A 114917-nucleotide genomic window follows, 5' to 3' on the forward strand; every position below is an offset into this window, starting at 1 on the left:
TGCTGCGCCCATCGGCAAGCTGGTCGTGCATGAAGTCCATCGACCAGGTCTGGTTGATCGCCGTGGGCACCGCCAGAGGCAGGGGCTTCTCACGCACCAGGCGCTGACGCGGTTTGATGCGCAGATTGAGTTCCAACTCACGGTAGATGCGGTAGACGCGCTTGTGGTTCCATTTGAAGCCCTTCACGTTGCGCAGGTACAGGAAGCTTAGGCCGAAGCCCCAGTTGCGCTGGTTGTTCGTCAGGCGAATCAACCAATCGGCAATGGCCTCGTTCTCGGCATTGAGCTTGGCTTGGTAGCGGAAGCAGGTCTGGCTGATGCCAAAGGCTAGGCACGCCGTCGTGATGCTCACCCGCCCAGCGTCAACGAAGCTGCGCGCCATCTCCCGTCGGCGAGATGGCGCTACCACTTTTTTGCGAGGGCCTCGGCCACGATCTCGGCCTTGAGGCGCTCTTCGGCATACATTTTCTTGAGCCGACGGTTCTCTTCTTCGAGCTCCTTCATGCGGGCCATCAGCGAGGCGTCCTTGCCTCCGAACTTGGAGCGCCATTTGTAGAACGTGGCCGCGCTCATGCCGTGTTCACGGCACAGCTCTGGAATGGGCGAGCCACCTTCGGCCTGTTTCAGGATGGCGATGATCTGGCTGTCGGTAAAGCGGGAAGTCTTCATGCAGAACTTTCAAATGCTAAGCTAGAAAATTCTACTTTTAAATGCGATCATTTGCTGGGGGGATTACCTCCGGACTGTACAAGAAACTTTTGTAACGCGCCTCGTAAAAAGACTCCAAGCTTGTGTTTGCCTCAAATAATTCAGACCAGAGTTCATATCGGTCCGCTAAGGCTGCACCGTCCTGCTGATATCCATATTGTTCTGCATGGGCTCGGAAACCATTCTCACGCGCATATTCCTCGGCTTCAGCCTCGGCACGCGTATGCGCCTCTGGCCATGTCTGCGCTTCAAAGCCGACTACTCGCTCTTCGAAGACATTCGTCCAGTCTCGTTTTGTACCAAAGAGCTACACGGTTCGTATTGCGTACCAGCGCATGTGAACGTCTCATGATGATTGGATGACCGGTTCTTGCCGATCTCGGCCTTTGGCACATGATATCAGTTGCCCGGACGGAAGAGTCTCAGACGGTCTCGACAGGCCGCTCTCGCCCCAGGCCGTGTAAAAACAGACGCACTAACTCCTGTACCCACATTTTACCTTTAAGGGTTCACCTGGAGGCCGCCGCAGGCCCTTAAGGCCAGCGGAGTTTTTCCCGGACCTAGCGGGATCATCAGCATCGCAAAGGCCCATACGACGCGTAGCAGAGTCATAAATAGGGCCTGCGCCCTTATTGCTTCGATGATCCTGGTCATGCCCAATAACGCGAGCAATCGTTTGAAGTTATAGGCGAGCACATGCAGGCTCATCTCGGTCCTCACGCGCTCTAACCCCTTGGTCAGGAAGTGCGTTGTCCCCATCCATGACTTAATGGTTCCGAACGGGTGCTCGACTGTGCAGCGACGAATGCGCATGGTCTCGGGCTGCTGCTCAAGACGAACCTGCATGTCATCGAGCACGCCCTGGTGTTCCCAGCGCGTCACGCGTCGCGCCTGGCTCGGCGTGCACTTGTCCTTGAGCGGGCAGCCCTTGCAATTCGAGCTCCAGTAACGGTTGAGCGTCATACCCTTTTCGACGCAGGCAAAGCGCCAGATCAGCGATTGACCCGCCGGGCACCGGTATTCATTCTTCTGCTGATCGTAGATGAAATCAGCCTTGTCGAAGCGGCCCTCCGCCTTGGCGTTGGAGGTCTTGGTCGCAGGGACCAACGGTTCAATACCGGCCTCGCGGCATGCCAGGATTTCTTCGCCTTTGAAGTAGCCGCGGTCGGCGATTGCCGTCAACTTGGCGGTACCAATCGCAGCGCGAGCTTTCTTAGCCATGACAGAGAGTTGATCGCGGTCGTTGCCGATGTTCGTAACTTCGTGTTCAACGATGAGATGATGCTTGGCGTCGACGGCAGTTTGCACGTTGTACCCAACGATGCCGTCACCGCGCGTGATCATTGACCGTGCATCGGGATCGGTCAGCGAGATTTGCGTTTCGCCAGAGGCTTGCAGCTGTGCTTCGACTTTCTTAAGCTCGGCCATCTGTCCCTTCATCGCCGCGATTTTCTCGTTTAAACGCACCGATCGTGCTTGTGCCGTCGCCGGTGCCTGCCGATCGGCGGTGTCCAGTTCTGCCAAGTAGCGGCCAATGTTTGCTTCGATCTCTTCCATCCTACGCTTGAGTTTCCCGTGCGTGAAATTGCGGTCACTGGTGTTGACGCCCTTGAACTTGCTGCCGTCGATAGCCACTACCGCGTCTTGAAACAGATCGAGTCGCTGGCACAGCACGATAAACTGCCGGCAAACACTGCGGATGGCCTTGCCATTGTCTTTCCGGAAGTTCGCGATAGTTTTGAAGTCGGGAGCTAGGCGGCCGGTCAGCCACATAAGTTCCACGTTGCGCTGCGCTTCGCGCTCGAGCCGGCGGCTCGACTGGATGCGGTTGAGGTAGCCATAGATGTAGAGCTTCAGGAGCACAGCGGGGTGATAGGCAGGCCGCCCTGTCTTTGCTGGGAGAACTCGTGCAAAGCCCAGCGCGGCCAGATCAAGTTCTTCAACGAAGATATCGACTACGCGGACAGGGTTGTCCTCGGTTACGTAGTCGTCCAAAAGCTCGGGGAGTAGCGCGCCTTGTCCACGGTCCTCGCCTTCAATAAAACGCTTCATACAGCACCAGTATTGATGAGATACTGGCTCAACGTTTACCGTGGAAAATCCGTTTACATGGGATCACGTTTTTACACAGCCTGCCCCCAAAGCTGACGTTCCCCGGTCGATACGTAGAGCACCCAACGCAGTGCCGCAGCGTGCCATCCAGCATGGGAAGGCGCTTTTTTTGGCCAGCGTTGTCCCAGAACGGGGCGATTGACCGCCCCTACAGCATCTGCAAAGGACCGAAAGTACTTGGCACAAAGAGATATCCTGGAAGGCGACCGAGGTGCAGACGGCGCGATTGCCGGGCAGCTTGTCCATAAATGATGTCAACCGCCGCGGCTGCCAGGGGATTTACGGACTCTAATGTCTGCGCAAGGGGTAGAATCCCCCAAAATTTCTCGACTCTATCCCATGTTTACCAACTCTATTAAGTCCGACTACGGGCCACTGCGAGCCGCCATCATCGACCTTGATGGCACCATGCTCGACACCGTGCCGGACTTTCACATCGCCATCAATCGCATGCGTTCGGAGCACCAGATGTCGCCGATCAGCGCCGATGCCGTCGCCCTGATGGTGGGCAAGGGCTCCGAGCACCTGATTCGCAGTGTTCTGGCGCTTGACCTCGACGCGGCCACAGTCGAGCGGGATTTCGACAGCGCAATGGATGCCTACCAGCGCCACTATCTCGACATCAACGGCCAGCACAGCGCCGTATATTCAGGCGTGATCGAAGGTTTGGACGCCATGAAGGAACAAGGATTGCGCCTGGCCTGCGTGACCAACAAGCCGATCGCCTTCGCCCTGCCCCTGCTCAAGCAAAAAGGGCTGGATCACTATTTCGACGTGGTCTACGGCGGCGATTCCCTGCCGCGCAAGAAGCCCGATCCCATGCCGCTGCTGCAGGTGTGCAGCGATTTCGACCTGCAGCCATCGCAGGTGGTGGCCATTGGCGACTCGTCCAACGACGCCGAAGCAGCGCGCGCGGCAGGCTGCTTTGTATTGACCGTACCGTATGGCTACAACCACGGGCGGGCTATACACGAAACCGATTCCGATGGTATAGTTGACACGTTGCTAGAAGCAGCTACCCTGATTCATTCGCACAATAAACAAGCAGACTGAACCAAAACCACATGTTTTTCATCAAAAAACACAATGTCACCCAAACCGGCTCGATTGAGGCCTGGCTTTGGCGACGCTGGCAATCCTGGGCTAAGTAACCCGTATTGATTGCTGTCGGCTGCCCCTGTGCGCCGGCAGGTTTTTTGAAACCCACTGTCCGCCACTACGCCTGGACAGCCTGGAGAAAAGCATGACCGAACTCGAATTCAAATCGTTGGCCAACGAAGGCTTCAACCGTATTCCATTGATCGCCGAAGCATTCGCCGACCTGGAAACACCCCTCACGCTGTACCTCAAGCTGGCCCAGACCCAGAACGCCGGGCGCAATACCTTCCTGCTCGAATCGGTGGTGGGCGGCGAACGCTTTGGCCGCTATTCCTTCATCGGCCTGCCCGCAACGACCGTGCTGCGCACCTTCGGGCGCCGCACCGAAATCGTCAAGAATGGCAGCGTGATCGAGACCCACGAGGGCAATCCGCTTGACTTCATCGAGTCGTTCCAGGCGCGCTTCAAGGTCGCGCTGCGTCCCGGCCTGCCACGTTTTTGCGGCGGCCTGGCCGGTTACTTCGGCTATGACACGGTGCGCCACATCGAGCGCAAGCTGGCCGATTCCATGCCGAAGGACGACCTGGGCCTGCCTGACATCCAGCTGATGGTGACGGAAGAACTGGCCGTCATCGACAACCTGTCGGGCAAGCTGTACCTGATCGTGTACGCCGACACGGCGCAGCCGGAAGCCTATTCCAAAGCGCGCCAGCGCCTGAAGGACTTGCGCATGATGCTGCGCCGTGGCGTGGACGCGCCGGTGACATCAAGCTCGGTGCGCACCGAGGCCGTGCGCGACTTCAGCAAGGAAGACTATCTCAAGGCGGTGGCGCGGGCACACGAATACGTCATGGCCGGTGACCTGATGCAGGTGCAAATTGGCCAGCGCATCCGCAAGCCCTACGTCGACAATCCGCTCACGCTGTACCGCGCACTGCGTTCGCTGAACCCATCGCCGTACATGTACTACTACAATTTTGGCGACATGCAGATTGTCGGCGCGTCGCCCGAAATCCTGGTGCGCAACGAGACCGGTTCCGACGGCATCAAAAAAGTGACCCTGCGCCCCATCGCCGGCACCCGTCCGCGCGGCGCCACGCCGGAACGCGACGCCGAACTGGCCAGGGAACTGCTGGCCGACCCCAAGGAAATCGCAGAACACGTGATGCTGATCGACCTGGCCCGCAATGACCTGGGACGCATTTCCGACATCGGCAGCGTCAAGGTGACCGAGCGCCTGGTGGTGGAGAAGTATTCGCACGTGCAGCACATTGTCTCGAACGTGGAAGGCAGGTTGAAAGCGAACATGTCCAACCTGGACGTGCTGCGCGCCACCTTCCCAGCCGGAACCCTGACCGGCGCGCCGAAAGTGCGCGCCATGGAAGTGATTGACGAACTGGAGCCGACCAAGCGCGGCATCTACGGCGGCGCCTGCGGCTACCTGTCGTTTGGCGGCGAGATGGATGTGGCCATTGCCATTCGCACCGGCCTGATCAAGGACGGCATGCTGTATGTGCAGGCCGCGGCCGGCATCGTGGCAGACTCGATCCCGGAAATGGAATGGCAGGAAACCGAAAACAAGGCGCGTGCCGTCCTGCGCGCCGCCGAGCAGGTGCAAGACGGCCTGGATGGGGAGCTGTGACATGCTGCTGATGATCGATAACTACGACTCGTTCACCTACAACCTGGTGCAGTACTTCGGGGAGCTGGGCGAGGAAGTGCGCACGGTGCGCAACGATGAAATCACGCTCGACGAAATCGCCGCCATGCGGCCGGACCGCATCTGCATTTCGCCCGGCCCCAAGACGCCGGCCGAAGCGGGCATTTCCATCGACATCCTGCAGCAGTTCAAGGGCAAGCTGCCGATCCTGGGCGTATGCCTTGGCCACCAGGCGATGGGCGCCGCATTCGGCGGCAAGGTCATTCGCGCCAAGCAGGTCATGCATGGCAAAACGTCGCTGATCGCCCATACCGGCGTTGGCGTTTTCAAAGGACTTCCCAGCCCGTTTACGGTCATCCGCTACCACTCGCTGGCCATCGAGCGCGCATCGCTCCCGGCCTGCCTGGAAGTGACGGCATGGACCGATGACGGAGAGATCATGGGCGTGCGGCACAAGGAATTCGACATCGAGGGTGTGCAGTTTCATCCCGAATCGATCCTGTCCGAGCATGGCCATGCCCTGCTGAAGAACTTCCTCGAACGCTAACCTGGACCCATCATGCCGATCACCCCACAAGAAGCCCTGCTGCGCTGCATCGAACACCGCGAGATTTTTCACGACGAGATGCTGCACCTGTTCCGCCAGATCATGTCGGGCGAAATGTCCCCCACCATGATCGCCGCGCTCACCCTGGGCCTGCGCGTGAAGAAGGAAACCATCGGCGAAATCGCCGCTGCCGCGCAGGTAATGCGCGAATTCTCCACCAAGGTGCCGATGGCCGACACCACCAATCTGCTCGACATCGTCGGCACCGGCGGCGACGGCGCGCACACCTTCAATATTTCGACAGCCTCGATGTTTGTCGCTGCCGCTGCAGGCGCGCGCGTGGCCAAGCATGGCGGGCGCAGTGTGTCGTCATCGTCCGGCAGCGCCGACGTGCTGGAGTCGCTGGGCGCCAACATCAATCTCAAGCCCGAGCAGATCGCCCAGTCCATTGCGCAGACCGGCATTGGCTTCATGTTCGCGCCCAATCACCACGCCGCGATGAAGCATGCCGCACCGGTGCGCCGCGAACTGGGCGTGCGCACCATTTTCAATATTCTCGGCCCACTGACCAATCCCGCCGGCGCGCCCAACATTCTCATGGGCGTGTTCCACCCGGACCTGGTGGGCATCCAGGTGCGCGTGCTGCAGCGCCTCGGCGCGCAGCATGCGGTGGTGGTGTGGGGCCGTGACAATATGGATGAAGTGTCCCTTGGCGCCGCCACCATGGTCGGTGAACTGGTCAACGGCGAAATCCGCGAGTACGAAATCCATCCTGAAGACTTTGGCCTGCAAATGATCGCCAGCCGTAACCTGAAGGTGGCCGATTCGGTGGAATCGAAAGCCAAGATGATGGAAGCGCTCAGTGGCGAGCCAGGCGCGCCGTTCGACATCGTGGCCCTGAATGCGGGAACCGCCCTGTTTGCCGCCGGCGTGGCCAGCTCGATTGAGGAAGGCTTGAAGAAAGCGCGCGCGGCGATCGAGTCCGGCGCCGCCCGTGCCAAGCTCGATCAGTTCGTCCAGGTCACCCAGCAGCTTGGCGCGTCGTAAGGAACAGCATGTCCGATATTCTCAACAAGATCCTGGCCGTCAAGGCCGACGAAGTCAAGGCGGCCAAAAAGTACCGCGACCTGGCCAGCCTGCGCCGCGAGGTGGAGGCTGACAGCGCCGGGCGCCGCGCCATTCGCGGCTTCGAACAAAGTCTGCGGCGCCAGATCGCGCTCGGCCATGCCGGCGTGATCGCGGAAGTAAAAAAGGCGTCGCCCTCCAAGGGCGTGCTGCGCGAAGACTTCAAGCCCGCCAACATCGCAGAGAGCTATGCGCGCCATGGCGCGGCGTGCCTGTCGGTGCTGACCGATGTACATTTTTTCCAGGGCCACGCGGACTACCTCAAGCAGGCACGCGAGGCCTGCGACATCCCGGTCATCCGCAAGGACTTCATGATCGACATGTACCAGGTCTACGAAGCGCGGGCGATGGGTGCCGACGCGATCTTGCTGATCGTCTCGGCGCTCGATCACGGCCTCATGGCGGAGCTGGAAGCCTGTGCGCTGGAACTGGGACTGGATGTCTTGGTCGAAGTGCACGACGGCGACGAACTGACGGCCGCGCTCAAACTGCGCACGCCGCTGGTAGGCATCAACAACCGCAACCTGCGTACCTTCGATGTATCGTTGCAGACCACCATTGACCTGCTGCCGCGCATTCCGGGAGAGAAGCTGGTGGTGACGGAGTCAGGCATCCTGGCGCCCGATGATGTGAAGCGCATGCGCGACCACGATGTGCATGCATTCCTGGTGGGCGAAGCGTTCATGCGGGCGCCGGATCCCGGAGTGGAACTCCAGCGCCTGTTTAACTGACGTCTATTTGCGCGCGCTCGGGCGGCCGCTGTTACTGCGCTCGTCGGCCACGGTCAGCGTCACCTGAGGAACACGGTCTCCCATGAGCGTGACCTGGAAGGTGTGCAGTTCGTCGCGGCGGAAGGCATGGACCTGCACCGTGTCGCCCACCCGATAGCGGGCCAGCATGCCGTCCAGCCCCGCTGCAGGGACCCGCAGGCCATCCACCGCAATCACGATGTCGCCCGCAGACAGGCCGGCCTGGTGGGCAGCGCCGCCTTCGTGCACCTGCGTGAGCTTGCAGTCGCCGCCATCGCGGCCCACGCCCACATCAAGCGAAGGCTTGGCGTTGCGTCGCTCGTCCACCAGCTTGACGCCAAAAGGCGCATACAGCTTTGCCAGAGGCAGCTCCACCGTGCCGCGCACATAGCGCTCGAACAGGGGCTTGAAGCGCATGCCGCCGATTTCATCGAACAGGGCTTCAACCTCGGCGTCGGTTACGCCACGTCCGCCAGCGGGATAGAAATCGCGGCCAAAGCGGTTCCACAGCGCCAGCATGACGTCGTCGAGCGACTTCTGGCCACCGGTCTTGGCGCGAATGGTCAGGTCGAACACGAGGGCAATCAGTGAACCCTTGCCGTAGTAGCTGACGATGGCGTTGGGCGCGTTCTCGTCCTGGCGATAGTACTTGCCCCAGGCATCGAAGCTCGAATCGGCCACGCTCTGCTTGTTGCGGCCGCTGCCGCGCAGGACGCCGCAGATGGTTTTGCCGAGCAGTTTCAGGTAAGCCGCCTCGGTGATGATCCCGCTGCGCACCAGCATCAGGTCATCGTAATAGCTGGTAAAGCCTTCAAACAACCATAGCAAGGACGTATAGGTTTCATTCTGCAGGTCGTAGGGCGCGAACGCCGCCGGCTTGATGCGCTTGACGTTCCAGGTATGGAAGTACTCGTGGCTGCACAGGCCCAGGAACTTGATGTAGCCTTCGCTGCGTTCCGTCCCCTTTTGCGCGGCGACGGTAGGCAGGTCGGCGCGGGCGCAGATCAAGGCGGTGGAAGCGCGGTGTTCCAGGCCGCCATACCCATCGCCCACGGCCAGCGTGAGGAACACATAGCGGTCCATGGGCGCGCGCCTGGTGCGCGGCTCGAAAAACGCAATCTGCGTTTCACAAATGGCCTTGAGGTCGGCCTGCAGGCGCGCCATGTCCAGGTTGGGCACGCGCCCCGAGATGACAATGTCGTGCGGGACGCCATGCGCCTTGAAGGTGGCAAGGGCAAAGTCACCCATCTCCACCGGGTGGTCGATCAGGTCATCATAATTGGCCGCGATATAGGTGCCAAAGCCGTAGCGTTTGGCGCCCAGCTCAGGCAGCGAGGTGGCCACGCGCCAGCTGCGGGCGGCGGGATCGGCCGGCTGCATGATGTTGACCACGTGCGGCACGTCTTCCTGCCCCAGCACCCGCAGGCACAGGCTGGTGGCGTTATAGAAGCCGTGGGTCTGGTCCAGGTGGGCGGCGCGCACCGACAGGTCCCATGCATAGACGTCGTACACCACCGTCAGGGCACCGGCGACGGGCGCCGCGCGCCAGGAGTGCTTGTCAAGCTTGGTCAGTGCCACCGCGGTGCCATCGGCACTGGCGCGGATCTGCACGATATTGCGCGAAAACTCGCGAATCATGTAGCTGCCGGGAATCCAGGCCGGCAGCGCCAGCACCTGGCCGTCCGCGGCCGGAGTACTGACAACGAGCGTTACCTCGAACAGGTGGCCTGCGAGATCCCTGGGGTTGATGGCGAACTGGATCGCCGGCTGCTTGTTCGGTGTTTTTCTCATGATTCCTCGTAGGGGCCGTCCCTACCCCAGGGACGGCGTCGCTGGCGCGTGCTTATTTGACTGTCTTGAATTTCGCTTCCAGGCCAGCGGTGTCGATGGCGCCGGCAATGCGGGTGCCGTCAGTGAAGAAGATGGCAGGCGTGCCGTTGATGCGGTACTTGCGGCCCAGTTCCGAGATCTGGTCGAGCGGGGTCTTGCAGTCGGCGGGAGCAGCCGCCGGCAGCTTATTGTTAAGCATCCACTCATCCCAGGCCTTGTTGCGGTCGGGCGAACACCAGATATTGCGCGACTTGACGGTGGAATCTTCCGACAGGATGTTGAGCATGTAGGTGTAGACGGTGACGTTGTCGATTTCCTTGAGCGTGGTCTTGCGGAACTGCTTGCAGTAGCCGCAATTCGGGTCTTCGAAAATCGCGATCACGCGCTTGCCATTGCCCTTAACCATCTTGAGGGCGTGCTGGGTGGGCAGGTCGGCGAAATTGATCTTGTTGATCTCGTCCAGGCGCGCCTTGGTCAGGTTTTCCGAGGTGCGCGCGTTGTAGACCTGGCCGACGAAAATGAACTCGCCCTTCTTGTCGGTATAAATAATGTCGCCGCCGGCGCGCACTTCATACAGGCCGGCATATGGCGTGGCCTTGACCGATTCGATCTTGACACCGCCGCCAATGCGCGGCGCCAGCAATTTCTTGATGTTGTCTTCCACCGACGGGGCCGCAGCATTGCAGGAAGCAACGGCACCGGTCAGCGCCAGCAACATCAATTTTCGTTTCAACATGACTTCTCCGGTGAATGCAAACATTATTTGCCCATCGCGTGCGACATCAGCCGACGCTTGAGCATGGGAAATTTATCCAGCAAGTTTAATCCTAAATTACGGGCCATGCGCACCGGCTCCAGGTTGACCGAGAACAAGCGCGCCAGGCCATCGGTGGCCAGCTGCATGAGGAAGATGTCTTCCTGGCGCGACCGCGCGTAGCGGGCCAGCACGCGCTCGTCGCCGATGCTGCGCTGCGCTTCGCGGCCGGCCACGGCAGCAAGCAGGTCGGCCACGTCGGCAAAGCCGAGGTTCATGCCGTGCCCGGCCAGCGGATGCACAACGTGGGCGGCGTCGCCGATGAGGGCGACGGCAGGCGCCACGATGGCGTGCGGACGAATCAGGGACAGGGGAATGGCCTTGACCGACTCCGGCTGCAGCGGGCGCAGCGGGCCGAGCTGGTCTTCGCAGTAGACGGCCAGGCGCACAGCCAATTCGCCCAGCGATTCGTTCATGATGGTAGCGGCCAGGTCGTCGGGGGCCGACCACACCAGCGACACGCGCTGGCCTGGCAGGGGCAGCAGCGCGATGATGCCCTCTTCGCCGGTAAACCACTGGAAGGCAGCGCCGTGATGCGGCTTTTCGCACGAAAAATTGGTGACGATGGCGCGCTGGTGGTAGGAGCGGTAGTCAATGCCGATATCGCACTGGCCGCGCACCCAGGACTGGCCGCCGTCAGCGCCCACCAGCAGCTTGCTACGGATGGCGGGACCGGTGTCCAGATGCACGGTGGCGCCGCTCTCGCTGTTGTCGAGCTTGACGGCGCGGCCACTGACCACGTGCACGTTCTGAGCAAATTTGAGCGCGGCGTCCAGCGCCTGGTTCAGGTTGCGGTCTTCCACGATCCATGCCAGCGCAGCGACGTGGGCACCAAAGGCATCGAAGGCCAGGTCCCCGGGCTGGGCGCCGTCGCCATTGACGACCATGGTATCGACCGGGGCAATGCGCGACTGGTCCAGCGCATCCCATACCTTGAGCGAGGCCAGCAGCGTGTGGGCCGTGTGGTTCAGCGCATAGACCCGTGCATCCCACGTGTCAACCGCATCGGGTGCAGGTGCGGGCGCCGCCGGCGGGACAAGCAGCGTGACGCTGTGGCCGGCGCGGGAAAACCCGAGGGCTGCCGTTTTGGCAATGGCGCCATTGCCGACGATGCAGATATCGCTTTCGGTCAGTGTCGTGGAAGAAGTTGATCTGGTCATGCAAGGCATTATAGCGGCAAGAAACAACGCCGTTTCATACTGAGTTCTGCCATTTTTTAGCCTTTTTGATTACTCGACCTTGCAAAGTCGTTTCGGTCTGTCTATAATCATGCCTCTTGGCCTGGTAGCTCAGTCGGTAGAGCAGAGGATTGAAAATCCTTGTGTCGGTGGTTCGATTCCGCCCCGGGCCACCAAGAACATCGTTCACGCAACGCCAACCATCACTGGTTGGCGTTTTTGTTTTTGGATTCGTAGCCCTCGTATCCGGTCTATTGCCGGCCGGCCCGCAGTCACCACTACTCAGCAAGGGTGCGCTCGACGCGGCGACGCAGTCGTCATCGCTGGCAGCACTGCTAACGCGACAGCGATCGTTAGCTTCGGCATACGTACTGCAGCTGTGACTAAAAAACCCAGGATTTGTGTACTCCTGCAAATGAGCGCTGTAACGCAATTTCAAATGCTAACAGCATGCTCCCCGTGTCAGGGGCCGCGACGCAGGCGATGGCCGAGCAAGAGCGGCAGCAGCCTTGGCCGAGGATGAATCGAAACGGCCGCTGCGTTCTCCATGTGCACCTCATTGTGTCGCTCATGGCTGGTCGCCTGCGATCGCCCTGTTGCGCAGATGGTCGTGACGCTCAGGAGGGACGTTCTGATACCTGAAGCTGAGGAAAGCATAACAAATCATGGTAGCGGTCAGACCAAGCAGCATGTAATCGGTTCTGGGCAATAGCAGGGCAAACCCGGTCAACACGAAGACGACCAGGGTGTTGACGACCAGGTGAGTTCGCAGCTCAGGGCGCTCCATGAAATAGGCGTACTGTTTGCCAATGAAAAAGCAGACCGCGCCGATCACCGACAGTACCCGGAAATCGGACAGCACGATGTCGTCCAGGATCGCGTGCCGGATCAGGCTGGCCAGGATCGACAGGCCGATGAAGACGAACAAGTGCGAGTACACGATCGAATGGCCGGTCGTGAGCTTCTGTTCCGACAGCAGGTGAAAACTGTCGAAGTAGACCCACCAGATGCTCGATATCATCACGAAGCCGGTGGCGGCGGTCAGCAGCCTCTCCACAGTCCAGTTGATGTCGGCCAGTCCGACGGACAGGCTGATAATCGACTCTCCCAGCATGATGATCGTCAGCAGTCCCATACGCTCGATCAGGTGTTCGGTATGCGCCGGGATGACCTTGAGCGGGCGCGGCAAAAAGAAGATGAACGCTACCAGGCCGAACGTTATTCCAAGGTAAAACACGCCATAGCGCTGCGGCGCCGGGAACAGGATCGCAGCAAGGCTGATGGTGGCGCCAGCGAGGATCACCCAGCCAGCTGTCGTCGTGAGTTTCACGCTTTCCTTGTGCCGCTGTTTCGACACGAAATACATCATGGCGATGATGTATTTCGCAGCGGCGTAGCAGACGACGATGACCTCGAAGCTGGGCACGAATCGTTCGCCAATCAAGCCCGAGATGATAATCAGCAGGAACATGATGAACAGGGTTGCCAGCCGATGCTTCCGGTCATCCTCGTCGAAGCGATTGGCATACATCGTGTGGCTGGCCCAGATCCACCACAAAGGTATGAAAATCAGCACGAATTTCCAGAACTGGAGTGGGTCAAGGTGACCCTCGTGCGTGTGGCTCAAGGCATGCGTTACGTCACCGATCGTTACCACAAAAACCAGGTCGAAAAACAACTCGAGCCAGGTCGCATGCCGATTGGGATCGAAATATTTTGTATTCTGCATATTGTTTGGTTGTCGAAGGACCGGACGAAGTTGCCATGAAAAAGGTTGTGTGTAGCCGGCGCGCCGCACGAAACGGCGAATCAGCGGAACTTTCTAGCCATGCCCGGGCATTGTTGCAAAGCCGCCCCGCCCTCGTTTTAATCTCAGGGCGCGGATGCCGCCAGCTGCGGCAGTATTTCCTTGCCGATCTCTTCGAGCACGTCGCCGGCACTGCGCGCGCTGTACTTGAAGTTAAGGATGACGTGATTGACCCCGATCGAGCGTAGCGCCTCGAGAAAGCGCAGGACGAAATGGCGGCCGCCGCGAAAGCCCAGGTGGATCGGCGTGGGCGCCGCGTCAGGATCGCCGCTCAGATCGACATAGAACGATTGCACGAAGGGCTTGAAGACGCCGGGTGCCGCAGCCTCCACCGCGGCGCGCCAGTGCGCCACGACCTCGGCCTGGCGCTGGAGTCCGCGCGGGTAGGTAATCCACCCATCCGCATTTTTCGCGATCCATTCCAGCGGCTGGCCGCTGTGACCGGTAACGAGCATCGGCACGGGGGTGATCGGCTTGGGCACGAGATCCGCAGTCCCGGCCAGCGTGGCGTGGGACGACTCGATTGTCGGGAACTCCTCGGCGAGGACGGTGCGCACGACGCGCAGGTTGTCACGGAACAGCACGGAACGCTGTTCAAAGTCGACGCCGAAGGCCGGGAACTCGACTGGCCGGTCGCCGGAGGCAATGCCGAGGACCAGGCGGTTGCCGGACAGCCGGTCGACCGATGCCACGCCCTTAGCCGTATGCAAGGGGTGGCGCAGGGTCAGGACCAGGGCGCCAGTGGCCAGCGCGATCTCGCTGGTCTGCGCCGCGATCCAGCCGAGATAGACCCACGGATCGTAGACCTGGCCCACGTCGCCGAAGCTGGGGTCGCGCAGCGGAACGTCGCGGCACCAGAGCGCGGCGTATCCAAGCTCTTCGGCGCGGCGGGCCAGGCGTTCCTGGCCGAGCATCGTCGGCTGGTCGCCCGGGAAAGCCTCGATCGGGAAGAACACGCCGAGTGTCAGCCGATCCGCCGAAAACATTCGCCGAAAGCCTTTGGAATCGCCGGGCTTGGCCGTCCGGTTCGGTGTCAACATGTTTCCCATGATCTCACCCCGCGCTAATTCATTTGAGGATATTCCCATTCCGCTGCCAGTGCAAACATTCTGGACCGAACGGCAGCACGATTGCCCTACCGGGCAGTAAGCAATTCGCTCGCTTCGCCACCGGGTCGCTACCACAGAAATCAGGTCGAAGAACAACTCGAGCCAGGTGGCATGGCGATGGGATTCGAAATATTTTGTGGTGTGCATTTCGCCTGACAAGTAATGCTGACGCAACCATCGCCAGTGGGTGTTACCTCATAAGAAAGCATTTGGCTTGTGGACCTTCCCGGGCCGCTGCGCGCGGACCGTGTCATCGTGCGTCGCCAGTTGCACCGACACTAGCAGCTTATCCACTGTAACCGGCAACGAGCGCACCCGCTTGCTCGGCCCGGATGGTGCGCCTGTGACAATGGTCGAATATGGCGGCGGGCGTAAACAGCATCGGCGCTCGGGTGCGCCAATGTTCATCGCTGCGGGGGAATGCGACTAGAATGGGGGGAACCCACCGTTTGCACGCAATCGGTGCCTGCGGGCCGATGTGAAGGGAAAGGTAAAAGATGAAGCATCAGACTGATTCTCGACCTCCCCGCCCGACGGATGCTGGCGCCGGACAGCCGATTCCGGCTCACCTTGGCGACATGCTCGACAGCTTGAGCGACGGCTTCATGTCCATGGACAGATCGTGGCGCTTCACCTATCTCAACCATACAGCTGAACGGTACTTGCAGCAGAAGCGGGAAAACCTGCTGGGACGCGAAATATGGCAGTGTTTCCCGGGATTGGCAGACTCCGACTACTCTCGCGTTTATCGGCAAACGGCGGCAACCGGATGCCCAGGCCAGCATACTGGCTATTACGCTCCGCTCAGCACCTGGTTTGAAGTGCGCTCATTTGCTCACGACGACGGTATCACGGTGCTCTTTCGCGACGTTTCACGCGAACGCGAGCACGAAGCGCAGCTGGAATTTGAAGCCAGTCACGACTACCTGACCGGATTGGCCAACAGACGCAAGTGCATGGAAGTGCTGTCACACGCGGTGGCCGAGGCTAATTCCTCTGGCTTTACGGATGGCGCGTCCCTGGCGGTACTATTTGTCGACCTCGACCATTTCAAGGAAGTCAATGACGCCTGCGGCCATGCGGTCGGCGATCGGCTGCTGCGCGAATTTGTGAAAAGGCTGCTCGCAATACTCGAACCCACTATTTTCGCCGCGCGCGTAGGGGGTGATGAGTTTGTTCTCTTGTTACGCAATACGACCGAAAGCGCAGCAGAAGGGTTCGCGCACGCCGTGCTCAGGGGGTTCGCCACGCCATTCGATAAATGCGGAAGATACGTCTCCCTGTCCGCCAGCATTGGCATCGCGCTGCTGAGAGAAACAGCGGAATCAGCCGAGTTGCTGCTCAGTCAGGCCGACACGGCCATGTACGCAGCGAAGTCAGCTGGTCGGGGTCAGGTGCGCACGTATGACGAAGCGCTGGACCGGGGCATGCGTGACCGCCTCGCCTTGCGCATGGATCTTGCTGAGGCGTTTGCCGCGAACCAGTTCGAATTGCATTTCCAGCCCCAGATAGCACTCGCGGACGCTTCCGCGGTCGGTGCCGAGGCACTACTTCGCTGGCGTCATCCCGAACGAGGCTGGCTCACGCCGTACGCATTCCTGGATGTGTTACTTCAGTCACCCTACGAAGAAACCCTCGTCGACTGGCTGCTCAATTCAGTCTGCCAGCACATCGGCGCATGGCGCCGCCGCGGGGTGCCCATACCGAAGATCAGCCTCAATTTGTCGGCCCGACAACTTCTGGGTGTGGGACTTGTCGATAAAATTCTGCGTATCGCGAGGGCGCATGGAGTCTCCCCTGCAATGCTCGGCATTGAAGTCACGGAGGACTCCCTGCTTAACGATATCGACAAGGCAGCGTCAGTTCTTGCCGCGCTGAAGCAAGCTGGCATCTCCACATCGCTGGACGACTTCGGCTGTGGATACTCCAGTCTAGGCTACCTGGTCCGATTGCCTATCGACACGCTGAAGATCGACAAGTCGTTTGTCCAGGCGCTGGTCGATTCAGATAAGGCACCGGCGGTCATCCGGGGCATTGTCGCTCTCGCCCGCTCGCTGGGCATGACCACGGTCGCGGAAGGCGTAGAGAGCGAGCCGCAGGCCGCAGAACTGAAGGACGGCGGATGCGATGTCATTCAGGGTTATCTAATCAGCCGCCCACTTGCAGCGGATGCCTTTGCGGAATTCATGCTACGCCTGGAATGACGCCAGCCTGAAATTACGCGACCTGTCCTATGCTCGGCCAGGTTAATTGCACTTCACGCCATCGCAAGGCGGCGGTGAGATCGTTATAGAACACACGATACTCCCCTTCGCCGAACTGGCCGAAGGCGATCCGCGCCAAATAACGCAAGTCCCTGGACGAAGCGCCGGGTCCGGTAGCGCCCCTTGTTATCCTGCCGCTGCGTCATCGTTACGAACCCTCGCTGGCCAGGGCGCGCCCAACCACGTCGCCCCAATTTGGCAAACACCCGTTCGCGCCCTGGCGCGGCCGCCTTCACCGCCGACAGCCCGAGCAGTTCGTTGCGATGGATGCGCTCGACGCATGCCTGGGAGCGCCCCATGTCAAGCATACCCGCCGCGACAGCGCCGGCGAGCAGCAGGACGGGCAAAGGGAGGCTGGCCGTGAAGGGACCTCGGCGCAGCGCATGACAACCTTGGCATCAGTCAAGTGCTGCCGGTGGCGGACATCAAACGCATACATCGCCAACAGCCGCATCAGGGATCCGTCGATTCGTCATGCAATCATGCCGCCTGAATTCAACGCGCGTCAAACAGGGCGCCATGGAAACCCGGAACGAACTAGCGCAGTGTCTTGCCAGCGACAAAGTTTCAGGGGCTGGTGTAGCAGTTGTATATGTTCTGCAGTCGCACCCACCCCGGCGCGTGGGTCCAGTCCCCCGGATTCCAGGCAAACGAATGGGTGAGGAACTGCATCGATACGTCGGTGAACCAGCCCTGGGATCGACCGACCTTGGCCGACCAGCAGTCGGCGGCATTCTCGTCCGAGCCAAGTACATGATGGGCACATTCGTGGCCGTAAATGAAATACTGAACGGGCACCGGAAGTTGGTAAAAGGAGTGATCGATCCAGATCGTCGCTGGCTGGTTGTAGCTCGCTGGGGTTGCCCGCGCCACGTCCCCGACATTGGCAGTGACAACTGTCCACACCGCACCGCATCCTGCCGGCGTACCGGCAACCCGGAACGATCCCGGAGGAAACGTCTGGGCCGCAGCGACATTTTGAAACAACATCAAACCAATGAGCAGAGGTATTTTCTTACGTCCCATGATCATTCCCCGGTGAACTGCAATGAACCACGGCGCACCCACGCGCCGTAGGCGAGAGCGACAACAATATGAGCTAAAAGCGTATGCGAATAACTGCTGGAATCAAGTCGGATGGAGGGTCAACTGCACGCCGGTGGTCGGCACGGCATCAGATTGTGAAACAGGACCCGCCATTCATTGCGCTCGGCCCGCACTGTGACGGCTTCCACATAGCGGCCTCCATGCTCGAAATCGGTCAGATAAGTCGTGGTATTGAATGCGCCTCGGGTCTGGTCTGGCAACTGCCTGCTTGCCGCCGTCCCGTAGAACACGCGCTTCAGTAGTCGCCCTTGAGGAGCCCGTTGGGCTTCGAAGACCTTGTTGAAGACGTCGGCAGAGATACGCTGTTTGGCATCGTTCGACAGCGCGGAATACGCCTCGGCATACCGATGCCCATCGATCAGCGCAAGATGCGCCATGATGACCGGTTCCGGGCTTTGTGGGGGAAACTGAACGTCATCCGGCTTGCCTGGCGACTGCAGATAAACATAGGCGCCGATGCCGGTGGCGGAGATCAGGAACGTCAACGAGACAATGAGTGTGATGACCCGGTAGGCGTGCGTCGGACCGAGCTTGGGGAAGATATTGCGCCTGACGATGTCGCGAAAGATGAGAACAAATACGCCCAGCGCGAGTCCACCGATGCCGGCGACCTGCCCTACTGTTTGGAGAACTTCATTGCTGCCCATCCTGTATCCCCGACAAATGTAGAGATCCAATGCACGCCATGTCGCCGCTCATCATCAATGTACGACTGAACTGAGCAGATGTCAAATTGGTTAGCATTGCTGGCAACACTGAGTTGCGATTTGAGAGTGGCACAGCGAATCGAGGTTCGGCCCGATCCCTCCCAGGCGCACCGACGCTCGCCAACCGGCCGGTCGCTAGCAGGTCCATTGTGCGGATGTCACAGATTGCGGCCATGATGATTCTCAAGGAGCAAAACGCGGGCCACCAGGAACAAGACAAAAGCCACCCTCGGGTGGCTTTTGTGTTTGGCATAGGCCAGGGCCTAAATACAAATACTGGACGGTTGCCAGCGTATCACCCAGGCGTGGCCGGCAACCATGGGGCTATGCGCGTGGCATCGCGCGCAGTAGCAGCCGCTTTTTCTACAAGACGGGGGTCACGCGCCAAATGACATTGGCGAGATCGTCAGCCACAATCAAGGCGCCGCGTGGATCGACTGTCACGCCAACGGGGCGACCGCGGGTCTTGCCATCGGCATCGCGAAAGCCCGTGACAAAATCCACTGGCGGACCGCCAGGACGTCCACCGCGAAAGGGGACAAATACCACCTTGTAGCCGACAGGATTGTCCCGATTCCAGCTGCCGTGTTCGCCAATGAACACGCCGTCTGCGTACCGTGCACCCATTGCCGGATCCGAGAAGTCAAGCCCCAGCGCAGCAACGTGCGAGCCGAGCGCATAGTCAGGCTTGATTGCTGCCGCGACTTTTTGTGGATCCTGCGGCCGCACCCGATCATCGACATTCTGCCCCCAATAGCTGTAGGGCCAGCCATAGAACGCACCTTCCTTGACCGTCGTGAGATAGTCAGGCACCAGGTTCGGCCCGATTTCGTCGCGTTCGTTCACCACTGCCCACAATTGACCCGTTCCCGGCTGGATCGTGAGTGCCGTAGGATTGCGCAAGCCGGTAGCGTAGTTGCGGCGCGCGCCTGTTTCGGCATTGATTTCCCAAATCATCGCGCGATCAATTTCGGCCGTCATGCCGCGCTCGGTGATATTGCTGTTGGAGCCAATGCCGACGTAAAGGAAGCGCCCGTCCGCACTTGCCGCCAGCGCCTTGGTCCAGTGATGGTTGATCTCTGACGGCAGATCGGTAACCTTGACCGGCGGTGCGCTTGCCGTGGTGGCGCCCTCCTGGTAGTCAAAGCGTACCAGTGCATCCTGGTTAGCCACGTAGAGCTTGTTGCCCACCAGCGCCAGCCCGTAGGGCGCGTTGAGTTTGTCGGCGTACACTGTGCGGGTTTCGTACACACCGTCGCCATTCCCGTCCCGCAACAGAGTCAAGCGGTTGCCACTCTCAACGGACGTGGTGCCCTTGGACTTGATATACCCGGCGATCAGATCCTTTGGCTTGAGCGGTTTGGCATTGCCGCCCTTGCCTTCGGCAACGAGAATATCGCCATTGGGAAGCACCAGGGTCTGACGTGGAATTTTCAGGTTGGTGGCGATGGCCGAGATGGTGTAGCCCTCTGGCACCGTCGGCAGTTGATTCCCCCACGGGGTTGGCTCGGCAATTTTCATGGAAGGCAGCAACCCCCGTTCCGGTGCGGGCAGGGTCGGCTCGGCGCCGTACTGATCCACATTCTCGGCGCGCTCGCCACAGGCATTGAGCAATACTGCAAAAATAAGCGTTGGCACAAGGCAGGCGCCGGCGCCGCCATGGATGGTGTGCTGTTTCATCGTGCACCTCCCACGCCAAACTTGGCGAAGCCGACCCAGGTTGCTGCACAAGCCAACAGGACCGCGATCACGGAAAGCACAAGGCCCATCGGCATGGCTGCCCAGGCATCCTTTGCATGCGTGAGTGAATTGAAGAAGCCAACCAGCCATGTGGCAAGCAGCAGCAGTGTGAAAACAAAAAACGTGGTGCCACGGCGATCGGCGCGAACCAGCTCAATGGCGGCCCACAGCAGCGCCAGGCCGCTAAAGACCAGGCCACCGACGATCAGCCACGAAGCAAAATTGCTCCACTGTATGTGATAGCTTGATGAGTAAGCGAGGTCGCTCAGCAAGCCTCCCAGAAAGAGTGGGAATGCCCCACCGAGCAATAGCGCATGCACTGGGTGAAGCCCCCGTCCAGGTGGACGAATGTGGCTGGTAGTCAAATTGTTCTCCTAATACAGGCTGGGCCCGCGATCAGTTAAGCATGCAATTTATTACACACTTAGGAGTGTTACACAGCAGGCGGTCAGATTCAATTGAACGCGGCGGATTCGGGACGATTTCACGATTGACAACTAGTACCCACCCTGCTCTAATTTGCATATCACCCCACTGCGTCATTCCATGACAATCAAAAGCCCGCTGCTCAAACCAGCGCCCGACAGCACGCACAGTGCGTTTTCCATCGCAGGCCATCCGATTCACGCGATGCTGATCTCGTTCCCGGTGGCTTTTACACTGGGCGGGCTGGCCAGTGACCTGGCGTACTGGTGGTCGGGCGATGTGTTCTGGTCGCGCGTGTCGGTCTGGATGATAGGTGCCTCGTTCATCATGGGTGGCCTGGCGGGCCTGGCCGGTACGATCGATTTCATGATGGTGCACAAGATCCGGCGCCACGTGGCGAGCTGGAACCACTTCATTGCCGCAGTCATGCTGATCTCGCTGATCGCTGCAAACTGGTGGAGCCGGGTCAATGATCACGAAGCAGCAGTGCTGCCCTGGGGTTTGTTCCTGTCCGGTGTCAGTGCCCTGTCGCTAAGCGTGGTTGGCTGGTTTGGCGGCAAGCTCGTGTTCCATCATCACATCGGCAGCGACCCTGAAGAAATTTAAGTGCATTCAAAATGGCTTTTGAACCACCAGGGCAACTACAGCGGGAATCAGCAGCATCGGCGGCACCAACAGCATGCGATAGAACCAGATCGACTGGGTGGGTTCTTTCCCCTTGAGTTGCTCCATGAGAGTGCCGCAGTAGACGTGGAAGAACACCATGGCCAGCACCAGGGCCAGCTTGACCGGCAGCCAGCCGCCGGTAAACCCGCGCTCGAACAGCATCCAGCTGCCGAAGATGATCGTCAGCAGGCCCGCAGGTGTCATCACGTATGCGTACAGGGTGTGTTGCATCTTGAGCAGACGCTGGTGGTCTTCATCGTCATGCGCAGACGCCTGCTGAGCCAGCAGATAGGGGAAATACAGCAGTGTGCCGGACCACAGCACCAGAAAGGCAATATGCAAGCTAAGCATGAGTGACATAAGCGTTAATCCCTGAGCAGCACCGTAGAGAGGTCGGACAGGCCCAAGCAGCTTGGACGGCGCAGTAGCCTTCCCACTTTTAGCATAGAAACGGTGCCATGTTTGATGATATGTCGTTATTTAGCACAAAGAAGATGTGTATGACAGCAGCCCCGGTGCTGCTGACCGGGTGCGAAGGCATGCAGTCTACCCTGTCGCCGCAAGGACGGGCGGCAGCAGAAATCGCGCATATCAGCTGGGTCATGTTCATCGGCGCCGCCCTGATCTTGCTGGTGGTGATGGCGCTGGCCCTGTATGCACTGTATCGCGACCCGGACAAGCGTATGGCTGTCTCGGCACATCATCTGATTATTGCAGGCGGGGTCGCTTTCCCGGTAAGCGTGACGCCAGCACCGTCTGGACGCAAGTAGGCATGCCCGCCAAAGTAGTTCCCACTACTTTTATGATGGGAACTACTTTGGATACTGAAATGAAGCCGGGAAACCGGAAAGGGCGGCCGAACTATCCGGTCGAGTTCAAGCGGCGCCTTGCCGCTGCGGCGTGCGAAGCCGGGGTGTCGGTTTCGAAGCTTTCGATGGCCAACGGCGTCAACGCCAACATGGTGTTCAAGTGGCGCCGCGAGTATCGCGCAGGTCTCTTTGACAATATACCGGACGCAAGCACAACGTTGCTGCCGGTCGTTATTGCGGATACTCCGTTGATGGTGGCGCCGGCGGTGATCGCCCAAGCGGCGTCGCCTGCCGCCAACCTGAGCACGGTCGAGATCATCTTCGCCGACGCGGTCGTGCGTGTTCACGAGGGCGTCGACGCTGCGCTGCTCAGAACGATCTTCCAGAGTCTGCGACCATGATCGGGCTGCCGGCGGGCACACGTATCTGGATCGCTGCAGGCTTCACGGATATGCGCTGCGGCTTTAACGGCCTGGCGGCCAAGGTGGAGAGTGCGTTGCTGGACGACCCATTCAGCGGCCACGTGTTCGCGTTCCGTGGTCGGCGCGGCAACGTCATCAAGTTGCTGTGGTCCAGTGGCGATGGCCTGTGCATGTTCGCCAAGCGCCTCGAGCATGGCCGCTTCGTCTGGCCGCAAGCAACCGACGGCAAGGTCCATCTGACGCCGGCCCAACTGTCGATGCTCCTCGAAGGCATCAACTGGAAACAGCCCGAACGCACCGCGCCCCTCATGTCGGTGTTGTAAACGTTTAAACATGCGCGTAAACTGCGCGCATGCCTTCCAGCCCTACCTCACTTCCCGACGATATCGAAGCCTTAAAAGCGCTGCTGCTGCAGCGCGACGGCGAAGTGCAACAACTGCGCGATACCGTCACGACGCTGGAGCAGGCCCTCAATGTCCGCTCTCTCGAAATCGAGCAGCTCAAACTCCAGTTGGCAAAGCTCAAGCGAATGCAGTTTGGCCGCAAGTCCGAGAAGCTCGACCGCAAGATCGAACTGCTGGAAACGCGGCTGGAGGATCTCATTGCCGAGGATGGCGCCGGCGAGCAGAAAGCGACATTGCCCGCTGCGCACGCGCGCAAGGTTGCGCGCCAGCCGCTGCCGGTGCATCTACCGCGCGAAGACAATATCATTGAGCCGCCGGACCAGGCCTGCTCCGAATGCGGTGGCAAACTCAAGCCCTTGGGCGAGGATGTATCCGAGCAGCTTGAGCTCATCAATTCGGCCTTCAAGGTAATTCGGCATATACGCCGCAAGAAGGCATGCGCCTGCTGCGATCACATCGTGCAGGCGCCAGCGCCTAGCCGCCCCATCGAACGCGGCATCGCAGGACCAGGCTTGCTGGCGCACATACTCGTCGCCAAGTTCGCCGACCATCTGCCACTGTACCGCCAGTCCGCCATCTACGCACGTGACGGCGTCGAGCTTGATCGTTCCACGATGGCGCGCTGGGTAGGTGCGTGCGGGGCCCTGATGCGCCCCCTGGTCGACGCACTGCAGCGCTACGTGCTCCAGCCCGGCAAGATCCATTCGGATGACACGCCGATGCCTGTGCTTGCGCCGGGGAACGGCCAAACCAAGACAGCACGCCTGTGGGTCTACGTGCGCGACGACAGGCGCTCCGGCTCGACTGCGGCGCCGGCCGCATGGTTCGCCTATACGCCGAATCGCCAAGGCCAGCATCCACAGTCGCACCTGGCCAACTTCACTGGGGTTCTACAGGCCGACGCGTTTCCAGGCTACGATAAAATCTTCGCCGATGGCCGCGTGCGCGAAGCAGCGTGCATGGCGCATGCGCGACGCAAGATCCATGATCTGCATGCGCGCAAGGCGACCGTGACAACGACAGAAGCGTTGCGGCGGATCGGCGAACTGTACGCAATCGAAGAACAGATCCGCGGCCAGCTGCCTGATCATCGACAGCGAATACGGCAAGCACAAGCGCGGCCTTTGCTCGACGACTTTGAAGTATGGTTGCGGGCACGGCTGCTCACACTATCGACCCAGTCCGACACTACGAAAGCCATAAACTACTTGCTCAATCAGTGGCAGGCGCTGGTGTACTACTGCGAAGATGGCTTGGCCGAGATCGACAACAACATCGCCGAGAACGCGTTGAGAACCTGCTGCCTTGGCCGCAAGAACTTCTTGTTCATGGGCGCAGACAGCGGCGGCGAGCGCGCTGCAACGATGTACTCGCTGATCGTCAGCGCCAAGCTCAACGGCATCGATCCGCAGGCTTATCTACGCCATGTGCTGGCCCACATCGCCGACTATCCGGTCAATCGGGTTGAAGATTTGTTGCCGTGGAATCTGGCTGATAAACTGAGCACTGTCAGCGCGTAGTTGTAACGTCACATCCGGTGATGGTAATTGCGCGCATTGAACGAAACTCTCATGGCCAAGAAAAATATCGTCATCACTTTGCGCATCAGCATCGCAGACATCACGCCGCCAATCTGGCGCCGTATCGTCGTCGACGGCGACCTCAGCTTGCGTGCGCTTCATCACATCATCCAGGCCGCGTTTGGCTGGACCGACGCCCATCTTCATGAGTTTCGTGTTGAGGGCCGCACCTACAGCATGCTTGACAACGAGCATGTTCTTGAGGGCAGCTACGACAGCGACGAGGAAATGTTCGATGACCGAAAAGGAAAGCTGAATCGATTGCTGTACACCGGCCAGCGCTTCACCTACCAATACGATTTCGGGGACAGCTGGCAGCATGAAATTCACGTCGAAAAAATTGAGCAACGTCCAGAGCCAATGGGCAGTGCCTATATCATCGATGGCAAGCGCGCATGCCCGCCTGAAGACGTCGGCGGCATCGGCGGCTACGACGACTTCCTCACGACACTGCGGGACGAACCGAAGAGCCAGGAAGCAAAGGACTATTTGAGATGGGTGGGCGGCAGCTTCGACGCAGAGGCCTTCGATCAGCGAATGGCGAACGCGACGCTGCTGCGCATGGCTTGGAATGGCTGGGGCCGGAAGTAAGCGGGCGTCAAGACGGTACTGATGCCACGCTTACCTTTCCCGTCTGTCGCGTTGACTGCGCTGCTGGTCTATGGCGTGTACACCATGGGCTCACTGCGCGCCGATCCTGAGCCGGATTTGACAATCGATGTGACTGCCAGCCAGTGGTGGTGGCAAGCGCAATACCAGCGCGACGTGCCGGCGGCAAGCTTCACCACGGCAAACGAAATCCGCATTCCGGCTGGCCGCAAGGTGCGCCTGAGGCTCCATGCCAAGGACGTGATCCATAGCTTCTGGGTGCCCAACCTGGCCGGCAAGATGGATGTGATCCCGGGCCGCGTCAACAGCCTGGTGATCGAGGCCGACCGCGCCGGCGTATTTCGGGGCCAGTGCGCCGAGTTCTGCGGTGCGCAGCATGCGCGCATGGCCTTCTTTGTCATTGCCCAGCCGCAGGCACAGTTCGATGCCTGGATGGCGCAGCAGCGCGCACCGGCCGTGGCGCCTGCCAGCGAGATCGGCCGGCGCGGCCTGGACATCCTGCGCAGCAATCGCTGCCTGCAATGCCATGCAGTACGCGGGATCAGCGACATCCCCGGTGATCCGCGGCATGGCCCGGACTTGACCCATATTGCGAGCCGCACGCATCTGGCCGGCGGCACGCTGAAGAATAATCGCGACAACCTCAAACGCTTCATCGCCGACAGCCAGGGCGTGAAACCTGGCAATCATATGCCCTCTTTCCCCCAACTGAGCGATGAGGAACTCGAGGCCCTGGCCTCCTACCTGGAGGGCTTGCGCTGATGACCACGCCAATTTCACCTGTTGCACCGGGTCCGGCTTCCCATCTGACACGCCTGCAGGCAATCTGGGCCAACCCGTCAGGGCTTGGCAGGTTCACGGTGGTCAATCACACGACAGTGGGGCTGCGCTTCATCATCACCGGCTTCATCTTCTTCCTGATCGGCGGCATCTTGTCGATGTGGATGCGCAGCCAGCTCACCTTCCCTGGCAACGACCTGCTCGACCACCAGGCGTATGCGCGAGCGTTCACCATGCATGGCACCACCATGATGTTCTTTTTCGCGGTACCCATCATGGAGGGTATCGCGGTCTACCTGCTGCCCAAGATGCTGGGCACACGTGACCTGATCTACCCGCGCCTGTCGGCGTTTGGCTATTGGTGCTATCTCCTGGGCGGCCTGCTGCTGTATTCAAGCTTTCTGTTCGACGCCGTGCCTGACGGCGGCTGGTTCATGTATCTGCCGCTCAGCAGTGCACAGTTTTCGGCGGGCGCCAAGGTCGATTTCTGGTTGCTGGGCGTGACCTTTGCCGAGATTTCGGCCGTGGCAGCCGGCGTGGAACTGATCGTGGCCATCTTGAAAACCCGCACCTCGGGCATGACGATCAATCGCATGCCGCTCTACGCGTGGTACATCCTCGTGATGGCATTCATGATCGTGTTCGGTTTCCCGCCCCTGATCCTGGCATCCATCCTGCTGGAAATAGAACGCGCATTCGGCCTGCCCTTTTATGACACGGCGCTGGGCGGGGACCCCTTGTTGTGGCAGCACCTGTTCTGGATATTTGGCCACCCCGAGGTCTACATCATCTTCCTGCCGGCGGCCGGCCTGGTAACGACCATCCTTCCCACCTTCGCCCGGCGCCCCATGGTGGGCTACAACTGGGTGGTCATGGCCGTGATTGCCACCGGCTTCATCAGTTTCGGCTTGTGGGTGCACCACATGTTCACGGTCGGCATCCCCCTGTTGTCGCTGGCCTTTTTTTCGGCGGCCAGCATGGCCGTTGCCGTTCCCACCGCCATCCAGGTCTTTGCCTGGATTGCCACCCTGTGGAGCGGCCGGCCCGTCATGAGTACGCCCATGCTGTACATTCTTGGGTTCCTGTTCATCTTTGTGCTGGGCGGATTGACCGGCGTCATGCTGGCACTGGTGCCGTTTGACTGGCAGGTACACGATACCCATTTCGTCGTCGCTCACATGCACTACGTTTTGTTTGGCGGGATGATTTTCCCGATGTTTGCCGCCTTCTATTACTGGCTGCCCCTGCTGTCCGGCCGCGAAACATCTCAGCAATTGAGCCGGGTGGCGTTCTGGACCATCTTCATCGGCTTTAACGTCACCTTCCTGCCCATGCACCTGACGGGCCTGCTCGGCATGCCGCGCCGCGTGTACACGTATTTGCCCGAACTCGGTTGGGGCCTGCTCAATTTCATCTCCACCGTCGGTGGTTTCGTCACCGCGATCGGCGTGGCCATCCTGATGGTCGATGTAATCGTGCATTGTTTGTTCGGTAAGCGTGTCAAACCCAATGTCTGGAATGCCGGCACCCTCGAATGGGCGGTGCCGACACCGGTGCCGCCCTACAACTTCGCGTCGCAGCCGCACGTCAACAGCCGCGAGCCGCTGTGGGACAATCCCGCGCTGCCGCGCGAGATCGAAGATGGCCACCATCTGTTGGGCCAAGCCGATGTGAGCCGCCGTGAAATTCTGATGACCAGTATCACGCACGCCACGCCGCAGGCAGTCGTCATCCTGCCTGGCAATACGGTACTCCCGCTCATTGCCGCTGTTCTCACTTCCTTGTTCTTCATTGGCTTCCTGGCCAAGCTTTACTGGCTGGCCGCGTTTGGCGCGGCGGCATCGCTGGGCGCCCTGCTGGTGTGGGCCTGGCAAAGCGGATCCCGCGAGGAGGTCGACGACATCGACGGCGGCGCCGCCGGCCGCCTTCCGGTGCATTACAAGCTTGCCCTCACGCCTGGGTGGTGGGGTACGCTGATCGCCCTGCTGGCCGACGGCACACTGTTCATTTCACTGCTATTTGCCTATTTCTTCCTGTGGACCGTGTCGCCGCAGTGGCCGCCGGCGGGATACCGCGAACTCAGCCTGGGCCTGCCGGGTGCGGCTTTGGCAGCCCTGGCCCTGGGCACCCTGGCGGCCAGCCTGGCGCAAGCGTGCACCCGCGCGGGCCGAAGCGGCAGGACCCAAACGCTTTATGCGGGCGCCGCCGTGTTTGGCGTGCTGTTCATCGTCTTGCAGGTATTGGCACTCCTCGATGGCGTAGTGGGGGCGAAAGAACACGCGTATGGCGCTTTGCTTCACACCATCAGTGGCTTCCAGATCGTGCATGTCGGCATCGCCATCGTCATGGCACTGTTTGCCCTGCTGCGCGTGCGGCACGGTTACCTGCATCCCACCCGGCCGGGCGAAGGCAAGGTGGTATCGCTTTTCTGGCAATACACAATGCTGCAATGGCTGCTCGGCTTCGCCACCATCCATGTGTTTCCCTTGCTGGCAGGGGGGAGCTGATGGGTTCCCCCACCTTGTCGCGACTGCTCACGCTGGTAAGCGCGCCGCTGATCTGGTTCGGGCATTTTGTCGTTTGCTATGCCATCGTTGCCCTTGCATGTGCCTCGCCATTGCGCGAACAACGCATCCTGGGGCTGCATGCCGCGCAATTTGGCGTGGCCCTTGCCACCCTCATTGCCGGTGCGCTCATCTTGCTCATCACCGTCTTGCGGTGGCGCCGGTGGCGCCATCAATCGGGGCCGGATGCGGAAATCAGCCGCTTCTTTGCCGTCAATACCTTGCTGCTGTGCGCGATCTCACTGATGGCCATGCTGTGGGTGGCATTCCCAACATTCATACTGCCACCATGCGCGTCCTGAAGCCGACCTTTCTTTTCCGGTGCGGCGCGCTCGCCCTGCTGCCGGCCCAGGCTTTCGCCCACGGGGGTGAGCACGACAGCTGGTGGACGCTGGACCCCTGGATCATCACGCCGATGTCCCTGCTTGGCTTGCTCTATCTCGGCGGGCTGCTGTGGCTGCGCCGCAGGCAGCACGCCGGCGTTTCCGTGCAGCCCCTGGCGCTGGCGAGCGCGGCAACGGGAGGCCTGACACTGTTCTTTTCGCTGATCTGGCCGCTCGACGCCTTTTCAGAGTCCAGCTTTGCCGCCCACATGGCACAGCATATGCTGCTGATCGCCGTTGCCGGCCCGCTGCTGGCGTTGGCGAGAATCAGCATTCCCATCAATGCGGCGCTCGCCGCCGTATCGCCTGCCGCAGCGGCTGCCCTTTCGCTTCCCCGCAAATGGCTCCGGTTGTTACTGATGCCTTCCCTTGTGTTCACTCTCCATGGCGCCACGATCTGGATCTGGCATTCGCCAGTGCTGTTCGAGCTGGCGCTGCGCGTCGAATGGATTCACACCCTGGAACATCTCAGCTTCCTGATTGCAGGCTATTGGTATTGGACGGTACTGATGCGCCATGGCGAACACGAAGGCAACGCATCGGCATCGCTGTCACTGCTGTCCACGCTGATGCATACCGGCCTGCTCGGCGCCCTGATCACCTTTGCCCCGCATCCCCTGTATTCCCCCTACATCGCGACACAGGGCAGCATCGAACAAGCCCTGCAGGACCAGCAGCTTGCCGGCCTGCTGATGTGGATTCCGGTCGGTGCCGTCTACTTGATCGGCGGCCTGGCGTTTATTGCAGCGTGGCTGCGTAGCGCGGAGAGACGCCCGCAGCACCGCTGAGTCGGCCTCCATATACCAAAAAGTCATAAGGAAACCAGAACAATGTCGTATCGAATCTAACACGAGGCCAGTATCCTTGTTGCACACCCCCGCACCAACAAGGAAATGATGAAGCTGTATCGGAAACTGGCTGACCCGTCGGCAGAGTCAACCCACCATGTCGCGGCGCCACTGCCGGCAATGCCACTTGCGCCAGCGCTGCGCTTCGCGACGGGTTTTACGTCGCTGGTCATGCTGACGCTGGTCTTGTTCATGATGACCCGCTTCCTGCAGTCGAACGATTCCAGCACCATCCTTTCCCTGGTGGAGCAAACCCTGTCAGACCGAATGTTCTGGGCGGCCGTGGCAGTGGGCTTCCTGGCCCAGGCCATCGACGGCGCGCTGGGCATGGCGTATGGCATCACGTCCACCACGTTTCTGCTCAGCGCCGGCGCTACCCCGGCCATGGCCAGCGCCAGCGTCCACATTGCGGAAATTTTCACGACCGGCGTATCCGGCGTGGCACATGCCAAGATGGGCAACGTTGACAAGAAACTATTCCTGCGCCTGCTGGTGCCGGGCATGATCGGCGCCGTCCTGGGCGCTGTGCTGGTCACCCAGGTCGACGGCAAGGCCTTAAAGCCGGTCATTTCGGCTTACCTGCTCATCATGGGCTTGTACATCCTGAGCAAGGCATGGCGCGCGATCAAGCCGCGCAAGGAAGAACCCCGCCACGTTGCCAAGCTGGCCCTGTTCGGCGGTTTTGTCGATTCGGCTGGCGGCGGCGGCTGGGGCCCCGTGGTCACCACCTCGCTGGTCGGCTCAGGCTGCGATCCACGCACCACGATCGGCTCGGTCAATTTCGCCGAGTTCTACCTGGCGCTGGCCGGTGCAACGGCTTTTACGCTGATGGTGGGAACGGGTGTGTGGGTCCTGGTGCTTGGTCTCATTATTGGCGGCCTGGGCGCAGCGCCATTCGCGGCGCTGGTCACCAAACGGCTCAAGACACGCACCCTTCTGGTTCTCGTTGGTACCCTGATTAGCATCGTCAGCGTCTTTAATCTGTTCAAGGCGCTCAATTAAGCGACGCCAGGCGCCCCCCTTTGCAGCGGTGCCAGGATCGCCCGCAAATCATCTTCGGTCAGCTGCAGGCTGTGCGCCTCTTCTCCGCTCAGGATGGCGCTGGCCAGCACTGCCTTCCTGCGCTGCATTTCGTGGATTTTTTCTTCCAGGGTGTCCTTGGCAATGAGCTTGTACACAAATACCGGCTTGTCCTGGCCGATGCGCCAGGCACGGTCAGTGGCCTGGCTTTCCACCGCGGGATTCCACCACGGATCGTAATGGATCACAGTGTCGGCCGCCGTCAGGTTCAGGCCGACGCCGCCTGCTTTCAGGCTGATCAGGAAAACCGCCACCTTCCCGCTCTGGAATGCCTTGACCTGCGCGCTGCGGTCCACCGTCTCGCCCGTGAGCAAGGCATACGCGATACCGCGTTCACGCAACTCGTCCTCGATCAGCGCCAGCATGCTGGTGAACTGGGAAAACACCAGAACCTTGCGTCCTTCGTCCAGCAATTCTTCCAGCATCCCGGTCAGTTCAGTCAGCTTGGCCGACGGTGCTGCCATGCGCGCGCGCCCACGGGCAGGCACCAGGCGCGGATCGCAGCACACCTGGCGCAGCTTGAGCAAGGCTTCCAGGATCACGATTTGACTGCGCGCCACGCCCTTGCTGGCAATGGCCGCGCGCACCTTCTTGTCCATCGCCAGCCGCACCGTTTCGTACAGGTCGCGCTGGGCGCCGGCCAGCGTCACTTCCCTGAGCATTTCTGTCTTGGCCGGCAGCTCCTTGGCCACCAGATCCTTGGTGCGGCGCAGCAGGAAGGGCTTGATGCGGCGCGTCAGGAAGGCATTGCGCTCGCTGTCGCCGTCGCGCTCGATGGGCTTGCGGAACTGGCTGTTAAATTGCTTCTCGTCGCCCAGCAGTCCGGGCAGCAGAAACTGGAATTGCGACCACAGCTCGCCAAGATGGTTTTGCAGCGGGGTGCCGGTCAAGCACAGGCGATGGCGGGCCTGGAGCAGGGTCGCGGTTTCGGCGGCCCTGGAACGATGGTTCTTGATGTATTGCGACTCGTCCAGGATCAACAGGTGGAAGGGCTGCAGCCGCAGCGCCTCCTCGTCGCGCGGCAGCAGGGCATAGGTGGTCAGCACCAGGTCGTGGCCGGCCATGTCGCCAAAGCGCGCGGCGCGCTCCGGGCCGTGCAGCAGCAGCACGCGCAAGTCTGGCGCGAAACGGGCCGCCTCTTCCTGCCAGTTCCCCATCAGGCTGGTGGGGGCCACCACCAGGGCCGGCCGGTCAAGGCGCCCCGCTTCCTTTTCTGTCAGGATGTGGGCCAGCGTTTGAATCGTCTTGCCCAGGCCCATGTCGTCCGCAAGGATGCCCGCCAGCCCGTACTCGCGCAGAAATTGCATCCACGCCAGGCCTTCGAGCTGATAGCCGCGCAGCCTTGCCTGCAGGCCGGCCGGCGGCGCCACCGCCTGCACGCCGGTGAATCCGGCCAGGCGCTGGCCCAGCGCGCGCAAGTGCTCGCCGCCCATCCAGCGCAGCCGGGCGCTCGCTTCGAGCTGGGCCAGCCGCGCCGCATCCACGCTGGGCAAGCGGATCGCATTGCCCACCCGCTCCAGAAAATACAGCTCGCCCAGGGTGCTGAAGATGGGCCGCACGCGGCTCCAGGGCAGGCCGACCGTCTTGCCGGCGGGCAGGCGCACCACCAGGAGCTCGGTCTCGGCACGCGCCGCCAGTGCCTGCGGATCAAAGGCGTGCGGCGCACTGCGGATCAGCTGCAGCAGGATCGGCAGCAGCGGCACGCGCTCGCCTTCCACGACAATACCGAGTTCCAGCTCGAACCAGGCCTGGCCTTTGCCCTCGCTGCCAACCTCGGCATACCAGTCCTCGATCTCGGCCATGTCGAAGCGAAAGCTGGAGGACAGTGCCACTATCCAGCCTTGCGCGCGCAAGGCCGGCACGCCCTCGCGTCCGAACGCCATCCAGGCGTGCGCATCGGCCAGCGCCAGGGCGCCGCGCATTGCCACCCCCTCCGGGCTGCGCCGAAAGCCCAGCTGTTCCAGGGTGGCATGGGCCATGGCCTCGGCCTTTGCATCGCGCTCGATCTGCTCGCTGCCCTGTGGCGTCAGGCGCAGCAAGGTGGGGGCGCCATCGAACTCGGCCGGCGTGCCATCATAGTCAAAGGAGAGCACAGCGAAATCGTGCCAGCCGGCCGCCCCGCCACCATGCCCGGCAGGCGTACTGCCCAGGAAAAGGTGGGGGGTGGGCCGAATGTCGCGGCGCATTTCCAGGCTGGCAACCGGCGGCAGCGGGAACAGACGGTCCAGCTGCAGGGCCTGCATTTCAGCGGCCAGACGCGCACTCTGGCCTTCGGCCAGCAGCGGGGCCTGCTCGACCATGTCCAGCAATTGCTCAACCTGCATGCCGCGCAGCGCCTCCGGCAGGGCCAGTTCGCCCATCTGGTCCTGGTACACGTACATGGGCGGTTCGGTTGGCAGGACCGCGCCCAGCGGGGCACCTTCGGCTTCCCAGCGCAGGCGCTGGACGCCATCGTCCATATGCCAGGCCAGCGTGGCAGCGCACCGCGGGCCGCGCACCAGCTGCTGCATCTTGCCCTTGAGGTCCTTGCGCGCCGCCGCTTGCAGCAAGATGCCCTGATCGAGCAGTTGATCGAGCAGCTGGGCCCCCATCGATTCCCGTGGCTTGGCCACCATGCTGTAGTGGTCGCCATCGGCGCGCAGCGCCAGGAACGTGCGCACCAGCGCGCGATCCGCGGCGCCGCGCACGCCAGGATCGTTCATCACGCCGTAAGTGTAGCCAATCGCCGTTGCGCTGGCAAAGCCGCCGCCGGGGAGGGGCCGCGAACGGCACAGCACCAGGTCGAGGCCGCCACGCCGCTTGCTGGGAACGAACACGCACACCAGGCGCATGGGCACTTTGCGCGGCGCCGCCGGCGCATGCGCCACGCTGATTGTTCTCACCAGATTCTGCAGCCAGAGCTGGCTGGCGTAGGACAGCGGCGCCGGGAAGCCGGTATTGGCCGGCCGCCGGTCCAGGTAAGCCAACAGGACGGCGGTGACATGCTTGCAGTTGTATTCCATGGGGCAGCTGCAACTGCCGTCGATCGGCCACCGGTCGTCATCGTTCAGGCAGATCGTTTGCTCGTAGACATTGCGGCCACTGCCGCTGACCACGCCTTCCAGTTCGTTTCCCGTCAGCCGGCAGCTCAGCACTTGCCCGCGCTGAAAATACTCGCGCCCGCGCGCCAGCGTGGCGCTGTCGGTATGGCAGACAATGTCGTGTTCGGTCAGATTGCGAAAATCCATGCGCGGCCCTGGGGAAAGAGCGTCATTATCACGCAGATGCCGGCCCTCGTCTGCTGTATGCGCAGTCGCACCCGCCTTGCCTGGGCCTGGCGCGTTGTCCCGGATGCCGGCCCCGGAAAGCTCGCCCATGCGGCACAGCGCCCAGCTCAGGGCCCGAAAACGAGCTCCGGCATGACCACTTCCCACCGGTCCCTGCGGCAGTGTGGCTGATACTCGGGCGCGTTATCGCATTTGCGCCATACCAGCACGGCGCGCACCCGCGCTTGCAGGCAGCGCATGCCGGCCGGGGCCTTGAAGTGCCTGGAAAGCCTGCCGACGGTCACGCCCGCCGTGTCATCAAACCGGATGCCACGTTCATCCTCGACATAACGCAGCTGGTCGCCTACGCGCAGGCGCGCAATGGCGCGGTGCACCGCATCGCCATCCTTCCGGCCGGCGAAACTGAGGACGAGATCCTTTGGACCGGGCAGACAGAAACGGCGCGCCAGGGGCCCCGGCGCGGGCAGCCATGGCAGCGCCGCACGGCGTACCAGGCAGGCATGCTCACCCAGTGCATCGAGCATGGGATTGCCAGCCTCCATGCGGGCCAGGGTCAGGGTCTGGCGCGCCCGTGTCATGGCCACGTAGTACAGCCGCCGCACTGCATCAGCCTCGTCCTGCCCGCTGCGCCACTGGCCATCGAGAACGACAACATGATCAAATTCCAGCCCCTTGGCACGGTGCGCCGTCATCAGCAGAATGCCGCTCTGCTGGCGCCGGGTGGCACGCCCCCATTCGGCCAGCCACTCCTGGAACAAAGGTAGCGGCACGGCAGCGCCGTGCGTATCGGCGGCAAAGGCGTCGATCGCCTCGCCCAGCATGGGCCACCATCCTGTGCCATCCTGCTGCGCCAGCCAGGCACGCAGATCGTCGGCGCTGAGCAGGCGGCCGGCGCCGGCGGCGCGGCGCTCGTCAAGATGGGCCAGCAGGGCCTGCGTTTCGCGCAGGCGCCACAGGGACGGCGTGTCGTCGTCGGCCATGCTCACCGGGATGCCTGCCGCCTCCAGCACGGCGCGCACGGGATCGAGATACTTCCACTGGCGCGCGATCAGCGCGGTGCGCGCCGGATCGAGGCCGAGCGCGAGCATGCGCTGCAGCTCGGTGAAGATGGCCAGCGCCTGCTCCTGTGCATCGCGCCCGGCCGGCAAGACCTGGACCCGCCCCTTGGTGACCGGGTCGATGGCCTGCCACGCCCCGCCCGGCTGGGCATTGGCGCGGGCGGCGTTGACGCGCACCGCCTCCGTCTTCATGCGCCCGGTGGCACGCTCGATCACCAGGTTGGCGGCGGCGACGATATGATGCGTACTGCGATAGTTTTCCAGCAGCAGTTCGGCCCGCGCCTTGTAATCGTCCGTATAGCGCTGGATAAACTCGATCGACGCGCCGGCGAAGGCATAGATGTTCTGGTCGTCGTCACCGACCGCAAACAGATTCAGGCGCTCGTCCTCGTCGCTGCGCTTGCGCCCTGCCAGCGCAGCAATGAGTGCATATTGGCCGGGACCGATATCCTGGTATTCGTCAACGAAAATCCAGCGAAAGCCGGCCAGCAGCCGGTCACGCTGGACGTCGGCGTCTTCCGGCAGCAGGCCGCGCCCCTCCAGCAAGGCAGTGGCCTCGGCCAGCACGGCCTCAAAATCGGCTTCCTCGCCGCCGCGCTGGGCAAAGCTGGCCCCCACCAGGCGCATGGCCAGTGCATGGCAGGTGAGCACGGTGACCCCGCGCGCATCGTCACCAATGAGTTCCGTGAGGCGCTTGCGGATCTCGAGCGCGGCATGGCGGTTGTACGCCAGCGCCAGGACCGCGTGCGGATTTTCGCGGCGCATGCGGATCAGGTAGGCAATGCGATGCACCAGTACCCGGGTCTTGCCCGAGCCCGGCGCCGCCAGTACCAGCACATTGGCCCCTTCGCGCTCGTCGGCCACGATATTGCGCTGGTGGGGGCGCGACAGTGTCTCGACGATGGCGTCCCACGACTGCGGTGTGCTCTGGCGGGTCAGCTCGGCCTCGCGTCCCGGCAGCCAGCGCTGGCAAAACTCATCGCGCGAGAGGCTGAAATAATCGAGCGCCAGCTGCACGGCGTCGGCCATCTTGCCCACCCCGCGCACCGCATATTCGGCCATGATGTGCACTTGCCGGGTCAGCTCTTCGTAATGCAGGGCAAGCGCCTGGTAATTGCTCTTTTCAAATTGCAGTTTCCAGTTGCTTTCCAGGTGCAGCGTCATGGCCGGACGGAAGATGGTCAGTCCCTTGTTCAAGCGCAGTACTTCCTGCTCGTGCAGCCACAGCAAGGCCCGTTCGACCAGCTTGCGCATGTCCTTGGTATCGGCCGCAATCAGGGCGTCGCCGGCCACGCTGGCAGTGAGCTTGCCGACCGTGGTCTCGGCCAGCTGATCCACACCGCGCGCCCCTGGCGGCAGGGTGGACAGCCAATGGTCGAGCAGTACCGCGGCTGCGCTGCGCCGCCGCTCCGCAAGGCGTGCCAGCGCTTGCCAGGAGCGGTTCAGGGTCACGGACAGCACTTCCGGGTCGCCACCACGCTTGAGTGTCAGGCTGCCCTTGCCGTCGTCGCCATCGCGCCCGTCGCCGGCCAGCCCGGCAATGATCTGGCGCAGCCGCTGCGGCAATACCGGAATGCCCTGGTCCTTGATTTTCTGGGTGAGCAGGCGCAGGTGCAGCTGCGAAGCCTCGCCCGCGCCCAGGTCGGGCGCCTCTTCGCGCAGCAGCGCAATCACGGCCGCTTCCAGCTCGCTGGCAATGCGCAAGCGCTTTTTCGACGCGTTCTCGACCGCCACGTGGACATAGGCGGTCATCGCCATGTCGTTGCTGGCAATGCCCAGGCGGTCGAACAGGAACAGGGTTTCGCGCAAGAGGTCGGGATCGAATCCGCCGGCTGCCATCAGCTCGTCGGTGGACAGGCCATCGTCAGCCTCGGCAGCGAGCAAAAATTCCACCAGGCGCAGGCACTGGCGCCGATAGCCGCCATCGAGCTCGGCCAGCAGCCGCTCCGCCTCGGCCACGCTGCGCACGCGCAGCGACGATGGAAAGATCTGCACCGCGTTTTCCTCACGCCGCACCAGGCCAGCTTCCTCGAGCCAGGCGATGGCGGTGCGCACCCGCGTGTCATCGGTGTTGCCGTCGCGCTTGAACTTGCCATCCTCGTCTTCCTGCAGGATTTCCCCGGGCGTGGCCACCAGCGGCTGGTCGCGCGTCTTCTTGCGCTGCAGCTGGCGCAGGGCGCGCAGCACGCTTTGGATGTCACGCCGCGACAGGCGCGACGCGGCCGACATGCCATGCTGGCGCTCGACATCATCGGCGGTGTACAGCAAGACGCTGCGCGCGTGCTGGCGGTCGCGCCCGGCCCGGCCGGCCTCTTGCAGATAGTTTTCCAGCGAACCGGGAATGTCGGCATGCACCACCAGGCGCACGTCCGGCTTGTCGATGCCCATGCCAAAGGCGTTGGTGGCCGCGATCACGCGCAGCTGGCCACTGATGAATGCCTTCTGGGTCTCCTTCTTGCGTTCGGGCGGCAATTTCGCGTGATACGGAGCCGCGGCCAGGCCCTTGTCGCGCAGGAAGGTGGCCACCTCTTCCACCTGCTTGCGGGTGGCGCAGTAAACGATGGCACCGCCGGCCGCATCGGCAGGCAGCTCCCCTTCGATCAGGCGGGCCACCACGGAAAACTTTTCCGTCTGCGTCGTTTCAATGACGTCGAAGTCAAGGTTCTCGCGTTTCGAGCCGCCGTCGAACACGGCCAGTTCAATGCCGAGCCGCTCGCGAAAGTGCGCCACGATATCGGCCACCACTTCGGGCTTGGCGGTGGCGGTCAGGCACTGTATCAGCGGCACTTGCCTGGCGGGACTGGCCTCGGCGCTCTCGCGAATGAAGCGCGCGACGTAGCGGTAATCCGGGCGAAAATCCTGCCCCCATTTCGACAGGCAATGCGCTTCATCGAAAATCCAGGCACCGATCTCGCGCTGCGCCAGCACTTTGCGCACACTCTTGTTGCGCAACTGTTCCGGCGCGATCAGCAAGATGCTGACGTCGCCCAGGCGCACCCGGTCAAGCACATCGGCGCGCTCGGGCATGGACAGCAAGCCATTGATGGCCGCGCAGCTGTCAATGCCGCGATCACGCAATCCCTTGACCTGGTCTTCCATCAAGGCCACCAGCGGCGAGATCACAATCGACAAGGCCCCGGTACGCATGAAGCGCGCCAGGGCCGGCACCTGGTAGCACAGCGACTTGCCGGTACCGGTCGGCAGAATGGCCAGCGCGTGCGCGCCGCGCATGGCAGCCTCCACAATCACGCGCTGCAAGGGCAGCCCGCTGACCTTGTCTGCCGGTTCCGGGCGAAAATCGTAATCCTCGCCGCACCACCGCTTCAGCTGCAGCAAGGCATCGTGCTCGCGCGCGCACCAGCGGCATGCCGCACTGGCACAAGGCTGGTCACGCAGCTGACGCACCAGTTGCCCGGCCTGGGGAAACTGATGCCGTACCCATGGCGGCATGACCGAATCGGTGCCGGCCACGGAAATCCAGGCCAGCGCATAGGCCAGTGGCCAGGCCAACTGGCGCGCCTGCCCGACAAGCTCCACGCTGGCCCGGGCGCAGGCCCGGTCGTCCAGCAGGCGCAGCAGCGCCGCCTGTGCGGCCGCGTCATCCGGGCGCACGGCGCCCCGCACTTCGGCAAAAAAATGGTCGAGTCCGCCCACGCCGCGCTGTTCGGTCGTCAGCCAATGCCATGCCAGCACGAGGTCGGGCGTGGTGGCGGCCATCGCTGTCAGGTTGGCGAGCTGGTCGGCAAACAATTGCTGCGCGAGTTCGGCATCGAGCAAGGGATCGTTGCGCCGATTGCCGAGCAAGCTGCCATCCTGGTAATGCTTGACCAGGTGGTGGTAGGGATTGCGCGGGAACGCCAGGGGATTGATGCGCAGGGTGTCGATGGCATCCTTGCCCAGCAGCCTGAGATTGGGCTGGACGGCGCGCAGCTGGGGCAGATCGAAGGCGATCAGGTTGTGTCCCAGCACATATCTGGCCTTGTCGGCGAGATTGTCGAGGGCGCGCAATGCATCGGGTAGCGTTCCCGGGGGAAAGGCGACGGATTCTTGCGCCGCGCTGCACACTGCAGCGAGCCGGTAGATCTTGCCACTGTCGCGACCGACTTCGAGGTCGATCGAGACCACGCAGCCGCTGATGCTGTCGGGACCGTCGCGTGCAGGGTCGGCAGGAGTGGGGCTCAGGGTGGCGATGGACATATCGCAACTATGTCCGGTTTAAGTGATGAATGCAACATGGCAAAAAGATTCATGCGCCAGGCATACCCGGCATCATTGAAACACCCGCACTTTGCACGTCGACTGATTAAGGACGCAAGCTGGCCAGCCACGCGCGTCGCACTGCGCCTTTGCTTCGCTTCGGCTATTTACACTGGCAAGTCTGACGCCCCACGCCAGCCGCGAGGGAAGATGCTACGATTGCAGCTACAACTCATGCCTCCCGAGGATTGTCATGCCATCCCAGCCTGATATTGTGGTCTATTCCCCTGATCGTCAACTCCAGCTGGTCGTGGAGTGCAAACGCATGCCAAATTCCGATCCGCGGTGGGCTGCCGAGTTGCACCGAAATTTGCTCGAACACAAAGCAGTGCCACCCTCACCATTTTTTTTGCTGGTTCTGCCAGACAAACTCTATCTATGGTCCAGCAAGCAAAAAAAAGCGTCCTATTTGCCAGACTTCCAGGCAGAAACAAGCTCTGCACTCCGGAGATATCTGCCTGAGCAATCCATACGCGGCATGACTGACCTGGGGCTGGAAATGGCAGTACGGATATGGTTGAACGACATGACCAATACGAGTGTGTCAACCGATCAGGGCACATTGCAGTCTTGGGCTGTTGACTCGGGGCTGTTTGATGCGATTCGCAGGGGAACGGTGGAGACTGAGGCGGCTGCATGATCGTGTATGTCGAGTCAAATTTCGTGCTCGAACTGGCGTTATTGCAGGATGACAGTGAGCCGTGTGAGCGCATATTGCAGCTGGCGGAGCGCGGTGTCATCAAAATAGCGATACCAGCGTTTTCACTTGGCGAGCCCTATGAAACCTTGGTACGACGGCACCGTGAACGGCGTGTGCTTGCCCTGGCTGTAGCGAAGGAAATGAATCAACTTGCGCGCTCCACGCCATATCGAGAAAGAGAAAATGCCGATGCACTGCTTGGAGTACTCAACGAGTCAGTAGTTCAGGAAACAGAACGGCTCAATGCAGTATTGTCGCGTTTGGTCGATATGGCCACGATTTTGCCAACCGACCGCGATGTGATGCGCAATGCAATAAAAGCCCAGAATGACCTCGACCTAAGTCCACAAGACGCTATCGTGTATGCCGCGGTTCTCCACAATGTCATCATCGAAAAAGAGGTCAAGTGTTTCCTCAACAAGAACGTCAAAGACTTCCTGATTCCCGAAATTGTCGCCGGGTTCGCGGCACGCAACTGTAAACTGCTAGGCAAATTTGCCGCCGGACTGGCGCATATCAGCGCGCACATCGCCAAAGCTGCGCCGACGAACGACACGCCCCCCACCCCGGGGGATTGAACCGGCGTCGTCCTGTGCCCGTTACCGACTTTCCGGATCAGTGCGCCGCTCTGGCGGTTCGCCTTCCTCAAAGCCGGCCACGAACACCAGCAGCATGTCGCCGGCCACCTTGTCGTGCCCGGCCTCCAGCAAGTTGTTGGCCATCCTGGTCAATCCGGCGGGGCTGGCGGTATCGCTGGCGTTATCCATTGCACGTCGGGTTGCTTTGCCGAGTGCAAACACCAATTCGGCTACCGCTGTATTTTCTCTGTCGCTCATGTCATATTCTTCTGTTCGGGGCGCGTGGTCATACGCTTTCGACTGACTCCAGACCGAAAGCGCCCTATCCCCAAGGGGCAAGCGCGGCTTGTGGCCGCGGCCCGCCATTATGGCCTATTTCGCAGCAGCGCCGCAGATCGCGCCCAACAGGACGCTTGCCTGCGAGGCGCCGTTCGGCGTTCCCCTCAGTCCTTCTTTTCCCTGAACTCGCCGTCAATCACCATGTCGTCCCTGTCTTTCTGACGCCCGGGGCCGGGGGCGGATTTGAACAGGGACGAGACGATCCGTCCCCAGATTGCGCGCCTGATCCAGGGGAATGCGACCAGAAAAAACGCTGCGAACGCAATCACCACGGCAGGCAGGTAGTCGCCCAGCCACAAAAAGTGCGCCAGGCTCAGCACGAGCAAGAGCACCATGGCCGGGCGCCGCAAGGGAGCCGGCAACAAACCATAGGTACGCAGCTTGCCTTTGCTAAACCACGGCACCCGGGCAAACAGGACACCGAGCAGCAGACCTGCCATGACGCGGCCAATGTCGAGATAGTGCGCCAGCACGCCAACGACCAGGAAACCGGTATAGGTCAGGGTGGAAGCCAGCATGACCAGCACCAGCAAGACAAGCGCAATGGCGAGCTTTGGCGTACGTAACGCTGTCTGGACTAGGAAGGGTAGGATTTTCGTACTCCTGCAAATGGCAACTGATGGTGATCGCGAATCTTAACAGCACTGGCGCGCGCGCGCCCGCAACAGCGGCGCCCTGTGCATCGGTCTGCACGCCAGCATGGCCCAGCAAAAACGCCAACCCAAAGGCTGGCGTTTTTGCGTGTCCGCCCGCGGCGGGCAGCGACCGGATCAGCGAACTGCCGGATAGGTAAAGGTGGAGCCGATACCGAGGGGAATGTCGAGTGCCCAGAAACCGAGCAGGAACAGGGTCCAGCACACCAGCAGCGCCAGCGAATAAGGCAGCATCAGGGCGATCAGGGTGCCAATGCCGGTCGATTGCACATACTTGCGGCAAAAGACGATAATCAACGGGAAGTATGGCAGCAGCGGCGTGATGATGTTGGTGGAGGAATCGCCCACCCGGTAAGCGGCCTGCGTCAGGTCGGGCGACACGCCCAGTTCCATCAGCATCGGCACCATGACGGCGCCGATCAGGGCCCACTTGGCAGAAGCCGAGCCAATGAACAGGTTGACCGTACCGGTCAGCAGCACGATGCCTGCCAGCGTCACGCCCATCGGGAATGCCATTTCCTTGAGCCACATGGCGCCCTTGATCGCCACCAGCGCGCCCAGGTTGGACTGGCCGAAGGCGTAAATGAACTGGGCGCAAAAGAAAGCCATCACGATGTAATAGCCCATGCCGCTCATGGCGGTGCTCATGCCCTTGACCACATCACGGTGGTTTTTCACGGTGCCGGCCACGACACCGTACACCACGCCGGGAATCAGGAAGAAAATGAAAATGAGGGGCACGATCGACTGCATCAGGGGTGCCGAGGAATGCGTCAATTCCTGGGTGGTGGGCGAGCGCCAGGCCGAGCTTTCCGGCAGGGCCGACAATAACAGCAGCGCCAGGCTGGCAACCATGGCAATGCCGGCCCAGCGCAAGCCATTGATTTCCTGGCCCTGCAACGGGTCCATCTTGGGCAGGCCGGCCGGGTCGCCATCGACGGGCGACTTGCTCAGGCGCGGTTCAATGATCTTGTCGGTCAGGAACCAGCCGACCAGCACGACCAGCAGCGTGGACGCGGTCGTGAAATAGTAATTATTGAGGGGATTGATCACGATCGCCGCGGCAGCAGGGTCCGACGAAAGGCGCGCGGCAACCTGGGTCAGGCCGGACAGGAGGGGATCAAGGCTGGAAGGCACGAATAAAGTGGCGGAAAATCCCCCCGAGACGCCGGCAAAGGCCGCCGAAATGCCGGCCAGCGGATGGCGCCCTGCCGCGTAGAAAATGACGGCACCCAGCGGGATGACCAGTACATAACCGGCATCGACGGCCACATGGCTAAGGATGCCGACAGCGATCAGGACCGGGGTCAGCAGGAGTTTGGGCGTAACCGCCAGGATCTTGCGCAGGCCAGCGTTGATGAAGCCGGTGTATTCGGCCACGCCCAGGCCCAGCATCGCCACCAGCACCACCCCAAGCGGCGGGAAGGTGACGAAGGTATTGACCATCTTCGCGGTGAAGTCCGTCAGCGCCGTGGGTGCCAGCAAGTTCTTGATCTGGATTGCCTGGCCGGTGCGCGGGTCCACTTCGCTAAATACCATGCCCGACATGGCCCAGGAAATGGCCCACACCAGCGCCAGCAGCAGTGCAAACAGGATGGCCGGATCGGGCAGCTTGTTGCCGGCGACCTCGATCAGATTGAGGACCCGATTAAAGACGCCCGGTTTCTGGGCAGTGACTTGTTTGTTCATTATGGCCTTTACATGACAGGACCATCCTGTCGACAGTTCAATTTATCCCAGCAACACAGCGCGGCGTCTTTACAGCGACGGCGGCCTGTTGCCACGTCCGCCACTATGTTACCCATAAGCAGTGCTGGCGCAAAGCTGATTAAAGGCAAAATCGCAATGCCTGGAAACTGTCGGGCATTCAAACGGCGCATAAGGAGGTTGCTCCCGCTCAAATGCCGAAGGCGCGCATGCCTGTTTCCACCAGCATGCTCAGGGGATTGGATTGCTGGGCCTCGCTGCGCCGGCGGCGAGGCACTTCCTCGTACAGAAAACAAGCCGCTTGGCCCGCAAAACAATCATGCAAAAGCGGCTGCGCGCCCCGCAGGTAGGCAAGAAATGGCTCGGCGCGCACCGTGCCGTAGCGGGCGTTGGCACTAAAACCCAGCGTTGCGTCCTGGCTGATCACACGCGTGGGGGCGGCAGATTCCATGCGTACGCCGCGGCAGCCCCTGACAACCAGCCGTACCGGGCCCTCGAAGACTAGGTAGCGCAGCTGCAGTGTGAGCCAGGCATGGAGCGTGCCGAGCCGCCAATGGCTGCGGATCACAGGACGCTGCCCCCTTGCGTGGACCATGCCGACCAGTGCCCGGGGATGCAGTACGAAGGCGGCGCCGGCGCCAATATCGACAATTGCCAGTTCGTCCAGGGGATCGCGCGTGGACGACAGGACCAGCTGCGAGCGCTGGCTGCTGCGCAGCAGTTTGAGCATCCACAACTGGGCGGCCATGCTGGTGAGCGCATGTCGCCAGTCAAACAGCACACGGGTTGTCACCTTCACCTCAAGTGGCTGGCTCTGGCAGTAGTCCGGGCGGCAAACCAGGTCCTCGTCCGGCGCCAGCACCAGCGCCAGCGACACGGCGGAGCCAAACGGGCGGTATGCGGGCGCCGCGCTGTGCGCGGCAATGATCACGGGAGGGCGGCGCGCCGCCAGGGGCGCCAGTACAAAATAGAACAGCGTACGCAGCGCCGCCGGCAGCAACCACCATGCCACCAGGATGGCCAGCGCCGTCGGCAGCACCGGCCGCGTAGCCTGATAGGCGCGCCAGACCAGATTGTGCGCTGCCAGCGCCTCGGCCTGCTGGATTTGCCGGTGCAGCAGCGCCACGGCCTCGGCGGACTGAGCCGGCGTGACCCGAAATGGCGACAGCGCCGCCGGCAGCGCCAGCCGTTCAAGCCGGGCACGCTGGGTACGATAAGCCTGGTAGGCCCTGGCATTGGCAGCGCGCAGCGAGCCGATGCGCGCTTGCAAGCGCGCTGCCTGGCGGTACGAGGGTGTGCCCGGCACGACGGCGAACCAGCCGGCCGCCGCGCGCAGCTGCTCCAGTTCCAGCGTGCTGCTGCGCAGTTGTCCATATACCTGCACATGCGCCTGGCGCAGCTGCTCCAGCCTGGCCTGGGCAGCCTGGCGGTTGCCCATCAGCTGGGCATGCATGCGCAGTTCGAGCAGGTGCGCCCTGAACTGGCGGCGCATTTCCAGTTCAACTCCCAGGAGCGCCTGGCGCCGCAGCTGTTCAGTCAGCGGTGCACCGACACCGAACACTGTCGTCGCCACCGACACGGGCTGCTGCCGGCGCTCGATCTGCTGCAGCTCCCGATCGAGCGTGGCGATGTGACTATCGAGGCGCTCAACCGTGGCACTGGCGAGCTGCCTTCCCTGCTGCGTGAGGACGCTGTCCAGACTGGCGTGCAAGACGTCCACATCCTGCTGCGCCGCACGCAGCGCGGGCAGCTGATTGATCAGCACCTGGCCCTGGCGCCACTGGTTGCTCACCCAGGAGCCGGAAGCGAGGATCAGCACAATGAGGGCAAACAGCAGCAGGTTGCGCCGCAACAGCCGCCCCAGACCGGCAAGCAGTTGGCTCATCGCACACCGCCGCTGCTCACTCGGCCACCGGCGACTGAGGCGGGGCCTGGGCCGGCAAGCGCGGCACATTGCACCCAGGCGCCAGGGCGGATCGGGCCGTTGGCCGAGGTGGCGCGCCGTCTAGACACGCGCCAGAGCTGCATGGTGAAACAGAAGGCTGGCCTGCATCGCGCCCGACCCGGTTGCAAGCGGCACCATTTCAAGCACTAGTTCACGCAAGCCATCCCAGACAATCTGCACGCCAAGGCACAGCAGAATGAAGGCGGTCAGGCGCAGGAACACCGCGGTACCGGCGTCGCCAATGAGGCGCAGGAAATGCTGACCATAACGAAACGCGAGGTACAACAGGACACCGATGAGGGCCAGCGCCAGCAAGGCCCCTCCCATCCGGGCCAGGGAAAACACAAGCTGGACGTCATGCAGGGCGACGCCGACCGTAATGGCAACGGAGATGGAGGCCGGGCCGCAACTGATTGGAAACGTAAGGGGATAGAAGGACTGCCGGTGGGCATGGTCTGGTGTGAATGCCTCTGCCAGGGCTGCGCGGCTGTCCGGTGTGGCCGGGTTCGCCCCGAGCAGGCGCCATGCAACGGAGGCGAGAAGCAGGCCCCCGCCGACGCGCACAATGGGCAGCGAAATGCCAAAAAAATCGAGGACATAGGAGCCCACCAGCATCGAGCCGGCCATCAGCCAGAACATATTGCGCGCAATGCGGCGCGCCAGCACGATGCGGGTGGCAAGCGACGCCCCATCGGTCATGCTCAGAAAAATGGGCGCCGTGGCGGCCGGATTAAGGATCGGCAGCATGGTGGCCAGGACAAACAAAAAACTCTTGGCCGCTGCCAGGATGAGCGCGATTGTCATGGCGGTGCGGCCGGCTTGGGTGCGGCCACGGGGTTTTCGGCCAGTTCGCGCAAGCGCCGGCGCAGTGCGCGTTCACGCTCCTGTTCTTCCAGCCAATCTTGCCGCACGGCGCGCCACAGTGCCGTGACCATCAGGATGATGACCAGCGCAAATGGCAGGCCAAACACAATGGTCGCGGTCTGCACCGCCTTGATGCCGCCGGCAAGCAACAGGCTGACCGCGATCCCGGACACCAGCAAACCCCAGATCACCTTGATGCGGGCGCGGGGATTTTGCTGGCCGCCCGTACTCATCATGCCCAGCACCAGCGTGGCCGAGTCACCCGAGGTGATGAAAAACACCAGCACCAGCATGGTTGCCACCACCGACATGACGGCGCCAAAAGGCAGCGCGTCGAACATGGTAAACAAGGCCGTGGAAACATCCAGTTTGACGGCCTCGGCAAGCGGCACGGCTTGCCAGATTTCCAGGTGCAAGGCCGTTCCTCCGAACACGGAAAACCAGATCATGCTGGCCAGGGTCGGTGCGAACACGGTGCCGAGGATAAATTCGCGAATGGTGCGTCCGCGCGACACGCGCGCGATGAACAGGCCGACAAAGGGAGACCAGGTAATCCACCATGCCCAATAGAAGACGGTCCAGTCGCCTACCCAGGCGCTTTCCCGGAAGGGCGTCGTGCGCAGGCTCATGCGCACAAATTCGCTGACATAAGCGCCCAGCGTGGTGGAAAACGTGTCGATGATCTTGATGGTGGGGCCGACAATGAAGATCGCGGCCATCAGCAGGAAGGCCAGGCCCAGGTTGATATTGGAGAGGATCTTGATGCCCCGTGTGACCCCGCTGACGGCGGAACCAATGAACAAGGCGGTGGTCACCCCGATGATGGCCAGCTGGGACGGGACCCCGATCGGCACGCCGAACACGGCGTTCAGACCGCTATTGATCTGGAGGGCGCCGATCCCCAGCGAAGCGGCGACACCGAATGCCGTTGCAATAATGGCCAGCACATTGATGGCGACCGACAATTTCGGTGCCCAGGTCCAGGGCAGTGATTCCGTGGCCGCGCTGACCAGTGCCGGTTTTCCTCGCCTGAAGGAGAAGAACGCAATGGCCAGCGCCACCACGCTGTAGACGGCCCAGGGATGCAAGCCCCAATGGAAAAAACTGTAGCGCATTGCCGCATTGGCAGCTTCCGACGTACGGGGGGCGATGCCCGGCGGCGGGGTGCCGTAATGCGAAATGGGTTCGGCCACGCCCCAGAACACGAGGCCAATCCCCATGCCGGCGGCAAACAGCATGGCGAACCAGCTGAGCAGCGAAAACTCGGGCTCCTCCTCTTCCGTTCCCAGCTTGAGATTGCCGTACCGGCTAAAGGCGAGCATGGCCGCGACAATGACCAGCCCAAGCACGGTCCACAGGTACAGCCAGCCGAAATTGGTGGTGATTTGTGCCAGCAGGCGCTCGAATGTGGACGCCAGCGAGGCCGGAGCGACAATACCCCAGGCGACAACGACAAGGATGACGCCTGCCGAGATAATCAACTGCATTGCTGGCCTCCGTGAAAAGTACACGCCCGCCGATGTGCTTCAGGCGCGGCAAGGACATCGCTTGCCAGATGCTGACTATAAGTCAGGCACAGCCACACCGATCACACTGCTGATTTGGCCTCACGCTTTTTTGAGGGCGCCGGGCTTGTGGGCCGCCTCCGCTCCCGTCTTGTCGCTCACGACCAGGTACTCGGGATTGTCAGGCGAGGCGGCCACGTGATGGCCTTTGATGTCGACCGGCGAGGTCAGCTTTTTCTTGACTGTTCCGTGGACGATTCCTTGCGACGAGTGCCATTGCACCTTATCGCCAACCTCGAATGTGTCGCTCATGCTGGTCCTTTCAGAAAGTGAGGGGCGCGCCCTGGCGTTGCAAGCTGCAGGGTGGCGCTTTCAATTTGATCACAAAACGCGAGCATGGCCTGCACGGTAGTTGCCCCCGAATTATCCGTTTAACAACAAATTCATGGCAAAAAAAAGAAATGGATTTACTAATAGTTGATTCGATTCATATACTGATTCTTGGTACCAACAACAATTAACCGGGGAATCCGGTAACCCAACCAGGAATGTTCAATGAAAATGACTAACTACGTTCGCGCGATCAGCCTCACTGCCCTGTGCGCTGCCGTGACAACCCTGAGTGGCTGCGCGTCGATCGTCAGCGGCACCACCCAGGTCGTGTCTGTCGAAACGCTGGCCCACGGCGCCCGCGTTGACGGAGCCACCTGCACCCTCACCAATGACAAGGGTGTGTATTTTGTAACGACACCGGGCACCGTCAGTGTGCGCCGCGCATACGGCGACATGAACATCAAGTGCGAAAAAGCGGGCGTCCCCACTGGCCTTGCCTCATTCAAGTCAACCACCAAAGGCATGGTCGCCGGCAATATCCTGTTTGGCGGCGTGATTGGCGCGGGCGTGGACGTCGCTTCCGGCGCAGCATATGACTATCCCGTCCTGTTTCAGGTCATGATGAACGAAACGGTTGACAACGCTTTGCAGCCTCAGCCAGCAGGCACCTCGCCAGTTGTCACCGGCGCGATGAAATAAGGCCACTGAGCCCCACAGACGCCACCTTCGGGTGGCGTTTTTGCTGGAGGGACGCAAGAGCGCTTTCCATCACGCCGCACTCTACCGCGCGGCCCCAGGCTCAGGCATGCCGCCATCCGGCATCCCCGCGGGTCATTTCGTTGCCCCTGATCAACCCCTCGCACGAGAACCCCTTCATCATCGCCATGCCGCCCTGCCGGAATGCAGCGGGCGCGCCAACGGCGCCATGTTCGCCACGCTTTTCCTGAATTTGAAAAATCGTTCCGCAATGTGAAAAGCGCCCACTGCGCGCGACGATTGCCTACGCCAGAAAGTGAAACAATATTTCGTATCGCGAAATCGCAATTCTAGGTGATTGATTCTAAACTGCTTAATTTTGGTTATATGTCTTATATAAGACTCGATTAGTCAGCAGAAAAGGACTATCATTTCTCCAGGCAGTTTTGTTTTGCTTCGGCGCCCGGAGCGCGGCGCGAACAGCCCAGCGACACCAGACACTTTTTTCGATCTTACTTTCATTACCTGGGGAATCCACATGTCACAGTACCAAGACGATATCCAAGCCATCGCTGCACTCAAGGACAAAGAAGGCAGCGCATGGAACGCGATCAATCCTGAGTCCGCCGCTCGCATGCGCGCCCAGAACCGCTTCAAGACCGGCCTGGACATCGCACGCTACACAGCCAAGATCATGCGTGACGACATGGCCGCCTACGATGCCGACTCCTCCAAGTACACCCAGTCGCTGGGTTGCTGGCACGGTTTCATTGGCCAGCAAAAAATGATTTCGATCAAAAAGCACTTCAACAGCACTGATCGCCGCTACCTGTACCTGTCGGGCTGGATGATTGCCGCCTTGCGCTCGGAGTTTGGCCCCCTGCCCGACCAGTCGATGCACGAAAAGACTGCCGTGGCCGACCTGATCCGTGAACTGTACACCTTCCTGCGCCAGGCTGACGCCCGTGAACTGGGCGGCCTGTTCCGTCAGCTCGACAGTGCAGAAGGCGCAGCCAAGCAAGCCATTCAGGACCAGATCGACAACCACATCACGCACGTGGTGCCCATCATTGCCGACATCGACGCCGGTTTCGGCAACGCCGAAGCGACCTACCTGATGGCCAAGCAGATGATCGAAGCCGGTGCCTGCTGCATCCAGATTGAAAACCAGGTATCGGACGAAAAGCAGTGCGGCCACCAGGACGGCAAGGTCACGGTACCGCACGAAGACTTCCTGGCCAAGATTCGCGCCGTGCGCTACGCCTTTTTGGAACTGGGCGTGGACAATGGCCTCATCGTGGCCCGTACCGATTCGCTCGGCGCCGGCCTGACCAAGCAGATCGCCGTCACCCGTGAGCCGGGCGACCTGGGCGACCAGTACAATTCCTTCCTGGACGTGGAAGAAGTCTCGACCGAATCGATGAACAATGGCGACGTCGTCATCAAGCGCGACGGCAAGCTGCTGCGCCCCAAGCGCCTGCCGAGCAACCTGTTCCAGTTCCGCGCCGGCACCGGCGAAGCACGCTGCGTCCTCGACTGCATCACCTCGCTGCAAAACGGTGCCGACCTGCTGTGGATTGAAACCGAGAAACCGCATATCGCCCAGATCGGCGGCATGGTCAGCGAAATCCGCAAGGTCATTCCAAACGCCAAGCTGGTGTACAACAACAGCCCGTCGTTCAACTGGACCCTGAACTTCCGCCAGCAGGCGTATGACGCCATGAAGGAAGCAGGCAAGGATGTCTCTGCCTACGACCGCGCCAAGCTGATGAGCGTTGAGTATGACGACAGCGAACTGGCAAAGGCTGCCGATGAAAAGATCCGCACCTTCCAGGCCGACGCTGCCCGCGAAGCCGGCATCTTCCATCACCTGATCACGCTGCCGACCTACCACACGGCCGCCCTGTCGACCGACAACCTGGCCAAGGAATACTTTGGCGACCAGGGCATGCTGGGCTATGTGGCCGGCGTTCAGCGCAAGGAAATCCGCCAGGGTATCGCTTGCGTCAAGCACCAGAACATGTCCGGTTCGGACATTGGCGACGACCACAAGGAATACTTCAGCGGCGAAGCGGCACTGAAGGCATCGGGCAAGCACAACACGATGAATCAGTTCTGATTTTCCTGCACACGCATGCCATGCCGCCTTCGGGCGGCATTTTTTTTGCGCGTTCAGCCGCGCACCGGCCTTGCGTGCAGCGCCGGCCCGGCCTGTGCACGCACGCAGGCGCTATGCCGCCTCGCCGCTCGCCATTTCCACTTCGCGCAGCGCCAGGGCGGCCATCACGCGCGCACCCTCGTAGGATTTGGCGGCGGCAATGAAGCGGCCATTGTGGCAAAACACCGCGTCGGGCACCCCGGTCACTGCCGCCAGCTGTTCATCGCGCAAGCCGGCCCAGGATTGCGGCAAGTCCGCGCGGGCGGTAAAACTGTCGGCACTGACCGGCACGGTGTGCAGCATGTAGCGCTGCTCGGCCAGGCTGTGGCTGAGCACGAACAGGACTTTCGGCATTTCCTTGCGCACCACCTGCGACCACGGCAGCGCACTATTGGGCAGCAGCAGCAAGCGTCCGTCTTCGATTGCTTCGGCCGCGCGCACCTGCTCCAGCGCCAGCATGGCACCCACGCGATAGCGCACGGCATTGACCATGACATCGGTGAGCACGGCCATGGCGCGCTTGAACTGGTCGAGCCGGAAGCTGTCGGCCGCGTCGCCATAGCCGAGCCGCTGTTCATCAAGCCAGTTGGGATTGAAACCGGAGACCACCGCCGACAGGCCATAGCCGCCCGGCGCGCTCTTGGCCGCCCCCACATCGGACAAGTCCAGGTATTGCACCACGTCGGCGTCGATGGCCTGGGCCAGTTCGCGCGCGCTGTCCGGCGACAGCTGGTGCCCGCTGTGGAGCTCGGCCAGCACGCTCACGCAGCGCGCGCCGTATTCGCGCCAGACCAGGCCGGCGCTGGCATACGGCACCCCGCTGGCGCGGGCTGCGCTGAAGCCTTTCTGGTGATGGTCGAAGCGCCCGCTGGCCGGGTCCCAGATGCCACCCACATCGATGGCAAAATCGGCGCCCTCGATAATGGCACTGTCGCGCGTGCGGACAATATCGCTGTCCGGGAACAGCACCTTGAGTACCGCGACCGCCCACGCGTCGTCGGCGTGGAACTTGCCACCATGGGTTGCAATAAGCATATCTGATCCAATCTCTCTCTGCGGGCTGCGGCATCGCCCCGTGCGGCCCCGCCCGGCTGCCATGATACTTGCTTGGGCGCGGAACACCGCATTGACGTGTGCGCCAGTGCCGGGACGGGGTATGCTTGACGCAAGCCGGTTCGCACGCCGGTTATAGTCATGAACAAAGGAGCAAGCTTGGGCAAGAACTGTTTCCGCCGGGCCGGTAGCCGGGCAATCCTGGCGCTGGCCGGCGCCTGCGCGGCTGCGGCGGCACGCCCGGCGCCGGCCACCGAGCTGGTGTCGTTGCTGAACCAGTTCCGCGCCAGTCCCGCCAGCTGTGGCAGCCAGCCCATGCCTGCTGTGGGCACCCTGTCTCCCCACCCTGCCCTGGCCGCCGTGCACATCGGCAGCGGCACTTTGCTCACGCATGCACTGGAGCGCCAGGGTTACGCCGCCGAGCATGTCGAAGCCATGTTCGTCACCGGTCCGCAGGACGCCGGAGCGGTCATGGAGGCTCTGGTGCGCGCCTATTGCCCGGCCATCCGCTCGGAGCGTTTCAGCGCGGTCGGGGTATCACGCACCGGCAACGCCTGGCAGGTCGTGCTTGCCCAACCGGCGCCGCCGCGCCCGCCACCAGTGGTCCTGCCGCCACTGTCCGAGACGGGCGCGGCCACGGTGGAAGCGGTCAACCGCGCACGCGCCAGTGCCCGCACGTGCGGCAGTACCAGGTTTGCGCCGGCACCGCCGGTGGCCCTGAGTCCGCAGCTGGCCGACGCTGCCATGGCGCACAGCCGCGACATGGCAGCGCAGAATTATTTTTCGCACAGGGGGAAAAATGGCAGCGATGTGGGCAGGCGCGCTGCCGCGGTCGGCTATGCCTGGCGGGACATTGGGGAAAACATTGCCTACGGTCAGCGCAGCGTCGAGGAAGTCATGACGGGCTGGCTCGCCAGTCCCGGGCACTGCGCCAACATCATGCAGGCGCGCTTTACCCAGGTGGGGATGGGCTACGCGGTAGAACCGCAGAGCGGCCGCGTGTATTGGACCCAAGTGCTGGGCACGCCGCGCTGAGGCCAGGCGCCGGCTTGCTCAGGCAACAGGTGCACAAACTATGAGGCCGTTCCCGCGGCAGTCATCATTTGTCCCAACGCGGCCATAAACAGATCAGTGCGAGCAGCCAGCCAAGGTGTCGCCCCGCCCAGCGCCAGAACAATAATGCACTGCCGCAGCGGCTCAGGTAACAATGTGGCCCTTTAGCAACTCCCAGAAATGGGCTGCTCCGACTATCACGCCACAAAAAAATACGATCATGAAAAATGCGTAAAGCATCCGAAAAACGGAAATTCGCTTCCCCGCAGTCTTCTGTTCGACAAAACGAGCGGCTCGGTTATACCACAAGCCGTATGCAATAAGTTCACCAACCAGATGCAGCGGCACTGCCAGCACCAGCAGCCATAACCATTGCGTCGCGGTGGCCGGCAATTCGCCACCGCCCAGCCCGAGCCAAAGCAGGACCAGAAATACCGACAACGCTACATAGAGCGCCAGAAGCTTTAATACACTATGCATATCGGGTGATGTCCTTGTTTGGGAGTCATTGTCGGTCCATTGCCACTGTAAGCCAGCCGTCGAAACCAGCAGATCGCCTCAATCCTGCTGGGCGTGGCGCTCACTTCGGCGGGTGCTACCTCATTGAACGACGACCTCCGGGTGCGGATGGCAGGCGTTTAAACGGCTCCGCGTTCGCCTTGTTGCTCTGATGACCCGAACAAGCCTTGTTAGGCTTCTCAACTTGGCGGCATTGCTTCCAGTGCACGCGCCGCGGCCAGCACACCACCCAGAATCTTCTCCGCTACTGCAGAGCCGAGCACCAGCTGAGCAGCTGCTTGACGCTGAGTTCCTCGGGATGGTTCTCCAGATGCGAAAGGCGATTCCGGCTGACCCCGACATAGCCTGCCAGAGTAGCTTGTGTGATTTTGTGCCGTTTGCGCGTGGTCTTAAGGAGCTGCCCAAGATGGGACGCGGTGGCGAGGGTATGGCAGCTAGGTGCGAAGGACATAGGAAAATCTGCTATTCGGATATATCAATATTATCTGAATAAGCGATATGTCAATATATCCTAATATCAGATAAATTTGGTTCAGCGTTCTCTGACGCACCAGCCTCCCCTTTACAAAAAAAGCCAGAGGGAAAAGTCACCCGCACTAAGCAATTTCTGCCATGTTGCTTCAGTTGCTGGATCGCTAAACAGTGAAGAGTTCTCTCACGAACTGAGCGAGCATTTGCAGCTCATTGTTAGTGATTTTCGCTTTCCAGCGTAACGAAGTCGCAGAGCCAGTGCATCTCGTTCGAGTGGCTCTCCAGCAACCAGCTATTCCGCCCGACTTCGTTCAGGGTCGTTCGACATTAATCCCGCTCATCAGCCGCCGCTCTCACAGGCAGGTTTTCCGCCTGCACCAGGCGCGCCATGGCTCCTTCCAGCATGGTCCTGGCCAGCCCCGCTGCATGGCCCAGCTCGCGGTGCAGGCTGGCATCGTCGTCATTGCGTGCGGCGCACTGGGCGCTGTAGCGCTCGAAACTGCCTACCATCATCAGGATTTCGGCCAGATGGCGCGGACACTCGCATTCCACGCCATTGCGCGCCGTCGTCAAGGTGGCCAGCTCGGCCTCGTCATAGCGCGGAGGCGCCACCTGCTGCACGGGCCGTTCCGGCAAGGCCAGCTTGTTGCCGGCCAGCGCTGCCCGGCACAGCAGCACCAATTCGCCCGGTTCAGCCGGCACGCGCGCTACCAGGAACCCCTGGGCGCGCATGGAGCGGATGGTGGCGCTGGAACAGAAGCGGTACAGCACCACCACCGCCTGCACGCCCACGCTGTCGCGCGCGGCCACCAGCAGCGGCAAGGCCTGGTCGTCGGGTTCTGACATTTCAATGAGCAGCACGTCGGACAAGACGCCCGCCAACTGCCGGGGCACCTGTTCAAGGCCGGGACAACTGCGCTGCACATACAGGTCAAGTCCATCGCGCCCCGCGGCCGCGATCCGCCGGGCCAGCCCCTCGCCGACCACTGCCAGCCGGATCGGCCCGCTCTGCATTGTTTGCGCGGCGCCAGCGCCCAGGGCCATCGCTTCCAGCTGCTCGGATGACAGGCCGGCCAGCATGCCGATCGGGTGCCCATTGTCGACCAGCTGCTTGAGCATGCCCAGGCGCCGCACCTGGGGCGCCGAGTACAGGCGCTGGCCATGCTCGGAGCGCTCGGTATCACACACGCCGTAGCGGCGCTCCCACACGCGCAGGGTTTCCACGCTCAGGCCGGCCAGGCGGGCAGCGACACCGCTCCGATAACTGGGTCCGGCAACATCTTTAACCTCGGAAATTTTCATCATAATTGAACCGCTATTGAACCACTAAAAGCACATAATACCGCGAACACCCGTGGACACGCTGCTTTTTAACCGATAAATTCACTGCTCCGACGGTTCAATAACGGTACATCAGCTACCTTTCAAGGAGAACACCATGAAAAAATTTCTGGCAGCAGCAGCACTGACAATGAGCTTTGGCGCGGCCCAGGCCGCCGATATCGTCGACACGGCCAAGTCGGCCGGTTCCTTTACTACCCTGGTCGCCGCCGTGGAAGCGGCCGGCCTGGTCGATACCCTCAAGGGTCCGGGACCATTTACCGTATTCGCCCCGACCGATGAAGCGTTTGCCAAGATCCCGAAAGCCAAGCTTGACGCCCTGCTCAAGGACAAGGCAGCGCTGACCAAGGTGCTGACCTATCACGTGGTGCCCGGCAAGGTCATGGCGGCTGACGTCAAGCCCGGCGCCGTCAAATCGGTGGAAGGCAGCTCGCTGACGGTCAAGGCGAAAAACGGCAAGGTGATGCTGGACAAGGCCAATGTCATCAAGACCGACATTGCCGCCGACAACGGTGTCATCCACGTCATCGATGCGGTGGTCATGCCCAAGTAATCACGCATGAAGATGCGCAAAAAGGCCGACTTGCCGTGCAAGAACTGCACCGTATGCGGCCTGCCCTTCAGCTGGCGCAGGAAATGGCAGCGCGACTGGGACCAGGTCAAATACTGTTCCGAGCGCTGCCGCCGCGCCAGCCCCGCCTGCCTGCCGAGCACCCAGCATGCTTGACAGCCTGCCCGACCAGTTCCACGCCCTCGTGACCGGCGCCTCCGGTGCGCTTGGCCAGGCCTTTATCCAGCATCTGGCGCAAGATCCGCGCTGCGCGTCGGTGCAGGGGCTGCACCGCCAGTCCCATCCTGCCCTCGATTTTGCCGACGAAGACGGCATTGCCGGCGCGGCGCGCCAGCTCGCGGCCGGCCCTCCTCTGCACCTGATCATCAATGCCGCCGGGCTGTTGCACCGCGCCGACTTCATGCCCGAAAAGCGCCTGGACGACATGCATTACGCCCAGCTGCGCGCCACGTTTGAAGCCAACACCTTCGGTCCGGCCCTGCTGCTGCGCCACTTCACGCCACTGCTGGCCGACGGGCGCGCCATCATGGCCATGCTCTCGGCCCGGGTGGGCAGTATCGGCGACAACCGGCTGGGCGGCTGGTATAGCTACCGCGCCTCCAAGGCCGCGCTCAATATGCTGGTCAAAACGGCTGCCATCGAGGTGGCCCGCAGCAAGCCGGCCAGCATCCTGGTGGCGCTGCATCCCGGCACCGTGGCCTCACCCCTGTCGCAACCGTTTCGCAGTGCCGGCCGTGCGCGCCCGGCGCACGACGCCGCGCGCGACATGCTGCAGGTGCTCGACACGCTGCAGCCACAGGACTCCGGTTCGTTTCGCGCCTACGACGGCAGCTGCCTGCCCTGGTAGCGCGTGGCTTACCACATCAGGTCGTCAGGAATCTGGAAAGCGGCGTAGGGATCGTCTTCCTCCACCACCGTGCTTTTCTTGTTGACGCGCACCACCAGCGAAGGATCGCGCTCGGCAATCTTGTCGGCGATTACGCGCGGCACCAGCTCGGTGCTGCCGCCCTGGCACACAATGACGAGGCGCCCCGCCACCAGGTGGCCCTGCACCGCGGGCGATACGTAGATGCGCTCGATTTTGCTCGCGTGCGTGAAATTATAGGCAACGTCGCCCTTGCCCTTGTCCTGGCGATTATTCTTTACCAGCTGGGCAATCTGCGCCTCGATCGCCTTCTGGCGTGCCGCCGCATCGCGCTGGGCATTGAATTCGCGCGCGCGTTCGGCGTTCTGGCGCTGCAGCTCCAGCGCCGCCTGGCGCGTTTCGTCCACACTGAGGGTGCCGGTGCGACGCTCCACCTTCTTTTGCTTGATCTTGTCGTGATTGGCTTGCTTGACCTTGTTCTTGTCGACCAGGCCGGCTTTGAGCAATTGCTCCTGCAGGGAGACCATGATAACTACTCCGTAAGTGGCTCGCGCCAGTGGAAAACCGCCAGCATAGCAAATCCGCGCGGCTTTACCGCGCCGGCGCCCGCCCTGCTCTATAGCCCCGTCTTCGGCCAGGAAGGGCTGTTCATGGCGGGATCGCTGATGCTGTCGCGCCCCGTTTCAAGCCGGCCGGCAAAGCGGCGCACGTAGCCTGGCAGTTCTGGCAGGCGCACACTGAAGTCGTACCAGCCACCGCTGCCTTGCAGCGGCCAGCTGCGGCGTGCCTGCTGCCCCGGCGCCAGCGTGATCTGCCATGGCGTGGCCGCGGCCAGCGCATCGGCGTAGGCATTGGCATGGACGACGCATGCGCGCGCCGTCCCCCCGGGATTGTGCATGATCAAGTCCAGCGTGCCGCTGCCGCCATCGAGTTCCACGCTTACCTGGAACGGCGGCGCTGCCAGCGTACCGGCCACATGGCGGTGAAAGCCATTTGGGCCCAGGATCCACAGGTCATACGCCCCGTCCGGCGCATCCCAGCTGGCCGGCAGCCTGTGGCCCGCCCCCACCGTGTAACGGCGCGGCACCTGCGCCAGGCGCAAGCGGTCATAGACATGGCATACCGCCCCGGCCCGGCCCGCATTGGCCAGCAGCAGACTGATGGTGTTCCCGTCGCCGGGCGGGAGCTCGTGCACCGCCAGCGCATACGGCAGCGCGCGCGACGGCCTCGTCCCCGCTGCCTGGCGCGGCAACTGTGGCACAGCGGGCATGGGCGGCAGGCTGGCCTGGCCTATCTGCCGTGCGCGCTGCGCCCGCTCGGCGGTAGCGGGCAACAGGTGCACGAACGGACGGGGGTCGGGGTTGGCAAAATCGAAGGCACTGGTCAGGTCGCCGCACACGGCCCGCCGCCAGGGCGAAATATTCGGCTCCATCACCCCGAAGCGCACTTCCATGAACCTGATCAGCGAGGTGTGGTCAAACACTTGTGAATTGACCCAGCCGCCGCGGCTCCAGGGCGAGATGACCAGCATCGGCACGCGCGGGCCGAGTCCGTAAGGCCTGTGCATCAGGTCGTCGGCCTCGGTCGCTTCGGTGCTGCGCAGGTGATGGTATTCGCCCGCCGTGCTCACCGTGGACGCGCCGGCAAAGCGCGCCTTGGCCGGGTCGTTATCCCAATGCAGGCACGAAGGCACTGCAGGCGGCGGTACGTGGTCAAAAAAGCCATCGTTTTCATCAAACATGAGGAACAACACGGTCTTGCTCCACACTGCCGGGTTGCTGGCAAGGGCATCGATGACAGTGGCCGTATAGGCCGCGCCTTGCGCCGGGCTGGACGGGACCGGATGTTCCGATCCCTCGGCCGTGGCGATGATGTACGACACCTGGGGCAGCGTGCCATCCTGCACATCCTGCCTGAGCCGGTCCAGGGTGCGCGTGGTGAGCGCCCGCTCGCGCAGGGCGCGCTGCACCGCATCAGGTGCGCTGGCGGCAGCCGCCTGCCGAAAGGCCCGGAAACCCACCAGCGGATTGTCGGTGTAATTGTCGCTCAGGTCCTGGTAAATCTGCCAGCTCACGCCGGCTGCCTGCAGCCGTTGCGGATAGGTGGTCCAGCTGTAGCCGCCCGCAGGATCGAAACCCAGGTGGTCATAGCTGTTGCCGATCACCGGACCGTGCCCCAGCTGGAACGGATCGTTGGTGCCGGTCCAGGCCATGACGCGGTTCGGATTGGTGCCGGCCTGGAGCGAACAGTGATAGGCATCGCACACGGTAAACAGGTCGGCCAGCGCACACTGGTAGGGCAGGTCGACGGCCGTGTAATGGCCCATCGCATGGCGCTGCTTGAAAGTGGGCCAGGCAGCGAGCCGGCCATGGTCCCACGCCCGCTGCGCATTGGGCCAGGTGTGGGGAGTGCCGAGCACCCGCATGGCCGAGAACGCTTGCGTGGTGTCCAGGTGAAAAGGTGCCACCCGGTCGGCGACCGCATCCCCGCTGTCGTTGCGCTGCAGCCAGACACTGCCCGCTGTGCCTGTCGTGTCCGCCACGGGGATGGTGAAGCGGTCGCCAAAACCGCGCACCCCGCGCAGGGTACCGAAATAATGATCAAACGAGCGATTTTCCTGCATCAGGATCACGATGTGCTGCACGTCCATGATGGTGCCGGCAGCCGCCACCCCTGCCCCGCCTTCTGTCTGTCGCATCCACGTCCTGATTGAAATCCTGTTAAGCATTCCATTGTAACAACATGTTGCGCCCGCGCCGCGTCACGGATCCGCCACGCAAGCGCATGCCTGACCGTAGCGCGCTTGCTTTACACTACAACAGGCGGCAATGGGAAAAGGAGCGGGGTGGATGGGCCAGGAGCGATACGAAGGCATTGATGAACAGCGGCTGGCGCTGGTAATGGAAGCGGCCGGGCTGGACCTATGGGAAAATGATCTCGTCACCGGCGAAGTCACGCGCCAGGCCGTCAAGATTTACGGCGAACTCGGCTACAGCGACAGCGAAATCGGCGCCTTCATCGACAACATCTTTCGCATCATCCATCCCGACGATATCGACCGCATCAAGACTGCGCTGGCCGATCATCTGGCTGGCAAGAGCGCCAACTACCAGTGCGAATTCCGGATTCGCGCGCGTGACGGCCGCTGGGTCTGGTACGCCAACCATGGCCGGCTGATGGACGCGGCGGGCGGCGAGCGCGGTCACCGGCTGATCGGCGTGACCTTCAATATCGACCACCGGCGGCGGGAACAGGAACGCTTCCAGGAGCAGCAGCTCATGCTGCGCGAAAGCGAGCGGCGTCACCGCGAGCTGCTGGAAAACCTCCACACCGGCATTGTCGTGCACGCCCCCGACACCGCCATCACCTACAGCAATCCGCGCGCCGCGCAACTGCTGGGCCTGACGCCGGACACCATGCAGGGCAAGCTGGCCCACGACGCCGCCTTTGCCTTTGTCGACGAACAGGGCGAACCGATGCTGCCGCCGGCCTATCCGGTCACGCGCGTGCTGAAAAATCACGAGCCGCTCGAAGCGCTCGTGCTGGGTGTGCGCGACGCAGCAGCCAGGGTGCGCTGGCTGATGGTGCATGCATTTCCCGAGTTTGACGCCGGCGGCCGGCTCAAACAAGTGGTCGTCAACTTCGACGACATATCGCCGCGCAAGCTGGCCGAAGAAAAAATTCATCACCTCGCCTTCTTCGATGCCTTGACCGACCTGCCCAACCGCCGCCTGCTGATGAACCGGCTGCAGGCGGCCATCGCTGGCGCGGCGCGCACCCACCGCTACGGCGCGGTGCTGTTCATCGACCTGGACAAATTCAAGACCATCAATGACGTCCTCGGGCATGGCATGGGCGACCAGATGCTCATTGAAGTGGCGACCCGGGTGCGTGGCTGCGTGCGTGACACCGACACTGTCGCGCGCCTGGGCGGCGATGAATTCGTGGTGCTGCTGCCTGACCTGGACCAGGACCAGGGGGCAGCGTCGCAGAAGACGGCGCACATAGCCGAAAAAATCCGCCTTGCGCTGACCGATCCCTTCCAGCTTCACAACACCATGCACCACAGCTCGCCGAGCATTGGCGCCAGCCTGTTTGCCGGCAGCGGAGACAGCGCCGAAGTGCTGCTGCGCCAGGCCGACATGGCCATGTACAAGGCCAAGGATGCCGGGCGCAACACCATGCGGTTTTTCAGCGCCGCCATGCAGCTGGCGGTCGAAACCCACGCCGCGCTCGATGCCGACCTGCGGCACGCGGTCGCGCGCGGCCAGTTCAGCCTTCATTACCAGCTGCAGGTCGACGCCGGCGGGCGGGCGCTGGGCGCCGAAGCGCTGCTGCGCTGGACCCATCCGGCGCGTGGGGCAGTGTCGCCCATGCAGTTCATCCCCATTGCCGAAGAAAGCTCGCTCATCATCGACATTGGCAACTGGGTGATCGACAGCGCCTGCGCCCAGCTTGGCGCATGGCACCGCGACGCACGGCTGCGGCACCTGACGCTGGCCGTCAACGTCAGCGCGCGCCAGTTCCACCAGGGCGACTTCGTGGCGCGGCTGGCGGCGGCGCTGGCGCGTCACCGGTTCGACGTTTCCTGTCTCAAGCTGGAACTGACGGAAAGCGTGGTGTTGGGGGACGTGGCCGAAGTGGTGGTCAAGATGCGCGCCCTGCGCGCGCTGGGCGTGGGCCTGTCGATGGACGACTTCGGCACCGGTTACTCGTCGCTGTCGTATCTCAAGCAGCTGCCGCTGGATCAGATCAAGATCGACCAGAGCTTCGTGCGCGACATCAGCACCGACCCGACGGACGCGGTGATGGTCAAGACCATCATCGACCTGGCGCGCAACTTCCACCTGCACGTCATTGCCGAAGGTGTCGAAACCAAAGCGCAGCTGGCCTTCCTCCAGCGCCACGGCTGCAACGCCTACCAGGGCTACCTGTTCAGCAAACCCATCCCCGTCGACGCCTTTGAAGCGATGCTCCGCACCTACCCCGAAACAATTTCCCCCAACCAGGGTCAGACCACTTAAACGAGGCAAAATCAATTTCCTACAGGCGGGGTCAGACCACTTAAACGCCGCAAAAGCAACTTTTTTCCGCGCCGTATGGCAACAAATGGCGGAAAAATGCTGCCGCCGATGCATTAAATTGCGCACCGTCAGTTGTACAGGACATCAATCGCTCTTGACCGCTTTTCTGCGGGGATACTTTTGGACGCGCGACGCCCGTGGATCCCCGTGCGGGGTCTGACTCTGCTTGCAGGACATTGATTTTCGATCGTTTAAGTGGTCTGACCCTGGCGGTTGGAAACAAGCGGGGCGCGGGCAATCTTGTTGCCGGGATAGAATCCCTGGATTCGGCATTGCCGCCACTTTTCCCCGGATGTTCATGCGCCCCTCAGCCTGCCTGCTCACACTCGTCGCCGCCCTGCCTTTTCATGCCCTCGCGGCCGATCAGGTGATCAGGATCGGCAGCGTCTCCCCGCTCAGCGGCCAGAGCGCGCACCAGGGCAAGGACACTGAAAACGGCGCCCGCATGGCCGTCGCCGACCTCAATGCGCGCGGCTTCACCATCAATGGCAAGAAGGTGCGCTTCGAACTGCTGGCCGAGGACGACGCCGCCGATCCCAAACAGGGCACCATGGCGGCCCAGAAGCTGATCGACGCGAAAGTGGCCGGCGTGGTCGGCCACCTCAATTCCGGCACCACGGTCCCCGCTTCCAAGCTCTATCACAGCGCCGGCATCGCCCAGATCTCGCCCGCCGCCACCACGCCTTACTACACGCGCCAGGGCTTCAACACGGCCTTCCGGGTGGTCGCCAACGACAGCAAGGTCGGCGCCACCCTTGGCAGCTACGCGGTCCGGCGCCTCAAGGCGCGCCGCATCGCGGTGATCGATGACCGCACCGCCTTCGGCCAGGGCCTGGCCGACGAATTCGTCAAGTCGGTGCGGCGCATCGGCGGCGCGGCCATTGTCAGCCGCCAGTTCACCCACGACAAGGCCACCGACTTCAATGCCATCCTCACCCAGGTCAAGTCGAAACAGCCAGACCTGATTTTCTATGGCGGCATGGATGCGGTGGCCGGCCCCATGCTCAAGCAGATGCAGGCACTGGCAATCCGGGTGCCGTTCGTGAGCGGCGATGGGGTGTGCTCGGAAAAGCTGCCGCAACTGGCGGCCGAGGGCCTGGGCGAGAACCGCGTCACCTGCGCCGTCGCCGGCGGCGTCACCGGCCCCCAGGAAAAAGGCATGGCCGACTTCACTGAACGCTATCGCAAGACCTACCAACTGGAGCTGCAGACCTACGCCCCGTACGCCTACGATGCCGTGATGGTACTGGCCACGGCCATGCAGAACGCCAAGTCGGCGGACCCGGCGCGCTACCTGCCGGCCCTGGCCAAAATCCGCTATCAGGGCGTGACCGGCAACATCGCCTTTGACGCCAGGGGCGACCTGCGCAACGCGGCCATGACGCTGTACACCTACCGCGGCGGCAAGAAGACCAAGCTGGAGGTGCTGCGCTAGCCGTTGCGCCCATGCTGCACTTGCTGCGGCGCACGAAAAAAAGTTTCTACGGAGACTGTTTGGCTGTCGTATAGTCGCAACTGCGCTGCGCCGCTGCAGCGCTTGCTGACCCATTGCCGAGGATCCTGATGAAGAAACCGTTCACCGTTGCTGCCCTGTCCCTGTCGCTCTCCTTGTCCCTGTCCTGCTCTGCCCTGGCCGCCCCGGATGCACCCACCCCTGCCAGGTCGGCGCAGCAGAACAAGATGGTCAGCTGTAACGCCGAGGCGGCCGGCAAAAAGGGGGAGGAGCGCAAGGCCTTCATGAAGCAGTGTCTGAGCGCGGCCCCGGTCACGAAAGCGACCGCGCAGCAGGAGAAGATGAAGACCTGTAACGCGGACGCCGCCGGCAAGAAGGGCGACGAGCGCAAAGCCTTCATGAAGACTTGCCTGAGCGCGAAATAAGCAGCGCGCCAGCATTCGCCGTTTGCCCCCGCGCCCCGGTCCATGACCGAACCTGCCGCGCCGCCCAAGAGCCGCCAGAAGTTTTCACTGAACTGGGGCTATCTGGCCGCCATCACGAGCGGCCAGTCGGCCATTGACTTGAGCTCCCTGGCGCTGCGCAGCCTGCACGACGCGCGCCAGTTCGCGCGCGAGTACGGCTTTGACCTCGACCAGCACGCCACCTTGCTGCGCATCGTGCGCGCCCATCGCGAAGCGGTGGACTTCATCCTCGGCCACTTCGTCGACCCCGCCCATGCCGCCCTCATGCCCGAGGAAGTGCGCTTTGCCGACGACCCGCTGCTGCTGCTGGTCTATGCTTCCCAGCGCGGCGAGCAGACCGACCTGCTGCGCCTGTGGTCGTGCGCGGTGCTCAAGGTCATGCACGGGATCTTTTATATCGACAGTGACCTCAAGCTGCGCCACTTTGCCACCATCCGCGCGCAGATCTTTGCCAGCCTCGATGAGGTGATCCACCATGACGGCGTGCAGTACTACCTGACCGACGGTCAATTGCGCCTGCCCCTGCTGCATTACGACCGCAAGAGCCACAAGGGCAGGAACAGCATTTTGCTCAAGCTGCTGCAAAAGGCGGCCTATCTGGCCTCTGACATCTACGACCACCTGGGCGTGCGCCTGACGTTCAACACGCGCTTCGAGTGCCTGCTGGCGCTGCATGCGCTGCAGCGGGCGCACCTGCTGTCGGTGACCAACGTCGACCCCCAGCGCACCCGCAATACGCTGCTCGACCTGGAGGCGGCCAAGCAGGTGTTTGTCAAATACCGCAGCATGCTCGACTTCAGCGATGGCTATCCGGCCGCGCTGCTGCACAAGATGGACGAGGAATTGCTGGCCCTGGCCCAGCCCCAGAGTCGCAGCGACAATCCTCACAGCGGGGCCGGCTTTTCCAGCCTGCAGGTCACGCTGCGCAAGATGATCCATTTGCGCGGCGCCGATATCGAGCATGCGCACGATGGCGACGTGGATTTTTTCTTCGAGTACGAGATCCAGCTGATGGACCGCGCCAGCCATGACCGCAGCCAGTCCGGCCCGGCCAGCCACGAGGCGTACAAGCAGCGCCAGGTGGATACGGCGCGCCTGCGCGTATTGGGGCGCGACCTGCTGGATCTTATTGGGGCTGCCCGGGGCGGCAGTGGGGCACAGGCGCTTCCCGGCGGCGACGCGGCGCCGGGCCCACGCTGACGGCGCGGCAGGCCCGCCAGCATGGCCCGGCCTCGGACACTAGGGTCGGCCGACGATGGTGGCGGTCGCCATCAGTTCGTCAATCAGGGCCAGCGAATTCTTGCCTGACATGGCGTGCGGGTCGACCACGGGCAGGTCGGAAAAGCGCAGCAGCGTGGAGGCGTTGATCTTGCCCAGGTTGGCCTGGCCCATGGTCCAGCCGGCGTAGCGCCGCTCGCTCACTTCTTCATAGTGCAGCAGCACCACGTCGCTGTGGCGCGCATCGCGCAGGATTTTGGCGTACAGGGCGTTGATCGCTTCGCGCCCGCCTTCGAGCACCTGCATGAACACCTTGTCGCTGTGGCACAGGATGCCCGTAATGCCGTTCTGCGGGTTGTGTGCGTGCGCTTCCTGCATGATGTCGTGGATCTGGGCACATTCGATTCTGCCGATCGCACGGCTGGCGTACAGAAGTCTGACTAGCATGGTGACTCTCCGGTGACTGGCGGTTGGCGGTCTGGCTGAACAGCGCTTGCTCAGCGCTTGATCAGCGACAAAAATTCGCGGCGCAGGGACGGGTCCTTGAGGAAGGAGCCGTGCATGACGCTGTTGATCATTTTAGCGTCCATGTCCTTCACGCCGCGCCACTGCATGCAGAAGTGATCGGCTTCCATCACCACTGCCAGCCCGTCCGGCTGCATTTTTTCCTGCAGCAGGTCGGCCAGCTGCACCACCGCTTCTTCCTGGATCTGGGGCCGGCTCATGATCCACTGGGCGATGCGGGCATACTTGGACAGGCCGATCAGGGCCGAATGCTCATTCGGCATGACCCCGATCCAGACCTTGCCGATCACCGGACACAGATGGTGTGAACAGGCGCTGCGCACGGTGATGGGGCCAACGATCATCAGTTCATTCAGATGGGCTGCATTGGGAAATTCCGTCACCGGCGGCATCGGAACATAGCGCCCGCCAAAGACTTCGTTGACGAACATCTTGGCCACGCGCCGGCCCGTGTCCTGGGTGTTGTGGTCATGCTCGGTATCGATCACGAGGCTTTCCAGCACCCCCTGCAGCTTGCTGCTCACTTCGTCCAGCAGGGCCTCGAGTTCGCCCGGCTCGATGTAGGCGGCAATGTTGTCGTTCGCATGGAAACGGGTCTTGCTCGCCACCAGGCGCTCGCGGATGCGCTGCGACACGGGGATCGTTACCGGTGTCAGGGTCGTGGTCTTGTCGGTTGCCATGTTCGGGCCTATGGTGAAAGTGCGGGGGTCTGCAGCTGACTGCGGCGTAAATTATACTGTGTCAACAGTCCGGGAGCGCGGCACTGGCCGCGGCGGCCCGGGTCAATCGCGCGCCCCTTGCCAAGGCGGCAAGGCTTTGGGATCATGGGGGCATGAAAATTTCTCTCCCCCTGATTGCGCGCCTGTGTGGCGCCATGGTGCTGGCGTCGGCCAGTGTGGCTTGCAGCGGCGTGTCCGGCAATGGCGAGGCGCCGGCGACGGCTGCACCGGCCGCGGCCGCGCCGGCCCCCGCTCCCGTGGTGGCGGCCGCGCCGGCCGGCACGGCCCGTTCCCGGCTCATGGCCGAAATCGGCGATGCCGCGTGCGATACGGCGCAGCAATGCAAGACCGTCCCCGTCGGCAGCAAGGCCTGTGGCGGCCCGGAAGGGTATCTGGCGTATTCCACCAAACGCAGCGACAGTGCCAAGGTGGCACGCCTGGCTGCCGAAGATGCGGCCCAGCGCAAGGAACAGGACCAGCGTTCGGGCATGATATCGAACTGCATGATGCTGATGGACCCGGGCGCCACCTGCAGCGCCGGCCGCTGCGTGACCGCCAAACCGGGGGCGGTGGCCAGCTAGCGCCGCCCGTTCCAGACCCCGCGTAAAAATTGCTTACACACAATTTTATGCGCGGGGGGCGCGCTTTCGGTATCATGGGGGTTCGAGAATTACGCGTAAGGACATTATCATGAACCAACGCCGCTCCTTCCTGAAGACCTCCGTTGTGCTTGCTTCTGCCATGGGTGTGCCTGCCCTCGCCCGCGCTGCTGTTGCTGCGCCGCATGAACGCGTGTTGCGACTGTACAACACGCACACGGGCGAAAGTATCAAGCGGGTATTCTGGGCCGAAGGCCAGTTCATTCCTGACGCCATGGCCGATATCAACAAGCTGTTGCGTGACCACCGCAGCAATACCATCAAGGACATGGACCCCAAGCTCTTGCTCCTGCTCGACAAGGTCAGTGCCAAGTTCGGCGGTTCGGACGTCCTGCATGTCATTTCCGGCTATCGCTCGCCGGAGACCAATGCCAAGCTGGCCAAGGCCAGCGGGGGCGTGGCCCGCCACAGCATGCACCTTGACGGCAAGGCCATCGATATCCGCATCCCCGGGCGCGACCTGGCTGCCCTGCACAAGGCGGCCCTGGCGGAAAAGTCGGGCGGTGTGGGCTACTATCCCTCGTCGCAATTCGTCCACCTCGACACGGGCCGCACCCGCCACTGGTAATGCGGGCCACTGGTCACCGGGCAAAGGGCATGATGGGGGCACCGCGCCTGCGCCACATCCTTGCCCTGGCCGCCCTCGTCTCTGCCTCCTGGGCACCGGGCGCGGCGGCGCAAGTAGCGCCCGCAGCCCAGCCCATGCAGACCGTGCGCGTGCCGTTCGTGCGCGACCCGGTCGACAAGTCTTACCGCAAAATGATCCGCGGCATGGACCGCTTCGCGCGCGACCGCGCCCTGGCGCCCCAGGCAACACTGCGCTTCCGGCTGCTGCCGCGCCTGCCCAATTCGCAGCTTGAAGGCGTGACCCTGCGGGTGCTGGGCGACAATGTATCGCTGCCGCTCACGATTGCTCCCGATTTCAGCTTTGTCCTGCCGCGCAACAGCCAGGCCTTCAATGAAGATGCGGCCGTCATTGCCAGCCGCCGCAGCGACAGCATGACCTGGCGCGCCTGGGTGCAGTCGCCCGGCCTGGCCCCCGGCACCCGCCGCCTCGGCGACCTGCGCCTGGAATGCCTGGTCGGCATGGAGTCGGGCCTGGTATCGAACAGTTCCCCCATGTTCGGCTGGCTGTCGAACATGCTGACCGATCCGGACCAGGTCTGTGGCCAGCCCGATGGCAATTATTTGTTCTTTGCCGACCGTCCCCTGTTCAGCGTGATCCTGCGCCACGGCAGCCGCACCCAGGTGCTGCCCTTCGACATGCTGTATGCGGGGGGCCAGCAGACACGCGAGATGCTGCCGTTTTGCGACTGCCAGGTGCTGCTTGACCGCAGCTACTATGCCCCGATCTGGGACCGCAGCTGGCCCGACGACACGGTCGTCGCCTTCGAGTACATGACCGATGCGGCGGTGCAGCCATGAGGCGCGTCCCGCATCTGGCCCTGGCACTGTCGCTGGGCGCTTGTGCCGGCACCCCGCCCCCGCCCGGCACCCAGGTCGAGCAAGCGCGCCTGGCCGCTGCCACCGTCCCCGGCCAGGCCACCCGCGCCAGCGTGCTGGCCGCCCTTGGCCCTACCCGCAGCATTGCCTTCGACAGCGGCTACCAGGTGTGGCTGTACCAGGCCCCCCAGGGGAACGGGCTGTTTTCCGAGTATGTCGTGCTGTTCGATCCCAGCGGCGTGGTGAGCAAGACGCGCCAGGGTGCGCCGGCCCCGGCAAAATCAGGCAAATAAACACGATTGCACTAAACTTTTTGCGCTGTTCGCCACTCTAAACACCGAATCGCGATATCCGGGGCGGGCGTTCATGCACAACCATCTTGTCCAGTTTTATGAGGATGACGTTTTCCTCATCAAGGGGCTGGCCGACTTCATCGGCGGCGCCATCGCGGCCGGGCACAAGGGCATTGCCATCGCCACGTCCGAACACCTGCGCAGCCTCGAGCAAACCTTGCAGGGGCGGGGCCTGCTCGATGAACACGGATCGGCCAAGAGCGGGCGCTACCTGCCGCTGGCCGCAGACTGCATGCTGCCCCTGTTCATGGAACGAGGCGAGCCGGTGGAAGAGCGCTTCCAGGATGCCATCGGCGGCATCATCCGCGATGCCGCCGAGCATGAGCACGACCAGATTTTCGTGTTCGGTGAAATGGTGGCCATCCTGTGCGCGCCGGCCCACCGCTCGCTCTATTCCACGGGCAAGCACGACGCCGCCATCAAGGTGGAACGCTACTTCAACAAACTGCAGCGGCACTACCCGTTTTCACTGCTGTGCGCCTACCCCCTCAATGCTTTTCCGAGCGCCAACGACGCTGCCATGTTCAGCGAAGTGTGCAATCTGCACAGCCATGTCCTGCCGGCCGAAAGCTTCGACCCGGCCGTCAATATCGACCACCTGCACCGCACCGTCGCCACCTTGCAACAGCAAGCCTATTCCCTGTCCACCGAGGTCCACAGCCGCCAGCAGATCGAGCAGGCCATGCGTGAGGTCAATGTCGACCGCCTCACGGGCCTGGCCAACCGCAACGTCTTCCACGACCGGCTCGAGCGCGACATCAAGGTATCGCGGCGCAGCGGTCTGCCGCTGGCCCTGCTGTTCATTGATCTCGACCACTTCAAGGAAATCAACGACACCCTGGGCCACCAGGTAGGCGACACACTGCTCAAGCAGGTAGGCCAGCGCCTGCAAACCTATGTGCGCGAGACCGATACCGTGGCACGCCTGGGCGGCGACGAATTCACCGTCACCCTGAGCGAGCTGCACGAGGTCGACACCGTCACCGATATCGCGCACAAAATCCGCACCGACCTGGCACGGCCATTTCGCCTTGGCAGCGACATGGCCTATATTTCGGCCAGCATTGGCATCACGCTGTATCCGCGCGACGGCGACAATGCCGTCGAACTGCTGCGCAATGCCGACCAGGCCATGTACCAGTCCAAGGACCAGGGCCGCAACCGGCTCAGCTACTTTACGCCCTGCATGCAGGAAGCGGCGCAGGCGCGCATGACCATGAGTAACGAGCTGCGCCGCGCCATCGACGACCGCCAGCTTGCACTCCACTATCAACCCATCGTCGATATGGCCAGCCGGTGCGTGCGCAAGGCCGAAGCCTTGCTGCGCTGGTCGCATCCCCAGCTGGGCCAGGTCAGTCCCGTCGACTTCATTCCCATTGCCGAGCACAATGGCCAGATCATCGGCATTGGCAACTGGGTGTTCCAGGAGGCGCTGGCCTTTGCCCGCCACTGCCGCACCATTGAGGGCGAGCTGACCATCAACGTCAATGTGTCGCCGGCCCAGTTTTATCACGGCGATGACATCTGGGGCAGTTGGCTCAGCGACGGTACCATGGCAACCATCGGCAGGGACAGCGTGCCCGAGGTAGGCCTGGAAATCACGGAAGGCTTGCTGCTCGCTTCCAGCCCCACGGTCATGAAGCAGCTGCGCCTGTTTCATAAGGCCGGCATCAAGATTTCGCTCGATGACTTCGGCACCGGTTATTCCTCCCTGTCCTACTTGCGCAAATTCAATCTCGACTTTCTCAAGATTGACCAATCCTTTGTCTACAACCTCGACAACGATGCAGCCAATGTTGCCTTGTGCGAAGCCATCATCGTCATGGCCCACAAGCTTGGCCTCAAGGTGATTGCAGAAGGGGTGGAAAATGAGGCCCAGGCCGAGATCCTGCGCGCGGCAGACTGCGATTACGGCCAGGGTTTTCTGTTCAGCGAGCCACTGCCGGGGCCTGCCTTCGAGCAGTTACTCAGGCAGGGACACAGTGCGGCGGCCTGACACCGGCCCGGCCGCGGCAAGCGCCAGCGCCAGCCGCTACAATGGCAGACCCGGGCTTGCCGGCCCACCGTTTGCGCGCCGCCTTCATGGATCATCCTCCCCGTTCGCCCCAGACCATTGCCATGCTCGGCGTGACCCAGCTTGTCTCCTGGGGCAGCCTGTACTACGCCTTTGCCATCCTGTCCCAGAGCATTGCCCGGGATACCGGCATGCGCCCGGAAATTGTGTTTGGCGCCTATTCCTGGGCCCTGCTGGCCTGCGGCCTGGCCGCGCCCGTGGTCGGCAGGCTGATCGACCGCCATGGCGGGCGCCCGGTACTGGCCGGCGGTTCCGTGGTCACGGCTGCAGGTTTTTTCCTGCTGGCCCATGCCAGCGGGGTGTTTCTGTACTTTCTCGCCTGGACCGTGCTGGGACTGGGCATGGCCGCGGTGCTGTACGACGCCGCCTTTGCCGCCCTCAACTACCGCTTCGGCCTCGATGCCCGGCGCGCCATTGCCAGCCTGACCCTGTTTGGCGGATTTGCCAGTACCGTGTTCTGGCCCCTCACGCTCAAGCTCGACACGGCGCTGGGCTGGCGCGATACCTATTTCATCTATGGCCTGGTCCAGCTGCTGCTGTGCCTTCCCCTGCACCTCATGCTCGACCGGCACCAGGCGCCGCGCGTGGCGCCGGCCGCCAGCCGCACCCGGGCCGACTTCACCCTGCGCCAGGCCCTCCACCATCCCATGTTCTGGATGCTGGCGCTGGCGCTGGCGGCCAACCAGTTCATTTTCTCGGCCCTCTCGGTCCACCTGATCGGCATCCTGCAGGGCTTTGGCCATTCCGTCACCAGCGTGGTCATCATGTCGTCCCTGATCGGCCCCATGCTGGTGGCCGGGCGCCTGCTGGAAATGACCTTCGGGCACCGCGTGGGCGCCGACACCCTGGGCAAGCTGTGCTTTGCCACCTTGCCGGCAGCCATGCTGCTGGTCATGTTCCTGGGCCGCCATCAGCTGGCCATGGCCCTGTTCTGCGCGGTATACGGCCTGGCCACCGGCATCCTGACCATCGTGCGCGGGACCGTGCCCCAGCTGCTGTTTGGGACGCGCAATTATGGCGCCATTGCCGGCGCCCTTGCCACGCCATCCCTCCTGACCAAGGCCGCCGGGCCCCTGGCCGTCGCTGCCATGATGGGGGCCCAGGCCGGTCCCGCGCCCCTGTTCGGCATGCTGCTCGCGTTTTCCCTCGTCTCCCTGGTGCTCTACCTGCTGGCGCTGCGCGGCCAGGCCGCCGCGCCCGCACCAGTGGCGACCGGCTAGAATAGCCCTATTGCCACTTTCCGAGTACGCCATGGCCCGCCTGCAGCTCGACTTTCCCGAAGAACAGTATTACTACACGACCCCGCTCACCGTGCGCGTGACGGACATTAACGGTGCCAATCACCTGGGCAACGATTCCATGATTTCCATGATTTCGGAAGCCCGCGCCCGCTTTCTGTACGAGTTTGGCGTGCGCGAAACGGAACGCGACGGCACCGGCATCATCGTCACCGACCTGGCCACCACCTACCGGGCGGAAGCACATGCCCGGGATCAATTGCTGTTTGAAGTGGGCGTGATGGACTTTAACAAGTACGGCGGCGACATCACCTTCCGCATCACGCGCCCGCGCGACAAGACCCTGGTGGCCATGGCCAAATCCGGTTTTGTGTTTTACAACTACAAGACCAGCCAGGTCGTGGCCATGCCGGACGAGTTCCGCGCCAAGTTTCCGCGCGCCAATTGGATCGACTGAGCCCGCACCCGCTGTTTCTCCCGTACTACTCGAAATTGCTGTTTGGGCTAGACTTTTATCACAGCCAAGCGCACGCGCGGTTCCCACACCCCGCGCCAATGTAAGTCAATTGAAGGAGAGAACATGAATTCAACCTGGATTGTGTCGGCCGATCGCGGCCGCGCCCGCATCTTTCTCGAGTCTGACCGCAACAAGCCTCTGCAAGAAATCGAGGACATGGTCAGTCCCTCGGCCCGCACCCGCACCTCGGACGAATACACCGACCGCATCGGGACCTTTGCAGGGGGCAAGAGCATCCACAAGACGGGTGGCCATCTGCCCAGCAGCCAGTACGAGCCGCCGACCACCCCGGACGAGCACGAGACTGAAGTGTTTGCCAAGGAAGTGTGCGGCTACCTGCTCAAGGGCAAGCAGGAAGGGCGCTTTGACAAGCTGGCCCTGGTGGCCGCACCGGGCTTTCTCGGCTCGCTGCGCAACGAGCTCGATGCCCAGCTCAAGCCCCTGGTCAGCTATGAAATCAACAAGGATTACACCCATTCCAACGGTCAGCAGCTGCGCGAACTGATCGACGCCCACAACAGCAAGCAGTAAGCGCGCAGTCACCGCGCGCGGCAAGGCCGCCAGGCCGCAGCCCACGCCACATGCGTGGGCTTTTTTGTGGGCGGCACAAAACAATCTTGAAATAGCTGGAACTATTGGCGCTCGAACTGGCAATATCAGTAGAGACCCGCCATGACCACCACCACCGACCCCGACACCGACCTCCTGCGCCAGATGCGCGCCGGACAGGCAGCCGCCTTCCAGGCCCTTTACCGGCGTCACCAGGGGCCGCTGTACCGGTTTGCCGTACTGCGCACCGGTTCGCCCGACACGGCAGCGGACGTGGTCCAGGAAGTGTTCATGGGCCTGCTGACCGACAGCCTGAAGTTCGATCCACTGCGCGGCGCCCTGCCCAATTTCCTGTTTGGCGTCACGCGCAAGCTGATCCTCAAGCACGAGACGCCGCGCTTGCGTGAACAGTGTCTGGAAGAAGTGGACAGCGAGGATGACGACGCAGATGAGATTGCCTGCGAAGCGCAGGAACCGCTGTCCCGGCTGCTCAGCGATGAGGTGGCCGAGCAGGTGAGAGGCGCGCTGGCGCTGCTGCCGCCGCACTACCGCGACCCCCTGATCCTGTACGAACTGCATGACCTGTCCTACCTGGAGATTGCCGAGATCTGCCAGGTCGACCTGGGCACGGTGCGCTCGCGCCTGTCGCGCGGACGCGCCCTGATGGCAAAGCGCCTGGCGCAGCTGCGCCGCGATGCCACCGTCAACCCGCTAACGGCAGCCTGACTGCCATCCGAGGCCGCACATGAAAATGGATGAACACACCGACCCGCTGCTCGACCCGCCCTTCGCCGCCCTGCGCGGCGCCATGGCCGGCCTGAACGCGCCGCGCGGCGTGGAAAAGGAATTGCTGGATGCCTTTGCCCGCCAGTTCCCGCCGCGCCGCTGGTACCACGCCTTGTCGCCGCGCCAGTGGGGCATGGCCGGCGGCGTGGGCAGCACCGCACTGGTGGCCGTGCTGGCGCTGGGCCTGTCGACCCAGGTGCCGCCCCCGGCCCTGCCCGCCGCCCCGGCCGTCACGGTCGATGACGGGGCCGCCTTTATCGCCCTGGCCTCGGCCGAGCGCATCGAGCAGGAACCCCACGCGCGCATGCTGGAAACGGACGTACCGCGCACGGCGCTGGCCGCGATCGGCCTGCCGGTCACGCCGGAAAACGCGGGCGACTCGGTGCGCGCCGAAGTACTGGTCGGCGCCGACGGCTCCCCACTGGCCCTGCGGCTGGTGGCCCTGCCTTGAATGGCTGTTTTTTTTATCTATCACTGACGAGGACACCATGAATACCAGACATCTCCTGCTCGCCGCCCTGCTGGCCGGCGCCTTTTCTCCTGCCCTGGCATGGCAGGGCGGCACGGCCGCCCTGGAAGCGGGCGTCATGGACGCCGAGGGCGACGTGCCCGGCCCGGCCCGGCATGCAGTGCGCGAGCGCGTGCTGGTGCACGGACCCGGCCACCCCATGATGGCCCACTTCGGCCCCGGGCTGATGCATCACGGCAAAGCCGTCAAGAATGCCCCGTACAGCGCGGAAGCGGTCAATGAATTCCAGCGCAACCTGTCCGACGGCAACCAGATCGTCACCAGGACCAGCACCATGAGCTACCGCGACAGCGCCGGCCGCATGCGCCAGGAAACGCGTGACCACACGGGTGCGCTGCGCAACATCACCATTGTCGATCCTGCCGAAGGCATCACCTGGGTGCTGCAGCCGGACGCGAAGACAGCCATGAAAATTGGTCCGCACCGCGAGATCGCGCGCATCGCTGCCGACAAGGCCCGCGTCCACGCCGAAGCTGCGCGCGACGACGTGCGCAAGCACGTCATCATCAAGCGCATTGAGCGCGATGCGGAACGGGAAGCGCGCGCGGGCCTGCGTGAACTGGGCCGCCAGCGCGAAGAAATCCGCGTGCTGGTGGACAAGGACATGGCGGGCCGCCTGCCCATGCCAGGCATGGAACGCCTCGGGCCGGCCCTGGCCGGCGCCCTGGGGGACGGCAAGTGGTCGGCCAAGGCCAGCGTCAAGGACCTGGGGACGAAGGACATGGAAGGCATCCAGGCCCAGGGCAAGCTGCGCAGCTATGAAATTCCCGCCGGCGAAATTGGCAACCGCCATCCGATCGTGGTCAGTACCGAAAGCTGGTATGCGCCCGAACTGCAGGTGACGCTGATGACGCGCCACAGCGATCCGCGCAGTGGCGACCGGACTTACCGCCTCTCCGGCGTCAAGCGCGACGAGCCGGCCGCTTCCCTGTTCACCGTTCCGTCCGACTACACGGTCAGGGATACAATGGCCGAGGTGCGCAAGTCACTGGACATCAAGAAAGGCGCGAAATAAGTGATTCCACCAACAAAAGCCCGGCAATGCCGGGCTTTTGTTGGCGACTGTGACAGACTTAGCGCACTGCCAGCTTTTCCTTGAACCAGTCGTCAAGCATCTGCTTTTCGTAGCGCAGCGTGTCACCCGTAAAATACCGGTTCAGGCGATTGGTGTACATCATGTTCTGCACCACTTCTTCGCCGCTCTTGAGCACTTGTCCATCCTGGGTGATGCTGTAGCGCAGCTTCATGTGGGGCCAGTCGGCGCCGCCATTGATGACGCGAATATCGTAAATACTCCAACGCACCGGACGCTGGCGTCCCGCCAGATCGATGTCGAGCACTTCCACATTAAGGGTCTGGCCCGGCGGCAGCTGCGCCGCCAGCTTCTTGAAGTGGTCGCTCAGCTCTCTGAGCACTTCCTGGCGCTGCCACTCGTAATGTCCCAGGTCGGCAAACTGCTCCGGCGCCTGGTAGGTGACGTTGACCCCGGCGGCGGCAGGCGCGGCCACGGCCAGTGCGGCGGCTACGCAGGCAATCTGACGGATGACATGTTTCATTTCAGTTCCTTTAACGATGAATGAGATCCTGCTTCCAATATAGGCTTTTTTTGCCCCGTTTAAAGGAAGTCTGCCACCCAGTTTGTATCCAATTGTTAGCCCCCGCACACAGCGCCGACCCTATTGCCCAGACAATAGCAGTAAAGGAGGCGCACCGTGCCAGAAGGACCATCACTGTACATATTCAAGGAAGAAGCGGCCAGCTTCAAGGGCAAGAAGATTGCCATGGCCGAAGGCAACACCAAAACCGTCGATCTTGACAGCCTGGCAGGCCAGCGCGTCACGGCCCTGCACACCTGGGGCAAGCACTTCCTGATCGAGTTGAACAAGACGGTGCTCAAGGTCCATTTCCTGCTCTTTGGCAGTTACCGCATCAACGAACGCAAGGAGACCCCGCCCCGCCTGTCCCTGCAGTTCACCGATGGTAGCGAACTGAACATTTACGCCAGCTCCATCAAGGAACTCGACCGCGAAGCCTTTGCCGCCTACGATTTCACGGCCGATGTGATGTCGCCCACCTGGGACCCGGCACTGGCGCGTAAAAAACTGCGCGCCCGGCCCGATATGCTGGCCTGCGATGCCCTGCTCGACCAGTCGATTTTCTCGGGCGTGGGCAATATCATCAAGAATGAAGTGCTGTTCCGGATCCGCCTCCATCCCCTGTCCACCATGGGCGCACTGCCGGCGGCCAAGCTGCGCCAGCTGGTGGAACAGGCGCGGGTCTACAGCTTTGACTTCCTGGAGTGGAAGAAACAGTTCGTGCTCAAGAAGCACTGGCTGGCCCACGCCAAGCGCACCTGTCCGCGCTGCGACATTCCATACACCAAGGCCCACCTGGGCAAGTCGAATCGCCGCAGCTTTTTCTGCGAAAAGTGCCAGAAACGCTATACCTAGGCTTCACCAGCTGCCGTCAGGCGGGATCGCGAAAGCCGCTTTCAATCCATTTGGCGGCGCTGGTGCCGGTGAGCTTGAAGCCGGCGCTGGTGCGCACGCTGCCCACCAGGTCGCCATCGGGATTGAAGGCGGCCAGCTTGGCAAACGGATGCTCTTCATCGGGCACGATTTCCATCGTCACCTTGTATTCCACATCGTCCACCATGACCCACAGCTTCTTGTGGAGAATGGCTTGCAGTTGCTGCTCGTGGCGCCGGATCACTTCCGACGCCGTCTTGACCAGGGTGTGGAAGGCATTGACGTCCAGCGGCTTGGGATTTTTCTTGTCGCGGCCCATGGTCCACGGACCAACGAGGGCCGGCTCAGGTTCGCCGTCGCGGATCATGGCCACGGCCCAGCCTTCATCTTCTTCGTTCTTGATGACCTTGGCGGTCCAGCCATTGCCCTGCCACAGGCGCGCTTCCTGCACCAGGGCGCCCTCCTCTTCGCTGTCGGGGTGGTTGTCGGGGTTCTCGGATGCAAGGTCGGTCATGGCAATGGTAAGAGCTGGGTGGGGCTACATGATAGACCAATTTGCCCACCCGGGTCATGCCAGGCGCTGCCGGCAACGCCGCCCCGTAATGAACAAATATTTCATTGAAGGCACTGCGTAGAAAGAAAATTTCAAGCATCCCGCCAGTGCTGGCGGCAAGAAAAAGCCCGCATGGCGGGCCTGGGTTTATTGAACACTGGCAGGCGTGAGCCGCCAGGCCGGCGCCCCGGGCGGCAGCAGGGGCGGGCCCACGGGATCGGTGCGCGGGTCGATGGCCGGTGCCGGCGCGTCATAGCTGTATTTGTGAATGATGATCGGGGGAATCGCCGGTGGCGCCGATGGCGGCCCCTTGGGCCCGCCCCCTCCCAAAAGCTTGCGCAAATGGCGCGCAATATCGCCGAAAGCCGAATATGCCAGGTGGTCGACTGGATAATAAACAAATTGCATGTTGAAATCCCCCTCCGGTAAGCAGGGATTCAGTATAGGCAATATAAATCGTATTTCAAGGCAAAAAATATGCATGCCGCCCACCGCCGGCGGCCTTGCCATTTCATCGCCCCGGCAGCCATTTCACCCCATCAAACATGCAGCCTGTCGCAATCGGCGCGCATCGCGTTTCGCCCGCCGCTACAGTACTTCCATACCCGACAACAAGCCTTACCAACCCTTACCAACCCTTACTTACAGCGAGGCCTGCCATGAGAAAGCTCCTTCCTTTCATTATCCTGTTCATTCTTGCCATGCTGCTGTGGGATGCGGCCGTCGATCCCTTCCACATGTCGGTCAACCTGGACGACGCCGATTTTGACGGCCCGCTGGGCGCGCTGATGGCAGCGGCCCTCGCTGGCGGTGGCCTCATCATCGGCATCGTGGTGGTGGCCGTGGTGGCCGTGGTCCTGGCGGTGGTGTTTGCCGGCGTGGGCGTGGTGGTGTGCGGCGCCCTGGTACTGGCGGCCCTGCTCGGCGCCCTGGCACTGGTGCCGGTCATGCTGCCGGTGCTCATTCCGGTGGCCCTCATCTGGTACCTGATGATGCGCGACCGCCGTCAGCGCCACAGCACCGCTGAAGCAGCGCCATTGTAAGGCCAGCGGCCCGGCGCCCTGCAAGGAGCGCCGGGCCGGATCAGATTCCCTCGACCAGCCGCATCGCGAACACGATCGGCAAGCCGGCCGCAATCACCTTGCGCGCCGCCGCCCCAAAATCGTAGGGCACCCGGAAGAAACTCACTTCGCGCGTGACATCGTCATACAGCGCATAGCAGGCGGCGTTATTGGCGTCGCGCGGCTGCCCCACCGACCCCGGGATCACCAGGTACTGGTGCAGCCGATTCAGACTGATCGGCTTTCCCGGCTCCGGCCGCGCCGCGCCCATGCGGCCATCGCTGGCGCGCCGGTACAGGGCCGGCGCATGCACATGGCCTGAAAACACCACCCGGCTTTCCGTGGCGGCCAGGCTGCGCTCGGCCTCCTCCACCCCGGTCACATATTCCCACTTGGCCGGATTGTGGGCACTGGCATGGACAAACAGCAGCGCATCCTTCTCGCGCACCAGGGGCAGTTCGGCCAGGAAGCGCACCTGGGCCGGCGAGAGCTGGCCGCGCGTCCATGCGATCACTTCGCGCGCCTCGGCATGCATGCTCGATTTTGCTTCGCGCGTGGCCGCCAGGTCGTGATTGCCCTGCACCGCAATGGCCCCGCGCGACACATATTCCGCCACCGTATCAACCACCCAGGCCGGATCCGGCCCGTAGCCGACAAAGTCGCCCGTAAACGCGTACATGTCGGCCTTTTGCTGTTCGGCGTGTGCCAGGCAGGCGCTGGTGGCCTCGCGGTTGGCGTGCAGGTCGGTCAGGAGGGCGAGGCGCATGGGAAGGTCCGGAAAAAAGCGGGGCCCAAAGGCCAGTTACGGTGCGCCCAGTATAGGCGCGCGGACGCGCCAGCGGAAGGTCATTGATGCCCACGCACCGGCGCAAGCGCTGCCGCCTGATCCGAAAACAACAGCACGCGCAGCTAGCTTGACAGCGCCATTCGCGCGGCGGCGTACTGCCGGTAGCCACGCGCGCGCAGTTCGCACGCCGGGCAGCTGCCGCAGCCATAGCCCCAGTCATGCAGCTCTCCGCGCTGGCCCAGGTAGCAGGTGTGGGTGTCGCGCCGGATCAGGTCCACCAGCGCCTGGCCTCCGGCCGCCTCGGCCAGTTCCCAGGTTTGCTTCTTGTCGATCCACATGAGCGGCGTTTCAAGCTTCAGGCGCGTGGCCATGCCCAGGTTGAGCGCCACCTGCAGCGCCTTCATGGTGTCGTCGCGGCAGTCCGGATAGCCGGAAAAATCCGTTTCGCACATGCCGCCCACCAGCACATTGAGCCCGCGCCGGTACGCGAGCGTGGCCGCCACCGTCATGAACAGCAGATTGCGACCGGGGACAAAGGTATTCGGCAAACCATTGTCCTGCATGGCAATGGCGACATCGCTGGTGAGCGCCGTATCGGAAATTTTGCCGATCAGCGACAGGTCAAGCAGGTGATCGTCACCGAGGCGCGCGCGCCAGGCCGGCCTCAGGGCGCGCATGCCGTCCAGCACGGCCGGGCGCACCGTCAGTTCGATTGCATGGCGCTGGCCATAGTCGAAGCCGACCGTTTCCACGCGGCCATATCGTTCGAGCGCCCACGCGAGGCAGGTGGTGGAGTCCTGGCCTCCGCTGAACAGGACCAGGGCGCTATCGGCAGAGTGAAGTGGCATGGAATTCAATTAATGTTAGGCGTCCGTCATCATTTTGGGCATTCCGGTAAGATAACCCAAGCACCTTCCCGAATGGAGTCACATGTTGCCCGCAAGACTAGACCTTACCATCGTCCCGGGGCCGCGGCGAGCACGAATTCTGGCACACATTGCCACGGCCGTGTTCAGCTTGCTGGTCGGGGCCGCCGCGCTGGCCCAGGGGGTCAAGTACACGGTCGACATCGAGGCGCCACGCGCCATGCGCGAACTGCTCGACGAAAACCTGGACCTGGTGCGCTGGCGCGGCAACGCGCGCCTCGATATCGACCAGCTCCAGCGCCTGGTCAAGGCCGCGCCCGAGCAGGCCCGCACCCTCATTGCCACCGAAGGCTATTACAACCCGAAGATTTCAGCCGGCCTCGATACCAGCGGGGCCACACCGGTGGCGCGCATTATTGTCGACCCGGGCGTCCCGGTGACCGTGGGCGATGTCGAGATCGTGCTCGACGGTTTTCCGGTCAGCGGCGAAGATGCCGGATCTTACGACAAGTCCGAGCTGCGCGAGAGCTGGGACCTGCCCGTGGGCGAACGCTTCCGCCAGGCCGACTGGGAGGCCGCCAAGCGCAACCTGGTGCGCAGGGCCATTGCCAGGCGCTACCCGCGCGCGCAGATCACCGAGTCCACGGCCATCGTTGATCCCGAAGTCAACCGCGCGCTGCTGCGGGTAGTGCTCGACAGCGGCCCGGAAGTGCGCATTGGCCAGTTGCGCATCGAAGGGCTCCAGCGCTACTCGCCCTCCATCATCAACAATCTCAATCCGATCGAGCCGGGCGATGTGTACGATGAAGCGGCCATGCAGGCTTTCCAGGCCAGGCTGCAGGATACGGGCTACTTTTCCAGCGTCCAGGTCAGCACCGACAATACGCGCGCCCTCAACGAAGACATCGAATCGATGACCGAGGAGCAAAAGGCCACGCCCACGCCGCCGCCCGAGCCGCTGGTGACCATGCCGCTGTTGGTGCGGGTGACGGAAAACAAGCAGAAGAACCTGTCGGTCGGTGTCGGTGTCTCCTCCAACACCGGTGCCCGTGCCCAGGTGGCCTACGACGACCTGTCCATCTATGGCCTGCGCATGAAGAGCAATATCCTGGCCGAGACCAAGCGCCAGAGTGCACGCGCCGACTTCTTCTTCCCCACCAAGCCCAAGGGCTACAACGACAGTTTCGGCGCCGCTTTCGAGCGCAACGACATTGAAGGCGAAGTGCGGGCCGTGTCCACCGTAGCCGCGCGCCGGGCCTGGGGCGATCCCCTGCACGAACGCAGCATCTCGCTCGAGTACCTGTACGAGCAGCGCAAGGTGGGCGACGCAGAAGCGGTGCGCAGCCAGTCGCTGCCCTTTACCTACAACTTCACCAAGCGCGAGCTCGACGACCTGCTGCTGCCGACCAAGGGATACGCCCTCAATGCGCAGCTGGCCGCCGCTGTCCTGCCGCTGCTCACCGACGAACGCTTCATCCGCCTGAGCACGCGCTACATCAACTACCGGCCCATCGGCGCTTCCGGCACGCTGGTGCTGCGCGCCGAAGCCGGCGCACTCGGTTCGCGCTCCAAGGTGGGCGTGCCCGCCACCTTCCTGTTTCGGGCCGGCGGCGACCAGTCGGTGCGCGGCTACGGCTACCAGGAACTGGGCGTGCGCGAAGGCGACGCCATTGTCGGCGGGCGCTATCTGCTCACCGGCAGTGTCGAGTACCAGTACTGGTTCAAGCCGCCCTGGGGCATCGCCGTGTTCTACGATGCCGGCAACGCGGCTGACCGCATCAAGGACCTCAAGCCGGAATCGGGTTTTGGTGTGGGCGCGCGCTGGCGCAGCCCCGTGGGTCCCATCAATGTCGACATCGCCTATGGCCAGGCGGTCAAAAAGGCACGACTGCACTTCTCGCTTGGATTTACATTCTGATGAACGACGCCACCACTGCTGATACCCCCGACCAGGCGCCGGAAGGCGCGCCGCACCAGCGCCGCTGGCCGCGCCGGCTCGCCATTGGCCTTGCCATCACCGGCGCCCTGGCCGCCGCCGGCTACTGGTACCTGGGACGCGAGTCGACCTTGCAGATGCTGGTGCAGCGCGTGGCCGATGCCAGCGGCGGCTCGGTGACCGTCACCGGCGTGAGCGGGTCGCTGTACGGCGCCATGCACATGGACAAGGTGGTCTTCAAGAGCCCCACGCAGCTGATCACGGCAGAAAACCTCGATATCGACTGGTCGCCCTTGCAGTACTTCAGCAAGGGCATTGCAGTGAACAAGCTGCATGTCATGAGCCTGCGCCTGGACACGCTCAAGGAGAGCGAAAAGGCGACCATGCCGGTGTCGCTCGAAGCGCCATTCAAGCTCGATTTGAACGACGCGCGCATCAACAAGGTCACCACGACCAACCAGGGCGCGTCCACCGTGATCGCGGACGTGCGCTTCAATCTCTCCGGCGGCAAGCAGAAATGGACGCTGGAAAACGGCAGTGCCATCACGCCGTGGGGCTACGCCAAGGCCGAAGGTTCCATCGGGGCGCAGCGCCCGTTCAAGCTCGATGCCAAGGCCAGCCTGACCCAGCTCGTGCCCAAGGGACAGGATGCAGCCCAGGTTAACATGCAGGTGACGGGCGACCTGGAAACGACCCAGGTGGTGGCGTCGGGCCGCTCCGGCCGCGCCACCGGCGACGCGCGCCTGACACTGTCGCCCTACAGCGACATTCCACTGCGCGCCATGGCCATCAATGGCCAGAACCTGGACCCGGGATTTTTCAACCCCAACCTGCCTACCGCCGACCTGACCGTCAACATCGCCGCGCGCGTCGATGACAAGCGCAACGTCAAGGGCAGCGTGAATATCGTCAACCAGGGGCCGGTGGGCACCATCGACAAGGATCTCCTGCCACTGCGCGCCATGCGCGGCGACTTGTCGGGCGACCTGTCGGCGCTCAAGATCGACGGCGCCGTGATCGACTTTGGCGAGGCGGGCAAATTCACGGGCGGCGGCAACATCGTCCCGACGCCGGACGACAAATCGCCGCCCACCGCCAGGTTCGCGCTGCATACCGACCGCCTCAACCTCAAGCAGCTGCACAGCCGCATGAAGGCCACTGCCATCGCCGGCGACCTCAGTCTGACCAGTGTCAACGAAACCCAGACCTTCAGCGCCAAACTGGTGGAAGACGGCATGCGCCTGGTGGCAGAAGCGACCCTGGCCGACAACATCCTCAAAATTGCCAACGCCACCGTCACTGCCGGCAGCAGCACTGTGTCCCTCGCCGGCAACGCCAGCCTGGCGGACCAGCGCGAATTCAAGGTCACGGCCAGCGCAGACAATTTCAACCCGGCCAACTTTGGCGACTATCCCGCCGCCGACATCAACGCGGTGGTCAACGCCAATGGCTTCCTGGCGCCGGAATGGCGCCTGGCCGCCGACTTCGCGCTGCGCCCGAGCCGCCTGTTCGGCCAGGCCTTGTCCGGCAAGGGCAAGTTCAACGCCAATGCCCAGCATATCGACAATGTGCAGGCCACCCTGGCGCTGGGGAACAACAGCGCCGACATCCGCGGCGCCTTTGGCCTGCCCGGCGAGAAGCTGCTGTGGCGCGTGGAAGGCCGCCAGCTCGGCGCCCTGCGCGACAATATGTACGGCACCCTGGTGGCCAAGGGGGCCGTCACCGGCACCATGGCCATGCCGCGCACCTCGTTTGAAGTCGATGCCAGTGGCCTGGGCTGGGCGCCCCTGGCCAAAGCGGCCAGCGCCGGCACCCTGCGCGCCAGCGGCGACGCCTGGCTGACCGCGCCGGCCAAGGATGGCAGCCGCAGCGTGGAGGTGAAGGCCACGGGCGCTGCCAACCGCTTCAACCCGGCCGCCTTTGGCGCCTTCCTGCCCGGCAGTATCAACGCCACCTTCAGCGGCGCCGGTACGCTGGCCAAGGACTGGCGCGGCAACCTCAATGTGGCGCTGCAGCCGTCCACGCTGGGCACCGCGCCCCTGGACGGTCACGCCAGGCTCACCGCCAACAGCCGCCACGTGACCAATGCCGATATCGACCTGCGGCTGGGCGTGAACAGCGCCGTTGCCAAGGGCAGTTTCGGCGCCCCGGGCGACGCGCTCACCTTCCGCATCGACGCGCCGCAGCTTTCTGCCCTGGGGCCCGGCTTCGGCGGCGCCATGCGCGGCGCGGGCACGCTGTCGGGCAGCATGGATGCGCCGTCCGTCAATGCCACCCTCGACGGCCAGAACCTGAAATTCTTCGGCCAGCACAGCATCGGTTCGATCAAGGCCAGCGCCAACGTGGGCTCCGGCCGTGGCGCGGCCGATCCCCTGGTAACTGATATCGTCATCACCGACTACGCCATGGGCGAGCGCCGCATCGACGCGGCGCGCCTGCAAAGCAGCGGCACCCGCGGCGCCCACACCATCAGCTTCTCGGGTCGCAACGCTGCCGGCGAAGCCAGTGGTGAAGTGCGCGGCGGCTTGAACGGCAATGTCTGGAAGGGCACTATCGCCGCGCTCCAGAACAAGGGGCGCTATGCCTTTACCCTGCGCTCACCGGTGCCGGTGCGCATTGCCGGCGCGCCGGGGTCCGGCCTCATGGGCCTGATGTCGCCCGCCTCCCTTTCGGTGGGCAATGCCGTCATCGCCCTGCCGGCCGGATCGATCAATCTTGCATCGCTCGAAAAATCGGCAGGCCGCTGGACCAGCAAGGGCTCAGCCTCCGGCGTGCCGCTCAATTATCTGGCCCAGTTTTCGCCGGCCATGCGCGAGAATCTGACCGGCGACCTGACCATCGGGGCCGACTGGGCATTCGACATGCGCGCCCCGGTGGCCAAGGGCGCGGCGCCGGCCCTGAGCGGATCGTTCCACGTGTTCCGCGAAAAGGGTGACCTCATCGTCGGCAACGAAGTACCGGTGGTGCTTGACCTGCGCACGCTCGATCTGCGCGCCGACGTCGTCGGTGGCGCGCTGCGCACCCAGTTGCGCTTTGACGGGGCCAAGGCTGGCCAGGCCACGGTTGACGCCACCACCACCCTGGTGCGGGGCCGCCTCAACAACGCCAGCCCGATGCGCATGACGGTCAATGCCGACATGACCTCGGTGGCATGGATGGCGCCTCTTGCGGGCCAGCCGGGACTGGAGCTTGGCGGCAGCCTGAAAATGGCCCTGACCGGCGGCGGCACCATTGGCAATCCGACCTTGAATGGCACCATCAATGGCGACAACCTGGCGGTACGCTGGGCCGAACAGGGCGTCAAGCTGCGCAACGGCCAGCTGCGCGCCCAGCTGGCGGGCGACCAGCTGCTGCTGCAGCGGCTCGCGTTCGACGGTGTGCAGGGCACCGCGACGGCCGACGGCAATGTGCGTTTCTCCGGTGGCGAAGCGACCATGCAGCTCAAGCTGGTGGCCGACAAGCTGGAAATCCTGTCGCGCCCTGACCGCACCCTGGTCATCACCGGCCAGAGCACGCTGCTGCGAAACGCGCAGCGCTTTTCGCTGGAAGGCAAGTTCCGCGCCGACCGCGCGCTGATCGAACTGGCGCCACAGGACCGCCCGACCCTGTCAGACGACGTGATTGTCCTCGGCCGCACGGCCAAGGCCACCAAGGTGGACCAGACCCCGGCCATCGAGACCATGCCCCTGGCACTGGACATGCAGCTTGACCTGGGCGACTACTTCCGCCTGCGCGGCATGGGCATCAACGCCGAGCTGACGGGCCAGGTCCACCTGCGCGGCACGGCGGAGGCGCCACGCGCCAACGGCACCATCCGCGTGGTCAGCGGCACCTACAAGGCGTACGGCCAGAACCTGACCATCGAACGCGGCGTGCTGACCTTCAGCGGCCGGGTCGACAACCCGGCCCTGAACATCCTGGCCGTGCGCCGCCGTCCCGACAGCGAGCCGCTGTCCGAGACCAATGTGCAGGCCGGCGTGGAAGTGCACGGCACGGCCCTGTCGCCGGTGGCCAAGCTGGTCTCCACGCCAAATGTCTCGGACAGCGAAAAACTGTCATGGCTGGTGCTGGGCCATGGCATGGAAGGCATTTCGGGCAATGAGAAAAGCGTGCTGACCGCAGCGGCGGGCGCGCTGCTGGGCGGGAAAGGCGGCGGCTTCCAGTCGCGCCTGGCCAATTCGCTCGGGGTCGATGAACTTGGACTGTCATCGGCAGATGGCCTGGAAAGTACCGTGGTCACGGTCGGCAAGCGCCTGTCCTCGCGCGCCTACCTGAGCTTTGAACAAGGCGCGACCTCGGCATCGAGCCTGGTCAAGCTGCGCTACAAGCTCACGCCCAAGATTACATTGCAGTTCCAGACCGGCACCAATACCGCGCTCGACATTCTGTACACCTGGGCCTACGACTAGCGGCGCAGGCTGGTCGCTGCAGCCCAGGCGCCGCATCAGTGCAGGTAGGGCTTGTGGTCCGGTACCGGCTCGTCATCGTTGGGAAGCTGGACCGGCGGATGGTGCGGATGGGGATTGTCGAACGGCTCGGGCTGCGGATTGTCTTCGACTGGCACCGGATCAGGCGCGCGGTGCAGGTGGTAAGGAACGGGATTCATGGTCTGTGCACTCCTGTTTAAGAAGTGACGACATTACCATGAGTGACGTTCCGGGTTCGCCCGGTACAGGGCGAACCGGCTCGGTGACTGCAGGGTTACGGCCTGGCGTTCTTGACGTACTTGTCGAGCCAGGCGTTGGTTTCGTACAGCATGTGCATGATCGATTCGCGCGCCCGGTAGCCGTGGCTTTCATTGGGCAGCATCACCAGGCGCGCAGTCCCGCCCAGGCCTTTCACGGCCTGGAACATGCGCTCGCTCTGCATCGGGAAGGTACCGGAATTATTGTCCTGTTCGCCGTGGATCAGCAGCAGCGCATCCTTGATCTTGTCGGCGCTGTTAAAGGGCGACATGGTCTGGTACACATTGGGCGCCTTCCAGTACTGGCGGTCTTCGGACTGGAATCCGAACGGCGTCAGGGTGCGGTTGTAGGCGCCGCTGCGCGCCACGCCGGCCTTGAACAGGCGCGAATGCGCCAGCAGGTTGCCGGTCATGAAGGCGCCGTACGAGTGGCCACCCACGGCAATGCGGTCGCGGTCCGCCACGCCGCGGCGCACCACTTCATCGACCGCCGCCTGGGCACTGGAGACGAGCTGCGGCAGGTAGGTGTCGTTCGGCTCCGCGTCCCCTGCACCCACGATCGGCATCGACAGGTTGTCCAGCACTGCGTAGCCCATCGCCAGCATCGGCGCCGGTCCCTGGAAACTGATCGCATTGAAGCGGTAGGGCGAACCGGTGGTCTGGCTGGCCGCGCTGGCGCTCTTGAATTCCTGCGGGTAGGCCCACATCAGCATTGGCAGCGGACCGTCGCGCTGTGGCTCGTAGTTCGGTGGCAGCAGCAGCGTGGCGGTCAGCTCCACGCCGTCGGCGCGCTTGTAGCGGATCTGCTCCTTCTTCACATCCTTGAGCTGCGGGGTCGGATGGGGGAAGCTGGTGAGCGTCATGAGCTGCGCATCAGCCGCTTTCGCCAGGTCGCGTACGTAGTAGTTGGGGCGTTCGGTCGGTGACTCGCGCGTGGTCAGCACGCGCGTGCCGTCATCGGACAGCAGCGCGACCAGGTTTTCGTAGTATGGCGCGCTGCTCTGGAACAGGCGCTCCTTCTTTTTCGTGACCAGGCTATAGCGGTCCAGGAACGGACGGTCGCCTTCCGGCGACGCGCCGGCGCCGCGCAGCAGCACGGTCTGGTCAGGGCCGAGCACCAGGCGCGGGTTGCCGGCAGCATCGGGCCTGGTGGCGGGCAGGCCCGGGTTGTTGTAGCGGTCTTCCGACGAATAGGCAAACACCTGTTCCGGCGCGCTGCCCGGCTTGTCCGGCGCTACGCGCCACATCTTCGTGGCGCGCGTCTTGTACCAGCCTTCGGTGATCAGGGCCGTGTCGCCGGTTCCCCACGTGGCGCGCTGATAACGCGTACCGAGCCTGGCCAGCGTGTCCGGCTTGCCGGCAAACGGCGCCGCGTGCATGAACACGGTGTCGCGCACGTCGGCCTTGGCCGCCGGGTCGCCGCCATCCTGTGCCTCGGCCCAAACCAGGGTGGCCGGCGCGTCGCTGCGCCAGCTCACGGATCGCACGCCGGTGGGCACGGCGTCGTTACCGGGCGGCAGACCTTCGACCAGCGGATTGTCCGCCAGCTTGTGCACTACCTTGCCGCTCAGGTCACGCACTTCAAACCGGTGCGGGAAATCCCAGGCCGGGACAATGTAGGAGAAGGGCCGCTGCATGGCGCGCGTCAGCACCAGTTTGCCGCCGGGAGCGACATCCATGTCCATGAACATGTCCGGCGTGCCCACGTTGCGCACCTTGCCGGCCAGGTCCACCAGCGCCAGCTGGGTAGTGGCGTAATGCTCGAACAGCTTGGCGTCCGACTCGTTGCGCAGCAAGTCCTGGTAGGTGCGCAGCTGGCGCGTGCCGCTGCCCTTGCCGGTCTCCTGGATGCTTGGTCCTGTCGGCACCCCTGTGGCCGGCGGCGCCTTGCCCAGCGATGCAGGCTTCATCTGCACCAGCAGCGATTTGGAATCCGGCATCCAGCGAAAGCCTTCACCATTTAAGTACGACATCGGCTGCGTGGTCAGGCGTTTCGCGCTGCGCGCCGCTACGTCCACCAGCCACAGCTCCACTTTCGAAGCGCCTTCCTTGTCCGCCAGGGCGACGTGGGTAAACGCGATATGGCGCTGGTCGGGCGACCAGATGGCGTCGGCCAGGCGCAGGCCGGCGGGCAGGCCCTTGACGTCGGTCTGCTTTGCAGTCGCGATATCGAGCATCTTGATGTTGGAGCCGAACACGAAACGGCTGGGCGAATACGTGCGCGGGTTGATGCGCATTCCGGCCAGCTTCAGTTCCGGCTGCGCCACTTCGGCAATGCTCGGCAGGGCCGGGAGCTCGATCATGACCGCCAGGTCGCGCCGCGGCGACACCGACAGCGTCGGCGCGCGCGGCGCATCGACAATCGCCTGCAAGGCCGGCGGCGGCATCTGGTACTGGGCCTGGGCATGGGGGAAGGCAGCAAACAGAGACAGGGCAAGCGGGAGCAGCGAAAGGCGTGTGCGCATGAAGGGTTCTCGGAAGGATTGAATGCATGCATCTTGGGCACTCTCCCCTGCGCTGTCAATCACGGCGCAAGACGTATGTATGGCGCTTTACGCTAGAATGTGGCATCCCCACCACGCCACTGGAAACATGGATATCTCGACGATTGCCTTGCTGGTATTGACACCCGTGCTGGTATGGCGCATCTACTCGCGCTTGAAGGGCAGCATGGGCCGCCAGCGCTCGATCATGCAGCGCCATTACACGGGCGCGCTAGTATTCATCGCCATGGCGCTGCTGCCTGCATCCCAGTTCGTGGGCGAGCCTGCCATGCTGGGATGGCTGGCCGTGGGCGTGGCCATGGGCATCGGCTATGGCGTCTGGGGGCTCAAGCTGACGCGCTTTGAAACCCTGCCGGACGGGTATTTCTTCACGCCCAACCTGCGCCTTGGCATGGTGATCGCCATGCTGTTCGTGGCCTGCCTGCTGTATATCGGCTTTGAGATCTACGCCAACCAGGGCAGCGGCCTGCCGACTCCGCGCGCGACGGACTATCCCTTCTTTCTGCCTTGCCTGGGCCTCGTGGCCGGCTACTTCGGCACCTATTCCGTGGGCCTGCTGCGCTGGCGGCGCAAGCTGCGCATGGCGCTCGACGCCGATTGAAAAAAGGGAGGCCACGGCCTCCCTTTTTTTACGCTGCGCTTTTGTCTGCCGGCGCCACACGGCGCTGCAGCACAAAGATCGGCTGCGCCCACTGCATGTCCTTTTTCTTCTTGCTCGTGATGAGCGTCAGTTCCGAAGGGTCATACACGTCGGTGTTGTGCGTGAGCGGCGTGGTCATGAGGTACTGGGCATCGGTGTTCTTGAGGAACTCCCCCACCAGCTGGATGTTGCGGATGTCCAGGTGCGCAAACGGCTCGTCGATGAACACGAAGCCGCCGGAGCCATCTTCCGACTTCAACAAGCCAATCAGCAGCACCAGCGACTTCATGACCTGCTGGCCACCGGAGGCTTCGCCATCGTTCATGCCTATCTGGTCCTTGCCGTCGAACTTGAAGCGCACGTGCAGGCCAGCCTGCGCCAGCTGCACGTCGTCGTTCTCCAGCCGCACCGAATCGGCATTGACTTCAATGCCGGCCAGTTCACCAAGCTCCTTGATGTTCTTGCTGTAGGTCTTGATGGTGTAGCGCAGGCGCTCGATGTAGGCGCCGCGCGCATTGGCAGTCGCTTCAATCGCGCGGTTATTCTGGTAGCGCCGCTCGTCGGTCTCCGACTGGCGCCCCTGCAGCTGCTCATTCAAGCGGTGGTACTGGTCGATGACGGTGGCATCGAGCTCCCAGTCGTCGCGCGCCAGGCTGTGCTGGAGCGATGTCACGCGCAGGTCCACCTGGTGCGTATTCTGGTGCTCGGCCACCAGCGCTGCCCGGCGTGCGGGACGGCGCCAGCTGTGCGGCAGGTGGCGCCAGCTGCGGCGCAATTGCACCAGCACCTTGGCATGTTCGGCGCGCTGTTCGATCTGGCGCTTGTGACCCAGGCGCAGGCCCGCTTCAGCTTCTGACAGCGCCAGGCGCGCGTTCTGCCACACGGTGTCGGCGCGGGTGCGCGCCACGGTCGCGGCCTTGGTCAGGCCCTGCAGCTCGCCCAGGCGCGAGCCCACTTCCAGGCGCTCGGCCTTGAGCGGCGCCAGGTTGCGCTGCGCGTCCTCGAATTCCGCCGAGCGCGCTGCCAGTTCCTTGGCCGCGTCCACGCCCGCAATGCGCGCCTTGAGCGCGCCCACTTCGGCCGCCAGGCGGCTGATGGACAGCGTCAGTTCATCTTCCTTCGCTTCCAGTGCCGGCAGCGACTTTTGCAGCGCCTCCAGGCGCTGGGTACGGCCGGCCTGGCCGAAGCGGTAGCGCGACGCTTCCACGAACAGCGAGCGGCCGCCGCGCCGTTCGCGGTGATACGCGTCCGGGGTGATCCATTCGGCATCCCTGGACAGGCGCATGCCTTCTTCCACCGAGTCCACCCGGTCGATGCGCGATAGCTGGTCGATCAGCCACGAGGGAGCCGCGGCGGAAAAGCGCACCACCGACAGCAGGCTGCCGTCTTTCGACTGCGGCGCATCCACGCATTCCGGGACAATGAAGTGGCGATAGCGCTCCTTCTCAGCCAGCCGGTAGGCAGCCGGCGCATCCTTGGCGCGTTCGAGCAGCACCACCGAGGCGTAGCCGCCCAGGATACCTTCCACCGCGCCCTGCCATTTGGCGTCCGTCACTTCCACGATGTCGCTCAGCATGGCGTGCGCGATGCCGGCATCGCGCAGGGCACGGCGCATGCCGCGGACCGCTTCCGGCTCCGGCATCGCGCTCTTGCCCTGCAGGGCCGAGATGGTGGCCTGTTCGCCTGCAATGCGCTGCGACAGCGCCTCGCGAGCCTGCTTCTGGCGCGCCAGCTCGGCTTCCTTGTCATCGAGCTGCTGCGATACTTCGGCAATGTCGGCGCCGGCGTCGGCGGCCAGCTTTTGCAATCGCTCCCTTTGTTCCAGCAGGCTTTCGTGCGGCTTGATGCGGGTATTGACCTGCGACAGGCGGCTGGCCAGGGCAGTGGCTTCCTGCTCCAGCAGCGTCTCCTGCTGCTGGGCGTCGCTCAGCGCCTTGGCCTGGGCGGCCAGCGCATTGCGCTTTTCAACCAGTTGCGAGTCGGCCTGCGCCATTGGTTTGCGCTGCTCACGCAGCGTGCGGCTGACGGCACCCGCCTTTTCGCGCGCCTCGTGATACTCCAGGCTCGGCATGACTTCTTCCAGCAGGTTGCGCCGTTCCTTGTGCAAGTCTTCCCACTGGTGGTAATTGGCCACGCGCAGGCGCAGGCCTTCGAGGTTGGTGCGCGATGCTTCCAGCTCGGTCTCGAAGCGCTTCAGTTCCGTCTCGGTGTCGCGCTGGTGGCGCTTGGCTTCGTCGTAGGCGTCCAGCACTTCCTTGTCGCCGAAGACCTGGAACACCAGGTCCAGCAGCTGGCGCGGCGCGTACTCGCACAGCTTGTCGGTTTCGCCCTGCTCCAGCGCCAGCACCTTGGCCATGGCAGGCGACAGGCCTGCGTTGGCCAGGCGCTTGCGGTAGTTTTCCACCCCCAGCCAGTCGGTCGCGTCCATCACTTCCTCGACCTGCACGTTCCCGGGGCGCATGAGGTACTGGCGCTTCCAGTCGCCGCCGTTCTTCTGGATCTGGCAAAACAGCGTCACTTCGTCATCGCTGAAAAAGCCGGAGCTGCGAAACGGCCGGTTGGACAGCTGGCGGCCCACGTTCTTGTTGTCGACCACGGATCGGATCCAGGCCGTCTGCTGACCCGAATGGCGCGCGTAGTGCTTGTAGGTGCGGCCCATCGAGCAGTCCAGCCCAAACAGGGTGCGCAGCGCGTCCAGCAGCGTGGTCTTGCCCGAACCATTCTGGCCGGCGATGGTGATGATCTTTGCGTCAAGCGGGATATTCTTGATGCGCTGCCAGTAATCCCAGTGGACCAGTTCAAGCGATTTAATGTGGAACATGATCTAGTCTCAGTTGGTTGGGTCGGCGCTGGAGGTATCGAGCATGGTGTCGGCCACGGCGGCGGCATCCATGACGGCGGGGTCGGCCACGGCCACCGGCGCGCGCTTGAACACGTCGGCCAGGGCGCCGTTGATGATGCGCTCCTTGAGTACGTCCGTATCCATCAGCAGGTCGAGCAGCGGGCCTTCCAGGATCACGTCGCCGCGCCGTTCGATAAAGCCCATGCGCGACAGCGCCCCCAGGTTCATGTCCATGCGCGTCTTCTTGCCCAGCTTGTCGCCAAAGTCGGACAGCAGGGCCGTGTACGAAATGCCGATCGACGTGTCCTCGGCGCGCGGCATCGGCTTGTCCTTTTCAAACAGGTCGTTCTGGTCGTCGTCCGCATGCTGGTGCGTTTCCTGGCGCTCGCGCTTGGGCAGGATGATCTGCGCCCACAGCACCACCAGCAGGGCCACGCCGTCGCGCGTGAGGCCGAAATTATTGTTTTGCCAGATGTCCCTGGCGCCGAAGATCTTCGGTTCCACCGTGCGGTGCAACGCCAGCGTGACATGGTCGGCGTACACGTTGTCGATCAGCTTGAGGCCGGATTCAAGCAGGCGCTTGTCCACTTCTGCCCTGAACAGTTCATCGGACAGCACGCGCTTGACCAGTTTGTCGTCACGGCGCAGGGTCTGGTGCGTGAGCAGGCGCGCAATCAGGATTTGGGAGTCGTCATTCATCAAGCGGTCCGCTTTCCGGAGGTGTTGCGTGGTTGTCGAGTGAGAGTGTGGCCACCGACATGGCAGCCACGTGCGGATCGCTCAGCTGCACCATGGCGTCGGTGGCCGTAAAACTGATGGGCAGGCGCGCCAGCTGCGCGGTGGCGCCCTGCAGGCTCGCCTCCGACACGTCGCCCAGCAGCGGGAGCATGGAAGCGCGGTAGGAGGCCACGGCGAAGCTGGCCGGCAGCAGCGAATCCTGGATCGGCACCGAAGTGGGGCCAGCTTCCGAGAAGCTCGGGAAGTTCCCCAGGTTGGCAAAGTCGGACAGGCGCGCCAGCCACGTGTCGAGTTCCACCTGGATGGCCGGCGCGTCGTTGACGGTGAGCGGCGCATCCTGGCCCGCCGGCAGGCCGGCCTGCGCCAGCACGGCAAAGCGCTCCTGCAGCAGTTCGGTCTCGGCCACGTCGATCATTTCGGCCGGGGTCACGAACATGGGCATCACGGGCCGGTCAATTGCACCCTGGGCCAGCGATGCCAGGTCGTCGTGCGCCAGCAGCCAGCGCTTGACGTCCGTGGTCGACAGGCCCGACTGGCCCAGGTGAACGCGCTGGCGCTCGATCTGGTTGAGCGCGCGCGAAAACATGCCCTGCATGTTGAGCAGCGCGCTCTGGGCCCGGCCAATGGCCTGCGCCGCCTTGTGGGTGGCGGCATCGGCCCGCTCGTCGGCGGTGATGGCGCGCAGGATCAGCGAGCCCTTCTCCACCCAGTCGCAGGCCATGTGCCACTTGGCCTGGGAAGTGCGCAGGCGGAACTCCGAGCCCGAGGCGATCGCATCGCGAAATTCTTCGGTCAGGTCCACCAGGCGCCCCAGCAGGTGCTTGAGCTGCTCCACCGTCACGCCACCCACGGCCTGGGCGCCGGCCACCTGCGACAGCAAGAAGCCCATTTCCGCTTCATCGTCGGCCTGCCCCATCGACAGCAGCGTGTCGAGCGCCGACAGGACATTGCGCGCCATGGGCGTGACGCGGTACACGGCGCCCGCCGCATCCCAGGCCAGCAGGCCGTGGCTGCGCAGGCGCTGCAGCACCGTTTCCAGGCTTTCCGGGACCAGGTAGGACAGGCGGCTGTTGATGTCGGCGCGCGAGAAGGCGGAGGTGGATGCGTCGCCCGCCAGCTCGCGCAGCACCAGGAGGCGAATCAGCACGCCGTCCGAGCCGCCATGGAACAGGGCCGTAAAGGCTTGCAGCGTGGGCTGCGCGCGCTTGAGATGAAAGACCTGCTCGATTTCGTCGGCCGAAATGCCGGCGTTGAAGTGCGCTTGCAGCGAATCGTGCTCGTCCTGCCCGGGTGCCAACGGGTCTGCGGCCAAAGCCGCGCCTGCCATTAATTCCATCATTGTGTATCCGGGCGTTCTCAACTCATCGCGGGGGCGTCAGTATATCAGTTCAGCTCGCGTGGAAAGCAGAAAACAGGCTGCCGGCACATGCATAAAAGCCAACAATAATGTCCCGACATGGCGGCCGCACGGCCTGCCGCGGCCTACTTCCTGACGATTTTCTCCAGCGTCTGCTCCACCATTTCGCCATCCTCGTCCGAGAAGCGCAGCTTGACCGGATACCATTCCAGTCCCGGCGCCAGCCACAGATCGACGCGCTGCTCTTTCGAGTCGGCCGGCGGCGCCTTTACCACATGCACGGCCTGCAGCGTGCCCATGCCGGTCTTGATGCTCTCGCGCTTGACGACCTTGAAGCTCCAGACCTGGGCATCGCGCCGGCCCGCGACAAAAAACTTCCACTCGGAGCCAGGGATGAATTTTTCCGGCGCCCCGCGCGCCACTGCCGCCAGCTGCCACTGGATGCTGGCCCGATCCTGCTCGCCGCCGGTGAGCTTGTAACGTTCGGCCGGATCGTTGAACGACAGCGTCTTGCCGGCACGGTCGAAGCGGGCCGTGGTCTCGGCCTTGCGAAAGCGCTTTTCACGAAACTGCGCGGGGGCCAGGCCAAAGGCATCGATGCTGCCTTCGCTGCGGCTGTCGAGGATCTTGCCCAGCAACTGGGCACGCGCGCTGCTGGTGACGCTGTACTTGCCGTCGCCATGGCGCCAGTTGACGGTCGCCGCGCCGGACAGGGAAAAGCCCTTCTGGCGCGCGTCGAGGCGATAGTGAAGGTCGGCCGCCGGAGGCAGCTCGAACGCGCGCTTGATGGAGGCGTGTTCGTCGGCCACGGCCAGCGCCGCACTGCCAGTGAGGACGGCGGCAGCGATCAGGCGAGTGAAGATGATGCTTTGCATAGTTCAGTTTTCCTTGATGACGATCCGGCGCACCGTCTGCGTCGTGACCGTGCCATTTGCTTCGGTACTGCGCAACTGTACCGGGTACCAGTGCTGGTCCGGCGCCAGCCATAACTCCAGCAGTGCATTGTACGATCCGGGCGGCACCGGCCGCGCCAGGCGCCATGCTGCAATGCGCCCCATCTCGGTCTCTATCTCTTCCTGCGCGGTGACGACAAAATCAAACTCGCGCGCCTCCCTGGCCGTGGCAACGAGTATGCGCACGCCCTGCTCCAGCTGTGCGCTGCCGGCGCGTGCGATCCCGGCCAGCTGCATCACCAGGCTCGCGCTGTCCTGCGCCCCTGCCGCCAGCGCCGCCTGCGCCTGCGAGGCGGAAAACGTGATGCGCCCCCGCCCATGGTCGAAATGGGTCGCCGTCCAGGCCCGCCCGGGGCGCTTTTCCGCCATGCGGCGCGGTGCCATCCCGCCCTCGCCCACCGTGCCTTCGCTGCTCAGTTCCACCACAGTCGACCCCTGCTCCCGCGCCACCTGCACCAGGCTGTGCAGGCGGTAGCCGTCGTCCTGCCATTGCCAGCGCATTTCCCCCTCGCCAGACCAGCGGGCGCCCCCGGCCTCGACCCGCGTGACGGCAAATGCCAGGTCGGCCGATGGCGGCAGGCTGACCCTGTAGCCGCGCCGCGCTGCCGCATCGCTTGGCGCCGGCGGCGATGGTTGGGCCCTGGCCGGGCCAGGCGCGGCCACCGGTGCCTTCTGCGCCCGCTTGGATGCCGGCCTGGCGCCGCCCGCATCGGCGATGGGGGGCGGGACGGAAAATTTCAGCATGGCCACCACCGGGCCAGCCGCAGCCACAGTCGCCGGTTGTCCCGGCAGTGCCAGGCCAGGAGACAGCCACTGGAGCGCGGCGTAGTGCAGCAGTACCGACGCCGCACAGACCGCCAGTACCCGCCGCCACCGAACCGTGCAAGGAAGTCGCGCCATCCTGACAGTGTAACGTGCCAACACATCAATTCGATGACATGTCAGCCAATGCGGCGCTGCATGACTGGCCGATCCCATCACATTTTTTACGGCCTCGTGGCCGCAAGATTTCAATATCTGCTACGCTGATGCTTCATTCATCGGAGACCTACATGCTGAAACCGCAAATGCCCAACATTCCCGGTGTCGCTGCCGTGACCGACACGCTGGACTTCGTCAAGAACCTGTGGGGAAGCATGAGCGTTCCCGGTGTGAATATTCCCGGCATGGCCGCGCCAACGCTGTCCGTGGACGAACTGGACAAGAAAATTGCCGACCTGAAAGCGGTTGAATCCTGGCTCAACGTGAATGTATCCATGCTTCGCGGAACTATCCAGGCGCTTGAAGTGCAGCGCGGCACCATTGCCACGCTCAAGTCGATGGGTGCGACGCTGGCCAACGCGGTCAAGCAGCCCGGCGCGAATGAAAAATCCGTACTTGCGGCAGCGCCGTATGCCTCTGCCTTCTTTTCCCAGCCGGCAGCCGAGAGCCCGGCCAAGCCGCCGGCGCCGGCAGCCCCGGTGACGCCGCCCGCCCCACCTGCCGAGGCGGCGGCAGGCGCCGGTGCAGGGACAGGTGCAGGTACAGGTACAAGTCCAAGTCCAGGCAAGGATGCGCCTGCCATGGCCAATCCTGTTGCTTGGTGGAACACGCTTCAGGATCAGTTCAAGCAGGCGGTGTCAACGGCCATGTCGTCCGACGCCATGGCCAATGCCAGCACCATGGCCCAGGACGCCGCCGCCAAGCTGACCGCGGCCTCGGCCGGGCAGGCAGCCAAGCTCGGTACGGCCATGGTCAAGGCGGCAATGACGCCCGCACCGAGGGCACAGGACAAGGCTGAGGTCAAGGCTGAGGTCAAGGCTGACGACAAGGCATCCAAGGCCCAGGCCAAGGCACCAAGGGCTGCCAAGGCTGGCAAAGATGTCAAGGCCGCCGCCGGGCGCGCCCCCGCCAAGCGGGCCGCCAAGACCAGCGCCGGCAAAGGCGAGAGCTGATACAGCGATACGGGCTAGGCCAGGCGCTGGATACGGATTGAATCGATCAGGCCGTCTTGCTGGCGTTTGATGGTGGAGATATTGATCAGGCCCTCTTCCTTCAATTGCTGAACCTGCTCATGGACTGCCTGGAACGAGGGAATCGTGTCGCCCTTGGCGGCAATCGGTTTGATCCAGGCACTGCTGCCAACTTTCATCTTTTCGTAGACTTCTCTGGCGATATCGCGCATCTATAGCCCTTTCCTGCGTGAAGCGGGGATTCCCGCGGTACGTTCAGTTTATCACCAGCAAACGACGGGACAAGCAGAACACGCAAGCCTCATGCGCTGCGGGCATCGCGCTCGCTGGCATCGTCCACCCGGGGACAGAGCGCGGCAAGCTGTTCCATCAGCTGGGCGAAGCGTTGCTGGTCTGGCATGATCTTGTCGACGTGGAGCAACAAGTCGGTCGTTTCCTGGGCCAGCAGCGGGTCATAGCCGCGCTGCTGCAGGTGCGATATCAGGATCTGCGCCGAGTTGAACAGGATACGCATATTGTTCGGCAAGGCCACACGCGCTTCGCGCATCCAGTCCACCGCTTCCGTCAGCTTGCCGGTTTTCCACAGCAGCACGCCCTGGTTCATCAGGTCCGACGCTTCCTTCTTCGATGCCTTGATGAGCGCAAAACCTTCATCGCTCATGCGCGCCTTGTCGAACACCTTCTGCACGTCGTCCAGCAGCACCGTGTTGTCGTGATTGTTCTTGATGACATAGCACAGCAGATCAACGGGCGACTCCTTCACGCCCACCGCAAACAGCAGCGTCGCCATCTCCATGCAGGTGGGGACATCGGGACGCCCGGCATCGCGATTGAGGATTTCCTCCAGCTCTTCGCCTGCCTTGCGCGCACGCCGGTAGTCGCCACTCTCGTGGTACACCATGCCCTCGGTGATCTTGGCCCGCAGTTCGATCTGATCATGGGCAAATTCACGCTGGGCCGTCAGCAGCAGCGCCATGGCTTCCTTCGGCTCGTTCTTCATGCCGCACACGCGCGCCAGGCCCAGGTAGGGATCGGCGCTTTTCATCACCGAATACTCGCCAATGGCGATGCATTTGCGGAAGGCCTTTTCCGCCATCCCCACGTTGCCCAGCTTGAGGCAGACCTGGCCGAGCGCGCGCTGTCGCCCCACCGAATTGGGCGACAGCTTGGCTGCGCGGTCAAGGATGGAGCAGGCTTCTTCCGGCATGCCCATGGCGTTGTAGGCCACGGCCAGCTGGTCGTAAGCATCCATGTAGTAGCGGTTTTCCGCGATCACGCCCTGGAAGATCTGGCGCGCCTGTTCGTATTCGCCATTGGCCATGCGGATCTTCGCCAGGCCCGTGCGCGCCCACTGGTATTCGCGCTCCTTGAGCACGCGCTCGTACGCCTCGCAGGCGCGCGCGGTTTCGCCGCTCTTGAGCATCAGGTGCGCCTTCATGCGCAGCAGGTCGATTTCGTGGACCTTGTTCAGGGCGATCTGTTCGTCGCACATCTTTGCCGCGCGCAGGAAATCCTTTTCGGCGTAGGCCTGGTCGATCTTCTTGAATATCTGCTTCTTGTGCCACACGCGGTTCAGGCGCGTGAGCAGCACCCCTTCCGTGATCGGCTTGATCAGATAGGCGTCGGGCTGGTGTTCGGCCGCGCCCATCACCGATTCCACGCTCTTTTCGGCCGATACCATCAGCCATACACTGCTCGGCATGAGCAGGTTGCGGATGCGCGCTTCTTCCAGCACCTGCTGGCCATTCTTGCCCTCGCCCAGGTTGTAGTCGCACAGGACCACGTCGTAGCGTGTCCGCGTCAGCAGCGCCATCGCTTCGCCGCCGCTTGATGCCTGATCAACGCTCTTTGCGCCAAGGCTGCGCAGCGACTCGCGCAGCAGCTGGCGCACGCCAATGAAGTCGTCGACAATCAGATAGCTCTTGCTGGCCCAGTCCACCAGCTGGTTGCCGCCCGAGAGCGTGGCATTGAGCTTGAGCGCTTCGTTCATGGCAGCCTCAGAACAAAACATCCGCCGCCGAAGGCACCGCCGTTTTCCAGCTGCAGGCTTCCGCTGCGCGCACGGTGTTTGTGCATCTTGGCCACCTCGCTCGAAAAATACAGGCCCAGTCCAGTGCTGTTGGTCAGGAAGTTCACGCCGGTGCGCTTGCCGCTCATGGCCTGCACGCCCGCCTCCAGCATGGCTGCCGGATAGCCGCGGCCATTGTCTTCCACCCGGATTTCCAGGCAGCCGTCGACGCAGGCGATGGCCACGCGGATGGTATCGCGGGTGTAGTTGATGGCATTGTTGATCGCATGGCCAACCACGCCGATGATCAGGTCTTCATCGAAGTGCCAGATCAGGGCCGGATCGAAATCGGTCACCAGGGTGATGTTCTTGGACTTGAGCAGGACCCGCTCGGCCGAGATGACCTGCTCCATCAGGTCGCCCATTTCAAGCGGCTGAATGTCAAACGGGTATTCCGGCTTGCCCACCTGCTTGTACAGCGCCAGCAGCTGGATCAGGTTGTCGTTCAGGCGCTTGGTCTGGTACAGCATGTGCGCCATCTGCGGATAGGCAACCCGGGCCTGCTCCTCGCTCGCCGGCTCGGTATCGGCCAGCAGGGTTTCCAGCGTGCCGCTCAGGACACTGATGGAATTCTTCATGTCGTGCGCGGTCGATGCCAGGAACAGGAACAGCTCATTGGAGCCGGTCGCCTCGTCCGCGGCACCGTGCTCCGGCATGTCCTTCTCCGCCATGGCGCCGTCGGGCGCCATTGTGGTATGCGTTTCGTCCATCTTTACCGCCCATGATCGTCAAACGGCAGCAAAACATTGCCGTACGCCAATTATACGCAGGGTTGGGCGGGCGCCCGTTTGAAATCGACCCACAGTGTTGCGGATCGTCACACCCGGCGCCGCGCACGGACGATAAACCGGGCCGGATCGAGGGCCTCGGCCAGCTCCGCCTCCAGTGGCAGTGGCTCATTGTCAAGTTGTGAAGCCAGCAACTCCGCAGCCAGCGGCGCCCAGGTGAGGCCGCGTGAGGCGTAGCCCAGCAGGCCATACAGCCCGGCGGCGCGCGTCACGTCGCGCAGGCGCTCGATGCGCCCTTGCGCAGGCTGGGCCGGCAAGGCGCCCACCAGCGGCAAACGGTCCGGTGCCACGCAGCGAAAGCCCACCCGCCCCGCGAGCGGGGCATCGATACCGATGCCAGGGTCGCCCAGCAGCGAACGGATCTTTTCCAGGTTCTGGAGCTGGCTGTCGGCGCGCAGCTGGGGGTCGCCGTGGGCATCGTAGCTGGCGCCCAGGCTGTGGGTGCCGTCCGGGCCGGGCGTGAGATAGGCTTCGCGGCACAGCACGAACGGCAGCGCCGGCACCTGGCCTTGCGCCAGGTGGGTGACCTGGCCGCGCACGCTGTCCAGGGGCAGCGCGCACGTCTGGGCCATGGTCCTGGCGCCGGTACCGCTGGCCACGACCACCACCGGCGCCTGCGCCAGCGCGTCGCCGGCGCTGTTCAGCACCACCCATTCGGCGCCGCCGCGCTGCAGGGTGACCGGCCCCGTGCCAAGCCGCTGCGTGAGCCTGTCGCCGCACCTTGCCAGCATGGCGCGGCACACCGATGACGGCTGGGCCCAGCCAGCCCGCGGAAACAGCCAGGCGCCGTCCGGTGCCGCCGATCCCAGCATGGCGCCGGCTTCGGCGCTGTCCAGCCAGCGCGCATAATCGGGGGGATAGTGGTGGGCGGCGGCAATGGCGCGCTGGACGTCGGCATGGCCGCTGTCGCGCGCCAGCTGCAGCACGCCGCAGGCCTGCCCCGCAATACCGTCCAGCCCCTCCCAGTAGCGCCCGGCGTACAGGAAGGCGGCGCGGGTCAGCCGCGTCATGATGTTGTCGTCGCGCGACAGCAGCGGCATGTAGATGCCGGCCAGGTTGCCGGACGCCTCGCCGGCGGGATGGGCATGGCGCTCCACCAGCGTTACTTGCCAGCCGCGGTGGGTCAGGCGCTCGCAGGCGGCGGAGCCGGCAAGCCCTGCGCCGATGACAATCGCGCGCCGCTCGGCTTGCGCCTGGCGCGCCCATGGCGACGGCGGCTTGCGGGTGGTGAAGCTGCCGCGCAGGCCACCATCCGGGTCCGTCATGCAGGCAAAGCCGGCGCCGGACAGTGCGTGCGTTTGCACCAGCGTGAGCGCGTGGGCCTGCAGCGCGGCCCCCGGCTCGCACAGGCGCGCCAGCGTGCGCGCGAATGACGCATCGGGCGCATCGTCGCCGCGCAGGAAGATGGCGTTCAGGCGTGCATCGAGCTGCGCCAGGGCGCCATTCAAGGGCAGCGCGACCAGGTCGAGCGTGATGCGGGCATCAAGCTGGGGGATGCGGTGCATGCCGGGAAGCCGGCCGGCATCCAGCGCAATGTAGTGCAGGCGCGCACTGCGCTGCGGGTCGGCGCGCCACGCCGCGCACAGCGCTTCAAAGCGGCGGCCGTCGCCAAAGCTGCTGTCGAAAATCGTGAAATGCGCGCGGCCTTGCCAGTACATGCTCAGGCACCGTGGCGAAAGCAGGTGACGTCGTGATCGTTGACCATGCCAATGCCCTGCATGTACGCATAAATGATGGTGGAGCCGACAAACTTGAAGCCGCGCCTGGCCAGGTCTTTCGAGATCTGGTCCGACAGCGCTGTCTTGGCCGGGCGCGACTCGCGGTCGAAGCGATTGACAATCGGCGTCCCATCAACAAAGGCCCACAGGTACTGGTCGAGCGAGCTGCCTTCATCGCGCAAGCGCAGGTAGGCTTGGGCGTTGGTAATGGCGGCAGCGACCTTGAGCTTGTTGCGCACGATGCCGGGATTGGCCAGCAGCTCGGCGACCTTGTCAGGCCCGTAGGCTGCAATCTTGTGCGCATCCCAGCCGTCAAAGGCGGCGCGGTAGCTATCGCGCTTGTTCAAGATGGTTTCCCAGCTCAGGCCAGCCTGCGCGCCTTCGAGGTTGAGCATTTCAAACAGGCGGTTTTCGTCGTGACAGGGAACGCCCCATTCCTCGTCATGGTAGGCGAGGTAGCGGGGATTGGCCAGGTTGGCCCAGGAGCAGCGCACGGGATGCATGGGAGTCATGTGAGTCATGGGCATCCAGTATAAGGGATCGGGTTTATCATATGGCGAACCGTTCAACTCTTTCAGGAGCCGACATGTCGACCTTCGTGGCCAAAGTGGTGTGGGTGCGTGACCAGCAGCCTTTCCTTGACAACCGCTACAGCCGGGCGCACCGATGGGAGTTCGATGGCGGCCTGGCAGTGCCGGCATCGTCGTCGCCGCTGTCCGTCCCCGAGCCGATGTCCGATCCCGCCGCGCTCGATCCGGAAGAAGCGCTGGTAGCAGCGGTGTCGAGCTGCCACATGCTGTTCTTCCTGTCACTGGCCGCGCAGGCCGGCTTCGTGGTCGAGCGCTACGCCGACAATGCGCAGGGAGTGATGGAAAAGAACGCGGACGGCAAAATGGCGATGACCCGCATCACGCTCGCGCCCCGGATTGACTTTGATGGCCAGGCGCCGTCGGCCGGGCAGCTCGCATCGATCCATCATGCAGCGCATGACAAGTGCTACATCGCCAACTCCATCAAGGCCGAAGTGGTCGTGGCAGGCTAGGCGCGCCTGCCGTCGTCAGGCGGCGTTCATCAGGCGCCGTGTCTTGGCACCGGCCCCCAGCTGCACATCGTCGATGCTGGTCACGAGTGTGGCTTCACCATCGGCGACGGCCTGTTCGAGCTGGTGGAGCATGCGCGGGAACAGTTCCTCATACTGGGTGTCCGGCGTGCTGTAAATGGCCGCCCAGCCATTGCGGCCGGAGCGCTTGACCAGGTACAGGGCCTGGTCGGCCAGCTCCACCACCTCCGACCATGAGAGCAGGCGCGGCTCGTTCGGCACGAAGGGAAAGCACGCAAAGCCGATGGAGCAGGTCTTTTGCAGATAGGTGCCGTCGGCCAGCATGAAGCCGCGCTGCGCCACAGCCTTGCGCATGCGCTCAGCGACCAACTTCGCGTCATCGCGATGGGTGGCCCGTGCCAGCACCAGGAATTCCTCGCCACCCCAGCGGATCAGGTAGTCCGTTTCACGGAACACTTCGCGCAGGCGCTCCTGCATCTGCACCAGTACCGCGTCGCCCGCGGCGTGGCCATAGCGGTCGTTCACTTCCTTGAAGTGGTCAATATCGACCATGAAGAACACCAGGTCCTTGCCCGGCCCGCCCAGCTCATGCTCCATGCTGCGCAAGGGATCGTCATAGCGGCGCAGGCTCATGCCCACTTCACTGTCCACGTTCTGCAGGAAGAAGCGGCGGTTGCGCAGGCCAGTCAGCTGGTCGGTCATGCTCACGTCCTCCAGCGCGGCGTAGGCACGCTCAAGTTCGGCATTCTTCTCGACCAGCTGCGCCTGGGTGCTGCCAAGCTTGGCCAGGGTCGCGGCCACCTGGCGATAGGCCGCCGCATTATCCAGGGCAATGGCGCCGTAGGCGCACAGCGAACGGAAGATCAGCCGCTCACGCTCACCATAGGCGTCGGCGGCCAGCGACTGCACGGTCATGGCGCCAATGACACGTTCGCCAATCAGGAGCGGCACGAACAGGCGGCTGCTGGTGGCCGACTGCCCGCTAACTTCGGGCATGCCGGGGCCGGTCATGATTTCGCGCCGCTCGCGCACGCAGCGCGCGCTGTCGCTGTCTTGGTCAGTGAGCGACAGGCGCACCGCGTCCATCGAGCGGCCGGCGTCGGTGCCAAAGGCGCAGCTCAGGCCATTGCCGTCAGCATCGATCAGGTAGATTGCAAACAGGGTGGCGTCCAGCAGCCCGTGCACGTGGCGGTCGAGCGCACGCAATACAGCCGGCGCTTCCAGGTGGGTCGTAATTTCCTGGCCAATGGCAACCAGGTGTTCGAGCGTGGCGCTGCTTTGCTTGATGACGGCGGCGCGCATCGCTTCTGCCGCAGCAATGCGGCGCTGATACGAGGCCTCGGTGCGGGCCGCGTCGGCGCGGTACTTGACCTGCATGGCAGCGTCGCGGCGCTCTGCCTCCTGGGCATGGGCCGCGTCGCGCGCAGCGCCGGCGCGCAGGGCCACCTCGTACGCGCGGGCGTGCTCGCCCACGCTTGCATACTCGCTGGCCACGGCATCAAGCAGGTCGGCCGGCACGGTATAGCCCTCGATGGTGGCGGCCACCGTCATGGCCTGGCGCAGGAAGTGCAGCGCTGCGTTGGGGCCGAACATGGGCACCGGATCGGGCACGGCGTGGCGGGTGTGGATCAGCGCCAGCACGGTCAGGGCTGCAATCTGGTTGTAGCCGTCGCCGCGCTCGCGGGCCAGCGCCAGTGCTGACTGCGCCCTGGCCTGCGCTTCCTGGGGACGGTCCAGACTGGACAGGGCATGGGCCTGGCCGCGCAGCGCGCCACTGTGGAAATCGAACTGGCGCAGCTGTTCGCCGCGTTCTTCCAGGCGAATGAAACAGTCAAGCGCGCGCGTGTAATCGCCACCGTCCAGGGCCAGGTCGCCGCGGCATTCCAGCGCCACGGCATAGGCACGCGCGCCCTGCAGGTGGGCCAGCGTGGCCAGCGCTTCGTCGAGCATCGACAAGGCCTCATTGCGCCGCCCCAGCTGCAGCAGCACCTGCGCGGTCTGCATCAGGCACTGGCCCACGCTCATGGGCCAGCCCGTGGGCCGGGCCAGCACCAGGCCGCGCTGCATCCATTCCAGGGCGCTGTCGTGCGCGTGCAGGCTGCCGTAGGCAATGCCGATGTTGGTGGCAAGGTTGATTGCGCGCCGCATCTGGCCAGTTATGCGCGCCGCGTCAAACGCTTGCATCATGGGGCCGATGGCATGTTCAAAGTCGCATGCCTGGAAGGCACGGCTGCCTTCCAGGTCATGCAGCCAGCCCGCCACTGCCAGCGGCGCCGTGGCGCTGTCGCCGACGGCGGCAGCGCCACGGCCCTGCCCCGGATGCGCCTGATCGTCCGAAAATACGGCAAACAGAGCTGCAGCAGCCTGCAGCACGCCGGCGCGCACGGCGTCGCCGGCGTCACCTGCTGCTGCGGCAGCAATGGCCAGATCGGCTGCGCCCTCGATGGCATCGCCCCGGTCCACATCGATCCACGCCCGCAGCCAGCGCGCATCGGCACTGCCGATGGCGTCGCCCTGCTGCTCGCATTCCATGAGAGCCTGTTCGGCCAGGCCACGCGCTTCATCGAGCTCGCCCATCAGCCAGCGCTGTTCGCCTTCGACGAGCATGAGCCTTGCCTCGGCCAGGCCACGTTCGGCATCCGGACAGGCGCTGAGCAGGTCGGTCGCTTCGCGCGCGAGGGACCGGGCCAGCATGGCGTCGCGCTGGCGCAGGTGCCATGCAAGCTTGACGACATGGTGCAGCCGTGCGGGATCGTCCAGCGCGGGCAGCTTTGCCTCCAGCAGCGCCAGTTCCGCATCGCTTACAAACATGTCCAGCACGCATTTCTCCCATCATCCCGGCAAAGCGCCGGTGAGCGGGCGTTATTATTTCACAAACATCGGCGTCTGGGCGAGCGCTAGCGCAATAAAGCCACGGCAGCGGAAAAGCTCAGGAACGACAAGACAGTCGTGGCCAGCGTAATGCGCGCCACGTGGCCGGTATCGGCACCGTAGCGCTCGGCCAGCATGGCTACATTGTTGGCGCTAGGCAAGGCCGCCACCAGGACCAGGGCGCTCCAGGCGGCGTCATCGAGCGGCAGTCCGGCGCCCATGGCCAGGTAGCCGAGGGTGTATATGAGCGCCGGGTGGACCACCAGCTTGATCACGGTTCCGGGCGCGGCGGCGCTCCAGCCGCTGCCGGCAAGGCCGGCCTGGGCCTGGGCCCGCGCCAGCACGGCGCCAATGGTGAACAGCGCAACCGGCGAGGCGGCATCAGCCAGCATGTTTACCGTTGTCATCATGGGCGCGATCAGGGTCAGGCCCAGGCCGGATGCTGCGGCGCCCAGGAAAATACCCCAGGGCAGTGGGTTACGCACCACTGCCCCCAAGGCCTGGCCAGCGGCGGCAAGGCTGCCTTGCCCGTGCCGGCCGTGCCCGCGCCGGGACAAGGCGATGCACAGCGAACTGGTGAGGACCAGGTCCACCATCAGCGCGGCGATCAGGGGGGCGGAGGCGCGGCTGCCCAGCAGGGCCGCCAGCAGGGGCACGCCCATGAAGCCGGTATTGGGAAAGGCGGCGACCAGCGCACCGAAAGCGGCGTTGTTCCAATCCATGCCGCGCAGGCGCGCGACGGCAACAGCCAGCCCCACCGTGACCAGGGCACAGGCAAGGTACAGGCTGAACAACGCCGGCGCGAACAGCTGCGACACCGGCGTGCCCGCGCTGAAACGGTACAGCAGGCATGGCAAGCCAAAGAACAGGACAAAGGTATTCAAGCCCGGAATGGCGAGCTGCGGCAGCCAGCCCCGGCGTACGGCGATATAGCCGGCCAGGACCAGGGCGAAAAAGGGAAACGTGATGGCGACAATGGCAGTCATGAACGGGCATTGTAGCGCGCTCATGCCGCTGTGCCTGCTGCTCCCCTGTCAGTCAGCCGGCCGTACCCCGGGGCCACGATCTGCTGTGCGCGCGGCTGCCTGCCCCGGCCGATGACAGCGGCAGGGACAGCGGCCCTGATGTGCCCCCCTTACTCTTGCTTCTCAGACGAGCCCGTCTTGCCCTGGGTGCGGCTGCTCCCCATGGAGGTGTGCTTGTGCAGCTCCTGCGCCGAGTCCAGGTGCTGGTCCACCACCGGCAGCATGCGCGCCGCCAGGGCTTGCAGATCAGGATCTTGCGCGCGCGATTGCGCCTGGCGCAGCAGGGCATGGCTGCGCTTGTGATCGGCCACGCCCGCCTCGGCCATGTAAGCACGGTCGAACGCGTCGCCCGACAGCGCGGCAAGCCTGGCCGCCTTGCGCTTGCTTGTCCTGTCCAGTTCCGTGGGGAGCGAGGCACCCTTGGCCTGCGCCAGCTGCCGGACATCCTCGAGCGCTTTGGTATGGTCGTCGATCATGCGCTGGGCGAAGGTTTTCACCTCGTCGCTGCCGGTTTTGGCCTGCGCCATGCGGCCGGCTTCGATCTCCGCCATATGATTGATGGCCATGGTCTTGAGCATGCGCTGATCGGCTGCATTGAGCTTGCCGGCCGACGGTGTGCTGGCCGGTTGCGCGCCGGCCGCCTGCCCCGGGGCGCCGCTTTGCCCCGCCGCGCCTGCCTGGCCTGCGCTGCCGCTCTGGCGGCCCGCCCCCTGGGCACCGGCACTGAACACTGCACCGAGCGCGACCAGGACAGCCACGGCCAGCGCTCCCTTCTTGAAATGGCTCTTCAGCATGTCGTTCTCCTTCGTGGATTGGGATGGTGCGCTTTTTGACACGCCGCCCCGCCGCGAGTTCAACACCGCACCGCGTTCGCCCATAAAAAAAGCAATGATTCCCTGTTTGAGAACCATTGCTTCGACAGCGTCATGCGCTCTTACGCCTTGTCGTACATGCCGGCAAAGCGCAGCCCGTAGTACAGGATAAAGATATAGCAAGCTGCAGGCACCAAAAATGACAGTTGCAGCCCGATGCTGTCGGCCAAAAAGCCCTGCGCAAACGGCACCAGCGCACCACCGACGATCGCCATGCACAGGATGCCGGACCCCTGCCCCGTCAGGGCGCCGAGCTTGTTCAGTGCCATGCTGAAGATGGTGGGGAACATGATCGAGTTGCACAGACCCACCGCCAGGATCGCCCACATCGCCACTTTTCCGCTGGAAAAAGTCGCCAGCAAAATCAGGGCAATGGAACAGGCAGCATTAAAGGCCAGCGCCTTGCCAGGGCTGACGTAGCGCATCACGGCAAAGCCGATGAAGCGTCCCACCATGGCGCCACCCCAGTAAAAGCTGACGTACTTGGCAGCGTCCGCGTGCGACAGCCCGGCAATCGACGGTTCGGCCATGAAATTGATCAGGAAGCTGCCGATACTGACTTCGCCGCCCACATACAGGAAGATACCGACCGCGCCCAGCACCAGGTGCGGATGGGACAGGGCAGACCCTGCGCCATCCCTGGCCGCCAGGCTTCCTACCGGCTCGGCATGCGTGATCTTTGGCAGGCGCGCCATGGCAAACGTCACCGCCAGCGCCAGCAAGGCGCCAGCCAGTGCCAGGTAAGGCCCCTGCACCATGGACGCTTCCCTGGCACGGTAGGCGGCCTGCTCGGCCGCAGGCAGCTGCGCCAGCTCTTGCGCGCCCAGTACCACGCCGCCCAGAATCAGCATGCCGCCCAGCGTCGGCGCCACGGTGGTGCCGAGGGAATTGAACGCCTGGGTCAGGGTGAGGCGACTGGAAGCGGTCTGCGGATCACCCAGTTCGGTCACATAGGGATTGGCCGCCACCTGCAGGATGGTGATGCCGGAGGCCATGACGAACAGCGCCAGCAGGAACACGGCATAACTGGACGTGGCAGCGGGATAGAACATGGCGCAGCCGGCGGCGGCAATTACCAGGCCCGTCACGGCGCCGTTCTGATAGCCGATCTTCTTGATCAGGATGCCGGCCGGCAGGGACACCACGAAGTAGGCGCCAAAAAAGCAGAACTGCACCAGCATCGCCTGTACGTAGGTGAGGGTGTACACCGACTTCAGGTGCGGAATGAGCACGTCGTTGAGCGAGGTCAGAAGGCCCCACATGAAAAACAGGATGGTGACGATGATGAGCGGCCCGGTATTGCTGCCCTGCCCGGCCTGCGTGCTGCGCAGCGCCGCCGGCTGTGATACGTGTTCCATGGTTTGGTCTCCTTTGGTTATCAGTGCCGGTGGACCGGCTGTTCGGACAATATTGCCGACACGCCGAGGAAGGCCGGGTATTGTTCTGTGATCAAAAACGTGGGTATCCGTTCAAGGTATGGCTGCAGCCGGCCCTTGGCTTCAAAGCGCGCCCTGAACGGCGACTGGGCAAACAGGTGCCCCAGGCGCGGCACGATGCCGCCGCCAATGTACATGCCGCCAGTGGCGCCCAGGGTCAGCGCCACGCTGCCGGCCACCGATCCCAGTACAGCACAAAAGCAATCGACCGTGCGCACGCAAGCGGCATCCATGCCCGCCAGCGCCTGTTCGGTGATGAGCGCCGCGCTCTTTTCCTGCCCCGACAGGACGCGGTAGATCAGCTCAAGACCGGGGCCCGACAGCAGCCGCTCGGCCGACGCGTGGCCATACTGACGCCACAGTGCCTGCATGATGGCGATCTCGGTGTCATCCCCGGGCGCGAAGCTGGCGTGACCGCCTTCGCTCGCCAATGGCGCCCAGCGCCCGTCCACCGGGACAATGCCGGATACCCCCAGGCCGGTCCCAGGGCCGATCAGGCCAATGGTGCGGCCCGGCAGCTCCACCCCGCCGCCGATGCGCGTGCGCTGCGATGGACGCAGGTGCGGCAGCGCCATGGCCAGCGCCGTAAAATCATTCACCACCAGCAGCGTGGACAAGTCCAGTTCCTCGCGCAGGGCAGCGGTGGAAAAGCTCCACGAGTGATTGGTCATCTTTACGCTGTCGCCATCGACCGGGTTGGCGATGGCGATGGCCGCGTGCCTGATCCCGGCGGCGTGTTCGCCAACCGCACCCAGGTAGCATGCGGCGGCCGCGCCGAGTGATGAATAGCCGCTGCAAGGCAGGACAGCCACCGCCTCGAACTGGCGCGGAGCGGTTTCGATGGCGAAGCGGGCATTGGTGCCGCCCACATCGGCCAGCAGGCGCGGCCCGTCCACAAAGCGCGCGGTCTCGGTGATCATTTCGCCGCCCCGCAGCTGAGCGCATCCTTCTCCCTGGCCGCGCCACCGACTACCTGAATGTTGGCAAACGATGCAGCAAAGGGCGCGTCGCTGGCCACCGCAAAGGCGGTGTCGATCTTGCTGGTGTCAAGCCCTCTGGCGGTAAAGCAGGACAGGGGCACACGCACGGTCTGCTTTTGCTTGAGCGGCAGCGCCTTGAACGCGCCCGTCACGTCCACCGGCACCCCGCCCATGAGGACAGTGACGGCGCCGGCAGGCGCACTGGCGATGATGGTATCGAACTGCAGCGCGCCATCGGTGGTGGCAAATGCGGGCAGCGCCATGGCCCTGGCGGCGCGCGCTTCCAGCTGCGCCGGACCGGTCCACGTTACCAGCTTGCCATCCTGCTGGGTGTTGACCTGGGCGGTTTCCACTGTCACGCCAGGCAGCGTGGTCACCGCATTGACATCGGCGCCCAGTGCCACGCGCTGGCCGCCGCTGGAAACGTACAGGGGCCAGGTGGCGCGGTCGGCCTGGCCGAACACCGGGTAGACATTGGTCACGCCGCAGCCACCTTCCGGGTACGCTGCATCGAGCTGGCCCACCTTGATGGTGCTGCCGTAGCCCAGGCCATACCCGTACGGGAACAGCGGAGCGTAATCCTTGTCGCCCACGTTGACGGTGGCCTGGCACACGGACCTGGGCCATGAAAAGGAGAGCTTGCCCTTGAATTTGTGGCGGCCGGCGAACAGCACGTCAGCCACGCCCTTGCCTTCGGTCCCCGGCAGCCAGGCCGCCACGAAACTGTCCGACAAATTCATGAGGTCATTGGTGTATAGGGGGCGCCCGGCCACCAGCACCGTGATCACCGGCTTGCCCTTGCCGGCCACCGCTTCCAGTACCGCCAGGTCTTCCGGATGGCGCGCACTGTGGCGCAGGCTGCCCCATGGGCCGATGTCGCCATCGCCCTCTGCATACGGGGTCTCGCCAATGACAGCCACCACCGCGTCAAAATTTGCCACGTCGACGTCGCGCCCATCACGGCTGTAGGTGACGTTGCCGTCGCCGGCCGCCTCGCGAATGCCGGTCAGGATCGAGTCCGCGTTCGGGAAGTCGCTGTTCTTGTTGTCCGTGCCCTGCCAGGTCAGGCTCCAGCCGCCGCTCTGGTTGGACAGGTTGTCGGCGCTCTTGCCCACCACCAGGATCTTCTTGCCACGCGCGAGCGGCAGCGCGTTGGTATCGTTCTTGAGCAGCACCAGCGACTCGCGCACGGCCTGGCGCGCCAGCGCCCGCGCCTGCAGCGCCTGCGCCTTGCCCGCGTAGCGGTTGCTGCCTGGTGCCTTGCCGAACAGGCCCGCGCGCAATTTCACCCGCACGATGCGGCTCACGGCGTCATCCAGACGCGCCATGGGAATCTGGCCCGCTTCCACCTGCTTGATGGTATTGGCGATGAAGGCCTTCCAGTCGTCCGGCACCATCACCATGTCGATGCCGGCGTTGATGGCCTGGGCGCAGCTGTCATTGGTGCAGCCGGGAACCTGGGCGATGCCGTTCCAGTCCGAGACCACGAAGCCGTCAAAACCCATCTTCGTTTTCAGCAGATCGGTCAGCAGGGCTTTACTGCCGTGCATCTTGCCGTAATCGACACCACCGGCGACGTCGTTCCAGCTGCTGAACGAGGCCATGACCGTCTGCGCGCCGGCGTCCAGCGCACTGTAGTAACCGGCGCCGTGAATGTTGATCATCTCGGCCTTGCTGGATGTGGCGATGCCCTGGTCCTTGCCCTGGTCGGTGCCGCCGTCGCCAATGAAATGCTTGGCCGTTGCCACCACGTTGCCGGGCTTGTTGAAGCGCCCCTGCAGGCCGCGCACATACACGCCGCCGTATTCCTTCACCAGCGCCGGGTCTTCGGAAAAGCTCTCGTAGGTGCGTCCCCAGCGGTCGTCGCGCACCACTGCCAGCGTGGGCGCGAATACCCAGGCGATGCCGGTGGCCCGCACCGACTCGCCGACCGATTGCGCCATCTTCCCGATCAGGTCCTTGTTGCGCGCCGCACCCAGTCCGATATTGTGGGGGAACAGCGTGGCGCCATACACATTGCTGTTGCCGTGCATGGCATCGATGCCCCAGATGACCGGGATCTTGTGGACCATGTCGGTGGCCATGGACGCGGCGTGGAATTTATCAGCCAGCGCCACCCAGTCAGCCGGCGTCGCATACTTGTTCCCGTTTGGCCAGCTGCCGCCGCCATTGAGGACCGAGCCGATATAGAACTCGCGCACCTGGTCCGGCGTGATGGTCTTGATTTCCGGCTGCGTGATCTGGCCGACCTTCTGGGCCAGCGTCATGCTGCGCACGATTTTTGCCACCTGCGCCTCCAGCTTCGCATCGGGCGCCACGCTGCTGCGGATGCGGGGAAAATCGGCCAGCTGCGCGGGAGCGGCTGCCGCGGCGGCGTGCAGCAGCACGGTGGCTGCAATGAGACAGGAATGTTTGATCATGGTCTTTTGCGAGGTCGGTTGGGTGAACAGGCACTACATTGGAAGCGATTCCAATCGGGCTTCATATTGCGGCGTCGGGCTTTCTTTGTCAACCAGAAAATGGTGCCAGCGATGCCCGGTGGGTGACGCTGATGGGGAATGCGGTGCCGACCTCGCGTTCCAGGCCGTAGCAGCGATTGAGCAATGCGTTCAGCCCCGAGCGTGTGACTGCGCGCCACGGGACATGCACCGAGGTCAGGCGCGGCGCCGAGTGCTCGGCGCTGGGCGTATCGTCGTAGCCCAGCACCGACACGTCCCGTGGCACCGATATGCCGATCTCGTGAAAATACGACAGCACGCCCACTGCCATTTCGTCGTTGGCGCAAAACAGCGCCGTGAAGTCGTGGCGCGCATCGGCCAGCTCGCGCGCGCAGTTCCAGCCGCCTTCAGGCGAAAAGTCGCTTTCCGCGACCCACATCGACGCGGTATCGATGCCGCTGCGCGCCATTTCGGCCATGAACCCGTCAATCCGCGCCACATTGTCGGGCAGTGTGCTGGGACCGGCGATGACGGCGATTTTCCGGTGCCCCAGTTCCAGCAGGGCGCGCGCGGCCAGCACCCCGCCCTGGGTGTGGTCGGCCGTGAAGCACTGCGCCGGAATGCTGGCAAAAACATGATTGAGCACGACCAGGCGCGATTGCTTGGGCCCCAGGGCAGCGATGTCGTCGTCGAGCAGGTGGTTGGTCATGGCAATGAGGCCGTCGCAGCCGCGCTCCATCAGGAACTCGATGCCTTCAATGGCCTGCTCGCGCGGATTGCCCAGGCCGACCCCGAACGCCACCACCATGTGCAGGCCGGCGGCGCGCAGCTCGGTATCGATCAGCTGCAGGATGGGCGTATAGAAGGTGCCCTTCAGGACCGGGATGTACACCCCGATCATCTGGGTAGACCCTGACAGCAGCGAGCGCGCCGCATGCGACGGCCGGAAATCGAGTTCCTCGATCGCCTGGCGCACCTTCTCCATGGTTGCCGGCGACACCGAGCCCTTGCCGCTGACCACACGCGAAGCGGTGCCCAGTCCCACGCCCGCCAGCCGGGCGACGTCCTTGATGGTAGCCATGCAGCAGTCCCCTTTAAGCAGCAGCCAGCCGCAATTGGCTGGCTTTATCGAACACTGATGCGCGCGCCGCATCGACCGCAAACTGCACCGGCTCCCCGATGGCGAACGTGCGCGTGTCGTTGACAATGGCCGAGAGCTTGCGCTCACCCACGGCGATCCACACCACCTGGTGATTGCCCATCGGCTCCGTCAGCGCCACGGTGCCGGCGAAAGGCCCCTGCACGCTGATCTGGATATGCTCGGGCCGCACGCCCAGTATCACCTGCGCCGCCGGCGGCGTGACGGCGGCCGGCATGTCCAGGGCCAGTACCGGCGACAGGAAGCGGCCGCCATCGAGACGGCCTTCGATGAAGTTCATGGCCGGGGCCCCCAGGAAGCCGGCCACGAACAGGTTCGCAGGCCGTTCGTAGACATCGGCCGGGGTCCCGGCCTGCTGCACCTTCCCGGCGCGCATGACGACGATGCGGGTAGCCAGCGTCATGGCCTCCACCTGGTCGTGCGTCACGTAGATCATGGTCGAGCCCAGCGTCTGGTGCAGCAGCTTGAGCTCCCGCCGCAGTTCGGCGCGCA

General features: G+C 63.4%; 100 protein-coding genes, 1 tRNA gene and 1 pseudogene (2 of these 102 only partly in view). 48 read left to right on the forward strand and 54 right to left on the reverse strand.

The annotated features are described in order from the left end of the window. Together KY495_RS05325 and KY495_RS05330 are read right to left on the reverse strand one after the other, a co-directional pair. A protein-coding gene (locus KY495_RS05325; RefSeq protein WP_219882695.1) for an IS3 family transposase occupies positions 1–669 on the reverse strand; the annotation gives its coding sequence in 2 pieces (ribosomal slippage) (positions 1–417 and positions 417–669; 1089 coding nt in all); it reaches 419 nt to the left of the window's first position. A gap of 663 nt (positions 670–1332) precedes the next feature. Next, positions 1333–2760, reverse strand: a pseudogene (locus tag KY495_RS05330) (IS1182 family transposase); the annotation flags it as partial. A 399-nt stretch (positions 2761–3159) separates the two neighbouring features. Between KY495_RS05330 and KY495_RS05335 the strand changes: the two are divergent. The 5 genes from KY495_RS05335 (at position 3160) to trpC (ending at position 7981) form a co-directional block, all read left to right on the forward strand. Continuing rightward, on the forward strand, positions 3160–3873 hold the full coding sequence (locus KY495_RS05335; RefSeq protein WP_219882696.1) for a phosphoglycolate phosphatase: 714 nt from the start codon (positions 3160–3162) through the stop codon (positions 3871–3873). Between the two features lie 190 nt (positions 3874–4063). Then, complete coding sequence (gene trpE / locus KY495_RS05340) at positions 4064–5560, forward strand: anthranilate synthase component I (protein ID WP_219882697.1); 1497 nt, start codon at positions 4064–4066, stop codon at positions 5558–5560. Position 5561: 1 nt separating this feature from the next. Next, the gene (locus KY495_RS05345) at positions 5562–6125 is read left to right on the forward strand and encodes an aminodeoxychorismate/anthranilate synthase component II (protein ID WP_219882698.1); all 564 of its coding nucleotides are present in this window, start codon (positions 5562–5564) and stop codon (positions 6123–6125) included. Positions 6126–6137: 12 nt separating this feature from the next. Next, complete coding sequence (gene trpD, locus KY495_RS05350) at positions 6138–7172, forward strand: anthranilate phosphoribosyltransferase (protein ID WP_219882699.1); 1035 nt, start codon at positions 6138–6140, stop codon at positions 7170–7172. 8 nt (positions 7173–7180) lie between these two features. Next, positions 7181–7981: an indole-3-glycerol phosphate synthase TrpC gene (gene trpC, locus KY495_RS05355; RefSeq protein ID WP_219882700.1), complete on the forward strand. Its 801-nt coding sequence runs from the start codon at positions 7181–7183 to the stop codon at positions 7979–7981. A 3-nt stretch (positions 7982–7984) separates the two neighbouring features. Here the strand turns inward: trpC and KY495_RS05360 are convergent, their stop codons facing one another. The 3 genes from KY495_RS05360 to KY495_RS05370 are packed head-to-tail and all read right to left on the reverse strand — an operon-like array spanning position 7985 to position 11803. Then, positions 7985–9790, reverse strand: coding sequence for a M61 family metallopeptidase (locus tag KY495_RS05360; protein ID WP_219882701.1), 1806 nt, complete (start codon positions 9788–9790; stop codon positions 7985–7987). Positions 9791–9842: 52 nt separating this feature from the next. Next, a complete protein-coding gene (locus KY495_RS05365) occupies positions 9843–10565 on the reverse strand; it encodes a DsbC family protein (RefSeq protein WP_219882702.1) in 723 nt (240 codons plus the stop codon). A gap of 23 nt (positions 10566–10588) precedes the next feature. Then, positions 10589–11803 carry an FAD-dependent monooxygenase gene (locus KY495_RS05370; RefSeq protein ID WP_219882703.1) on the reverse strand — a complete coding sequence of 405 codons (1215 nt, stop codon included), beginning with the start codon at positions 11801–11803 and terminating at the stop codon, positions 10589–10591. A gap of 118 nt (positions 11804–11921) precedes the next feature. On the opposite strand from KY495_RS05370, the gene KY495_RS05375 reads away from it, so the two are divergent. Then, positions 11922–11997, forward strand: a tRNA-Phe gene (locus tag KY495_RS05375). 392 nt (positions 11998–12389) lie between these two features. Here the strand turns inward: KY495_RS05375 and KY495_RS05380 are convergent. Both KY495_RS05380 and KY495_RS05385 read right to left on the reverse strand, forming a co-directional pair. Next, positions 12390–13550 (reverse strand): low temperature requirement protein A, encoded by a 1161-nt coding sequence (locus KY495_RS05380; protein ID WP_219882704.1) that lies wholly within the window; start codon positions 13548–13550, stop codon positions 12390–12392. 143 nt (positions 13551–13693) lie between these two features. After that, entirely contained in the window at positions 13694–14677 is a 984-nt protein-coding gene (locus KY495_RS05385; protein ID WP_307728244.1) for an LLM class oxidoreductase, read from the reverse strand. Between the two features lie 557 nt (positions 14678–15234). Here KY495_RS05385 and KY495_RS05390 point away from each other — a divergent pair. Next, positions 15235–16941, forward strand: coding sequence for an EAL domain-containing protein (locus KY495_RS05390; RefSeq protein ID WP_229518502.1), 1707 nt, complete (start codon positions 15235–15237; stop codon positions 16939–16941). 627 nt (positions 16942–17568) lie between these two features. Here the strand turns inward: KY495_RS05390 and KY495_RS05395 are convergent. The 4 genes from KY495_RS05395 to KY495_RS05410 all read right to left on the reverse strand — a co-directional run bounded on the left by KY495_RS05395 (position 17569) and on the right by KY495_RS05410 (position 20920). Then, positions 17569–18027 carry a hypothetical protein gene (locus KY495_RS05395; protein ID WP_219882705.1) on the reverse strand — a complete coding sequence of 153 codons (459 nt, stop codon included), beginning with the start codon at positions 18025–18027 and terminating at the stop codon, positions 17569–17571. A 119-nt stretch (positions 18028–18146) separates the two neighbouring features. After that, positions 18147–18755, reverse strand: a complete 609-nt coding sequence (locus KY495_RS05400) for a DUF4019 domain-containing protein (protein WP_219882706.1) — start codon at positions 18753–18755, stop codon at positions 18147–18149. Between the two features lie 423 nt (positions 18756–19178). Then, a complete protein-coding gene (locus tag KY495_RS05405; RefSeq protein WP_219882707.1) occupies positions 19179–20495 on the reverse strand; it encodes a sorbosone dehydrogenase family protein in 1317 nt (438 codons plus the stop codon). Beyond that, positions 20492–20920 (reverse strand): DUF2231 domain-containing protein, encoded by a 429-nt coding sequence (locus KY495_RS05410; protein WP_229518503.1) that lies wholly within the window; start codon positions 20918–20920, stop codon positions 20492–20494. Before KY495_RS05410 ends, KY495_RS05405 begins: the two co-directional genes overlap by 4 nt. A gap of 181 nt (positions 20921–21101) precedes the next feature. Between KY495_RS05410 and KY495_RS05415 the strand changes: the two genes are divergently transcribed. Next, positions 21102–21587 carry a DUF2231 domain-containing protein gene (locus KY495_RS05415; RefSeq protein WP_219882708.1) on the forward strand — a complete coding sequence of 162 codons (486 nt, stop codon included), beginning with the start codon at positions 21102–21104 and terminating at the stop codon, positions 21585–21587. A 6-nt stretch (positions 21588–21593) separates the two neighbouring features. On the opposite strand, the gene KY495_RS05420 is transcribed toward KY495_RS05415, so the two are convergent. Further along, positions 21594–22007: a CopD family protein gene (locus tag KY495_RS05420; protein WP_219882709.1), complete on the reverse strand. Its 414-nt coding sequence runs from the start codon at positions 22005–22007 to the stop codon at positions 21594–21596. Positions 22008–22147: 140 nt separating this feature from the next. Here KY495_RS05420 and KY495_RS05425 point away from each other — a divergent pair, with 140 nt between their 5' ends. The 10 genes from KY495_RS05425 to KY495_RS05470 all read left to right on the forward strand — a co-directional run bounded on the left by KY495_RS05425 (position 22148) and on the right by KY495_RS05470 (position 31048). After that, a complete protein-coding gene (locus KY495_RS05425) occupies positions 22148–22417 on the forward strand; it encodes a hypothetical protein (RefSeq protein ID WP_219882710.1) in 270 nt (89 codons plus the stop codon). Positions 22418–22476: 59 nt separating this feature from the next. Then, the gene (locus tag KY495_RS05430) at positions 22477–22857 is read left to right on the forward strand and encodes a transposase (RefSeq protein WP_229518289.1); all 381 of its coding nucleotides are present in this window, start codon (positions 22477–22479) and stop codon (positions 22855–22857) included. Further along, a complete protein-coding gene (gene tnpB / locus KY495_RS05435; protein WP_119784802.1) occupies positions 22854–23201 on the forward strand; it encodes an IS66 family insertion sequence element accessory protein TnpB in 348 nt (115 codons plus the stop codon). Before KY495_RS05430 ends, tnpB begins: the two co-directional genes overlap by 4 nt. Positions 23202–23230: 29 nt before the next feature. Further along, a complete protein-coding gene (locus tag KY495_RS05440) occupies positions 23231–24802 on the forward strand; it encodes an IS66 family transposase (RefSeq protein WP_219879846.1) in 1572 nt (523 codons plus the stop codon). A 51-nt stretch (positions 24803–24853) separates the two neighbouring features. Beyond that, the gene (locus KY495_RS05445; protein WP_219879845.1) at positions 24854–25453 is read left to right on the forward strand and encodes a plasmid pRiA4b ORF-3 family protein; all 600 of its coding nucleotides are present in this window, start codon (positions 24854–24856) and stop codon (positions 25451–25453) included. A 21-nt stretch (positions 25454–25474) separates the two neighbouring features. Next, a complete protein-coding gene (coxB, locus tag KY495_RS05450) occupies positions 25475–26233 on the forward strand; it encodes a cytochrome c oxidase subunit II (protein ID WP_219882711.1) in 759 nt (252 codons plus the stop codon). After that, a complete protein-coding gene (gene ctaD, locus KY495_RS05455; RefSeq protein ID WP_219882712.1) occupies positions 26233–28758 on the forward strand; it encodes a cytochrome c oxidase subunit I in 2526 nt (841 codons plus the stop codon). The genes coxB and ctaD overlap by 1 nt, the downstream gene beginning before the upstream one ends. Then, positions 28758–29117, forward strand: a complete 360-nt coding sequence (locus tag KY495_RS05460) for a hypothetical protein (protein WP_219882713.1) — start codon at positions 28758–28760, stop codon at positions 29115–29117. The genes ctaD and KY495_RS05460 overlap by 1 nt, the downstream gene beginning before the upstream one ends. Next, positions 29105–29986 carry a cytochrome c oxidase assembly protein gene (locus tag KY495_RS05465; RefSeq protein WP_219882714.1) on the forward strand — a complete coding sequence of 294 codons (882 nt, stop codon included), beginning with the start codon at positions 29105–29107 and terminating at the stop codon, positions 29984–29986. The genes KY495_RS05460 and KY495_RS05465 overlap by 13 nt, the downstream gene beginning before the upstream one ends. 180 nt (positions 29987–30166) lie before the next feature. Then, positions 30167–31048, forward strand: a complete 882-nt coding sequence (locus KY495_RS05470) for a sulfite exporter TauE/SafE family protein (RefSeq protein ID WP_219882715.1) — start codon at positions 30167–30169, stop codon at positions 31046–31048. On the opposite strand, the gene KY495_RS05475 is transcribed toward KY495_RS05470, so the two are convergent. Together KY495_RS05475 and KY495_RS05480 are read right to left on the reverse strand one after the other, a co-directional pair. Continuing rightward, on the reverse strand, positions 31045–34353 hold the full coding sequence (locus KY495_RS05475; protein ID WP_219882716.1) for a DEAD/DEAH box helicase: 3309 nt from the start codon (positions 34351–34353) through the stop codon (positions 31045–31047). The genes KY495_RS05470 and KY495_RS05475 overlap by 4 nt on opposite strands. Before the next feature lie 146 nt (positions 34354–34499). After that, entirely contained in the window at positions 34500–39647 is a 5148-nt protein-coding gene (locus tag KY495_RS05480) for a RecQ family ATP-dependent DNA helicase (RefSeq protein WP_219882717.1), read from the reverse strand. Positions 39648–39900: 253 nt separating this feature from the next. Here KY495_RS05480 and KY495_RS05485 point away from each other — a divergent pair, with 253 nt between their 5' ends. Together KY495_RS05485 and KY495_RS05490 are read left to right on the forward strand one after the other, a co-directional pair. Next, positions 39901–40347 (forward strand): hypothetical protein, encoded by a 447-nt coding sequence (locus KY495_RS05485; RefSeq protein WP_219882718.1) that lies wholly within the window; start codon positions 39901–39903, stop codon positions 40345–40347. Continuing rightward, positions 40344–40985, forward strand: coding sequence for a PIN domain-containing protein (locus KY495_RS05490; RefSeq protein WP_219882719.1), 642 nt, complete (start codon positions 40344–40346; stop codon positions 40983–40985). The genes KY495_RS05485 and KY495_RS05490 overlap by 4 nt, the downstream gene beginning before the upstream one ends. Before the next feature lie 21 nt (positions 40986–41006). Here the strand turns inward: KY495_RS05490 and KY495_RS05495 are convergent, their stop codons facing one another. The 7 genes from KY495_RS05495 to KY495_RS05525 all read right to left on the reverse strand — a co-directional run bounded on the left by KY495_RS05495 (position 41007) and on the right by KY495_RS05525 (position 48310). Further along, positions 41007–41174, reverse strand: a complete 168-nt coding sequence (locus KY495_RS05495) for a hypothetical protein (protein ID WP_229518504.1) — start codon at positions 41172–41174, stop codon at positions 41007–41009. Between the two features lie 254 nt (positions 41175–41428). After that, positions 41429–41842 carry a hypothetical protein gene (locus KY495_RS05500; protein ID WP_219882721.1) on the reverse strand — a complete coding sequence of 138 codons (414 nt, stop codon included), beginning with the start codon at positions 41840–41842 and terminating at the stop codon, positions 41429–41431. A 252-nt stretch (positions 41843–42094) separates the two neighbouring features. Further along, a complete protein-coding gene (locus KY495_RS05505; RefSeq protein WP_219882722.1) occupies positions 42095–43666 on the reverse strand; it encodes an AbgT family transporter in 1572 nt (523 codons plus the stop codon). 208 nt (positions 43667–43874) lie between these two features. Then, entirely contained in the window at positions 43875–45569 is a 1695-nt protein-coding gene (locus KY495_RS05510) for a hypothetical protein (protein ID WP_219882723.1), read from the reverse strand. A 120-nt stretch (positions 45570–45689) separates the two neighbouring features. Further along, positions 45690–46433 carry a MarC family protein gene (locus KY495_RS05515; protein ID WP_219882724.1) on the reverse strand — a complete coding sequence of 248 codons (744 nt, stop codon included), beginning with the start codon at positions 46431–46433 and terminating at the stop codon, positions 45690–45692. Continuing rightward, positions 46430–47980 carry a BCCT family transporter gene (locus tag KY495_RS05520; RefSeq protein ID WP_219882725.1) on the reverse strand — a complete coding sequence of 517 codons (1551 nt, stop codon included), beginning with the start codon at positions 47978–47980 and terminating at the stop codon, positions 46430–46432. Before KY495_RS05520 ends, KY495_RS05515 begins: the two co-directional genes overlap by 4 nt. A gap of 120 nt (positions 47981–48100) precedes the next feature. Then, positions 48101–48310: a DUF2945 domain-containing protein gene (locus KY495_RS05525; RefSeq protein ID WP_219882726.1), complete on the reverse strand. Its 210-nt coding sequence runs from the start codon at positions 48308–48310 to the stop codon at positions 48101–48103. 243 nt (positions 48311–48553) lie between these two features. Between KY495_RS05525 and KY495_RS05530 the strand changes: the two genes are divergently transcribed. Further along, positions 48554–49030 carry a hypothetical protein gene (locus tag KY495_RS05530; protein ID WP_219882727.1) on the forward strand — a complete coding sequence of 159 codons (477 nt, stop codon included), beginning with the start codon at positions 48554–48556 and terminating at the stop codon, positions 49028–49030. A 535-nt stretch (positions 49031–49565) separates the two neighbouring features. Beyond that, a complete protein-coding gene (locus tag KY495_RS05535) occupies positions 49566–51146 on the forward strand; it encodes an isocitrate lyase (RefSeq protein WP_219882728.1) in 1581 nt (526 codons plus the stop codon). Positions 51147–51257: 111 nt separating this feature from the next. Here KY495_RS05535 and KY495_RS05540 read toward each other — a convergent pair whose 3' ends face one another. Beyond that, complete coding sequence (locus tag KY495_RS05540; protein WP_219882729.1) at positions 51258–52220, reverse strand: MYG1 family protein; 963 nt, start codon at positions 52218–52220, stop codon at positions 51258–51260. Positions 52221–52379: 159 nt separating this feature from the next. Between KY495_RS05540 and KY495_RS05545 the strand changes: the two genes are divergently transcribed. Continuing rightward, positions 52380–53273, forward strand: a complete 894-nt coding sequence (locus KY495_RS05545; RefSeq protein ID WP_219882730.1) for a CAP domain-containing protein — start codon at positions 52380–52382, stop codon at positions 53271–53273. Positions 53274–53435: 162 nt separating this feature from the next. On the opposite strand, the gene KY495_RS05550 is transcribed toward KY495_RS05545, so the two are convergent. The 3 genes from KY495_RS05550 to KY495_RS05560 all read right to left on the reverse strand — a co-directional run bounded on the left by KY495_RS05550 (position 53436) and on the right by KY495_RS05560 (position 55586). After that, the gene (locus KY495_RS05550; protein WP_219882731.1) at positions 53436–53771 is read right to left on the reverse strand and encodes a hypothetical protein; all 336 of its coding nucleotides are present in this window, start codon (positions 53769–53771) and stop codon (positions 53436–53438) included. A 283-nt stretch (positions 53772–54054) separates the two neighbouring features. Further along, complete coding sequence (locus KY495_RS05555) at positions 54055–54261, reverse strand: helix-turn-helix domain-containing protein (RefSeq protein ID WP_219882732.1); 207 nt, start codon at positions 54259–54261, stop codon at positions 54055–54057. Positions 54262–54608: 347 nt separating this feature from the next. After that, the gene (locus KY495_RS05560) at positions 54609–55586 is read right to left on the reverse strand and encodes a MerR family transcriptional regulator (RefSeq protein WP_229518505.1); all 978 of its coding nucleotides are present in this window, start codon (positions 55584–55586) and stop codon (positions 54609–54611) included. 133 nt (positions 55587–55719) lie between these two features. Here KY495_RS05560 and KY495_RS05565 point away from each other — a divergent pair, with 133 nt between their 5' ends. The 3 genes from KY495_RS05565 to KY495_RS05575 are packed head-to-tail and all read left to right on the forward strand — an operon-like array spanning position 55720 to position 57040. Further along, positions 55720–56175 carry a fasciclin domain-containing protein gene (locus tag KY495_RS05565; RefSeq protein ID WP_219882733.1) on the forward strand — a complete coding sequence of 152 codons (456 nt, stop codon included), beginning with the start codon at positions 55720–55722 and terminating at the stop codon, positions 56173–56175. 6 nt (positions 56176–56181) lie between these two features. Next, complete coding sequence (locus KY495_RS05570) at positions 56182–56349, forward strand: DUF2256 domain-containing protein (RefSeq protein WP_219882734.1); 168 nt, start codon at positions 56182–56184, stop codon at positions 56347–56349. Beyond that, positions 56342–57040: an SDR family NAD(P)-dependent oxidoreductase gene (locus KY495_RS05575; RefSeq protein ID WP_219882735.1), complete on the forward strand. Its 699-nt coding sequence runs from the start codon at positions 56342–56344 to the stop codon at positions 57038–57040. The genes KY495_RS05570 and KY495_RS05575 overlap by 8 nt, the downstream gene beginning before the upstream one ends. An 8-nt stretch (positions 57041–57048) precedes the next feature. Here KY495_RS05575 and KY495_RS05580 read toward each other — a convergent pair whose 3' ends face one another. Then, on the reverse strand, positions 57049–57585 hold the full coding sequence (locus tag KY495_RS05580; RefSeq protein ID WP_219882736.1) for a DUF2058 domain-containing protein: 537 nt from the start codon (positions 57583–57585) through the stop codon (positions 57049–57051). An 89-nt stretch (positions 57586–57674) separates the two neighbouring features. Beyond that, positions 57675–59756, reverse strand: coding sequence for a phosphocholine-specific phospholipase C (locus tag KY495_RS05585; protein ID WP_229518506.1), 2082 nt, complete (start codon positions 59754–59756; stop codon positions 57675–57677). 151 nt (positions 59757–59907) lie between these two features. Between KY495_RS05585 and KY495_RS05590 the strand changes: the two genes are divergently transcribed. From KY495_RS05590 to KY495_RS05605, 4 genes are all read left to right on the forward strand, one after another. Next, complete coding sequence (locus tag KY495_RS05590) at positions 59908–62082, forward strand: EAL domain-containing protein (protein WP_219882738.1); 2175 nt, start codon at positions 59908–59910, stop codon at positions 62080–62082. Between the two features lie 352 nt (positions 62083–62434). Then, positions 62435–63577 carry a branched-chain amino acid ABC transporter substrate-binding protein gene (locus KY495_RS05595; RefSeq protein WP_374040989.1) on the forward strand — a complete coding sequence of 381 codons (1143 nt, stop codon included), beginning with the start codon at positions 62435–62437 and terminating at the stop codon, positions 63575–63577. Positions 63578–63705: 128 nt separating this feature from the next. After that, entirely contained in the window at positions 63706–64020 is a 315-nt protein-coding gene (locus KY495_RS05600) for a PsiF family protein (protein WP_219882740.1), read from the forward strand. Positions 64021–64062: 42 nt separating this feature from the next. Further along, positions 64063–65259, forward strand: coding sequence for a TIGR04552 family protein (locus KY495_RS05605; RefSeq protein WP_219882741.1), 1197 nt, complete (start codon positions 64063–64065; stop codon positions 65257–65259). Between the two features lie 39 nt (positions 65260–65298). Here the strand turns inward: KY495_RS05605 and KY495_RS05610 are convergent, their stop codons facing one another. Both KY495_RS05610 and folE read right to left on the reverse strand, forming a co-directional pair. Next, positions 65299–65724 (reverse strand): BLUF domain-containing protein, encoded by a 426-nt coding sequence (locus KY495_RS05610; RefSeq protein WP_219882742.1) that lies wholly within the window; start codon positions 65722–65724, stop codon positions 65299–65301. 50 nt (positions 65725–65774) lie between these two features. After that, the gene (folE, locus tag KY495_RS05615) at positions 65775–66482 is read right to left on the reverse strand and encodes a GTP cyclohydrolase I (protein WP_219882743.1); all 708 of its coding nucleotides are present in this window, start codon (positions 66480–66482) and stop codon (positions 65775–65777) included. 152 nt (positions 66483–66634) lie between these two features. Here folE and KY495_RS05620 point away from each other — a divergent pair, with 152 nt between their 5' ends. From KY495_RS05620 to KY495_RS05670, 11 genes are all read left to right on the forward strand, one after another. Then, entirely contained in the window at positions 66635–67102 is a 468-nt protein-coding gene (locus KY495_RS05620) for a hypothetical protein (RefSeq protein ID WP_219882744.1), read from the forward strand. A 109-nt stretch (positions 67103–67211) separates the two neighbouring features. Beyond that, entirely contained in the window at positions 67212–67748 is a 537-nt protein-coding gene (locus KY495_RS05625; protein WP_219882745.1) for a DUF882 domain-containing protein, read from the forward strand. Between the two features lie 29 nt (positions 67749–67777). Next, positions 67778–68605: a hypothetical protein gene (locus KY495_RS05630; protein ID WP_229518507.1), complete on the forward strand. Its 828-nt coding sequence runs from the start codon at positions 67778–67780 to the stop codon at positions 68603–68605. Then, positions 68602–68916, forward strand: a complete 315-nt coding sequence (locus KY495_RS05635) for a hypothetical protein (protein WP_219882746.1) — start codon at positions 68602–68604, stop codon at positions 68914–68916. Before KY495_RS05630 ends, KY495_RS05635 begins: the two co-directional genes overlap by 4 nt. Before the next feature lie 73 nt (positions 68917–68989). Next, on the forward strand, positions 68990–70972 hold the full coding sequence (locus tag KY495_RS05640) for a bifunctional diguanylate cyclase/phosphodiesterase (protein ID WP_219882747.1): 1983 nt from the start codon (positions 68990–68992) through the stop codon (positions 70970–70972). Between the two features lie 41 nt (positions 70973–71013). Next, positions 71014–72270, forward strand: coding sequence for an MFS transporter (locus KY495_RS05645; RefSeq protein WP_229518508.1), 1257 nt, complete (start codon positions 71014–71016; stop codon positions 72268–72270). Between the two features lie 31 nt (positions 72271–72301). Continuing rightward, positions 72302–72745: a thioesterase family protein gene (locus tag KY495_RS05650; RefSeq protein ID WP_219884117.1), complete on the forward strand. Its 444-nt coding sequence runs from the start codon at positions 72302–72304 to the stop codon at positions 72743–72745. A 123-nt stretch (positions 72746–72868) separates the two neighbouring features. Beyond that, the gene (locus tag KY495_RS05655) at positions 72869–73336 is read left to right on the forward strand and encodes a host attachment protein (RefSeq protein WP_219882748.1); all 468 of its coding nucleotides are present in this window, start codon (positions 72869–72871) and stop codon (positions 73334–73336) included. 141 nt (positions 73337–73477) lie between these two features. After that, on the forward strand, positions 73478–74080 hold the full coding sequence (locus KY495_RS05660; RefSeq protein ID WP_219882749.1) for an RNA polymerase sigma factor: 603 nt from the start codon (positions 73478–73480) through the stop codon (positions 74078–74080). A 19-nt stretch (positions 74081–74099) separates the two neighbouring features. Then, on the forward strand, positions 74100–74591 hold the full coding sequence (locus KY495_RS05665) for a hypothetical protein (protein WP_219882750.1): 492 nt from the start codon (positions 74100–74102) through the stop codon (positions 74589–74591). Between the two features lie 37 nt (positions 74592–74628). Then, positions 74629–75684 carry a hypothetical protein gene (locus KY495_RS05670; RefSeq protein WP_219882751.1) on the forward strand — a complete coding sequence of 352 codons (1056 nt, stop codon included), beginning with the start codon at positions 74629–74631 and terminating at the stop codon, positions 75682–75684. A gap of 58 nt (positions 75685–75742) precedes the next feature. On the opposite strand, the gene KY495_RS05675 is transcribed toward KY495_RS05670, so the two are convergent. Next, positions 75743–76225 carry a DUF3016 domain-containing protein gene (locus KY495_RS05675; RefSeq protein WP_219882752.1) on the reverse strand — a complete coding sequence of 161 codons (483 nt, stop codon included), beginning with the start codon at positions 76223–76225 and terminating at the stop codon, positions 75743–75745. A gap of 156 nt (positions 76226–76381) precedes the next feature. Here KY495_RS05675 and KY495_RS05680 point away from each other — a divergent pair, with 156 nt between their 5' ends. After that, positions 76382–77119, forward strand: coding sequence for a DNA-formamidopyrimidine glycosylase family protein (locus tag KY495_RS05680; RefSeq protein WP_219882753.1), 738 nt, complete (start codon positions 76382–76384; stop codon positions 77117–77119). A gap of 16 nt (positions 77120–77135) precedes the next feature. Here KY495_RS05680 and KY495_RS05685 read toward each other — a convergent pair whose 3' ends face one another. Both KY495_RS05685 and KY495_RS05690 read right to left on the reverse strand, forming a co-directional pair. After that, complete coding sequence (locus tag KY495_RS05685) at positions 77136–77651, reverse strand: hypothetical protein (protein WP_219882754.1); 516 nt, start codon at positions 77649–77651, stop codon at positions 77136–77138. A gap of 186 nt (positions 77652–77837) precedes the next feature. Then, positions 77838–78098, reverse strand: coding sequence for a hypothetical protein (locus tag KY495_RS05690; protein WP_219882755.1), 261 nt, complete (start codon positions 78096–78098; stop codon positions 77838–77840). A 251-nt stretch (positions 78099–78349) separates the two neighbouring features. On the opposite strand from KY495_RS05690, the gene KY495_RS05695 reads away from it, so the two are divergent. Then, complete coding sequence (locus KY495_RS05695) at positions 78350–78733, forward strand: hypothetical protein (RefSeq protein ID WP_219882756.1); 384 nt, start codon at positions 78350–78352, stop codon at positions 78731–78733. 40 nt (positions 78734–78773) lie between these two features. Here KY495_RS05695 and KY495_RS05700 read toward each other — a convergent pair whose 3' ends face one another. Continuing rightward, entirely contained in the window at positions 78774–79517 is a 744-nt protein-coding gene (locus KY495_RS05700) for a metallophosphoesterase (protein WP_219882757.1), read from the reverse strand. Between the two features lie 143 nt (positions 79518–79660). Then, positions 79661–80386 carry a 7-cyano-7-deazaguanine synthase QueC gene (gene queC / locus KY495_RS05705; RefSeq protein ID WP_219882758.1) on the reverse strand — a complete coding sequence of 242 codons (726 nt, stop codon included), beginning with the start codon at positions 80384–80386 and terminating at the stop codon, positions 79661–79663. A 160-nt stretch (positions 80387–80546) separates the two neighbouring features. Between queC and KY495_RS05710 the strand changes: the two genes are divergently transcribed. Both KY495_RS05710 and KY495_RS05715 read left to right on the forward strand, forming a co-directional pair. Then, the gene (locus KY495_RS05710) at positions 80547–82322 is read left to right on the forward strand and encodes an autotransporter assembly complex family protein (protein WP_229518509.1); all 1776 of its coding nucleotides are present in this window, start codon (positions 80547–80549) and stop codon (positions 82320–82322) included. Continuing rightward, complete coding sequence (locus tag KY495_RS05715) at positions 82322–86749, forward strand: translocation/assembly module TamB domain-containing protein (protein WP_219882760.1); 4428 nt, start codon at positions 82322–82324, stop codon at positions 86747–86749. The genes KY495_RS05710 and KY495_RS05715 overlap by 1 nt, the downstream gene beginning before the upstream one ends. A gap of 35 nt (positions 86750–86784) precedes the next feature. Here the strand turns inward: KY495_RS05715 and KY495_RS05720 are convergent, their stop codons facing one another. Next, the gene (locus KY495_RS05720) at positions 86785–86946 is read right to left on the reverse strand and encodes a hypothetical protein (RefSeq protein WP_219882761.1); all 162 of its coding nucleotides are present in this window, start codon (positions 86944–86946) and stop codon (positions 86785–86787) included. Positions 86947–87041: 95 nt separating this feature from the next. Then, a complete protein-coding gene (locus KY495_RS05725; protein WP_219882762.1) occupies positions 87042–89489 on the reverse strand; it encodes a prolyl oligopeptidase family serine peptidase in 2448 nt (815 codons plus the stop codon). Positions 89490–89616: 127 nt separating this feature from the next. Here KY495_RS05725 and KY495_RS05730 point away from each other — a divergent pair, with 127 nt between their 5' ends. Continuing rightward, positions 89617–90129: a hypothetical protein gene (locus KY495_RS05730; RefSeq protein WP_219882763.1), complete on the forward strand. Its 513-nt coding sequence runs from the start codon at positions 89617–89619 to the stop codon at positions 90127–90129. 28 nt (positions 90130–90157) lie between these two features. Here KY495_RS05730 and KY495_RS05735 read toward each other — a convergent pair whose 3' ends face one another. The 5 genes from KY495_RS05735 to KY495_RS05755 all read right to left on the reverse strand — a co-directional run bounded on the left by KY495_RS05735 (position 90158) and on the right by KY495_RS05755 (position 96802). After that, on the reverse strand, positions 90158–92989 hold the full coding sequence (locus tag KY495_RS05735; RefSeq protein ID WP_219882764.1) for an AAA family ATPase: 2832 nt from the start codon (positions 92987–92989) through the stop codon (positions 90158–90160). A gap of 9 nt (positions 92990–92998) precedes the next feature. Next, on the reverse strand, positions 92999–93709 hold the full coding sequence (locus KY495_RS05740) for a hypothetical protein (protein WP_229518510.1): 711 nt from the start codon (positions 93707–93709) through the stop codon (positions 92999–93001). Continuing rightward, positions 93702–95087 (reverse strand): hypothetical protein, encoded by a 1386-nt coding sequence (locus KY495_RS05745; RefSeq protein WP_219882765.1) that lies wholly within the window; start codon positions 95085–95087, stop codon positions 93702–93704. Before KY495_RS05745 ends, KY495_RS05740 begins: the two co-directional genes overlap by 8 nt. Before the next feature lie 143 nt (positions 95088–95230). Then, positions 95231–95980: a DUF3108 domain-containing protein gene (locus tag KY495_RS05750; protein ID WP_219882766.1), complete on the reverse strand. Its 750-nt coding sequence runs from the start codon at positions 95978–95980 to the stop codon at positions 95231–95233. A gap of 3 nt (positions 95981–95983) precedes the next feature. Further along, positions 95984–96802: a DUF3108 domain-containing protein gene (locus tag KY495_RS05755; protein WP_219882767.1), complete on the reverse strand. Its 819-nt coding sequence runs from the start codon at positions 96800–96802 to the stop codon at positions 95984–95986. 308 nt (positions 96803–97110) lie between these two features. On the opposite strand from KY495_RS05755, the gene KY495_RS05760 reads away from it, so the two are divergent. Further along, positions 97111–97992 carry a PhaM family polyhydroxyalkanoate granule multifunctional regulatory protein gene (locus KY495_RS05760; RefSeq protein ID WP_219882768.1) on the forward strand — a complete coding sequence of 294 codons (882 nt, stop codon included), beginning with the start codon at positions 97111–97113 and terminating at the stop codon, positions 97990–97992. Positions 97993–98006: 14 nt separating this feature from the next. Here the strand turns inward: KY495_RS05760 and KY495_RS05765 are convergent, their stop codons facing one another. The 5 genes from KY495_RS05765 to KY495_RS05785 all read right to left on the reverse strand — a co-directional run bounded on the left by KY495_RS05765 (position 98007) and on the right by KY495_RS05785 (position 103105). Continuing rightward, positions 98007–98222, reverse strand: a complete 216-nt coding sequence (locus tag KY495_RS05765) for a hypothetical protein (protein ID WP_219882769.1) — start codon at positions 98220–98222, stop codon at positions 98007–98009. An 89-nt stretch (positions 98223–98311) separates the two neighbouring features. Further along, positions 98312–100000 carry a tetratricopeptide repeat-containing response regulator gene (locus tag KY495_RS05770; protein WP_219882770.1) on the reverse strand — a complete coding sequence of 563 codons (1689 nt, stop codon included), beginning with the start codon at positions 99998–100000 and terminating at the stop codon, positions 98312–98314. Continuing rightward, positions 99997–100788 carry a HAMP domain-containing sensor histidine kinase gene (locus KY495_RS05775; RefSeq protein ID WP_307728246.1) on the reverse strand — a complete coding sequence of 264 codons (792 nt, stop codon included), beginning with the start codon at positions 100786–100788 and terminating at the stop codon, positions 99997–99999. The genes KY495_RS05770 and KY495_RS05775 overlap by 4 nt, the downstream gene beginning before the upstream one ends. Before the next feature lie 107 nt (positions 100789–100895). Continuing rightward, on the reverse strand, positions 100896–102524 hold the full coding sequence (gene mnmC, locus KY495_RS05780) for an FAD-dependent 5-carboxymethylaminomethyl-2-thiouridine(34) oxidoreductase MnmC (protein WP_219882771.1): 1629 nt from the start codon (positions 102522–102524) through the stop codon (positions 100896–100898). Positions 102525–102526: 2 nt separating this feature from the next. Continuing rightward, positions 102527–103105 carry a DNA-3-methyladenine glycosylase I gene (locus tag KY495_RS05785; protein WP_374040990.1) on the reverse strand — a complete coding sequence of 193 codons (579 nt, stop codon included), beginning with the start codon at positions 103103–103105 and terminating at the stop codon, positions 102527–102529. A 65-nt stretch (positions 103106–103170) separates the two neighbouring features. Here KY495_RS05785 and KY495_RS05790 point away from each other — a divergent pair, with 65 nt between their 5' ends. Next, positions 103171–103626 carry an OsmC family protein gene (locus KY495_RS05790; protein WP_219882772.1) on the forward strand — a complete coding sequence of 152 codons (456 nt, stop codon included), beginning with the start codon at positions 103171–103173 and terminating at the stop codon, positions 103624–103626. Between the two features lie 15 nt (positions 103627–103641). On the opposite strand, the gene KY495_RS05795 is transcribed toward KY495_RS05790, so the two are convergent. From KY495_RS05795 to KY495_RS05830, 8 genes are all read right to left on the reverse strand, one after another. Next, positions 103642–106455, reverse strand: a complete 2814-nt coding sequence (locus tag KY495_RS05795) for a GGDEF domain-containing protein (protein ID WP_219884122.1) — start codon at positions 106453–106455, stop codon at positions 103642–103644. A gap of 86 nt (positions 106456–106541) precedes the next feature. Continuing rightward, positions 106542–107501, reverse strand: a complete 960-nt coding sequence (locus KY495_RS05800) for an AEC family transporter (RefSeq protein WP_219884124.1) — start codon at positions 107499–107501, stop codon at positions 106542–106544. 149 nt (positions 107502–107650) lie between these two features. Next, positions 107651–108334, reverse strand: a complete 684-nt coding sequence (locus KY495_RS05805) for a DUF4142 domain-containing protein (protein WP_229518511.1) — start codon at positions 108332–108334, stop codon at positions 107651–107653. Between the two features lie 140 nt (positions 108335–108474). Next, entirely contained in the window at positions 108475–109770 is a 1296-nt protein-coding gene (locus tag KY495_RS05810; protein ID WP_219882773.1) for a sugar MFS transporter, read from the reverse strand. Between the two features lie 20 nt (positions 109771–109790). After that, positions 109791–110768, reverse strand: coding sequence for a glucokinase (locus KY495_RS05815; RefSeq protein ID WP_219882774.1), 978 nt, complete (start codon positions 110766–110768; stop codon positions 109791–109793). Beyond that, positions 110765–113248 carry a glycoside hydrolase family 3 N-terminal domain-containing protein gene (locus KY495_RS05820; RefSeq protein ID WP_219882775.1) on the reverse strand — a complete coding sequence of 828 codons (2484 nt, stop codon included), beginning with the start codon at positions 113246–113248 and terminating at the stop codon, positions 110765–110767. The genes KY495_RS05815 and KY495_RS05820 overlap by 4 nt, the downstream gene beginning before the upstream one ends. Before the next feature lie 88 nt (positions 113249–113336). Beyond that, positions 113337–114347, reverse strand: a complete 1011-nt coding sequence (locus KY495_RS05825) for a LacI family DNA-binding transcriptional regulator (protein WP_219882776.1) — start codon at positions 114345–114347, stop codon at positions 113337–113339. A 13-nt stretch (positions 114348–114360) separates the two neighbouring features. Beyond that, on the reverse strand, positions 114361–114917 hold the 3' portion of the coding sequence (locus KY495_RS05830; RefSeq protein WP_219882777.1) for an ABC transporter ATP-binding protein. It continues 502 nt past the right edge of the window; the window shows 557 of its 1059 coding nt (coding positions 503–1059); its start codon lies off the right edge, out of view; it ends in the stop codon at positions 114361–114363.

This window comes from Massilia sp. PAMC28688, assembly GCF_019443445.1.
Taxonomy (GTDB): domain Bacteria; phylum Pseudomonadota; class Gammaproteobacteria; order Burkholderiales; family Burkholderiaceae_D; genus Telluria_A.

Bases quoted from the DNA above. Each gene is read 5' to 3' on its own strand.
- KY495_RS05335 (WP_219882696.1), top strand. From the start codon at position 3,160: ATGTTTACCAACTCTATTAAGTCCGACTACGGGCCACTGCGAGCCGCC.
- trpE (WP_219882697.1), top strand. From the start codon at position 4,064: ATGACCGAACTCGAATTCAAATCGTTGGCCAACGAAGGCTTCAACCGT.
- KY495_RS05345 (WP_219882698.1), top strand. From the start codon at position 5,562: ATGCTGCTGATGATCGATAACTACGACTCGTTCACCTACAACCTGGTG.
- trpD (WP_219882699.1), top strand. From the start codon at position 6,138: ATGCCGATCACCCCACAAGAAGCCCTGCTGCGCTGCATCGAACACCGC.
- trpC (WP_219882700.1), top strand. From the start codon at position 7,181: ATGTCCGATATTCTCAACAAGATCCTGGCCGTCAAGGCCGACGAAGTC.
- KY495_RS05360 (WP_219882701.1), bottom strand. From the start codon at position 9,790: ATGAGAAAAACACCGAACAAGCAGCCGGCGATCCAGTTCGCCATCAAC.
- KY495_RS05365 (WP_219882702.1), bottom strand. From the start codon at position 10,565: ATGTTGAAACGAAAATTGATGTTGCTGGCGCTGACCGGTGCCGTTGCT.
- KY495_RS05370 (WP_219882703.1), bottom strand. From the start codon at position 11,803: ATGACCAGATCAACTTCTTCCACGACACTGACCGAAAGCGATATCTGC.
- KY495_RS05380 (WP_219882704.1), bottom strand. From the start codon at position 13,550: ATGCAGAATACAAAATATTTCGATCCCAATCGGCATGCGACCTGGCTC.
- KY495_RS05385 (WP_307728244.1), bottom strand. From the start codon at position 14,677: ATGGGAAACATGTTGACACCGAACCGGACGGCCAAGCCCGGCGATTCC.
- KY495_RS05390 (WP_229518502.1), top strand. From the start codon at position 15,235: ATGAAGCATCAGACTGATTCTCGACCTCCCCGCCCGACGGATGCTGGC.
- KY495_RS05395 (WP_219882705.1), bottom strand. From the start codon at position 18,027: ATGGGACGTAAGAAAATACCTCTGCTCATTGGTTTGATGTTGTTTCAA.
- KY495_RS05400 (WP_219882706.1), bottom strand. From the start codon at position 18,755: ATGGGCAGCAATGAAGTTCTCCAAACAGTAGGGCAGGTCGCCGGCATC.
- KY495_RS05405 (WP_219882707.1), bottom strand. From the start codon at position 20,495: ATGAAACAGCACACCATCCATGGCGGCGCCGGCGCCTGCCTTGTGCCA.
- KY495_RS05415 (WP_219882708.1), top strand. From the start codon at position 21,102: ATGACAATCAAAAGCCCGCTGCTCAAACCAGCGCCCGACAGCACGCAC.
- KY495_RS05420 (WP_219882709.1), bottom strand. From the start codon at position 22,007: ATGTCACTCATGCTTAGCTTGCATATTGCCTTTCTGGTGCTGTGGTCC.
- KY495_RS05425 (WP_219882710.1), top strand. From the start codon at position 22,148: ATGACAGCAGCCCCGGTGCTGCTGACCGGGTGCGAAGGCATGCAGTCT.
- KY495_RS05430 (WP_229518289.1), top strand. From the start codon at position 22,477: ATGAAGCCGGGAAACCGGAAAGGGCGGCCGAACTATCCGGTCGAGTTC.
- tnpB (WP_119784802.1), top strand. From the start codon at position 22,854: ATGATCGGGCTGCCGGCGGGCACACGTATCTGGATCGCTGCAGGCTTC.
- KY495_RS05440 (WP_219879846.1), top strand. From the start codon at position 23,231: ATGCCTTCCAGCCCTACCTCACTTCCCGACGATATCGAAGCCTTAAAA.
- KY495_RS05445 (WP_219879845.1), top strand. From the start codon at position 24,854: ATGGCCAAGAAAAATATCGTCATCACTTTGCGCATCAGCATCGCAGAC.
- coxB (WP_219882711.1), top strand. From the start codon at position 25,475: ATGCCACGCTTACCTTTCCCGTCTGTCGCGTTGACTGCGCTGCTGGTC.
- ctaD (WP_219882712.1), top strand. From the start codon at position 26,233: ATGACCACGCCAATTTCACCTGTTGCACCGGGTCCGGCTTCCCATCTG.
- KY495_RS05460 (WP_219882713.1), top strand. From the start codon at position 28,758: ATGGGTTCCCCCACCTTGTCGCGACTGCTCACGCTGGTAAGCGCGCCG.
- KY495_RS05465 (WP_219882714.1), top strand. From the start codon at position 29,105: ATGCGCGTCCTGAAGCCGACCTTTCTTTTCCGGTGCGGCGCGCTCGCC.
- KY495_RS05470 (WP_219882715.1), top strand. From the start codon at position 30,167: ATGCCACTTGCGCCAGCGCTGCGCTTCGCGACGGGTTTTACGTCGCTG.
- KY495_RS05475 (WP_219882716.1), bottom strand. From the start codon at position 34,353: ATGGATTTTCGCAATCTGACCGAACACGACATTGTCTGCCATACCGAC.
- KY495_RS05480 (WP_219882717.1), bottom strand. From the start codon at position 39,647: ATGTCCATCGCCACCCTGAGCCCCACTCCTGCCGACCCTGCACGCGAC.
- KY495_RS05485 (WP_219882718.1), top strand. From the start codon at position 39,901: ATGCCATCCCAGCCTGATATTGTGGTCTATTCCCCTGATCGTCAACTC.
- KY495_RS05490 (WP_219882719.1), top strand. From the start codon at position 40,344: ATGATCGTGTATGTCGAGTCAAATTTCGTGCTCGAACTGGCGTTATTG.
- KY495_RS05495 (WP_229518504.1), bottom strand. From the start codon at position 41,174: ATGGATAACGCCAGCGATACCGCCAGCCCCGCCGGATTGACCAGGATG.
- KY495_RS05500 (WP_219882721.1), bottom strand. From the start codon at position 41,842: ATGCTGGCTTCCACCCTGACCTATACCGGTTTCCTGGTCGTTGGCGTG.
- KY495_RS05505 (WP_219882722.1), bottom strand. From the start codon at position 43,666: ATGAACAAACAAGTCACTGCCCAGAAACCGGGCGTCTTTAATCGGGTC.
- KY495_RS05510 (WP_219882723.1), bottom strand. From the start codon at position 45,569: ATGAGCCAACTGCTTGCCGGTCTGGGGCGGCTGTTGCGGCGCAACCTG.
- KY495_RS05515 (WP_219882724.1), bottom strand. From the start codon at position 46,433: ATGACAATCGCGCTCATCCTGGCAGCGGCCAAGAGTTTTTTGTTTGTC.
- KY495_RS05520 (WP_219882725.1), bottom strand. From the start codon at position 47,980: ATGCAGTTGATTATCTCGGCAGGCGTCATCCTTGTCGTTGTCGCCTGG.
- KY495_RS05525 (WP_219882726.1), bottom strand. From the start codon at position 48,310: ATGAGCGACACATTCGAGGTTGGCGATAAGGTGCAATGGCACTCGTCG.
- KY495_RS05530 (WP_219882727.1), top strand. From the start codon at position 48,554: ATGAAAATGACTAACTACGTTCGCGCGATCAGCCTCACTGCCCTGTGC.
- KY495_RS05535 (WP_219882728.1), top strand. From the start codon at position 49,566: ATGTCACAGTACCAAGACGATATCCAAGCCATCGCTGCACTCAAGGAC.
- KY495_RS05540 (WP_219882729.1), bottom strand. From the start codon at position 52,220: ATGCTTATTGCAACCCATGGTGGCAAGTTCCACGCCGACGACGCGTGG.
- KY495_RS05545 (WP_219882730.1), top strand. From the start codon at position 52,380: ATGAACAAAGGAGCAAGCTTGGGCAAGAACTGTTTCCGCCGGGCCGGT.
- KY495_RS05550 (WP_219882731.1), bottom strand. From the start codon at position 53,771: ATGCATAGTGTATTAAAGCTTCTGGCGCTCTATGTAGCGTTGTCGGTA.
- KY495_RS05555 (WP_219882732.1), bottom strand. From the start codon at position 54,261: ATGTCCTTCGCACCTAGCTGCCATACCCTCGCCACCGCGTCCCATCTT.
- KY495_RS05560 (WP_229518505.1), bottom strand. From the start codon at position 55,586: ATGATGAAAATTTCCGAGGTTAAAGATGTTGCCGGACCCAGTTATCGG.
- KY495_RS05565 (WP_219882733.1), top strand. From the start codon at position 55,720: ATGAAAAAATTTCTGGCAGCAGCAGCACTGACAATGAGCTTTGGCGCG.
- KY495_RS05570 (WP_219882734.1), top strand. From the start codon at position 56,182: ATGAAGATGCGCAAAAAGGCCGACTTGCCGTGCAAGAACTGCACCGTA.
- KY495_RS05575 (WP_219882735.1), top strand. From the start codon at position 56,342: ATGCTTGACAGCCTGCCCGACCAGTTCCACGCCCTCGTGACCGGCGCC.
- KY495_RS05580 (WP_219882736.1), bottom strand. From the start codon at position 57,585: ATGGTCTCCCTGCAGGAGCAATTGCTCAAAGCCGGCCTGGTCGACAAG.
- KY495_RS05585 (WP_229518506.1), bottom strand. From the start codon at position 59,756: ATGCGACAGACAGAAGGCGGGGCAGGGGTGGCGGCTGCCGGCACCATC.
- KY495_RS05590 (WP_219882738.1), top strand. From the start codon at position 59,908: ATGGGCCAGGAGCGATACGAAGGCATTGATGAACAGCGGCTGGCGCTG.
- KY495_RS05595 (WP_374040989.1), top strand. From the start codon at position 62,435: ATGTTCATGCGCCCCTCAGCCTGCCTGCTCACACTCGTCGCCGCCCTG.
- KY495_RS05600 (WP_219882740.1), top strand. From the start codon at position 63,706: ATGAAGAAACCGTTCACCGTTGCTGCCCTGTCCCTGTCGCTCTCCTTG.
- KY495_RS05605 (WP_219882741.1), top strand. From the start codon at position 64,063: ATGACCGAACCTGCCGCGCCGCCCAAGAGCCGCCAGAAGTTTTCACTG.
- KY495_RS05610 (WP_219882742.1), bottom strand. From the start codon at position 65,724: ATGCTAGTCAGACTTCTGTACGCCAGCCGTGCGATCGGCAGAATCGAA.
- folE (WP_219882743.1), bottom strand. From the start codon at position 66,482: ATGGCAACCGACAAGACCACGACCCTGACACCGGTAACGATCCCCGTG.
- KY495_RS05620 (WP_219882744.1), top strand. From the start codon at position 66,635: ATGAAAATTTCTCTCCCCCTGATTGCGCGCCTGTGTGGCGCCATGGTG.
- KY495_RS05625 (WP_219882745.1), top strand. From the start codon at position 67,212: ATGAACCAACGCCGCTCCTTCCTGAAGACCTCCGTTGTGCTTGCTTCT.
- KY495_RS05630 (WP_229518507.1), top strand. From the start codon at position 67,778: ATGATGGGGGCACCGCGCCTGCGCCACATCCTTGCCCTGGCCGCCCTC.
- KY495_RS05635 (WP_219882746.1), top strand. From the start codon at position 68,602: ATGAGGCGCGTCCCGCATCTGGCCCTGGCACTGTCGCTGGGCGCTTGT.
- KY495_RS05640 (WP_219882747.1), top strand. From the start codon at position 68,990: ATGCACAACCATCTTGTCCAGTTTTATGAGGATGACGTTTTCCTCATC.
- KY495_RS05645 (WP_229518508.1), top strand. From the start codon at position 71,014: ATGGCAGACCCGGGCTTGCCGGCCCACCGTTTGCGCGCCGCCTTCATG.
- KY495_RS05650 (WP_219884117.1), top strand. From the start codon at position 72,302: ATGGCCCGCCTGCAGCTCGACTTTCCCGAAGAACAGTATTACTACACG.
- KY495_RS05655 (WP_219882748.1), top strand. From the start codon at position 72,869: ATGAATTCAACCTGGATTGTGTCGGCCGATCGCGGCCGCGCCCGCATC.
- KY495_RS05660 (WP_219882749.1), top strand. From the start codon at position 73,478: ATGACCACCACCACCGACCCCGACACCGACCTCCTGCGCCAGATGCGC.
- KY495_RS05665 (WP_219882750.1), top strand. From the start codon at position 74,100: ATGAAAATGGATGAACACACCGACCCGCTGCTCGACCCGCCCTTCGCC.
- KY495_RS05670 (WP_219882751.1), top strand. From the start codon at position 74,629: ATGAATACCAGACATCTCCTGCTCGCCGCCCTGCTGGCCGGCGCCTTT.
- KY495_RS05675 (WP_219882752.1), bottom strand. From the start codon at position 76,225: ATGAAACATGTCATCCGTCAGATTGCCTGCGTAGCCGCCGCACTGGCC.
- KY495_RS05685 (WP_219882754.1), bottom strand. From the start codon at position 77,651: ATGACCGACCTTGCATCCGAGAACCCCGACAACCACCCCGACAGCGAA.
- KY495_RS05690 (WP_219882755.1), bottom strand. From the start codon at position 78,098: ATGCAATTTGTTTATTATCCAGTCGACCACCTGGCATATTCGGCTTTC.
- KY495_RS05695 (WP_219882756.1), top strand. From the start codon at position 78,350: ATGAGAAAGCTCCTTCCTTTCATTATCCTGTTCATTCTTGCCATGCTG.
- KY495_RS05700 (WP_219882757.1), bottom strand. From the start codon at position 79,517: ATGCGCCTCGCCCTCCTGACCGACCTGCACGCCAACCGCGAGGCCACC.
- queC (WP_219882758.1), bottom strand. From the start codon at position 80,386: ATGCCACTTCACTCTGCCGATAGCGCCCTGGTCCTGTTCAGCGGAGGC.
- KY495_RS05715 (WP_219882760.1), top strand. From the start codon at position 82,322: ATGAACGACGCCACCACTGCTGATACCCCCGACCAGGCGCCGGAAGGC.
- KY495_RS05720 (WP_219882761.1), bottom strand. From the start codon at position 86,946: ATGAATCCCGTTCCTTACCACCTGCACCGCGCGCCTGATCCGGTGCCA.
- KY495_RS05725 (WP_219882762.1), bottom strand. From the start codon at position 89,489: ATGCGCACACGCCTTTCGCTGCTCCCGCTTGCCCTGTCTCTGTTTGCT.
- KY495_RS05730 (WP_219882763.1), top strand. From the start codon at position 89,617: ATGGATATCTCGACGATTGCCTTGCTGGTATTGACACCCGTGCTGGTA.
- KY495_RS05735 (WP_219882764.1), bottom strand. From the start codon at position 92,989: ATGTTCCACATTAAATCGCTTGAACTGGTCCACTGGGATTACTGGCAG.
- KY495_RS05740 (WP_229518510.1), bottom strand. From the start codon at position 93,709: ATGAATGACGACTCCCAAATCCTGATTGCGCGCCTGCTCACGCACCAG.
- KY495_RS05745 (WP_219882765.1), bottom strand. From the start codon at position 95,087: ATGATGGAATTAATGGCAGGCGCGGCTTTGGCCGCAGACCCGTTGGCA.
- KY495_RS05750 (WP_219882766.1), bottom strand. From the start codon at position 95,980: ATGCAAAGCATCATCTTCACTCGCCTGATCGCTGCCGCCGTCCTCACT.
- KY495_RS05755 (WP_219882767.1), bottom strand. From the start codon at position 96,802: ATGCTGAAATTTTCCGTCCCGCCCCCCATCGCCGATGCGGGCGGCGCC.
- KY495_RS05760 (WP_219882768.1), top strand. From the start codon at position 97,111: ATGCTGAAACCGCAAATGCCCAACATTCCCGGTGTCGCTGCCGTGACC.
- KY495_RS05765 (WP_219882769.1), bottom strand. From the start codon at position 98,222: ATGCGCGATATCGCCAGAGAAGTCTACGAAAAGATGAAAGTTGGCAGC.
- KY495_RS05770 (WP_219882770.1), bottom strand. From the start codon at position 100,000: ATGAACGAAGCGCTCAAGCTCAATGCCACGCTCTCGGGCGGCAACCAG.
- KY495_RS05775 (WP_307728246.1), bottom strand. From the start codon at position 100,788: ATGGACGAAACGCATACCACAATGGCGCCCGACGGCGCCATGGCGGAG.
- mnmC (WP_219882771.1), bottom strand. From the start codon at position 102,524: ATGTACTGGCAAGGCCGCGCGCATTTCACGATTTTCGACAGCAGCTTT.
- KY495_RS05785 (WP_374040990.1), bottom strand. From the start codon at position 103,105: ATGACTCACATGACTCCCATGCATCCCGTGCGCTGCTCCTGGGCCAAC.
- KY495_RS05790 (WP_219882772.1), top strand. From the start codon at position 103,171: ATGTCGACCTTCGTGGCCAAAGTGGTGTGGGTGCGTGACCAGCAGCCT.
- KY495_RS05795 (WP_219884122.1), bottom strand. From the start codon at position 106,455: ATGTTTGTAAGCGATGCGGAACTGGCGCTGCTGGAGGCAAAGCTGCCC.
- KY495_RS05800 (WP_219884124.1), bottom strand. From the start codon at position 107,501: ATGACTGCCATTGTCGCCATCACGTTTCCCTTTTTCGCCCTGGTCCTG.
- KY495_RS05805 (WP_229518511.1), bottom strand. From the start codon at position 108,334: ATGCTGAAGAGCCATTTCAAGAAGGGAGCGCTGGCCGTGGCTGTCCTG.
- KY495_RS05810 (WP_219882773.1), bottom strand. From the start codon at position 109,770: ATGGAACACGTATCACAGCCGGCGGCGCTGCGCAGCACGCAGGCCGGG.
- KY495_RS05815 (WP_219882774.1), bottom strand. From the start codon at position 110,768: ATGATCACCGAGACCGCGCGCTTTGTGGACGGGCCGCGCCTGCTGGCC.
- KY495_RS05820 (WP_219882775.1), bottom strand. From the start codon at position 113,248: ATGATCAAACATTCCTGTCTCATTGCAGCCACCGTGCTGCTGCACGCC.
- KY495_RS05825 (WP_219882776.1), bottom strand. From the start codon at position 114,347: ATGGCTACCATCAAGGACGTCGCCCGGCTGGCGGGCGTGGGACTGGGC.